This window comes from Chitinophaga chungangae (assembly GCF_017742215.1).
Classification (GTDB): Bacteria; Bacteroidota; Bacteroidia; order Chitinophagales; family Chitinophagaceae; genus Chitinophaga; species Chitinophaga chungangae.
On record NZ_JAGHKP010000003.1, the window covers coordinates 1,231,581 to 1,335,633 of the forward strand.

Here is a 104,053-nt window from a genome sequence, read left to right on the forward strand (position 1 = left end):
TGGCCGTGCCTTGCAGCAATGCATCGCCGTCGCGGCCGATGCTGGTCACGAAACGGTCGTACATGTACAGCTCGCGCCCGCTGGCGCCGCCAGTGGCAATGCCCAGCCGCAGCGCATTGTACACGCCCGCCACGCCAAGGTCGGTAAGATTGTCGGTGGTCCACATGGTAGACGAGGCGATGTTGCCGGGAGGCACCGTATCGAGCAGGTCGCTTTTACAACCGCTCATAAAACCCGCGCTGCCCGCGATCGCCAGCGCCAGTATGGATTGTTGGATATATCGTTTGGTGTTGTGTTGTTTGTTCGTCATCGTAGCCGGATTAAAAGTTAACGTTTAAGCCCAGTGCAAACTGCTGCATGGTCGGGTATCCCACGTTCGGCCCCAGCTCGGGGTCCAGCCCCGGGAAAGCCGTGAAGGTGAGCAGGTTCTCGCCGGTGAAATACACACGTGCCTTGGCGATCCTGAGCCGGTCTGTCCAGTGTTTCGGCAACGTATACCCGATCTGCGCATTCTTCAGTCTTACCCACGCCGCATTGTCCATCCAGAAAATGTTCGCCGTGTTGTTGATGGCGTCGCTGTTGAATTTCAGCCGCGGGAACCTGCCGTTGATGTTGTTCCCCGGATCGTCCGGATTGTCTGCGTTGTAGTAATAATGATCGTCCGCCATACGCGTGCCGGTGGCATTGCCGTTGCGGAGAATGGAGTTGTTGTAACCTTCAGCGTTCCAGTAATACTGCATGCCCGCCATGCCGGCCAAGATCATCGATACGTCGATACCTTTGTATTCCGCGGAAAGATTCAAACCGAATATGTACTTCGGTTCCGTGCGGATGTTGGTCAGGTACTGGTCGAACGTATTGCCGTAAACACCATCTCCGTTCCTGTCTGCAAAAATGAAATCGCCGTAATACAATTGCGCCTTGCCGACGGTATTTACCGGCGAAAAGCTGTATCCCGCGGCTTTCATCGCGTTCACCCACGCAAGGTCTTCCGGTGTGCGGATCATGCCTGTTTTGGGGCCGCCGTTCACGTTCACGCTGCCGTCCGCATTAAAATAAGAGCCGCTGCCGGCATAAAGGTCGCGGAGATAATACGTGTTGATGCCATACCCTTCCACGATACGCTCCAGCCCGCCGGACGATACGTCGCCGATATTGCTGGTGTACACGTTCTGCCCGGATGCGTTTTTGCTCCAGCCTTCTTTCAGGGTGCCTTTGTATTTGTCTACCACGTTGTAGTTGTACGCGAAGTTGGCGCCGACGGAATAATTAAAATCGCCTTTGCTGTCGCGCCAGTTCAGCGCTACTTCCAAACCGCGGTTCAATACGGCGGCGGTGTTGCGCGTAGGCCCCGCTTGCGTGCCCGCGGTGAGATAGATCGGCGGAACGGTCAGGATGCCGTCTGTATACCGGCTGTAGTAGTCCATTTCCACGGAAAGGCGGTTGTGCAGCATGGTGAAGTCCAGGCCAATGTCCGTCTGCGTGGTTTCTTCCCAGCTCAGGTCAGCATTGGCGTATTTGCTTTGGGCAAGACCGATCACCGGCGCGTTGTTGAACGCATAGTTCACGCCGCCGTAAGTGGCCAGGTAATCGTAGTTGCCGATGTTGCTGTTCCCCAGCTTGCCCCATGAAGCGCGGAGCTTGAGGTTCTGGAAAACGCTGCGGACGTTTTTGAGGAAAGGCTCTTCCGAAATACGCCAGCCCGCGGAGAACGAAGGAAACGTGCCCCAGCGGTTGTTTTCAGCGAAGCGCGAAACGCCGTCGTATCGCAGGTTCGCCTCCACCAGGTATTTCTCCTTGTACCCGTAATTCACGCGGCCGAAATACGAACGGTATGCATAATCGTACCCGCCGCCGCTGGTAGACACCATTTCGGTGGCGGAGCTGAGCGTGGTAACGGTAGCGTCTATCAGCCCGCGTTTGGTGGCCGCCACGTCTTTGTAATGCAGCGCGTATTCGTTGTAACCCACCAGCGCGCCGATACTGTGATCTTTATTGATCACGGTGTTGTAACGCAGTACATTATCAAAAGTGAGCTTGTAGTTTTTGTTGTAGTCGAATGAAGTGGAGAGCGTATTCGGCAATCCCGCGGGCACGATGATGATGTTCTTCGAAAAGTCCCAGCGGTCCAGCGGAATGCTGTAGCTGGTGCCGTCGAACTGGTTCATCTGGTAGTTGATCTTGCTTTCGAGCTGCAGCCCTTTCCAGATGTTGAGTTTGGCGTACACGGTGGAGTTGAAGCGGGAAGTCTGTTCGTTGCCGCCATTGCCGTACAGGTGCACCAGCAGGTTGTTCAGCCCTGCCGATTCGTCCGGCGAGGAAGGCGCGCCGAAACGCCCTTCGTACAAGGGATACAGGCCCGGCGTGGTTTGGCGCAGGAAGTTGAAAGTATTGTCCGTATTGCCTTTCTGGCGGTTCTGCAACAAGCCGAACGTTTGCGTGCCCAGTGTCAGGAAATCGTTCACTTTTACTTCCAGGTTGGCCCGCAGCTCGTAACGTTTAAGGCCGGTGTTGTACATCAGGCCCGGGTTGTTGAGGATGCGCGCGGACACGTTGTAGTTCACGTATTCACTGCCGCCCATTACGGACAGGTTATGGTTCTGCACTATATTTTTCTCGAATATCTCGCTGCCCCAGTCCGTGTTGGGGTAAGCAACGTAGTTGGGAATGCCGAATTCGTTGAGGGCATTGGGATCTTTGTTGGCTTCCGTCCATTTATCGATGCTGGCCTGCGAGTATACGGGCGACTGGCCCAGGTTTCGCGCCGCTTCGTTGTACAGGTTCATGTGCCGCACATAGTCGGAAACGAAGGTGGGCAGGTTGGTCGGTTGGGTGATGGACAATACGGAAGAATAACTCATCTGCGGCTTGCCCGTTTTGCCTTTTTTGGTGGTGATGAGAATAACGCCGTTGGCGGCCAGCGAGCCGTAGATCGATGCGGAGGCGGCGTCTTTGAGGATGGAGATGCTCTCCACGTCGTTCGGGTTCACGGCGTCCATGCTGCCGATGATGCCGTCGATGAGCACGAGCGCGTCGTTGTTGTTGAGCGTGCCCTGGCCGCGGATGCGGATGCTTGCGCCGTCGCTGCCGGGGCGACCGGAGCTTTGGCGAACGGCTACGCCTGGGGCGAGCCCTGCGAGGGAAGACGATACGTTGGTCACGGAGCGGTTCTCAATTTCTTTGCTGCTCACTGTAGCAACGGAACCGGTGAGGTCCACTTTTTTTTGCGTGCCGTAACCTACCACCACCACTTCGCCGAGGTCGGATTCCGATTCGCTGAGGGTGATGTTCATCGCGCTTTGCCGCACGGGCGTCTCAATCGTCTCGTACCCGATGTATTTAAGGATGAGCGCGGCGGAGGGGCTTTTCACCTTCAGGGAAAAGTCGCCGTTTTCGTTTGTTACCGTACCGTTGGACGTGCCTTTTTCCAGCACGCTTACGCCGGGAAGCGCAATGCCTTTTTTATCGGCCACTTTTCCTTTAACAATGATGGAACTGTCTGCCGCAACGGCTGCCGGCAGCTCGGGAATCTCTACCCTGCGCATCAGCGTAATGGTGCGGTTTTCGATGGAATAAGACAGGCCGCGGTTTTTGAGCACCTCGTTCAACACCAGCTCCACCGGTGCTTTTTCCACGTCGATGGTTACGGGAGGCGCTCCTTTGAGCAGGCCCGCATCATAAAAGAAGCCGTACCCGGCCTGCTTTTCGATGGCTTTAAACACGCGTGCAAGCGAGATCTTGCGGGCGGAAAGCGTAACGGTTTGCGAATAGCTGCTGGCGCTTACGTGCAGCGAGCCGATCAGAATGAAGGCTGTTAATAACCTCATGGTCCTCCAGAATTTGGTTGACAGGGACAGTGCGCCAATGCGATATTGGCACAAAGCAGTTAAATTCATAACTTAGATTTGGGAATTTTAAAAATTGTTTACCATACAGTTTTTGCCCATTGCCGGCCCCGATGCCAGTCGGGAGCCGGTTTTTTACGGCCTTTTTCGATCCTGGTGTTTAAGCGATACGTGAAATTTTTAGGTGAACGAATAATGTTTATGGCAGCAATGTGAGCTGTTTTCCTTCGATTTTGGTATGTACCCCGCTCCTTTCCAGTATGCGCAATACCTGCGCAAGCGTGAGGTCTCGCCGTATCTTTCCTTCAAATGTCTTGTCCGGCACCGCGCCTTCATATTTTACTTCTACATCGTACCAGCGCGAAAGCTGCCGCATCACTTCCGGCAGCGATGCCTGGTTGAACAGGAACCAGCCTTCTTTCCAGGCCAGCACTTCGGCCGGGTCTATGTCGCTGCTCACCGTAATGCTGCCCGATGCAGCCTGCCGCGCCTGCTGGCCGGGGCGCAGTTCCTGCGCGGGACTGTCTTTCGCGCCCACTTTCACTTTCCCTTCCAGCAAGGTTGTTTTGATGAATGTCTCATCGTCATACGCGCTGATGTTAAAGCTGGTACCCAGCACTTCCACCCTGCTGCGGCCCGCGGCCTCTACCCTGAAGGGTTTCAGGGCGTCGGGCATTACTTCGAAATATACTTCGCCTGTGATCTCCACTTTCCGCTCCTGCCCGGCGAACGCGGTGGGGTAACGGATAGACGATGCGGCGTTGAGCCAAACGCGCGTGCCGTCGGGCAATGTAAGCCTGAACTGACCGGCGCGCGGCGTGCTGAGTTTGTTCCAGACCGGCTGGCCGCCATCGTCTTCATAACGCAGCTGGCCGCCGTGCTGGCTGATGCGGGCGCTCCCCTGCCTGATCACCTGGTTGCCCGCGCTGTCCAGCGTTACAACGGAACCGTCTGCCAGCGTGAGCGTAGCTTTGTTGGCCCCGGGGGCTATATCTGCAATGGTTGAAATGGTTTGCGGGGAAGAAGTTTCGTTTGTCTTTAACCGGTTATACCCTACCACGGCCATGCCTAATACCGCAGCTGCGGCGGCAACGGCCCACCAGCGGCGCATCGGGCGCACGGTTGTTTTGGGCGCGGTTATTTGCTGAAAGATGCGGGCGGCGTCCTCTTCTTCCATCCGCGCGTCCGGCGTAAAACCCGTCCAGGCCTCTTCCAGCGCGGTTTGCAAAGCGGCGTCGTGCCGGGAATCTTCCAGCAATTGCTGCAATTCCTGATTTTCGGCGGGCGTTTCGGCGCCGTTGAACCATCGCTGAAATAAATATTGAACCCTCGATTCCGACATAAAAGATGCTTGTTCCTGGTATGATGACAAATAACTTAACCGGCAGAAGTAGTCCGCCGAAAAAAAATTTTCCGGGATAGTAAAAAACGAGGTAATGGGATGAAACGGCCTCAGGCCAGTTGCAGGCAGGCAGGCCCCATGGCGGCGATGATGAGCACGATCGCCGGGTCTTGCCGGATAATGCCTTTCAGCGCCTGTGTGGCCAGGCTCAGGTGTTTTTTAACGGTGCCTTCGGAGATATGCAGCCTGCGGGCAATGTCTTCCACGGCCAGCCCCTGCAGGCGATTGAGCGTAAAAACGGCTTTCTGCTGCGGCGGCAGCTGGCTGATGGCTTTGTCCAGCTGGTCTTGCAGCGCTTTGTAACGCACCATCTGCTCGGTTTCGTGGGAGGCGCCGGTTTGGCCGGCGTAAAGACTGCGGAGAATATCGTTGCGGTAAGCGCTTTTTTTGGCAAGATTAAAAGCGTGATTGCGCGCCAAAGTAAAAAGATAGGCGTCGAAACTGCGTATTTCAGCGAGCAGGCTGCGGTCTGTCCATATCTTCAGGAACACGTCCTGTACGATGTCTTTGGCGGTTTCCGGGCTGGCGGTGAGGCGCAGCATATATGCAAACAGCTTGTTCCGGTGCCCGTCGAAAAGGCAACGGAAAGCCGCTTCGTCTCCGGCAGCCGTTTGCCGCAATACATCCGCTTCTGAATACGATCCGCCGGTGTTCATGAATAAAAAGTTAGCATCAGTTAGTCTGCCCATTCCTGGCCGGGCCTCAGATCCCGCCAACATCAAGTCTTATTTCAGGTATGTGTGTGTGCCAAAAATATGTAAAAAAGCATAATGGCGCTATAAAAAAAGCCGCCCGGGGAAAACCGGGGCGGCCGCGTATACAGTTTCACATAATTGCCCGCCGTTGCGGCGGAAAAAATAAAAACTTATGCTTCTTTCAGGAAGGGGTACCGGTAATCTGTAGGCGGTACCAGCGTTTCCTTTACGGTCCTGGCGCTCAGCCAGCGGTAAAGGTTCAGCTGCGAGCCGGCCTTGTCGTTGGTGCCGGATGCGCGCGCGCCGCCGAAGGGCTGCTGGCCTACTACCGCGCCGGTGGGTTTGTCGTTCAGGTAAAAGTTACCTGCGGCGTTCACCAGTTTTTTGGTAGCGAGATCAAGCGCGTAACGGTCCTGTGCCAGCACGGCGCCGGTGAGGGCGTATTCGCTGGTGCCGTCCACCAGTTCGAGGGTTTCTTCCCATTGCTCTGCGTCGTACGTGTATACGGTGAGCACGGGGCCGAAAATTTCCTCGCACATGGTCCTGTATTTCGGATCGGTGGTTTCAATTACGGTCGGTTCGATAAAGTAACCCTCCGTTTTGTTGTAATTGCCGCCGGCGATGATCTTCGCTTTGGGATCTTTTTTCGCGTCTTCGATGTAAGCTGCGATCTTGTCGAACGAACGTTCGTCGATCACGGCGTTGATGAAGTTGCTGAAATCTTCGGTGGTGCCCATTTTCATGGTCTTGAGCTCAGCTGCGAGTTTCGTTTTGATCTCTTCCGCGATATTGCTGGGCAGGTATGCGCGCGAAGCCGCGGAACATTTCTGGCCCTGGTATTCGAAAGCGCCGCGGGCGAGCGCTGTAACCACGGCGTCCACGTTAGCGGATTTATGCGCGATCACAAAGTCTTTACCGCCGGTTTCGCCCACGATGCGCGGGTATGTTTTGTATTTGCCGATGTTGTTGCCGATGGTTTTCCACATGGTCTGGAACACGCCGGTGGAGCCGGTAAAGTGAATGCCGGCGAAGTCGGGGTGCGCGAAACAAACGTCGCCGATGGTGGGCCCGTCTGCATATACGAGGTTGATCACCCCATCCGGCAGGCCGGCTTCGATCAGCACCTTCATAAAGAAAGATGCGTGGTATACCTGTGTATTGGCGGGTTTCCAGATCACCACGTTGCCGCACATGGCGGCGGAGGTGGGCAGGTTGCCCCCGATAGCGGAAAAGTTGAAGGGTGTAACGGCCAGCACGAAACCTTCCAGCGGGCGGTACTCCAGGCGGTTGTGCACGCCGGGGGAGCTCACGGGCTGCTGACGGTAGATCTCGGTAAGGTAATGCACGTTGAAACGCAGGAAGTCGATCAGTTCACAGGCGCTGTCTATTTCAGCCTGGTAGGCGTTTTTGCTCTGGCCCAGCATGGTGGCGGCATTGGTATGCGCGCGGTATTTGGTGGCGAGCAGTTCGGCCGCTTTCAGGAACACGGCGGCGCGTTGTTCCCAGGGCGTGTCCGCCCATTGCTGGCGCGCGGCCAGGGCGGCGTTGATGGCGTCTTTTACATGACCGGCATCTCCTGCATGGAAATGGCCGAGCTTGTGTTTGATCTCGTGCGGGGGGCGGATGTCTACCGTTTTGCCGGTGCGTATTTCCTTGCCGCCGATGTACATGGGAATGTCCAGCTGAACGGCCTTGAATGCGGCCAGCTGCTGCTTGAGCGCCGCTCTTTCCGGGGAGCCGGGCGCATAGCTCATTACCGGTTCATTGCCTGGTGCTGCAAAGTCAAAATAAGCATTATGCATGGCTTTGATTTTGTTGTTTCGGTTTAGAAATCAATATTGTTGTAACCGGCTGCTGCTTTCTCAGCCTTTCTCATCTTCTTTTTGCATCATCAGGTAGGCTTTGATGAACCCGTCCAGCTCGCCGTCCATTACGGGGCCTACGTTGCCTACTTCAAAATCGGTGCGGTGGTCTTTGATCATCTTGTACGGATGGAAAACATAGGAACGGATCTGCGATCCCCATTCGATCTTGCGTTTGTTCGCATTGGTGGCGTTTTTCAGCTCTTCCCGCTTGCGGATCTCCTCCTCGTACAGGCGGGATTTCAGCATGGTCAGCGCCTTCTCCCGGTTCTCGCCCTGGGTGCGGCTCTGCTGGCATTCGATAATGATGCCGGAAGGAATGTGCTTCAAACGCACCGCCGTTTCCACCTTGTTCACGTTCTGCCCGCCTTTACCGCCAGAACGGTAAAATTCCCATTCCAGGTCCGCCGGGTTCACGGTCACCTCGATAGTATCGTCTACCAGCGGGTACACGAAAACGGATGCGAAGGAAGTATGCCTGCGGGCATTGGAATCGAAGGGGGAAATACGCACGAGGCGGTGAACGCCGCTTTCGGCCTTGAGCAGGCCATACGCGAAGTCTCCGTCGAATTCGAGGGTGGCGGATTTGATGCCCGCGCCGTCTCCGTACTGCACGTCGATCTCGCTGACCTTCCAGCCCTGCTTTTCACCGTACATGCGGTACATACGAAGCAGCATCTCCGCCCAGTCCTGGCTTTCGGTGCCGCCCGCTCCCGAATTGATCGTGAGCACTGCCGGCATTTCGTCTTCAGGCTGGTTGAGCGTGCTTTTGAACTCCAGCTCGTCGAGCGCTTTGAGCGCCGCGTCGTAGGCCGCGTTCACTTCTTCTTCGGTGGCTTCGCCTTCTTTCTGGAACTCCTGCAGCGTGGCGGCGTCGTCGATAGACGTGCGCACGTCGTCGTGCAGGTCTACCCAGAATTTGTTCACCTTGATCTCTTTCAGGATCGCAGTGGCCCTTTCATTGTCGTCCCAGAACCCGGGCGCAAGGGTCATCTGCTTATCATTTTCTATTTTGTCTATGCGGTCCTGTACGTTAAAGAAAACCTCCCAGGACGTACAAACGGTCCCTCATAGCTTTAAGTTGCTCTGCTGTCATAAGTCCGCAAAGATAAATCTTTATTAACGAATTACGAAACCGCGCAAGCGGTTCATTTTTAATGCGTAAATTAGGAATGGAAAGATTTTTGCTGGAACTCAAACCAAATCCTGACCCAACATGGAAACCCGTATGAGCATACCCCACTTCAGGCAGCAGACCTCTTTTAACCTGATCGCCCTTTTGGTGGTGATCGGCGTGAATGTTATGGCCAATACTTCCACACTCAACGGCCTTACTACCGGGGAAATTTCGAAACGATACCCCAACCTGTTCACCCCGGCCAACATTACTTTTTCGGTATGGAGCGTAATTTACCTGGGCCTGCTCGCGTTTGCCGGTTACCAGCTGTGGCTGTCGTTTTCCAAAGGCCATGAAGCCGAGCTGAGCGCATTTATCGTGCGCATGAAATACTGGTTCCTGCTCAATTGCCTCGGCAACGCCTGCTGGCTGTTCGCCTGGCATTACAACCTCATCTGGCTGTCGCTGCTGTTTATGTTCCTCATCCTGTTCACCCTCGGCAAGATCAGCGCCAATTTCCGTATAGCCCATCCCGGCGCGCCGCTGCGCGAAAAAATATTCATCCACTTCCCTTTCGGCATCTACCTCGGGTGGATCAGCATCGCCACCATCGCCAATATTTTCGCTTTCCTCGTATCCATCGGGTGGAGCGGCTGGGGCGTAAGCCAGGTGGGCTGGACCATCATCGCCATGATAATAGGCACGGTGGCCGCGTTGTTCATGATCTTCCGGCACAACAATACCTGGTACGGGCTGGCGTGCATCTGGGGCTTTTACGGCATCATCCTCAAGCGCGAAGCCGCGCTCACCCGCGATTCCCCTCCCATTATCGCTGCGGGCACGCTGGTGATCGCCGTGCTGGTGCTGAGCTTGCTCATGCAATTATTGCGCAAACGGCCGCTCATCTGAAATGTTCTCTTTCATCTTTGAGGATGCCTGCTTATTTTTGAGTGAATCTAACAGACAACATTATGTTCCCATCCGTACATCCTGCCACTACCAAAGCGTGGCTACAGCTGCAGACGCATGCCGCTGCCATGGCCCAGACGCAGATGAGAGCCCTTTTCGCCGCCGATCCCGGCCGCTTCAAGTCGTTCTCCCTGCAGTTCGGAAATATCCTATTCGACTATTCCAAAAATATCATCACCGCCGAAACCATGCAGCACCTCCTGGCGCTGGCGGCGGAATGCAGGGTGGGCGATGCCGTGAAGGCCATGTTCGGCGCTGAAAAGATCAACGCCACCGAAGGCCGCGCCGTGCTGCACACCGCGCTGCGCAACGAATCCGGCCGGCCAGTAGTGCTCGACGGCAAAGACGTGATGCCCGATGTGAAAGCCGTGCTCAGCCAGATGGAAAATTTCTGCCGCCGCGTGCACAACGGCGAATGGAAAGGATTTTCGGGTAAACGTATCCGTTATATCGTCAATATCGGCATCGGCGGGTCTGACCTTGGCCCCGTGATGGTCACCGAAGCGCTGAAACCCTACTGGGTGGAAGGCATCCAGCCGTATTTCGTGTCGAATGTAGACGGTACGCACATCGCCGAAACCCTGAAAAAAGTAAAGGCGGACGAAACCCTTTTCCTCATCGCCTCCAAAACCTTTACCACGCAGGAAACCATGACCAACGCGCATACCGCGCGCCAATGGTTCCTGGACAACGGCGGCAGCGAAAAAGATATCGCGCTGCATTTCGCGGCATTGTCTACCAACGAAAAAGCGGTAACCGCCTTTGGCATCGACCCGAAGAACATGTTCGCTTTCTGGGACTGGGTGGGCGGCCGTTACAGCCTGTGGAGCGCCATCGGCCTGTCTATCGCGCTCACCGTCGGGTATGAGCATTTCGCCGCATTGCTGCAGGGCGCGCATCATACAGACGTTCATTTCCGCGACACACCCTTCGAGCGCAATATTCCCGTGATCATGGGGCTGCTCGGCATCTGGTACGGTAATTTCTTCGGCGCGCAGTCTGAGGCGATTCTGCCGTACGACCAATACATGCACCGTTTTGCCGCTTATTTCCAGCAGGGCAATATGGAAAGCAACGGTAAAAGCACGGACCGCAACGGCAAGCCGGTGGACTGGCAAACCGGCCCGGTGGTTTGGGGCGAACCTGGCACCAACGGCCAGCACGCGTTCTACCAGCTGATTCACCAGGGCACCAAAATGATCCCCTGCGATTTTATTGCGCCCGCTATCAGCCATAATCCCATCGGTGACCATCACCCGAAACTGCTGAGTAATTTCTTCGCGCAGACCGAAGCGCTGATGAACGGGAAAACGGCCGAAGAAGTGCGCGCGGAAGGCACGCCGGAAGAGCTGGTGCCGTTCAAGGTATTCAGCGGCAACCGTCCTACCAATTCGTTCCTGCTGCAAAAGATCACGCCGTACAGCCTCGGCGCGCTGATCGCGATGTACGAGCATAAAATTTTCGTGCAGGGCGTGATATGGAACATTTACAGTTTCGATCAGTGGGGCGTGGAACTGGGCAAACAGCTGGCGAACAAGATACTGCCGGAACTGGCGGGCGACGGTGATGTTTCCAGCCATGATTCTTCCACCAACGGCCTTATCAATGCATACAAACACTGGCGGTCTTAGAACGTTCGTGCATATGTTTTACAACAAAGCCCCGGTGCATGCCGGGGCTTTTTGTTCTGTTGCTCGTTTGAAGACATAAAAAAACCTCCGGGAATTCCGGAGGTTAAGTATCTTATCAGTTGACAGGTAGAAAGAAATAAATTACCATTTGTCCACATCCTCGCCGGAGGGAGCCTGTGCTTCAGCTTCAGCTTCGGCCGGCACTTCGGAGCGTTGTGCGTGAACAGGTGCGGCAACTTCCACGCCTTCGCCATCCTGCTCGTCTTCGCGGGATTCGGAATAGTCATGGTTGTAAGCATCAAAGTCGAAATCGGGCATCAATTCTGTTTTAACATAATTGATGGTTTCGGTTAAAGCATTGAGAAACTTGTTGAAGTCTTCTTTGTACAGGAATACTTTATGCCTGTCGTAACCGTTGTCGTTGAAACGTTTTTTACTTTCGGTGATAGTGAGAAAGTAATCGTTGCCCCGAGTAGTTTTTACATCAAAGAAATAAGTTCTTCTTTTGCCCGCTTTCAATCGCTTGGAAAAGATGCTGTCGTTGTTTCTTTCCTGTTGATTGTTGTTTTCGTACGCCACAGTTGATAGATTTAAGTGTTAACGAATCAAATCCTGTTTGAATGATCAATAATCAACAAATATACTATTGTTTTACAAATATCAAAATAATTTTAAATGATTTTGAAAAATCATCTTATATTTCGCGCAAAGCTTGATGGTAGCGGTTTACAACGCAATGACATTTACTCGTTTACGCGCTCTTCCTCCCCCGTTTGCTGACGGGCGTACAACTCGGCATAATACCCATTCCTTGACAATAATTCTTCATGTGTTCCGCTTTCGATCATCCTTCCTTCGTCCAGCACGATGATCTTGTCGAACGTAAAAAGCGAAAAGATGCGGTGCGTGATGATAATGGCTGTTTTATGTTTCAGGTAAGCGTACAGGTTGCCGATGATCTCTTTTTCGGTGCGGGCGTCTACGGCTGAAAGGCAATCGTCGAACACCAAAATGTTCGGGTTGCGGATCAGCCCGCGGGCGATGGAAACGCGCTGTTTCTGGCCGCCGCTGAGGGTTACGCCCCGCTCTCCCACTACCGTGCTGAAACCTTCGGGCAGGTTGAGAATGTCCTTTTCGACGGAAGCCTGCCGCGCGGCCAGGTGAATGGATTCTTCGCTGGCGGTCGGCTCGCCGAAACGGATGTTGTTCGTGATGGTATCGGAAAACAGGAACACGTCCTGCGGCACATAACTGATCTGGTTGCGGAGCACGGAAAGTTTCAGATCGCGGATGTCGTTGCCGTCGATCAGGATCCTGCCTTCCTGCGGGTCGTACATACGGATCAGCAATTGCGCCAGGGTCGATTTCCCCGCGCCGGTACGGCCGATCACCGCTACTTTTTCCCCCGGTTTGATGGTCAGATCGAAATCTTTCAGCGCCTGTATACCTGTATGCGGATAGGTAAACGAAAGATGCTGAAAACGGACCTCCCCTTCCAGCGTCACCGCGCGGGCATCGGGCTTGTCATGAATGTCCGGCTTTTCGTCGAGGAACTCGTTGATGCGCTGCTGCGAAGCCGCCGCCCGCTGTATCATGGAAGCCACCCAGCCGATGGAAAAGAACGGGAAGGTGAGCATGTTCACATACAACACGAACTCCGCCAGGTTGCCCACCGTAATGTTGCCGTCGATCACCTGCACACCGCCAATGAAGATGGTGAGTATCACGCTCAGGCCGATCATCAGCATCATCGCGGGCTGGTACATCGCGTCGGTTTTCGCGAGGCTGATGGAGCTTCTCTTATACGCTTCGCTCGCCTCTTCGAAATGCAGCGCGCTCGGCTCTTCCTGCACGTAAGATTTGATCACGCGGATGCCCGAATAGTTCTCCTGCGCCACGGAAGTAATATTGCTCAATTGCGACTGGATGCGCTCGCTTTTGGTATGGATCACCCGGTTTACGAAATAGATGGTGAGCGCCAGCAAAGGCAGTGGGCTGAGGGTGTACAGCGTAAGCACCGGGTTTACGGACCACATCAGCCAGATGATGATCACCATCATGATCACCGTGCGGGTGGCGTACATCAGCGCAGGGCCAACGTACATGCGCACGCGGGACACGTCTTCCGTGATCCTGCTCATCATATCGCCCGTGCGGTTCATTTTGAAAAAGTTGAGGTCGAGCCGCTGGTATTGCTGGAAGATCTCGTTCTTCAGGTCGTATTCGATATGTCGGCTCATCACGATCAGCGTTTGCCTTTGCAGGAACATAAAGAACCCGCTCAACAGCGCCATGCCGAGGATAGACAGCCCATAAAACGCCAGCGTTCCGGAAAATACCGAACGGAAAGGAGCTTTCAGCGACGAATCGCTGATCATCCCGTAATTTTTCAGGTTCTGCTCCAGCAGGTCGAAGATCTGCCGCACCAGTATGGGCTGGAACACGCTGAAAACGATGGAGATGGAGGTAAAAAGCATTCCCAGCAGGAAATGCCACTTGTATTTGACAAAATATTTGTTGAGCGCCGCGAGATGTTTCATGCTGTCTTTTTCAATGGCCAATGCACCGGAAATGCCGGTTATCGTTTGTTGTTCCCGTTGCAATAAATGCCTTACAAATGTAGCGATTGCCCTGCATTTCAACAGCATTTTCAACGCTGCATGAAAGAATTTCCCTATATTTAATAAAACCCGCTACCCCACCCGAAAACCTGGCCTTATATGTCGACGCCCCCATATGCCCTTCCGTTGCAGCAATCGGAAAGATTACAGATCATCGACAGCCTTCGCGGCATCGCCCTTTGCGGCATTTTGCTGATGAACATCCCTTATTTCGGAATGCCCTGGATGTGGGATTTCGACCTGCGGCTGCGCAACGAATTTTCCGGCCCGAATTATTACACCTGGTGGATCGTGCGCCTCTTTTTCGAAGGCACCATGCGCGGTTTTTTCAGCATGCTTTTCGGCGCCGGCTGCATCCTGCTGCTGGAAAGGCTCGAAAAACGCCCGCCAGGCGATATTTCCCCCGCAGACATCTACTACCGGCGGTTGCTGTGGCTGCTCGTTTTCGGTTTCATCGACGCCAACCTTTTCCTCTGGAACGGAGACGTGCTGCTCGTGTACGCGCTCGGCGGACTGGTGCTCTACCCTTTCCGGCACGCCAAACCGCGCCTTTTGCTGATCGTCGCCATCGCGGCGCTCGCCATCGGCACTTTCAAAGGCACCACGCAGCTGTATGAACAAAAAAACAAACGCGTGAAAGGCGAAGCGGCCCTGGCACTGGAAAAACAAAAAGTAACGCTCACCGAAAAACAGAAAAAAGAAAAAGAAGCCTGGGAAGAATACAAAAAAGAACATACGCCGGCGGAGCTGTCCAAAAAAGCGAAGGAAGAAATAAAAGCCTTCCGTGGCGGCTTCACGTCTGTGCTGAAACATATCTTCCCGCGGAACGCGGAGTTCCAGAAAATGAGCGTGTACGGGTTCTTTTTCTGGGACTTGATGGTATGTTTTTTCCTCGGCATGTACCTCTACCGCACCGGCGTGCTCACGGGCGCAAAACCGCCGTCGTTTTACTGGAAACTCATGCTTGCGGGATACGCCATCGGGTTGCCGCTCAATTACTGGCAGCTTAGCAGCGCGCTGCGGCTGAATTTCGACAACACCCACCTGGCGGATACGATGTACATCAGCTGGTACGAGATCAGGCGGGTGCTGTTGCTGATGGGGCATTTGGGGCTGCTGATGCTGCTGTACAAATACGGCGCGGCCAAATGGTTTTTCAGGATCATGGCCGCCGTGGGGCAAATGGCCTTCACCAACTACCTGATGCAAAGCATCATCTGCGGTTTTATTTTTTACGGCGTGGGCCTGCGCTGGTATGGCGCGTTGGAGCGGTACCAGCTGTACGTTATTACCGCGGGCGTGTGGGTGTTCCAGGTCATTGCGAGCAACATCTGGCTGAAATACTTCCGCTTCGGGCCTTTCGAATGGGTATGGCGAAGCCTCACTTATTGGAGGAAACAACCGTTCAAACGCAATACGCCGGTTATTGAACGATAACTTAGTGACTTCATGTTTTTAAAATACAAAAAGGGAGCAGTATCCCGCTCCCTTTCGTTGTTATGTCATACCAGGCTTATTTCATCCCTTTCAGTACTTCGATGATCTTTTTCTCGGAATCTTCCTTGCTTACGTCTTCCTTCTTGAACTGCTGGCCGGTAATGTTCTCGAACAGCTCGATGTAGCGGTTGGTTACGCTTGCCACGAACTCGTCGGTCATTTCAGGCACCTGCTGCCCTTCTTTACCCTGGAAGCCGTTCTCCATCAGCCATTCGCGTACGAATTCCTTGCTCAGCTGTTTCTGCGCCTCGCCGGCTTTTTGTTTTTCCTCGTAACCTTCCGCGTAGAAAAAACGGGAAGAATCGGGCGTGTGGATCTCATCGATCAGGTAGATGGTATCGCCGATCTTGCCGAATTCGTATTTGGTGTCTACCAGGATCAGGCCGCGTTTGGCAGCCAGTTCGCGGCCGCGCTGGAACAGCGCCAGCGTGTATTTCTCCAGTTGTTCGTAGTCTTTTTTGCTAACAAGACCGCTGGAAATGATCTCTTCGCGGGAGATGTCCTCATCGTGGCCCTCATGCGCCTTGGTGGTGGGCGTAATGATGGGGGAAGCGAAATAATCGTTTTCCTTCAGTCCTTCGGGCAGGGCTACGCCGCACAACTCGCGTTTGCCGCTTTTGTACGTGCGCCATGCATGGCCGGTGAGGTTGCCGCGAACCACCATTTCCACGGGAAAGGTCTCGCACTTCAGGCCCACGGTAGCGTTGGGCAGCGGTACGGATTTCACCCAGTTGGGAACGATGTCTTTGGTTGCGTCCAGCATAATCGCCGCGATCTGGTTCAGCACCTGGCCCTTGTACGGGATCGGGCGCGGCAGCACCACGTCGAACGCGGAGATACGGTCGCTCACAAACATTACCATCCATTTATCCTCAATGGTGTATACGTCCCTTACCTTACCTTTATAAAAGGCTGTCTGGTCAGGAAATTTAAATGTAGACTCTAACATGCCGGTTTTTTTTAATAGATTACCTGTTTCGTGCAGCAAAAATACTTCAGTCAGGTTTAATTTTACAAAGCAAATTTTGAGAATAATGACCGAGCCCGTTTATACGCCCATCAATTGCGATTATTACGACCGCCTGGAAGCCTGGGCCACCATGCATACCGTGTGCCTGCTGCGGTTTTACGACGAAGAAGGCGTTGAGCATGAATTGTCCGCCAGCATAAAAGACCTTTACGTATTAAACAAGGCAGAGTATTTGCTGGCGGATAACGGGCTGGTGATCAGGCTGGACAGGCTTATTGCCGTTAACAACATACCCGTGCCCAAAAGCTGCTGATGTTATGATGATGGAAATATCTCATGAAATAGCCGATGTGATGATCATCCGGCTTTCCGCCGCCACGCTGGCGGGTTTCCTGCTGGGCCTCGAAAGGGAGATCCACCGCAAGGCCGCCGGGGTGCGCACTATTTCGCTGATCTGTCTCAGCTCCGCGCTTTTTACGATGCTCAGCCAGCAGATCGGCCAAGGCGTTTCGGCAGACCGCATCGCTTCCAACATCCTTACCGGCGTGGGTTTCATCGGCGCGGGCGTGATCTTCCGCGGGGGCTTTACGATAGACGGCATCACCACCGCCGCCGTGATCTGGATCTCCGCCGCAATCGGCATGGCCATCGGCACGGGACAGTACATCACCGCCGCGGGCGCCGTGGTCATCACGCTGCTGGTGCTGTGGATGTTTTCTTATGCGGAAGACATGATCGTGAACCGCCGTGAAAGGAAATATTATGCCGTCAAATACCGGCAGCTTAACCTCTCGCAGGAAGCCCTGGAAGCGCTTTTCAGCGGTCACCAGCTGAAATTCACGCGGCTTGCCACCGGCAAACAGACGGACGAAAAGACCGGTGAAGTGATTTATGAAGGGAAATACGAAATAAGCGGGCCGAACAGGCTCATCTCCGAAATGAACGACCACCTGCTGCAACACCCCGATGTGGTACAGTTCGACGTGGAACTGGCCAAATGATCATTTTTTTCTGACCGTCATCAGCACCACGCCCGCGATCACGATCGCGGAGCCGATGAACGCATGCGTGTTCAGCGTCTCCCCCAGGAATATCCAGCCCAGGATAAGCGCCACCACCGGGTTCACATATGCATACGTAGCGGAAAGCCGCGCCGGCGCATTGTTCACCAGCCAGCTGTAAGCCGTATACCCCACCAGCGAGCCGAACACCACCAGGTAAGCAATGGCCGTCCAGGTGCGGGTCGTCATCGCATTAAAAGCCTCCCACTGGTCATGCTCCAGCGCAGCGCTGAGCATAACCGAACAAACCACGCCGGAAAGCATCTGGATGCCCGAAGATGTCAACTGCCTGGGCGTATCGAGCCGCGGCGACAACAGCGATCCGAAGGACCATGCAATGGAGCCCGCCGTGAGCACCAGGATCGGCCACAGCGGATAATTACGCACGACCGTATCCGGGTGAACGAGGTAAAAAGGATCGAAGATGCAGAACAGTCCCACAAAACCCAGTACCAGCCCCCAAAGCGTGAGCGGCTTCGGTTTCTCGCGCGAAAAAAACAGCCAGTCCAGCCCGATGAACCACGCCGGCAAAGCGGCGATGAACAGCGCCACCAGCCCGGAAGGCATGTATTTCAGCGCCAGGGCCACGCTGCTGTTGCCCATGCCGATCAGCAGCACGCCGATCCACGCGGCGTTACGCCATTGCCTGCGGGTGGGCATTTCTTTTTCCACCGCAAAACCGATCGCCAGCATAATGCTGCCGGCAAAAATGAAACGGACGATGGACAGGAAAAATGGCGGCAGCACTTCCGTTACGATCTTCACCCCGAGGTAAGTGGAACCCCAGAGTACGTATACGAGGCACAGGGCCAGTATGAGCTTAGTTTTATTGGAGCCGGATTTCATGATTTCCATACTTCCCCGGCGGAACAGACCGCCGGGGATAATGGGCGCAAACTTACACGTTATTTTACAAATACCTTGATAGTTGCGCTGGTAGTGGGTCTCCGGGGCGCCAGGAAACTATCCACCTGCCGGTAGTGCTGCCTGAGCTCATCCTGGATAACCCAGGGGAAGAAGTTGTTATGCCTGGGCATGTCTTCGTACAGCACCAGGTCGTAATGTTTGTTGCGGATCTTTTCCACGTAATCGTGCAGCTGGCTGTTGAACATTCCCACGCCCAGGTGATGCCAGAGCGGGATATTATGGCCGGTTTCCAGCTGATAACCGATGGCATGGTCCAGCGGGGTGAGCTCGGAAAGGTTCAGCACTTTGGCGTCCTTTCCTTTTTTTGCTTCGGGCAGCGCCATTACACGGTCTATCCCTTCTTTCGTGGAAGCGGGCATATAGATCTTATGAAATTCGGGCAGGGAAGAAAATACCCATTGCGACACGGGCACGTCTGCCGTATCGGTGGTGAACTGGTAATTGGCGCGGCCTACCAGGTTTTCGCCGGTGGGGCCGGTACGGATCGCTTCGGCATTGTTCTCCGCGGGGAACACCCGGTCCACGATGCGGCCGATGTACCGGTAATAGGCGCCGGACCACCAGAACAGCACCAGCACGGCGCTGAGCACAAAAGTTTTCCATTGCTCCGTTTGCAGCCCCAGTATCGGCGCCAGCACGGCGAAAATATACGCAAAGGCGAAGCTGTGGAAAAAGATGTTATTGTCCGGCGGCGTATAACTCGTTACCTGGAACAATGTTGCTTCCACCAAAATGCCGAGCGTGAGCAGCAGGAAAAGCATCTGCTGTTTGTTCCGCCACAGCGTTTTCCAGTCGCGCAGCGCCGGGATGGTCACCAGCAGCACCGCCACGAAATAAAATTTCAGCCACTGCGACTGGTAAAGGAATTCGTTGATGATGTCGTGCAGCGAAAGGCGCGAGCTGTGCGGCGGCTGGCCGTGGTTGAACCAGTAACCGAACCGGTGCGGCACGAACGGCAGGATGAACGCGCAGGCCACCACGATGTAAAAACCAACGAAACCCGCCAGTTCCTGCCAGCGTTTTTCAACGATACTGTGATACGCGAGCAGCGCAAGCGCCAGCAGCAGCGCCAATCCGCCGCCATCCTGCTTGGTGAAAAAACTCAGGAAAGTGAACAGCGCCGCCGCGAATAAAGAAAACCATTTCCACCGGGCGTCCGCGCGCAGCGCGTACAACAGGAACGCCAGGCCCGCCAGCTGGTAGATGATCACGGTATTGTTGTACCAGGGCCAGAAATTAAAAAAGGAATACGAAATAACGAACAGCAGTACGGCCAGCACGTGGATGCCCGGCGCAACATTGAGGTTGCGGAGGATGGCGCGGAACGAAAAACCGCCGATGATGTTCAGCAATACCTGGGCTTTGACGAGCGTGATCAGTTGCGGGCCGAAGATCTTCATGAACAGCGCGGGAACGATCCAGTAGCCGTAACCGAGCGGCAGCCCGAAGTCGCGGTAAGGCATCTGGCCCTCCGAAATGCGGTACGCGCCTTCCCACGAAAGGAAGATATTCACGCGGTAAGGAAATGTGACAAACAATGGAACAAGCGCAAGAACGATGATCACTAAACTCTCCAGGATCAACGCTTTACGTGACGAAAGAGCTGGCAGATTCATATTTGGGATTTTTTATAAATAACAATACTTTAATAATTAAGGGGTTAAAAGTAATGACAAATCCTCAGATTCGTTGTATTTTGCGACGCATTAATGTGTAATCCCCGTGCAATATATCAAATTACTCCGGCCAAAACACTGGGCCAAGAACCTCTTCATGTTTATCCCACTTTTTTTTGCAGGTGAGATATGGGATTTTGAAAAAATACTGGTTGCCGGTCTCGGGTTCATCTGTTTCAGCATGATCGCGAGCAGCATTTACATCATCAATGATTACCGGGATATCGAGGCGGACCGTGCGCACCCTACCAAAAGCAAACGCCCGCTCGCATCGGGCGCCGTGTCTCCGGGAACGGGGCTCGCGATATTTTTCCTGCTCGTGGCCGCAGGTTTTGCCGGCGCGTCGGCGCTCAATCTCAAGTTCGCATTTGTGCTCGGCATTTATTTTGCGCTGAATATGGCTTATTCTTTCGGATTGAAGAACATTTCCATCCTCGACATCTTCATCGTGGCCGCGGGTTTTGTGCTGCGCGTAAAATCGGGCGGCGTGCTTACAGACATTGCCGTGTCTGAATGGCTGATGCTGATGGTATTCCTGCTGGCGCTGTTTATGGCCATCGCCAAACGGCGGGACGACATTGTGCTGAAAACCGCCACCGGCAAGGATATGCGCAAAGCGTCGAAAGGTTATAACATGGATTTCCTGAACGTTTCCCTGGCGCTGGTTTCCGCGGTGATCATCGTGGCGTACATCATGTACACCATGGCGCCCGCTACCATGCAGCGCTTCAATACCTACCGGCTGTATTACACAAGTATTTTTGTAATTGCCGGATTAATGCGATATTTGCAAATAACCTACGTGGACAACGATACAGGTTCTCCCACAAAAATCCTATACAAAGACCGCTTTATTCAAATAACCATTCTCCTGTGGATCCTCAGCTTTTATGTGATCATTTATTTACCGACGAATAAAAGTTTTTTTGAATAATGCGAAAACAATTATCAAACTGGGGCAATTACCCCGCATTGGACTGCGAGGAAGCCGCCTTCTCCGTGGAAGAGCAGCTGCAGCAGTATGTTGACACCCACGAGCACATCATTGCCCGGGGCAACGGCCGTTGTTACGGCGACGCTTCCCTCAGCGAACACAGCATTTCCACCCTCCGTTACGATAAAGTACTTGCGTTTGACGAAGCCGAAGGCGTTTTCGAATGCCAGAGCGGCATCACGCTGGACCAGGTGCTGGACATCACCGTGCCGAAAGGTTGGTTCCTTCCCGTTACCCCCGGCACCAAATTCATTACCATAGGCGGCGCCGTAGCGTCTGACGTGCATGGCAAGAACCATCACGCGGAAGGCAGTTTTTCCAATCATATCATCAGCATGCGGGTGCTTACCGGCAAAGGCCTCCTCACCTGCTCCCCTTCGCAGGAAACCGACCTATTCTGGGCTACCTGCGGCGGCATGGGCCTCACCGGCGTTATTTCCACGGTGAAGTTCAGGCTGAAAAAGATAGAGACCGCCTATATCAAACAGAAACAGATCAAAGCCAAAAACCTGGACGAGATCATCCGCCTGTTCGACGAACATAAACATTACACTTACAGCATGGCCTGGATCGACTGTCTCCAGAAAGGCGACAGCTTCGGCCGCAGCATCCTGATCGTGGGCGAGCACGCAAAACCGTACGAGCTGAACGAAAAACAACGTGCCGCGCCGCTCAAGCTGCCCATGAAAGGCAAACTCACCGTGCCTTTCAACCTGCCGGGTTTTGTGCTGAACAATTTTACCGTAAAAACATTCAACGCGCTGTATTACGCCAAGAACTACAAACGCGTGATCGAGAACGTAGTGCCGTACGAACCTTTCTTTTACCCGCTGGACGCCATCCACCACTGGAACCGCGGCTACGGGAAAGACGGTTTCGTGCAATACCAGTTCGTGCTGCCGCTGGCGCAAAAAGACGGTCTTACCGCCATCCTGCGCCGCATCGGCGAAAAAGGCTGGGGCTCGTTCCTCGCGGTGCTGAAGGTATTCGGTCACCAGGACGATCTCATTTCCTTTCCCATGGAAGGTTACACCCTCGCGCTGGACTTCCCCGTGCGCAAAGGCCTGTTCGCTTTTCTTGACGAGCTGGACGCACTGGTGCTGGAATACGGCGGACGGCTGTACCTGAGCAAAGACGCGCGGATGCAGCAGGAAGTGTTCTGGAACAGCTATCCCAACGCGCGTAAATTCGAGAGCATCGTGCAGGCTTACAATCCCGGCGGAAAGTTCCGTTCCGTGCAAAGCGACCGCCTGCATTTTGATTACGGCTCCAATTCTTAACACAGACAACTACGTAATTCCTTATATGCCTACCGTATTGATCTTAGGCGCAGGTTCAGACATGGCCGTTGCCATCGCCCGAAAATATGCCTCCGCCGGTTATTCCATTCAACTGGCCGCCCGCAATCCCGCGCAGCTGCACGCCCTGGAGCGGGACCTGAAGATCCGCCACCAGGTTACCGCTACGTCCCACGCGTTCGATGCGCTGCACTTCGATTCGCATCCTTCGTTTTACCAATCGCTGCCCGTGCAGCCGGACGTTGTGATCTCCGTGTTCGGCTACCTCGGCGACCAGGAAAAAGGGCAGTCAGACTGGCAGGAAGCCTCCCGCATTCTTCACACCAACTATACCGGCGCCGTGTCTATCCTGAACGTGGCGGCCGAAGCCATGGCGGCACGCAACAGCGGCACCATCATCGGCATCAGCTCCGTGGCCGGCGACCGCGGCAGGATGAGCAATTACCTGTATGGCAGCGCCAAAGCGGGTTTCACGGCTTATCTCTCCGGTTTGCGCAACCGCCTGTTCCATGCCGGCGTACACGTAATGACCGTGCAGCCCGGGTTTGTGGACACGCAAATGACCCAGCACCTTACGCTTCCGCCTTTGCTAACAGCTAAACCGGCGGAAGTGGCCAACGATATTTTCAAAGCCGCCGGCAAAAAGAAGAACGTGCTGTACACGAAATGGTTCTGGCGATATATCATGCTCATCATCACCAGCGTTCCCGAGTTTATGTTTAAAAAGCTGAAGCTTTGAAGAACGTTATCGCCTTTTTTGATTTCGACGGCACGATTACCCGTAAAGACACCCTTTTTGAGATCATCCGGTTTCAGAAAGGAGCCGTTGTTTTTTACGCGGGGATGGCGCTGCTCTCTCCCCTGCTGGTGATGTTCAAATTGAAGCTGATCGCCAACCAGAAAATGAAAGAGATCGTGCTGAAATTTTTCTTCAACAATACCCCGCTGGAAAAATTCCAGCAGCAATGCAACGAATTCTGCAGCAAACGTCTTCCAGCGCTGCTGCGCCCCAAAGCGCTCAATGCCATCGCCTGGCACCAGGCCGAAGGCCATAAAGTGTACATCGTTACCGCTTCCGCGGAAAACTGGGTGGCGCCTTGGAGCGAAACGCTGGGCATCCCGGTTCTCGGCTCGCGGCTGGAAGTGAAGAACGGCCACGTGACGGGCCTGCTCACCGGGCTCAACTGCAACGGCAACGAAAAGGTCTGCCGCATCCGCGAAGCCGTGCATCTCACCACTTTCCAGACGATCTATGCCTACGGAGACAGCAGCGGCGACCGCGAAATGCTGGCCCTCGCGCAACACCGCGGATTTCGTGCATTTGAATAAAAATTTGATTATTTTCAGGCATTGTTACCTCCCAAAAAAACTGCAATGCCTGTACGAAAAAACCTTACGCCTGAAGACTTCACGCGCCATCCCCGCGTAATTGCGGTACTGGAACAGCTCGCTGATAAAACAGACCGTCCGGGCGGGCCGCGTTTTAATTTCAAAGACCTCATCGTTTCCGATACTTTCGACGCGGAAGGCCGTCAATATGTAAACCTGGTACAGGAAGGCGGCGGCGTGCTGGGTGTGGCGCTGGTGGGATATACCTACATCCTCGAAAAAACCGGCATCCGGTTCATGCGCCTGGCCGGAACGAGCGCGGGCGCCATCAATACCATGCTGATGTCTGTGGTGAAGGAAGACAAAAAGAACAACCTTACCAGTTCCGAGCGCATTCTTCAATATCTCTGCAACAAACCGTTCTTTGATTTTGTAGACGGGCATCCTTTCGCAAAAAAACTGATCAAAACGATCATCAAAACGGAGAATTTCGGCGCGCGGCTGCGCAAGGCCGCAAAAGGGATCGGCATTACGTTGGGAGCCTTGCTGCTGCTGGATATCGTGGCAACGGGACTGCGCACCAAATACCCCGTTTTTCACGGTATCGCCATCACTTCTTACATCCTGACCGGCATTATGCTGATGGCGTTCGGGCTGGCAAGCGGCTACGGCGCTTACCTGTTCCAGCGGCTGAAAAACAGGGGCTTCGGCATCAATCCGGGAAAAAATTTCACGGACTGGGTGGCTATGATCCTGGAAGAGAACGGCGTAAAAACCATCGGCGACCTCGAGCGCGTTTCAGGCCAGGCGCCCGCCGGGCTGCACGTTCAAAGCACTTTCATCGATAAAAATTACCGGGACAATCCGACCAAGGGCCTCGTGCCGGACATTACGCTCATCACTTCCGACATCATCACGCAGAATAAAATAGAGTTCCCGCGCATGTGGGACCTGTTCAGGGTTACCAAAGATTCGCTTCACCCGGCAGAGTTCGTCCGCGCCTCCATGAGCATTCCTATTTTTTTCGAATCGCATATCATCCGCGACATCCCGCGCGAGCACCCGGACATCAAGGCCAGCTGGGCGAAACACCTGCTGATGGAGCCGAAAGACATTCCCAGTTCCGTGCGTTTCGTGGATGGCGGCGTATTATCCAATTTCCCCATCAACATCCTTTACAACCCGGAGATCATCGTGCCGCGCCTGCCCACGTTCGGCATCGAGCTGGACGACGCCACGGAGGAAGACGTTTCACAGAACCGGGCAGACCAGCTGGGGCTGGGCAGTTATCTTGGCAAACTGTTCAACACCATCCGTTATTATTACGACAAGGATTTTTTGCTGAAGAACAAACTGTTCCGCAAAGGCATTGGCGTAATAAAAGTTGCGGATTTCAACTGGCTCGATTTTAATATTTCGGAAGACAAACAAAAAGAGCTTTTTATCCGCGGCGCGGAGGCTGCCCGCGACTTCCTGCTGCAATTCAAATGGGAAGAATATAAACAGGCGCGCATCATCGTTCACGAAGCAGTGAATACTTCAGACAAAGACGCGAGGGAACGACTTAACAAACGGGCAAGAAACATCTGACCATGCTTTATCTACTCATCACATACACGGTTCTGCTGACCGGCGCCATCTGGATGACGCGCATCGCGAGGCGTTTCTTTTTCCGCGATAAAGACGGGCTGCGCCGCGTGTTCAACATCCTCGACCTGCAATTCCCTGTTTCTGACGACGAACTGACCACCATGATCGCGAACATGCTGCCCGGCGTGCGGAAGGCCGTGCGGCTGCATCTTTGGGTCGATTTCCTGTTCATGGCCGGGTTTTACCCGACCATTGCGCTGCTTTGTTTTATGCTCGGCGATAAAACCGGGAACGGCGTGTATTTTTTCTGGCTGATGGGCGCTTTGCAGGGCGTGGCCTGGCTTTGCGACATATTTGAGAATCTCTGGCTATTGCGGAAGATTCGGAAACCAGGGCCAGACAGACAGTTCAGGACATATAGTTTTTTTGTGTATACCAAGTTTATCCTAGCCTATGCCGGCGCCGGCGTGACGTTGCCGGTAGCATTTTACTTCTGGATGACGGGAGACTTCGAACAGGCCACCGTGCCGTACGCCATGGCCCTCCTGGCGGAGACCGCGTTGGCGGTGTGGCTGCTGGGAAAAGTAAAATGATACAATATTTTCCCGCGTCATTCGTCTACTCCATCAGTAATGCATTAATTTCAACTTATGGAGAAAGAGCAGAAGCGCGCCAAAATCACCTTTGAAGGGATACGCAGGGCTTTAAGATTATATGAATACGCCAAACCTTACCGCTGGCAGTTCGCCATCGGCCTCGTCATGTTATTATTATCCAGCAGCGCCAGCCTGGCCTTTCCCAAGCTGCTGGGCGACCTGATCAATCTCGGCAACAAAGGCCGGCTGCTCGCGGAAATAGACCGGATGGGGCTGATGCTGGCCGCCGTGCTGATATTACAATCGCTTTTTTCGTACCTGCGCGTCAGGATATTTGTGAGCGTGACGGAAAAAACGCTGGCATCGTTGCGCCAGGCAACCTATAGTCATCTCGTGCGCCTGCCCATGAAATTTTTCGCGGAGCGGCGCGTGGGCGAGCTGAACAGCCGCATTTCGTCGGACATCAGCCAGCTGCAGGACCTGTTCACCACTACCCTGGCGGAGTTTCTGCGGCAGGTGATCGTGATCGTGGGCGGCATTGTGCTGTTGTGGATCACGTCGTGGAGACTGACCTTGTTCATGCTTGCCATAGTACCCGCTATTTGCGTGCTGGCGGTGGTTTTCGGGAAATTCATCCGCAAATACAGCAAACAGGTGCAGGGGCAGATCGCGGATTCCAACACCATCGTGGAAGAAACGCTGCAAGGCATTTTCAATGTAAAAGCCTTTGCCAACGAGCGCTTCGAGATAGGCCGCTATAAAACGAAGACCAACGAGGCCGCCAAAACCGGCGTAAAAGCGGGCAGTTACCAGGCCGCGTTCGTTTCGTTCCTGATCCTCGGTCTTTTCGGCGCCATGGTAGCGGTGATCTGGCGGGGGGTGATGCTGATGGAGACGAATCCCAATGAATTCCCCATAGGTTCTTTGTTTTCCTTCATTTTGTACACGGGCTTCATCGGCGGCTCCATCAGCGGGCTGGCCGAGATCTACACCCGCATCCAGCGCGCGCTCGGCGCTTCCGAAAACCTGCTGGAGATCCACGACGAGCCGGTGGAAGACATCCGCCTGGTGCCTTCAAACCTGGTACCGGCATCGATTTCCGGCGAGATCAGTTTCAGGGGCGTGAGTTTTCATTATCCTTCGCGCAAAGATATTCCCGTGCTGAAAAACGTGAGCTTCGACGTTCAGCCCGGCTGGCAGGTGGCGCTGGTGGGCCCCAGCGGCGCTGGCAAATCCACCATCGTCAGTCTTCTGCTGCGTTTTTACGACCCCGTTTCCGGCACGGTCACTTTCGACGGGCAGGATGCGCAGTCTTTCCCCCTCACCGACCTCCGCGCCCAGATGGCGGTGGTACCGCAGGACGTGTTCCTTTTCGGCGGCACCATCCGCGAAAATATCGCCTACGGCGACCCATCCGCTTCCGAAGAAGCGATCGCAGCGGCTGCGCGGCAGGCCAATGCATGGGAGTTTATCAACTCCTTCCCTGAAGGGCTGAACACGATCGTGGGCGAAAGAGGCGTGCAGCTGTCCGGCGGGCAGCGCCAGCGCATCGCCATTGCGCGCGCCGTACTGCGCAACCCGCGCATATTGATACTGGACGAAGCAACATCCGCCCTCGATTCCGAATCGGAACGGCTGGTACAGGATGCGCTGGATAAACTGATGCTGGGGAGAACGTCCATCGTGATCGCGCACCGCCTCAGCACCGTGCGCCGGGCCGACCTGATACTGGTGATGGACAAAGGAAGCATCGTGGAAGAAGGCACGCATGAAGAACTGATGGAGCGCGCGGAAGGGTTGTATAAAGGGTTGAGCGAGTTGCAGTTTACGGTGTAGTAGCGGAACTCAGAAACAATCATAGACGCCATCCCCAATATTTCCCCCTCCCAAAACGTTATTAAAAGCCGCGAACCGCTTTTCAACGGGCATTCGCGGCTTAACTTTTTCATAAAGCCACCGGATACATTGAAATTCAACTATGTAGAAAAACCTGCTTCTTCCCCAACGGAAATGTGGATTTCTTCCCGTTGACCCGGGCGGCGAAAATCGGTACTTTTGAGGGGTTTACCCGAATCACTGTTCAGTATAAACGAATAATTTGACGACGATCTCTTTCCGGCAGTTCCTGCAAACCGCCTTCCAGCACGGAGCCTATTCAACAGACGATGTAATTGCGGCCGTGCTGCCGCTTTTCCGCACCGTGCAATCCCTGCACGACGCCGCGCTCGTGGCCCCGTTTGACGATGAAAACGCCCTGCAAGCCCAAACCCGCATCATCACCATCGATACCGCGGCCGCACATCCCGGACTGGATGCCATCGCCCGAATTGAAGCCCTCTTCAACAGTCATAACCCGCATTTTGAAGTGGTAGACAAGGTAAAATTGCTGGCGGACCAGCCGGAAGCCATCAACCTCCGCATCCACCGAGATATTACACAGCAGCCGAATCATGCCGCTTATGTGCCCGGGTACCGCAGCTACGAAATGCTGCTCGGTCACCACGACGAACAGACCGATATTTTCTGCCTCGGCCTTGTGCTCGCCAGCATCGCGCTCGGCATCAACCTGTACGAACCCGAAGGTCTCGACCAACTGGTGGCCCAACGGCAACACCCGCTCCGCTTCAAACAGCTGCACCCTGCCATCGGCACGCTGATCACGGAAATGACCGAGCTGGACCGTTCACACCGCACGCGCGACCTCCAGGAAGCCATTCACCGCCTCGAACATTACCGCGACTTCGACCCCGAAAAACAGCTCGATCTCGCCCAGGTGGCCGGATGGGTAACGCACGACCGGTCGGAAAGACAACATTTTATTCTCAACAAACTCCGCAACCGCCTGTTCGACGTAAGCCGCCGCAATCGCCTGTTGTATTACAAACCCAACACGCGTTTCGCAAACCTTACCATCAGCAGCGTGCCCATGGTGCTGCATCACCAAAGCATCCGGCCGGAACTGCTCTTCACCTGGAACCCGGACCTGGCGGAGAAGATCACGGGCATGAAAGACCTGCCGCTGAATAAATACCTCCGTTTCGAAGACCACCCGTACCTCCCGGCCGTGCTAAACAAGATCAGGCTGGAAGCGCGGAAAGACATACAGGAATACGGTTTCAGCCAGCTCAAGCTCGTTATCGCCTTCCTGAAATGGTACAATCTGCCGGAAGACCCGGAAGAAACCATTTTCAGTCCGCTGCTGCTGATTCCCGTTGAGCTTAAAAAGAAAAAACAGGTCGGCGGCGACCAGTACGTGCTGAGCATTACGGACAACAATGCCGAGGTGAACCCCGTACTGGCCAACCAGCTCCGCGAACTGTACGGCATCGAGCTGCCGGATATGGTGGACCTGGAAGACATGAGCATGGAGCAGTTCGTGCAGCTGCTGCAAATGCAGGTGGAAGGCGCCAACCGCGGCATCGTATTGCAGCATATGCAAAAACCGCGCATCAAACTGATTTATAAAGAAGCAAAAGACACCGTTCAGCAATACCAGAAAAAACAACCGGAAACCACGCCCGTGGAGGCGCAGCTGCCACCGGTTTCGGAAGATGTAACGGAAAAAACGATTCCCGCTGAAAACACTTCCACGGCCGAAGACCATGAGCTGTTCCAGCTGGCCGAAGGCGAACATAATCCTTACCGCTGGGAGTTCGACAGCTGCCACGTTGTGCTGGGCAATTTTAATTATAAAAAAATGAGCCTGGTGCGGGATTACAACTCCGCGCTGGACCAGCCGCAGCAGCACGGCGTATTCGACCAGCTGTTCAGCGCGCAGCCGAGGCCGGTGGCAGACGAAACGCCCGCTCCTGCCCTTCCGGAAGAATGGTATCACGTGATACAGGCCGACCCGACGCAGGCCCGCGCCATTTTGCTGGCGCGCAACGGCGAAAGTTACATCATCCAGGGCCCTCCCGGCACCGGCAAAAGCCAGACCATCACGAACCTCATCGCAGACTTCGTGGCGCGCGGCAAACAGGTGCTGTTCGTTTGCGAAAAACGCGCCGCGCTCGACGTGGTGTATCACCGTCTCAAACAGCAGGGGCTGGACGAATTATGCTCGTACATCCACGATAGCCAGGCAGACAAACGCTCCTTTATCCGCGACCTGAAACAGACCTACGAAACCGGTCTACGCCCGGGCGCCGACCAACATACCATCCACGTAAAAAGAAACGCGCTGCTGCATACGCTCCGCACGCAGCTGGAACGTTTGCAGGAGTTTCACGACACGCACGCACGCGAAGAAGAACAGGCCGGCATTGCCGTTCGCGCGCTGATAGAAAGATTGCTGGCGTTGAAAGACCTCGTGAAACCGCTCAGTTCCGAAGACGAAGAAACTCTTCCCCATTACAAACAATGGCTGCAATCCGGCGCCATGGTGGAACAGCTGGGCGAAGCACTGGAAGAAAGCGGCGCGGAGCCGGTGTTCGCCATGCACCCGCTCAGCCGTGTGAACGAAAAAATATTCGCATCCGAGCAGCCCATTTCGCAGCTCCGGCAACATACCGAACAAAGTCTCGCGATGCTGGAAAAAACCACCGGCTTCGCGGAAACGCTCGATGAGCTGAAGCAGCTCGTACTGCAATCCACCCTCCTGCTGCCGCTGGCACAAAGTAACAATCTCCAGTTGGTAGACGGCCGCAATCCCGAAGCGATCGCTTTCGAAAAAGAGCTGGCACAGCTGCGCGTACTGCAACAGGAAGCAGACCGCACCATCATGCAGAACAGCGGCTGGGTGAAAAAATTCAGCGAACAGGACACGGCGCAGGCCATTGGTATCGCAGCGCGTTACGAGCTTTCTTTCTGGCGTTTTTTATCCGGCGCATGGCGCGGGCTGAAAAAAAAGATGCAGGTGAGCTACGACTTTTCAGCGCACGCCGTACCGCCTGCTTTCAGCGTGGTGTTGCAGCAACTGCAGGAAGAATATAACGCTGCCCGGAACCTGCTGCAGGCACGCAAAGCCGTGCAGCAGCAATACCGTATCGACAACATCGAGCTTACCTGGCTGTCTATCGAACGGCTGCGGCTGAAATTGCATGAGCCCACGCTGCAAGACCTTTTGCAACACCCGCAGGCGCAGCAGCTCGTGATACAGCTCGCCGGCCTGCAGGAAACCCTTCATCAACTCGATCTTCAACTGCAACAAACCTTACAGGACGCGCCGCCGCAACATTTCCGCGAACTGCGCGACCTGCTCGAAAGCATCCAGCTGAACGCGCCCGCATTGGAAGAGCTGCTGCCCGCGCTCGGCAATTACCTGGACATGCCCGGCCTGCTCAAACAGGCGCTGCGCGCGCTTCCCTTTACACCGCCTGAAATGGAAGCGGGCATGGCGCATAAAACATTGCGCCGGTTCTACCAGTTCAACAAACCATTCGCCAATACCGGCAGCCAGGCCGTGGAACAGATCGTTGAAAATGTGCGCCATTGTTACCACGAACTGCTGAAACTCAATGCCGCGTTCATTCTCGCCAATATCGGCGAACGTTTCCGCGGACACGTAAAACTGAGCAACCGCGCCATTTCGCAGGTGGAAGAAGACCAGCAGGAATTTGCGAAACAATACGCGGAAGGCCGCAAGATCCTGGAGAACGAATTTTCCAAAACCATGCGCCACAAAAGCATCCGCGAGCTTTGTTCCCGCGGAAGCGGCCTTGTGCTGCGCGATCTGAAACCGGTATGGCTCATGAGCCCGCTCAGCGTCAGCGATTCCTTCCCCATCGACCAGCCTTTTTTTGACGCCGTTATTTTCGACGAGGCCAGCCAGATCACCCTCGAAGAAGGCGTGCCCGCGCTATACCGCGCGCCGCAAACCATTATCGTGGGAGACGACCGCCAGATGCCGCCTACCGACTTCTTCTCCGCCAGGTCCGGCGACCCGGACGACCTGGAGCGCAACGACGAGGAAGACGAAATTCTCAGCGCCGACGCGGACAGCCTGCTCACCCAGGGCGCGCGCAAAATGAACAGCGTGATGCTGGGCTGGCACTACCGCAGTCATTTCGAAACGCTGATCAGCTACAGCAACCACGCTTTTTACGGCGCGAACCTGCTCACGGTGCCCGACAGGAGCATTCATACCGCGGAGAAAAACGCCATCAGCGTACAACAACCTTCCGACGCGCTGTTCAACGTCAATGCCCTGTTCGACCGCAGCATCAGTTATCACCACATTCCCAACGGCACTTACGCCAAACGCGGCAACACCGCCGAAGCGGCGTACATCGCGCACCTGGTGCGGGAGCTGCTGTACCGAAATACGAAAGAAAGCATCGGCATCGTGGCGTTCAGCCAGGAACAGCAGCATTGCATAGAAACTGCGCTGGAAGCGCTTTGCACCAACGACAAACGTTTCGACGAACTGCTGGAAGACGCCACCGAACGCACCGACGATGGCCAGTTCACCGGGCTGTTCGTCAAAAACCTGGAGAATGTGCAGGGAGACGAGCGCGACATCATCATCATGAGCGTCTGTTACGCGCCCGACCACCGCGGGAAAATGAGCATGCATTTCGGTCCTATCAACAAAAAAGGCGGCGAAAAACGCCTGAACGTAATTTTCAGCCGCGCGCGCCAGCACATGGCCATCGTGAGCAGCATCCGCTTTCACCAGATCACGAACGTATATAACGCCGGCGCCAATTACCTGCGCAGGTTCCTGCAATACGCCGAGAACGTGAGCACCGGCAATATGTCCGCCGCGCGCGGCATACTCGACGCGCTGGCCACCGGCAAACCATCGCAGCGTTACCGTTCAGGCGATACCGTTATATTGAAAGAAATCAGGGAACAGCTCGAACAACAGGGCCTGGAAGTATCCGAACAGATCGGCCAGAGCGGTTTCCGCTGTTCGCTTGCAGTGAAGGCCGATCCTAAGGACAAAGCGTATGCGCTGGGAATACAAGTGGACGACGAGGCATGGTACCAGCATGAAAACGTGCTGGAGCAATATTACCAGCGCCCGGCAGTGCTCGAAAGTTTCGGCTGGCAGGTGCTGACCGTGTATGCGAAAGACTGGCTGCAGCAGCCGCAGAAAGTGATCGAAGAGATCCTGCGGCGCCTGGGCAAACCGCAGCAGGCCGCGCCGCTCAATTCGCTGATCGCGCAGGATGCGGTGCCGGCGGGCACTACGCGATTGCTCCAGGGAGAAGGCAAAAACGAAAAATTTTGGGAAGCGGCCGTAAGCGGTTCCAAATTATTCATCCGGCAGGGCAAAAGCGGCACCAAAGGCCAGATACAGGTAAAAACCTGCATCGATGCGGAAGACGCGGAAAAAGAAAAGGAAAAGATGATCGAAGAAAAAAAGAACGGCGGCTGGAAATTGCCAGGCGAAGCGGATGCTACGGGGCAACCGGAGCTGTTCTGAGAAAGATCGTTCGCGGTTCTTCCCTGTTTCGTCTGCACATTTACAGCAGTGATCTACTTCAGGCATTTCAACATTTTTCTGTGGATAGCTTTGACGTAAAATACCTGTCACATGAAAGCGTCAACAGAAAGAAAGATCATCCGCTGGCTGCACATTCTTCTCAGCATTCCCATTATCGGGTATATTTACGGGCCCGTATCGTCTATTCCCGCGGCGGCGGACGCCGTACGGTTCGTTTTTATGCCCATTGTGGCACTGAGCGGCTTCTGGATGTGGAAACGGCACTGGTTCGTAAAAAAACGGGGCAAAACGGCCCTATATCGTGAGCAGCCGCGCTGAATTGGCCGTGGCGTATGAACGGAGCAGGTTGAGGATAAACTCGTTTTCCGGGTACTGCGTCAGCAGGTCTTTCAACATATCGCTGCCGGGCACGGCCACGTCTTTCGGCACATACCCCATGCCATAGAATTTCCCTTTCTCCATCAAAATGCAGCTTTGCTCGGAAGCATTCCGCCCGTTGTCGAGTATCACATAAGAGGGATGTTCCGATTGCAGGTGCCCGATGGCTTTGAGCACGCGCTGGTTGTATTTCAGCGGTTTTTCCTTTTTGCTGCAGGCGCCTTTGCAGGTTTTATCCGCAATACCCACGCATTCGTCGTGACCCGTTTGCAGGAAACAAAGTTTGGGGCACAGCTTAAAATCGCGGATCAGCTCGCGCAGGCGCGTATGGCCGTCGGCGAGCATATTGAAACTGTACAGCGGCGTGCTGTATTTCCTTCTTTTTTCGATGGCCAGGCGAAGATAACCCTGCTGGTCTTCGAAGGCATAAAACCCGAATTTCGATTCGATCCTTTTCTGCGCATTGTTGTATTGCGGCCACAGGCGCCGTATCTCCACCGATTCGAGGATAAACGCCATCAGTTCGGTGCCAGTTTTTTCGTAGGAAATGCTGTGCACGTTGCGGAGAAATTCCTGCCGCTGGCGGCCGGTGCTGTTGCCGGTAAAATGACTGGTGACGCGTTTGCGGATATTGCGCGCCTTCCCAACGTACACCACTTTTCCTTTTTCGTTGTGGAAATAATACACGCCCGGGGTAGCCGGCAGCTCTTCCACATGTTCCTGCGGAAGGTGCAGTGGCAGCCATTTTTCGCGTGAGCGCCCGCTGAGCGCCTGCGCAATGGCTCCCTGCGTATCCGCCCCCAGTAACATTTCAAACAGCTGTACGGTGGCGAGCGCGTCGCCGGTGGCGCGGTGGCGGTTCTGGATATTGATCTTCAGCTGGCGGCACAGGTTCCCGAGGCTGTAGCTGGGGAAACCGGGAAATACTTTACGGCTGAGCCGCACGGTGCAGAGCTTTTTATTTTGCAGCTTAAAACCGCACATATCCAGCTGGTGGCGCAGGAAGGAATAGTCGAAATTGACGTTGTGCGCGATGAAAATATTATTTCCGAGCAGCTGATAGATCTCTTCCGCCACGGATTCAAACGGCGGCGCGTTCTCCACCATTTCGTCCGTAATGCCCGTCAGCGCCTGGATATACCGCGGAATAGGCATGCCGGGATTCACCAGCGTTTCGTACTGGCGCACGATCTCTTTCCCGTCGTGAATAAAAATGGCAACTTCCGTGATACTGCCGGCGCTGGCATGGCCGCCGGTAGTTTCGATGTCTACGATCGCATACATACCGCAAATATACGGCTTGGTACGCATCGTATCTGCGCAGGCTCTCCCATAGGTATTTTAACCATCCGTCCGGCGCTGAAAACCAGCATGATCCAAATGGTGCAGTATTTGTATACTTTTTTCTTATGGAATGGACGAACCTTATTTTCGAAAAACTCGACCGGTGGCTGCAGGCGGGCGTCAAAATGCTGCCCAATCTCGCCCTGGCGGCCATCATTTTCACCATCTTTTTTTTACTGGCGAAACTGACGCGCAGACTGGTGTACAAGCTGTCGTGCAGACTGTCGCACAAACAGGCCGTCAGCAACCTGCTGGCCACGGTGGCGCATTTCATCGTATTCGCCATCGGGCTGTTCACCTCGCTGGAAATACTGAAGCTGGATAAAGCCGTGTCTTCGCTGCTCGCCGGCGCCGGCATTATCGGCCTGGCGCTGGGCTTTGCTTTCCAGGACCTTACGTCCAATTTCATTTCCGGCATTTACATCACCTTCCGCAAACCCTTCGACGTGGGGCATATCATTGAAACGAACGGGTTCACCGGCAGCGTGGAGAACATCCAGTTCCGCTCCACCACCATGCGCACGTTCGACGGGCTGCACCTCATCATCCCGAATAAAGACATTTTCCAGAAACCGATCATCAACCACTCATTGACCACGGAAAGAAGGATCGAGCTTCATTTCACCGTACCCTTCAACAAAGAACCCCCGCCCGTGCTGGACGACATCGTGCAAACCCTTCGCGGCATCGTCAAAAAAGAACGGCAAAGCGGCGTCAGGAAAGCGCCGGAAGTGTTCTTCGAGAACATTGAGGGGAACAACCTCAAACTGCTCGTCAGCCTCTGGATCAACAACAGTAAAGAAAGTTCCTTCAACCAGGCGCGGCACCGCCTCATTACGCAGGTGCTCGACGCGCTGCGGCAAAAACAACTATTACCTTAATTACCCGCCGGTACCGAAATTCCCCAAAATGCGACACAGATGCAACCATATCCATGGCTGTTTTGCGGTTGTTTCGCATGGTTCGGATTTTGCACAATATTTCTTACAAAAACAAAATCAAGCCGTTCACCATTAAACTTGATCCCATGCAAACCACAAAACAGCAGCAGCCGGCCGGCAACCCGGCAAAAGGCCCGAGCCCGGTAAATACCGAATTCAGGGCCGGAGGCGAAGAGGAAAAATGGCCGGAAGACCCGCAGGGCGCAGACCTTAACCAGGAATTCGACCAGGAAGCGGCCATCGACAGGGAAAGAGAGGTACAGGAAGCGGAAGACGGGGATATCGTGGAAAACGACCGTCCGGGGCATGCAGCTGGCAATTCGGCCGGCGCTTCGCCGGAAGCGTATGAAGAAACGGAAGACAAGGAAGAAGACGAAGCGGTGAATTTCGACGACCTGGGCGATGAGGAAGATGAACTCGAAAACAGGAGTTATTAATTGTTTAACCATATCATTCACATACAAAACTGAAAGACCAATGAAATCACGTATCGTACCATTAGGCGTACTCGGGCTGATGATCGCCTTTGTAGTAGCCCAGGCAGGAAACGGGTTTACGGGCGAGTCCACTCTCCCGGTGAATCAGGGATATTCTTTAATGGCAAAAGACACTGTGCCGGAAAACCCGCAGGACACCATGAAGAAAAAAAGGAAAAAAGACAAAAAGAAAGACAAGGACACGTCTAACCTGCCTAAACCAGACACTTTTAAAACATCGTTTCGGCCATAGCATACAGGATGTTTGATTTTGAAAATGGAAAGCGCCCGCCAGGATAGAATCCTGACGGGCGCTTTTTTATACCGGGGTTGAAGTTTATCCAACCGCAATATTATTTCCGAAACCCGCATTTTTTTCCTCAAGATGTTGTTTGAATCCCCTGATATCGTTGCGCACCAGGCTTTCAAATGCGGGATTGAACAACCGGGCGATACCCTCACCCACGAACCCGGCCGGCGGGCGGTACGTGATGGTCACCAGCAATTCGGTGCCGCCGTTTTCCGCGTCCTTGAAACGGATCTTCCCGGCGTTGGCCAGCTGTGCGCCTTCGAGCGAGCGCCAGCCCAACATTTCGTTCGGTTCGTCTTCCACGATCTCCGCATCCCATTCCAGCTTGATATTGCCGGCCAGCCGGATGGTCCAGTGGCTGTACCGTTCGTCCTGCACTTCCACATCGTGCAGGTGCGCCATAAACGCGGGAAGGTTTTCCAGCTTGCGCCAGTAGGCGTATACTTCGGCCCGCGGGCGGTTCACCTCGAAAGTGGTGCGGATATTCACTGCCCGGGCGTGTTTGGGCCTGCTGTCCTCAATGATGGCCGAAATCGGGCAATTGCCTGATACCCCCCGGTACAGCAGGTAACCACCTGCCAGGATGCGAAATAAGCTCTTTACCGGGGTTTTACCAATGTCCGCCAGTCCTATGTACACCAGCGAAGCGCCGGCGGCGGAAGAAATGATCCTGCCTGTTTTCGACACGTTGATCACGGTGGAATTTTCATATAACCCGCCCGCACGGGGCGTTCCTTTTTCCTGCTGCATATAAATTCATTTTGTGTTATATCATCCAAAACCTTGCAAGAGTTAAAAACTGTTAATTTTCAACGAGTTTCATCATAAAGCTGTGTAGTTAATTCCCCAGCTTTTCCCATCTTGTAAACAAAAGATGCGGGCGTTTTGTTCCGCCTTCATATGCGGAAGCCCGCTGTACGAACTTCAAACGGTTTCATACAGCGGGCTTCCGTATTTCAAATGCGACGATAATTTTTACCCGAGCTGGTGCACGCCGCGCGTTCTTGACAGGTGCTGGCCTTCGCCGATCTCTTCGATCATCTTCTTGCAAAATGCGGGAAGGTCGCCAGGGTTGCGGCTGGTTACGATACCATTGTCTACTACCACTTCCTGGTCCACCCACTTCGCGCCGGCATTGATCAGGTCGGTTTTGAGGGAAGGCCATGATGTGACCGTTCTGCCTTCCAGTGCATTCGTTTCGATCAGCGTCCACGGGCCATGGCAAATGGCGGCAATGGGTTTTGCCTCGTCCGTGAAGCCGGTCACGAAAGCTACCGCATCCGGGTCCATCCGCAGCTTGTCGGGATTGATCACGCCGCCGGGCAATACCAGCGCGTCGAAATCGCCGGCGCTTACGTCTGTCACAACGGCGTCCACTTTATATTCTTTGCCCCAGTTTTTTTCCGCCCATGATTTGATCGTGCCCGGTTTGAGCGACACCACCGTTACCTGCGCGCCCGCGTTTTTCAGCGCTTCTACCGGCTGGGTAAATTCAGATTCCTCGAAGCCGTCCGTCACCAGCACGGCCACTTTTTTGTCATTCAAAGATGGCTGTTTCATGATTGTTGTTTTAGGTGATACAATACATAAAATGCCGCAAAAACAATTCCGCGCCAACAGCCGCGGCATTTCCACCAGTTGCATCCATGTGCGGGGATTTATTTACTCAATGCGGGGTTACTCGCCCTTGTCGCCTTTGCCGAGCTTCATTTTCACCTTGCCGTCTTCCCCGTCCACCGCGTGCAGGTTGATCACGATGCCTGACTTCCGGCGTTTCTGCAATTCGTCAACATCGGTCACCAGCTCGTCTTTTTTAGGATTGCGCAAAGGTACGCGCAGTTTAATGTCCGTTCCTTTCGGAATGCCGTAGACGCCTTCCACCTCCACGTTCAGCACGCTGGAAGCGATCAGCATGGGATGAATGTAGATTTTGCTGCCTTTGATATCGAGCGTATTCTGGATCTTTTCAAAAGTGATGTTGCTCATGTCGCGCTTGCGGAACACGAATTTGCTAAGATTCATCAGCGGCTCGAAGTTCACCAGCGCCCCTTTGTTAAGCGTGAAGTTGACGGTGCCGTACATGGTGTGCGGTTTTACGGTCGCGTCTTCTTTCATATTGCCGGTAACGTTGGCCGTCGCGGAAAACACGCCTTTCAGATTTTTGGCCGTCACGCCGGTTTGCCCGAAGTTTTCGAATGCATGGAACAGCTGGTCTACCTGCACGCTGCGGATATCGGCGTTTACGGTGAACTTGTCGCCGTTACCGGCATGCCGGATATTCCCGTTCAGGTTCATCTGCCCGCCGGCCGCCTGCAGCGCCACATTGCTGAGCCGGATGCCCTGCTGGTCCATACGGAGACCGGCCTTTACATTGCTGGCCGCGAACTGCCGGTAACGCACCTTGTCCACCGCCAGGTTCATGTTCACGCTGGATAGCTCCAGCACCACGTCCAGCTGTTTCATCACGCGGCCCATTCTCTGTTTGTTCTTCCGCACCTGCTGCGCCGTCGGTCTTTTCTGTCTTTTGGCAAAAAAAGTTTGAAAATCGTTGATATTGATCAGCGGGCTGCGCACAAACCAATCGATCTGTACTTTTTCCGGCGCGGCGAAATAAAGATTGAGGATGTTTTTCATGCTGCCTTCCATCTGCACGCTGCTGGAGCCGGATCGCAGGCTGATGTCGCGGAAAAAAAGGTCTGATCCCGCGAAATCCAGCGTAGCCTGGCAGGCATGAAAATCCTGGTTGCGCGGCACGTAGGTGAACGAACCGTCTTTTACCTGTATGATACCGCGGAGGTAACCGGGAATCGTGTCTTTCTGGTTCCAGCTGCCCGCGTAATCGAGGTCTACCATCGCTTCGCCGGAAGTAAAACGGAACAGTTCCGGGCCGATGGCGTTGGTGAGCCGCGTTAGCGGAAACGAGGATTTAAAACGCCCGGTGAGCACAGGATGTTCGAGGTTGATCACGCGGATGGTATCCGCTTTGACGGGGATGCTGTCGTACAAGGCGGAGAATTGCCGGATGGTGAGGCGCGAATTGGCGTTGTTGTGCCCGAGACCGGGTACTACTTCATTGTAAAATTCGCCGGTGAAATTCACCGCATCCAGGGTCAGGGCTTTTCCGTCGAGCACATTGTCTTTCACGGTCCAGTTCACTTTTATGACAGGCGTATCCCTGAATTGCATGTGCCCCGCGATGCTGGCGGTTACGTCCAGCGGTTTTGTAAAATCGATGCTGTCCAGCTTGGTGGCGATATTGGGCGTTACCAGCGAAGTAGCGGCGCGGAACGGTATCTGGTTTGCATGAATGGCGATGGCGAAAAGCGCGGGCTGCTGAGAGAAATTAAATTCCGCGCCGATGCGCACGGGCTGCCCGTCGAACCGGAAATCCTGCGGCGGGATGCGCAGCGTTTTGTTGCTGCGCATAAATTGCACGCCGATGTCTGCCTTCAGCAGCTTTTGTTTGGCGTAGCTGCCTTTGGTGGTGTTGAACTGAAGATCGTCGATGCGCGTTTCCAGGTTCACCTGCGCCTGCCAGCCGGTATTGTCGAAGTCCATTTCGGCGCGCAACCGGCGGATGTCGAGGTTGTAGCGTTTGAGTTTGATATGGTTTTCCAACGTGAACCGGACGTTTTCCAGGATGATCCTTCTTATCGTGGATGAGTTGCCCGTGGCGGGTTTGTGGGGTTCCTTTCCTTTCAGCAGGTAAGTGTTCGAAAAGCCGGAGCCGTCCGTATAGAGGAATATTTTCCCATCTTTGAGGCTCACCTGTTTCACGTCCACCGTTTTGCGCAGCAGCGCGAAAGTGCTCACCTTCACGTATACTTCGCGCACGTCCAGCAGGGCGTGTTTATGCGTGGCGTACATACTATCTTTCAGCGACACGTTTTTGAGTGTCACCGAAATGTTGGGGAAGGAACGGATGAGGGAAGGCTCCATGTCCTGTATCTCCAGGTTGCCGCTGATGCGGTCGCTGAGCTGGGCGGTGATCTCAGCGAGAATTTCCGCCTTGCGGCCGCGTACTACCAGCGCCAGCACGAACCAAAGGATAATGACGACCACCAGCAGGCTGCCGGCGGAAATAAGCGTGATGCGTAACCAGCGGGGCATGGGCTATTGTATTGATCTTCGATACATTAAACAATCAAAACCGGTAAAATGTTGAATTGGCAAATTAATCCGATCTTAGTGATGATGTTACCAATTATCATACCTGTTGTAGTGATCGCGTTTTTATTCTGGTGGTTTTACCGCCCGAAAAAACGAAAAACCGGCGCCGTGCCCGCCGATGTGGACGGCCTGCTCGAAAAGAACGTAAAATATTACCGCCAGCTGGGCGACGAGGATAAGTCGCGTTTTTCCGCGGAAGTGAAGGAATTTCTCGGCCATACCACCATCGAAGGCGTGGGCGCCAACGTGGAAGACCTGGACAAAGTGCTGATCGCGTCGAGCGCGGTGATCCCTATTTTTGCGTTCCCCGGCTGGAAATACCGCAACCTGACCAATGTGATCCTTTACCCGGACACATTCGATGAAAAATACCAGTTCGAAGGCGACCGCCGCAATATACTCGGCATGGTGGGCAGCGGGCATCTCAACGGGCAGATGCTGCTTTCGCAGTCTGCGCTGCGAAGCGGCTTTTCCGAGCATGGCGGCAGCAGCAACACCGCGATCCACGAGTTCGTGCACCTGGTCGATAAAACGGACGGCACGGTAGACGGCATGCCCAGCAGCCTGATCCAGCATAGTTATTCCCTGCCCTGGCTAAAAGTGATGCACGAAGAGATCCGGCGGATCGAAAGCGGTCATTCCGATATCAATCCTTATGCGGCCATGAACGAAAGCGAATTCCTGGCCGTGGTGTCCGAATATTTTTTTGAGAAACCGGACACGATGGCCCAGCACCATCCTGAGCTGTACCGGCTGCTGAGCCAGATCTTCCGGCAAGATCCCGCCTCGATGCAGGGATGATTCACAACGCGATGCATTTTTTCACGGCGCCCGTTTCCAGCAGGCGCTCCACTTCCTTTTCCAGGGTTTTGCCATCGGCGGCGGTCACGTTCACCACGGCAAAACGGTTTCTTTTCGACAGCGCTTCCCAGCGCCACGAAAACTGCGAGATCGTTTGTACGTTCCCGTTATCGTACCACCAGGCGGTGTAGAGTTGCTCCTCCCCTTTTACCAACCGGCCGGTGAACACGATACGGCCCGCCATTCGGGCCTCGCGCACCTGTTTGACGGCGTAACCGCTACCCTGCCAGCAGATGGTGGGGTGATGGTCTGTATAATAAAAATCGGGGATGGATTTGACGTAGATCAGCGCGGCGGCGTTTTCCAGTTTCATTACGTGGTCACGCATGGCGGTAGCGGTATAGCCGCTCACGGCGGCGTTTGCGGAGGTTGGCGTTTCCAGGGGCCTGGTGATCTTGTATGCGGCCAGTGCCACGCAGGCGGCCAGGCAAACATGCGCCTGCACGAGCATGAACAGGTGAAGTTTTTGTTCCGGTGCGCGCCCGCTTCGCGGCCGGCCAAACCGCCGTACCAGCCAGGGGCATACCCACAGCAGCGGCGCGATCACGTAGACCAGCAGGCAAAGAATGCCCGTCATATCGTGCATCGGGGTGCCCGGCGGAATGTTGAACTGCACCAGCAGGATGATGCGGAAGAGGTTCGCGGCCACGTTCATCACAAAAATAAAAACCAGCAGCAATACGATCGCCGGCAGGCGCAGGTAAAGTTTTGCCGTACGCTGACTGTGGCCCAGCAGCATGATGCCGCAAAGCAGCGAGGTCAGCATCATGCTCAGGCCCATGCAGGCGGCATCTACCGAAAAGCTGCCATTGCCCAGCAGGATGGAATTGCCTTCCACCGTCACGGCTGCGCCGCCAATCTGCAATATCTTGCCCGCCGCTTGCGTGAGCCCCAGGCGGATGGGAAAGGTGAAAATATTGGTGATGTATGTAAACAGCGGCGACATCAGGAGCAACACCAGCACGGGCAGACCATTGATGCGGCCCAGCGCGCCGTCCGCCACGAAACACAGCGACAACACGATCGCGGCATAAAAAATGGTTTTCGCGGGAATGATCCATGCCAGCAGGCACATGATCAGGGCGGCGTAATAAAACCGCAGGCTGCGGCGCCGGAGCGGATCGCTGACCGTTACCAAAGGAACGGCCAGCAGCCCCAGCAGGAAACCCGCGGAATCGAAAACGAGATACCCGGGCAGGGCGTACAGCACGATGCCCAGGTACACGCCGGTAATCAGAATGGCGGGGATTACGCGTTTGCAGGTTTCCATTTGCGTTGATAGATAAACCAGGTAAGAGATAAAAGGACGATCACGATCAGCGCCCATTCGTGCGGTTCGGGAACGGCGCCTTTTGATTTGAGCGATGCGTTTTTCAGGCTGTTGCCTTCGTCTTTGATGCCGAAACGGTCGTAATCATTTTGTGTTTCGAGCACGATGAGGCTGCTCACGGGAGACACGACGTAAGCTTCTTTCGCCACGTTCACCAGCGCTTCTTCCGTGCCGGAGGAGGTGATAAGCCCTTTGCCTTTGCGGCTCACGATGTGGTTGTAGGCGAAGATGCGCATGAGGTGGTCGGGCGCCCGAACTGCGTTTTGCGCGGCAGTGCTATCAGCGAGCGTTCTTTCCACTACGGCCTGCGCCTGGTCTATCACCACGCGGTCTGCCGTTTCTGCGTCTTCCGCGAAAGTGTTGGTAGACAGCAGTACGGCGAGCTGCAGCAGGCCGCCCTGTTCGTATCGGAACACGCGCGATTCTTTCAGCGTTTTCAGGTAAGGCGGCAATCCGGCGGCGCCGAGGTTCATCAATCTTATTTTCGGCAGGGAAGAATCTGCGAGCCAGGTATCCAGCTCCTTCCTGAAACGTGAATCTTCCAAATCCCGCAGGGAAGGTGAAAACGGGAGGTTTTTGGTGACGACCAATGCATGTTCCGGATCGATGATGTCCTGCACCGGGAAAAGACTGAAACGTTGGCAGTGCAGTGCGTAGAAAAGGTCGTCTTTATTATCGTCCCGCACGTCCGTGAGCTGGTCGTTCAGGGAAACCATTACGCGTCGTTTGCCGGTTAGTTTCAGCGTTTCATCGAACTCGGAGCGGCTCCAGGCGGCGTTTACGTCGAGGTAAATAACGTCTGTGCGTACGGGCTTGCGTTGCAGTTTGTAAGGGCGTATGCTGTACGAATTGCCGTTGAAGGAAAATGTATTGGGCCTGATGGGCGTATTGTTCATTTGCAGGTGCCAGTCTTTGCGGTAACGGCCTTCGCGTTCCCAGCCTGCGCCGCTGCGCCGGAAGCCCGCGGGCGGCGTAAAACCCTCGCTTTTGCCGGCCAGCTCAATCGAAGCGTCTTCCGTCGTAAACCGCAGCGGCGGGCCCTGGAAAGTGATGTTGTCGTATTGCAGGCGGCCGTTCTCCACGCTGAGCGGCGCGGTTACGCCGATGCGGAACATGCGGGTTTCTCCGCCGTTCACGGGAAATACGCGCACGGATACACGGTTTCCTTCCTGCCAGCGAACCAGGGACGGATCGCGTCTTTCGCGGCCTACGATGGTGCGGTAAGCGGTGTCTGCCAGTCCTTTGGCGGTCAGGATACCTTTTTCTTCCTTCCCGTCTATCCACAAAGACAGCGAGGTGACCACCCCGCCTTCCGGCAGCTGGAATGTGTAGATCGCTTCCTGCATGCCCCAGCGTTCGCTGTTCGTAACCGTCAATGCTTTTTCGGTATAGGCCAGGTGCAGTTCCGGCCAGATCTTCACCTGCGTGCTAACATAACTGGTATGCAACGAATTGCCCGACCAAAGACGTTCTTCGCCCTGGTGCCGTTTATCGTACATGGCTTCCAGTATTTTGATGCGTTCTGCCGGAAGCGCAGGCCTGCCGGGAAAAAACATGGAAGCGATCACCACCAGGGGATCATGTTCCGTTTCGTTTTCCCAGTTAAAATTTCCTATACCGCGGAAAGAAAACTCCCCCAGTATGTCAGACAGTGAACCGGTTGCTTCGCGATACACGATGCCTGTTTTTAACACCCTTTCCATCACAAACCCTCCCTTCAACTGCCGCGCGGCTTCGATCCAGGCCGGGAGGCGGCCGTTGCCCCTCACCTGCTGGCGGTTGTAGATGTGCGTCAGTTTACTGAGCTGGAGATTGTACAGCATACTGAAGATAATGATGGCGGCCAGGCCGAGCCCCATGCCAGAAAGCCCGCTTTTCCAGAGGCGGCGCCGGCTGAGGTTCCAGCCTACTACCAAACAAAGAATAAGCGGCACGAACGTATGGATGGAAAGACCGAGCGCGATCAACGCAATAACGCTCATGGGGTACAGGGGAAACAGGAAAAGCGAGAGATAGATATAAGCGATCAGCGCAAGCCCGGCCAGCATGCCGGTGATGGTACGCGCCCATTGCGGCAGATGATCGGTATAACGGAACATCAGCAGGCTGGCGGAAGTAATAACGAGGTACACGGCAAACCATGGCGTGGTGGCGTTAAACACGTTCGCATAACGGTTGAGCGCGTAGCAGCTGACGAAAAAAAGCAGCCATACGATCACGGAATAATCCTTCCGTTCGTCTTTCTTTACCCATATCAGGCCTACAAGCGCCCCTACAGCCGGGATAAAATGAGCAAAAGCGAAAATGAGGCTGTTTTCCGTGTTGCCCGGCATGAAGGTTTGCCCGATAAACAGGAGAATCAGGCTGAGGATCAGCGTAACGAGGTAAAAAAGGTACCTGGGATCGGTGAGTTTACGGCGTAGTTCCATATTTAAAAGCACTTTGTGTTTCAAAGTAAACAAGTAAAAAAGAAGGGGACCCGCTCCCCGACTTTTCACTTTGCAACACAAAGTAAAATTAAATTTCCGGATAAAACAAAGGAATTATAAAATTCCTTCCACCTCTACTTTTATTACGGTTGCAATATCGTTCGTGCCTTTGGCGGGCAGCGTGAATATGGCGTTGCCGCCACCGTTGCCGGATTTCACGGAAGCTTTGGAACCTATTACCACGGCGCTTTTCACGGGTTTGTTCAGTCCTGTTACTTCCAGCGAGCCGTTGGCCGGCCATTCGAATACGGAAAGATACAGAATGGTGTTGTTGCCGTGTTGTTTGCGGGTGATGCGGCCCCAGCTTTGCGGTTTTAGCGGGCTGCCTTTGGTGCCGTACACGGCTTCGCCGTTCACTTTCATCCACTCCCCTATGCCTTTCAGGCTTTTGATACTTTCTTCGGGGAACTCGCCTTCGGCGGTGGGGCCTACGTTCAGCAGGTAGTTGCCGCCTTTGGACGCAATGTCTACCAGGTTACGCACCAGCGTTTCCACGGATTTCCATTTATGGTCGTAGCTTTTGAAGCCCCAGGTGCCGTTCATTGTCATGCAGGTTTCCCAGTCGCGGCCGTCGAGCTCGCTGAGGTTGGGTATTTTCTGTTCGGGCGTTTTGTAATCGCCGGGGAAATTGGGGCGTTTGAGGCGGTCGTTGGTAATGATGTGAGGCTGCAATGCCAGCGGGGCCTGCAGTTTTTGGGCTGCGTCGTCGGTCATGTTGGTCGGCGTGTCCCACCAAAGCACGGCCACTTCGCCGTAATTGGTGAGCAGTTCCTTTACCTGCGGCACGGCTACGTCGTTGATGTACTGGTCGAAGGTTTTGGTTTCCTGCGCCGGGTCCCAATGGCCGTGATGCGCTTTGGTATAGGCGTCTATTTTAGCGGAATCGGGATTGGGCCAGCCTTCGCGCATGTCTTTGCGTGCGGCGGAACCGCCGGGGTTGTTCCAGTCCTGCGCCTGGGAATAATAGAACCCGAGCTTGATGCCGTGTTTTTTGCAGGCTTCGGCCAGCGGTTTGAGCAGATCTTTACCGTATGGCGTAGCGTCGGTGATGTCCCATTTACTGGCTTTGGAATTGAACAGCGCGAACCCGTCGTGGTGTTTGGCGGTGATCACGATATATTTCATGCCCGCGTCTTTCGCCATTTTCACCCATTCTTCGGCGTTGTATTTAACCGGGTTGAACTGTTTGGCGTACCCCTGGTATTCGGCCACGGGTATTTTGCTGCGGTTCATGATCCATTCGCCGCCGCCGCGCGCCATGGGGTAACCTTTGTAGGTGCCGGCGGGCACGGCGTAAACGCCCCAGTGGATGAACATGCCGAAGCGGGCTTCCCTCCACCATTTCATTCTTTCGTCGTTGGATGTTTGTGCGGATAACGATTGTGCGGCGAGGATCACCGCCAGCAGACAGGCTATTTTTCTCATGGAATTTATTTTAAAATGCAAACGTTTGCAATGAAAGCAAGTTCGCATAAAACGGGCGGAGCTGGTGCGAGGTTTTTCGCCAATAACGGTATTTTTTTAGCATAATGAAGCTTTTCTGCGGGAAATAGGGCTAAAAATAGAAGTGAATACCGGTATTCATACTGTAAGCCAGCACAAAGAGCGCGGCCAGCTTTTCCAATACCGGGAACGCTTCTTCTTCCGGTTTGCGGTTCATGACATCTCCCACCACAATTATTCCTATTGATAATTTTTCTCTTGTAAGAATAGCGGCGCTTTCATAGTCGTCGATCAAAGTGCCGCAGAAATGATCCAAATCCATCATAATACCTTCGCCAGCAGCAGGTCGCGGTCGGTTTGACGACCAACGCTGAACTGGTGCTCTCCGAATTGAGAAAAGCCTTCTTTTTTATAGAATGCCAGCGCGCGGAGATTGTGTTCCCATACGCCTAACCAGATCGTACGTACGAAATTTTCCCTTGCAACGGCAATGGCGTGTTCCATCAGTATTTTTCCCAGTCCTTTCCCGAAATAAGCGCCCAGCACATAAATTTTCTCCAGTTCCATGACCGGTTCGGGCAGCAGTGTGCCGTTGTCCGGCTGGCGGTGAAGGTTGAGTTTGATGAAACCCGCCTCCTGCCCTTCGTGCCGGAGGATAAAATACTGTGTACCGGGGCTGCTCCATTCCGCCGTGATGGCGGGCAGGTTTTTTTTCGTGGAAAGAAATTCCTCGAGGTCCTGCGCGTTGTACACATCGGAAAAAGTTTCGCGGAAAGTGCGCGCTTCCAGCATCGCAAGCGCCGGCAGGTCCGCTTCCTGCGCGCGTATTACAGATGGTTCCGTCATATGACCGTAATTTATGCTATTTTTGCAACGGAACCTCCTGGAAAATTATGTGGAAAACCTTGCTCGTATTACCCATATTCGTTACCGAAATTGCCAATGCGCAAACGATCCATCGTGAAGATTTCAGGATAGCCAGCGATCCCGGCGTACAGATCTTCGTACGCGAGATCAAAACGCGCAAACGCAGCAAAAGGCCTCCCATCCTGCTGCTGCACGGCGGCGGAGGCGGCGGCATCGCCTCGTTCGACCTGCCGATAGCCGGCGGTTCCCTCGCGGAAGACCTCGCCAAAGAAGGCCAGCATGTTTTTATCATGGACGCCCGCGGATGGGAAACTTCTACCCGCCCCGATTACGATACCCTCAAACGTTGGATGATCGCCGCATCGAGCATCGAAGTGTCGCACGACATCGACGCCGTGGTGGATTTTATCCGTGAAAGAACAAAAGCCAAACAGGTAGCGCTGTTCGGTTGGGCCACCGGCGGCCAGTGGATGGGTTATTACGCCTGCATTTACCCCAACCGCGTAAGCTCGCTGATGATGCTCAACAGTTTGTATAACGAAAAAGCGCCCTGGGCTTACACCATCCCCTTCCGCAGTCCGCTGGATACTTCGCAGTTCGATTATGCCTCCACGCCTGTATTGCGCAGGGCCGGTAAACAGCAGCTGCTGGACAACTGGGATAAATCCATTCCCGTTGAAGATAAGTCGTTGTGGCGCGACCCCGCCATTGCCGAGCTGTATGCCAAAACCGCCGTCGGTTTTTATGAAGACAGCATCCTGAGCGTGCCGGGCGGTTACCGCGCGGAAGCGTTCTACACCGCGCAAGGCCGCGGCCAGTGGCATGCCAAGGAGATCAGGGTGCCGGTATTGTACATCCGCGGGGCGCACGACAACTGGAGCCGCCCACAGGACCTGCTGGCGCTGCAATTACGCCTGGAGAACGCGCCCAAAAAGCTGTTCATCACCCTCCCCGATGGCTCTCACAACGTACAGCTGGACCGGCCGGAAAAAGGCCGCGCGCGGCTGATCCAGGAGATCGTTGCATTCAACGTAAAACGCAAGTAAATAAGGGGTTGCGAAATTTATCTTCCAAAAAAGATGAAGAATATTTGGATCGAAAAAATTAATTCCTATCTTTGCAATCCCAAAACGAAACGGGGATGATTCCGTAGCTCAGTTGGTAGAGCAATACACTTTTAATGTATGGGCCCTGGGTTCGAGTCCCAGCGGGATCACTGGAAATTTGCAAGACCTGCGCGTAGCGCGGGTCTTTGTGTTTTTACTCTATAATTTGCTCTATAAAACTGGTTTCGGTTATTCTTATTTTACGGAACCTTATGAAGATTGATCTGTCTTTATGAAGTTAAAGAATAAAAGTCAAGGCAACTCGTTTTGAAATAGATAATTAGTTTATACTGCTTAACCATCTATTATATTTTACGTTTTGCCAGAATAAGCGAAATGCAGCTAAGTAAAATAAATAGACAATTTGGAAATCTCCTAGGAATCTTATGGAAGCGGTAACGTCCGGTTCGCACGATTTTTCAAAGACCCGCGCTTGGCGCGGGTTTTCTGTTTTTAGTCGAGTTCCCTTTTGTTTTCAATGATCTTTACGGAGGTTAACTTTTTCAATCCAAAATTAGAATCTCGCTTCCCGTCAACTCCTCAAATTATTTTGAGATCAATTTTCTCAGATGTGAGTTAATTTAATTCATATTAACAAATTATTAACTATAACAAAAGCAATCTTCCATTACTTTAATCCATTGATTCCATTTTATGATTACGTCAATCATGTAAAAGTTCGAAGAGCAAATGATAAAAAGCCTTTCACTTAATAATGTCGCTACCTATACTGAAGAATGTATTGTTTCGCCAACTATGGTCAATTACATTTTTGGCGCAAACGGATCGGGAAAGACAACTCTTGCCAAAGTAATTGCAGATCACACACGTTGGAGTAGCTGCCGAATTGAATACACTAAAAGGCCGATAGAGAGGTTGGTCTATAATAAAGATTTCGTAAATGAAAATTTTAGTCAGAGCAGTGAGGTTAAGGGAATCTTTACATTAGGCAAAAATTCAAAAGAAGTTCAAGATGCCATTAAGAGTTTAAAATCCGATTTGACAAACGTTGAGGATGATATTGGTGCGGTTGAAAAAAGTATAAAAAAGAGCGAAAGTAACCTCCAAGAAGCATATGAAACAGCGCAGGGTCAAGCTTGGAGAAAAAAAACGCAATATGATAAGTACTTCAAGACTGCATTTACTGGTTTCAATGGCGGCAAAAAGACCTTCTTTGACAAACTAATTTCGATAAATCCACCAACATCTCAAATAGATGAGAAAATTTTGATTGAAAAATGCGAAAAGCTATATAATTCCGCACTTTCGATATTCAATTACCTGCCGAATCTGGACTACACAACCTTACTCAACTTATCCCAAAAGGATATTCTGACACGTAGGGTTGTAGGTAAGGAGGATATTCCTTTTGGTAAGCTCATTAATTTTTTAGGGAATAGTGATTGGGTAAAGAAAGGGTTAGATTACGTACCGAATGATGATATCTGCCCGTTTTGTCAACAAGACCTTAATTCCGATATTATCAAAAATTTGCAGGATTTCTTTAATGAAGATTTCAGAGATTCATTAGAAGAGATAACCAATATTGGTAAAGAATACGTGAAGCAATCAGATATTTTAAAAGGGCAATTCGATTCAATACTTAGCTCAAATGTTTCATTTTTGAACTATGAAGCTGTAACAAGCAAGATCGCGCTTGCGAAAGAACAGATGGAAAAAAATATTGCCAGTTTAAGGAATAAATTTAATAATCCCAGCCAGCAAGTTTTTTTGGATTCCTTAAGTTCAGTCTTAAATGAAATTGATGATTTTATTAATATGTCAAACAAAGCGATAAAGGAAAATAATGATCTACTAAATAATTTAATAAAGGCAAAGGAGAATTTGGTACTAGAGGTTTGGAGCTTTACACGTGGATTGCTTTCTAATGAATTGGATGTTTATTTTAAGGCCCGCGATATTTTTGAAAAAGCAAATTCAAAGCAACAGTTACGACTGGTTGAATTGAAACAGAAGAGGAAAGACTTAACTATTGAATTACATTATAAGGAATCGCAAATTACGAGTATAAGTCATTCAGTGACAGAAATAAACAAAATACTTACTTCATTTGGGTTTACGGGGTTTCACGTCGCGGAATCAGAAAATAATGGGTACTATAAAATTGAAAGAGAAGATGGTAGTGCGGGAAAGGAGACGTTAAGCGAAGGTGAATACAATTTTCTTACGTTTCTTTATTTCTTTCACTTAATTAAAGGGAACTTTGAAAGTAATGGGATAAACACAGATAGGATTGTTGTAATTGATGATCCGGTTTCCAGTTTAGATAGCAGTACATTATTTGTGGTAAGCAATTTGGTGAAATCAGTAGTTAGGGAAATAAAAAGTCAAAAGTCTACAATTAAGCAAATTTTTGTACTTACTCACAATGTCTACTTTTATAAAGAGATAACATATTTAGGGTCAGGAAAGAATAATACCAAAAACGAGTCATATTGGTTAATCAGAAAGTTGGAAAATTGTAGTCGAATTGCCATGTATGAAGCTAATCCAATTTCAACTGCATATCAGCTTCTATGGAAAGAATTGGAGTCTCCCAAAACTGTAAATCCGATTACAATATTCAACACGCTTCGAAGGATATTAGAGTACTATTTTCAAGTCATTGGGGGAATTAACTACGAAGAAGTGATACATAAGTTCGACGGAGAAGATTTACTGGTGTGTAAAACACTTTTATCTTGGATTAATGACGGCTCACATTCTGTATACGAAGACATGATTCTTTCAAATGATGTAGAATCAATTGAAAAATATCTTTTAGTATTTAAAAGGATTTTTGTTAAACTCGGACATGAACGGCATTATTGTATGATGATGAAAATTGAGCCATCGAGAGAAAAGAATGAACTAATGGAAGAGGATAATGATGAAACTAAAGAAGAGTTAGCTAAGCAAGCCCTTGCAAATGTTGGGTCTTGATGTTTCCGTCATTATCGATTTGCTTGAATAATTTACAGACAAACATTATATTACTCTGAGGCTAAATGGATTTTAAGTATCTTGATAGAAATCAATGAGATATGAGCCTACTTCCTTTTCATCGATTGAAATCATTCCATTTTATTTGAGCAGTCATCTAATTACAATTACTTAACCTTGCACTTTCGTCGATCTCATGAAAAACATCAAGAGCATTTTGAAAGTTGGTCGATAGCTGCGACCCGGCGAAAATTAATAAATGACTTTTGGTTTTGGGCTTTGTGTCATTATGCAGCTTTGGTAGCAATTTGTGGAGTTGTACTCATGGTCGTTCTGGCTAGCTTTAGTTTAACTTATCTCTTAATTGTAATAGTCGTCGGTATTGTACTTTACTTGCCTTTATATGTGCTTTTGTACCGTCAGGCTTTTACCGGTGATTTTCTCCCGAAACTGGAAACGGTGATAGCGGAATTCGAGGGTGATCAGCGGATTTGGGCCGAAAAGTGCAAACAGAAACAGCTTTCCACGCGGGGGCTTGTATTGTTCTACTATATTTTAGATAAATGTGCGGAAATCAATTATTTGACCCCTAGCGATAAGTCCGCAAACCTGCTGCTTAAAATCTTCGGTGTAAGCCAAAAGGGCCTAAAAAATGAACTCGACTTACTATTTAAGAAGGAAAAGCGGGCAAAAATTGAGCAGCCAGTCCCGCCCGGCCAAATTCCGAACCGTTCTCGCGGGTGCGCTGGAAGGCGGGATCTGTGGCAATGCGTTCCGCATCAACACCACCTTTCTGACGGGCCAGATCTCCGGCCACGGTCGTGTAAAACGTAACGTTGCCGATGCTGCCTTTCAGCTTGATGAGCCCTGTTTGTCTTGCCATGATATACGATTTTAGTTAAGAATGGGGCAATTTGCATAGCCATGCCCATTAGGCTTTTACATCTGCGCGTGATGCCGTAAATTGCTTTACAACACCAAACTACACCGGCATTTCATCACAGAAAAATTCTCATTCCGAACATGCCGATTATGCAGAAAATAATACCAAGCCGCATGGTAATTTTTGCGCGGGATATACAGAATATCACCGGGCGCAGTGAAAGAACCGCGCGGTTATTGCTTCAGAAAATCCGTAAATCCCTGGGCAAAAAGGTCGGGCAATTTATTTCAATTGCTGAATTTTGCCAGTATACTGGCCTGAGTGAAGAAGAAGTACGTGGTTTCCTAAAAAGGTAACCAGCAAGGCAATGCTGGTCGTGCAATATGGGACTATTTAGAAACTACTAAGTAGTTTATTTACCTGGCCAAATAGGGAGGTTAAATATTTATCACTTAATAATCATCCAAGTAAAATTTAGGATGAATGAATTTCCATATTTGCTTAGCAATTTGCTATATTTGAGAATTGCGTTAACTTATTTTTATTTCTCAATGAAGATACTGATTGATACAAACATTTATCTTGATTTTTACCGGTCAAATAAAGAAGGGATAATTCTCTTAACTGAATTAATTGCACAAGATGAAGTCATTATATTGACGGATCAAATAATCCAGGAATTCGAAAGGAGTCGAGAGAAGGTAATTAGGGCAGTATTAAAAAGCTTTGAGCAGGAGTCGAAACTTGATAATTTTTCCAGCTCATTGTTAAATGATATGGATGAATTTAAAGAACTTATAGAAATACAGAAATCATATAAAGCTAAAAGAGATGAAGTAAATAATTTAATTACTAAGATTTTAGAAGATCCAACGAAAGACAAGATCGCAGTTTTTTTTAAAGAATTAGTAAATAAATCTATAGCTAAAGATAGGATTTTATATACTGATGATGATATAATTAGAAATGCTCATACAAGAAAGCTAATTGGAAATCCGCCAACAACGCCAGACAAGTATTCCATCGGCGACGAGATAAATTGGGAAATTATACTTAAGTATTTAGATGAGGATATTATAATTGTCGGCAGGGATAATACATTTAATGACAATTTTAGTTTCCTGAAAAAAGATTTTCATAAACGCACTGGCCGTGAACTTAAAGGAGTGACGGAAAAAATAACCGATGCATTAAAATCTGTAGGCATTCGGCCTACAGTGGAGTTGGAAAAAGCGGAGGAAAAATTAATTGAATCTATAGAAAAATCCCATTATAGTGAGTTTTGGAAGCGAACAGTAAAGGATGAAGAGGGTGATATTTAATTTATTCTCATTAAATTGGCAAAGTGGCTTGCTTTAGTATAGATATATATTTACTTTTGTTATAATTCTGAGAAATGGGAAAATTTGTAATTACATCTAGTAGAAATGGGGAGTATAGATTCAAATTAATTGCAAGCAATGGAGAAATAATCCTTGTTAGTGAGGGATATTCTTCAAAAGCGGGTGTCTTAAATGGCATTAATGCCGTAAAATTGAATGCAACAATTGCTAATAGGTTTGAAAAAGTAATTTCATCAAATGGGAAGTTATATTTTAATTTAAAATCATCTAATGGAATGGTAATCGGAACCAGTGAAATGTATGAAAGTGTTGTAGGGAGGGATCGCGGAATTGATGCAGTAGTAGCACATGCTCCTGATGCCACAATTGAAGATAGTAGTACTAGTTAATTTATTATAGGCATAGCATGAGTTTTCATTAAACAACTGGCTGTTTGATTTAATCCTGCCTATTTTATCTATACAGTCATTGGCAATACCATTTATAGCAGTTATTTCTAAATTGAGATATTTCACTTCATACCGTATGTTTTACACCATTCTGCTACATTGTTGAAATCTTTTAAGTCTAGTTCGAGTTTTAATGGTTTTACAAAATCTATCGCACCTTTTGTAAATGTAGAGGTTGTCACTAAAACGGCCTTATTATATCTTTCAGCAATTTTTACACCATAGAGCCCTCGGACGAGTTCTTTGATTTGTGAATGGATAATAAACTATTCCTCTGGGACGCCTCTCACCTTTCGCTTTTTCTTCGTTAATTTTCATATGCTCCTCACATAAAAAAAGGACAGGTGAAGTCTTGTTGGTAAAATATTTCTGGATCTTCAAAAAAATCATAAAGAGCGACCTCGTAGTGGGCAAGTTGACTACACTGTTGAACACTACATGTTTAGCAAGGTTGATATGGATATTTTCGCGGGTACTGTTCCATAAAGAGGGAAAATAAATTTGATTTATTTAGGCTTTAGGAAGATGTTTTAAACATGGAAATATCTGTCAAATTAAGTTATATTATTAACATATGCTAAAATATTCAACTTGGAGATTAAATAACCATGTATGTTTTCTGCTTCAGAATCTTTGAATTTTTTCAGGTCAACACTCAAATATGAAGCCATTTTCTATTTCATTGGAAGCCCGATTAGAGACAAGTCTTCGCGAGATTTAAAGCGTTGTGGATATATTTTGATACCCTTTATACTATTTCGTGTTCCGAACTTCCGTACCTTTGACTCTCAATCAGTTCTTTGCAAACCCCAATGAAATAAGGCATTCCAGCGAGGTAACAAAAAAGGTTACACCACTCCAAAAGTGCCCGGAAACACACGGTAATAAAGGCTTTAATATAGTCCCAGCGGGAATGATCACCGCGAAATCTGATGAGGTCATATCAAAAATAACTCCATCCCCAAAACTAAAAACAAAAAAAGCTGCCTCATTTACTTTTAAGACAGCTTTCTTGTTATTCTGAAGCGGCGCAACCCCGCATATATCGTTTCTTTCTACTTTCGCCCCGACAAAGCCCCCAACACCGCTTCGAGGTTCTGCATCGATGCAGCATATCCTTCCTTGAAGCCCATTTCGATCATCTTTTCCAAACGGGCAAGCGATTCGTTATAAATGGTAATGTTCACTTTTGTTATGCCCCCCTCCTCGCTAAAACTAAACTCCCAATCAGAACCTGGCATCTCAGGGTTTTCATCTTTGTCCGAAAAAACGTTGAACATTTTGAAATGGGTCTTGGGCGTAATGGACCTGTATTCCTGGATCGCCCAGCGTTCCACCCCTTCCGGGCTTACCATCGCATAAAACCTGCGTCCGCCCACTTCAAAATTCATGTGTTTGGTTCTTGCGGTCCAGGGTTTAGGCGCAACCCATTGGTCGAGAATTTCCGGTTTGGTAAAAGCATCCCATACCAGCGGAAGGCCGGCGTCAAATTCCCTGGTGATGAATACCGTCTTGGCCGCCTTGTCTACGGTAAAATCGAAAAGCAGATTCTTTGTCATTTTTTTTGTTTTTTTAATGTTGCCAATACCTGGTCGAGCTGATTGAATTGAGTTTCCCAAATCTTTCTGAATTGGTCTAACCATTTATCGATCTCCTTCATTTTCTGAATTTGGAGCGAGTAGTAAATTTCCCTGCCTTGTTGTTCCTGTTCTACCAGTTCGCACTCCGTCAATATTTTTATATGTTTCGATACGGCCTGCCTGCTGGTATTAAAATGTTCGGCAAGGGCATTAGGCGTCATCGCCTGCAAAGCAAGCAAGGCAATGATCGCCCGCCTGGTCGGGTCGGCAATAGCCTGAAAAATATCCCTTCTTATTTCCATCTTGAATTAATTGCAACCATGTGATTGCAAATATACGTGCAATTATCTGGTTGCGCAAATTTATTTTTCCGGGTTGAACTATAAAGCCGGGAAAAAGTATGCTTTACTTTTCCCCGGCTTTGCTTTTTTAAACACTTAAACTGAACGAACGGCTCTCCTACAGCCCAATCTTCCCATACGGCACCCTGATCGCCTTCACACGGTAATAGTACGGGTCCAGCCAGGCGCCCTCACAGCTTTCCAGCCCGCAGCCGGAGAAGTTGAGGCAGTACGTCAGCAATAGTTCCTGCCGGCCGTTGTCGAACTCCGGGTGCACAACCGGCGTGTAATACCGTGCGTATTGCCCTTTAAAATATTCCTGGATCGTATATACTTTCACGGGCGGGGTAAACGGGCCGATGGGCGAACTGGAAGTGGAGATATAGATGTTCCGGGTGGTTTCGCAGTTGAAACCCTGGTCCATCGTCATATGGATATACCTGCCATTGAGGTACGCAACGCTGTTGGTGCCCTTGCCGGTCGTTACCTTCGCCGCCGCGCCGGGGCTGGGGCTGCTGGTCCAGGTGCTGCCGTTGTAATATTGCCATTGCAGCGGATTGTTCACGGGGAAACGCGCAACGTGAATGTAACTTTCATAGTTGAAGCTGATGCCTTCGCTGCCGAATGCATATACGTATCCGTCGCCCGGCTTCACCATGCCTGTCGAATAATTGATCACGGGCGTACCGCTGAAACCATTCGGCACGAAACGCTCAGACACCCACTGCGTGCCGGTGCTCTGCGTCAGCCGGTACAGCGATTGTCCTGTTGCATTCAGGCCATTGCCTTCCCCGCATTGCACATACACTTTGTCGCCGATCTCGATGCCGGGGCCGGACCAGGTCCAGGCCGTGCCGGGCTGAATATTGAAGATCTGCTTCGGTTTGCCGGAAGTGCTGGTAGTGATCGTCATGTTCGGCGCGTCATTGGGGTTCCAGTTCGTTTTCGAAGGCTGAATGAATACGGAATTGCTGTAACTGTGAAATGCCCCGCAGTTGAACATGCCGTTCGGCTGCACCTGGGAGCCGTCCCATGCATCCTGCGTTACCCACAACACCTTGCCGTTGTTGCCGCTCCAGGTCAGCGGGATCGTATTGCCCTGGTCGAATGCGGCGGAACCGAGGCTGGCGCTGTTGCGGTGAAAGAAACGCACCACTTCATCGTCGCGCCAGGTATCCACCGCAATGGAATTTACCGTCCATTGCTGCTTTGTATCGGTCACTGAAGTTTCCTGTATCACCTTCGCGCCGTTTGCAGTGGAGCCGCCCTGAACAGACAGCGCCAGCCCGTTGCCTTTGTTGAAGATCTTGTACTGCCCGTTGCCGAGGTCCTGCATGCGCCAGAGCTGCTGGTCGGCCGGCAGGGGAAATGCGGCGTACTGTTGCAGGATGGTGCCGCTTGTGCCGGAGCCCGACGGAACATCCAGCAACTTGCCGCTGTACAGGTTCCGGATATGATAATACTTTACGCCGCCAACGGTGGTCCGGTAGATCACATGCCATTTCTGCCAGTTATCCATCTGGCCGGCAGGACCGGAAAATTGCCACTGCTGCAGCTGTGCGTTGTCTTTGAATTTTTCATTGAGCGTTGGGCTCCCTCCTGTTTCGAGGTACTTGCCGCTTTTAACGTTGGTAATGGTGACTGTAGCGTAATCGGGCACAGCCAGCAGGGCTACGGATAGTTTTGTGTCGTCCAGCGTAACGGGGTCGTCCGTCAGCGGCTGCCGGCAGGCGGCCATAACAAGCAGGCAACACAACATGGAAAGGATTTGTTTTTTCATAGTACGTGTTTATTGGTGAAGATGAACAAACGAAGGGCGTTCGGCGAGGCGCCGGCGGATAACTTTACGGGTGTTATATGACGGATGCGGTTATCGGCTGATCCTGCGGTATTGTATCAGTTCACGTACCGGGGCGAAAATCAGGCAGGATACTTCAGGAATAAGACACGCTGGCGCCAGCATACCGCTACCGGGAGAGAAAAAATATCGTCTGGTATTACGCCTGCCATTCCTTCACCGGCCTGAATGAAGAAGAGGCATATAGCTTCCTGAAGTGATAAACGTCAATTAACGCAACATCAAAAAACGTCTAAGAAAATGAACGTGCAGCTTGTGACGATTTGTATTTCAGGTATCTCCCATTTTTTAATGAAATACCGTTATTCCAGCCATTTTTGTAATTTTTGATTGAAATAACATCCCAGAAACTAAAAAGACATCGCTGTTCCCTACAGCGGAAAACACGCTGAAAGAACCGGGTGTTCCGGGTACAGAAAGGGAAACGGGAAACAATTATATAACAGGCCGCCGATGCGGTGGGTCAATGAGCCCTCTCCTTCTTTTGAAACAGCTCCTTTTCGTTTATGGCAGGCAGTTACCCGATCACTACTTCAACAGGCGTTGCACTGGCTCTTCCCCGCCATATTTCACCTGCGCCGGGTGCGTAAATGTGTTGTTCGGTGATCTCATACACTGCACTAACGCTGTATGAACCAGGCGTTACAATTGTGTATTCATTTCCGGCATCATACAATTCACCGGCTACCCAGCGTGCCTTGCCGTCAAATGTTCCGGCTACCGGCGCGGTGTATTGTAAATACCCGCCCGGAAGTATTGCAACAGGTTCCGGTACGTATAACATGCGCCCTGTCAGGATATTGCTGGTCCGGGTAATGGGTTTTCCCGATCTGTCCGTAATCCGGACGGAAAATGTATTCTTATGCGGGTCATTGGCAGGCAGTGTTAAAAATGGAAGCACCAGCAACGTTGCCGCGCCGTTGTTGCGGAGGGTCGCTTCCAGCCAGATATCTTCTCCCGGCTGGTATGTTCGTTGGGCGATATGGATGGTCAGCGTCAATTCATTTGCCATATGCGGATGATATGAAGTGATAATGATCGTTAGGCAATAACTAAGGACGTTTCCGTGAACTTGGTCGCATCCCGCTGATCGGTGGCGCGCACGGTAATTCTGCCCACCTGTGCGGCGGATGTGATCGTGGCGGAATTGTCGGCATTCCTGGCGATAACGCAGCCTCTTGCATTACCGATGATGGCCCAGTTCACCGTTCTGGCGGAAGGCCCCATGTTTACCGTTGCTCTCGTAGTGGCGCCGCCCCTGGCCAGCGTAGCCGGTGCAAAGACAATGGAATTGGCCGTTACTTCCCGCAGCTGCAGGAAGGCTTCTGCAAAACAGCCGGGTGTGGCGGTTAATGCTGCGCGCACACGTACCTGCCCTGCTATGCCCCCTGGCCTGATTAGGCCGGGATTCCCCTGTGTGGCGATGGTAACGCCGAGGGCCGGGCCGGGGGTTGACCAGGTAATGGCCGATCCCGGAGGTTGCACGGTTGCCGTGGCTGCCGTGGTGGTAAGCGCGCTGGCATCTGCCGCGATGGGCGCGGGGGCGAACCTTACATTGGAAACGCCCGTGCCCGGAGGGCATACGGATGCCGCCGGCGCCGGAGCGGCTGCAAGCGGAGCGCCGGTGTATGGTTCAGGCAAAGTGGCCAAACCATTGTCTACCGTCTGGAACCGTAATGCGCCGCCTGCGCGGGAAAGGGTCGCGGTAATAGGCACGTTCACGAATGGCACCCAATGGTCTCCCGGAGCCGCAGCCGGTGGTGCCGCCGGAGCTGGTGAACATTGGTCGCTACGCCAATACAATGTCTGCGGTGTATTCATCACCTGGGGCAATCCGGGGTTAGGAGGCGAAGGCAGGAAGTTATTGGCATTTATTATCCCCCGGGGCGTACCGATAATATCCTGCAAAGCGCCGGCAGGCGCATTGAGGTTGCCCGGCAATACGGGCAGCCCTGCGCAGCCGAACGGGCCATTGCCGCAGGCAACTCTTTCAGTGATCATAACGTTTGCAATATTGCCGCCGGAACTCCGGAAACTGTGCCGGTAGATGGCGCCATACGGCCCGCCCTGGGCCGGGGGTATGGGAAAAGTGCCGATAGTGGTGGCGGCAATACCTGTGGGGAAGGCCTGTATGTTCAGCGTTTGTTGGTTAAACGCAGCAGGCAGCGCATTATCCGTAGCACGGATGGTGATCTGGCCTGTTTGCCTGGCGGAAGGTGTAACCACACCGGTAGCGGCGTTGATCACTGCGCCCCGTGCATTCCCGCGTATGCTCCAGGTAACGGGCCGCAAGGCGGGAGCGGTTATTACCGCTGCCGTAGCGGTATTGTTGCAAACGGAAGCATCCATGGTCCTTGGCGGGGCAAAGGCGGGCATGGGCGGTAAGAAAGTAAAAGTAGGCTGCCTGATCTCCACCAGGTTGATAACGGTATCCGCAAAATCTGCGGCGTTAGCGGCATCGGCGGCTCTCACGGTTACCGCGCCACCGGTACTGCCTGCCGGGGCTGTAACGGTATTATTGCGGGCCGTGCCCGCCCCCAGCACGGCACCGCGGTTCGCACCCTGGAAGCTCCAGGTGATAGCCGTGCCGCGCGCTGCCGTTGCGGTGAGCCTCACCCGGCTGCCCTGGTTGGCGGGCATCTCCGCGGGAGCGTTCACTGCCGTTACATTCGGAGCCAGCTGTACCATATTTTTCTGAACGGAATGTTTTTTCCGCTGCACTTTATTGCCGGTTTGCTGTATCACATGCGTAAGCTCATGTGCAATGAGCTTCTGGCCGGGTAGGCTGCCCGGACTATAACTGCCGGTATTAAAATAAATATCATTGCGGTGCGTAAATGCTTTTGCTCCCAGCTCCCGGTTCATTTGCGCTGCCTGGCCGTCTGTATGTACCTTTACGCCGCTGAAGTCCGCATTAAATCCCGATTCCATGGACTGCCGGAGGCTGTCGGGCAGGGCCTGGCCGCTTCCGCCCGAAGTTGCCAGCCGGCTTTCAAGGGACGGAGATGCAGTGGCCGTATCGTGACCGGAGGTGTCGGGATGGCGTTGCAATTTCTCTTTTTCCTCACATGCGGCGCATTTGCGCTGTATGCTCCCGAATGGCACCGGCGTAGGATCGTCGTCGTACGTCAGCCTTCTGTCTGCCTCTGCATTTTCGTCGTTCTCTTCTTTCCGCTGCAACGATTCTTCGTGTTCGCAGGCGGCGCATTTTAATTGCACGGGCGGAGGGGATGGTTTTTCCTGCAGCATTGTTTCTCCATGGTCATATGTCGCGCATTTTAGCTGAAAAGGGGGAGCCGCTTCTTTTTCCTGCACTATTTCTTCATCCGCCGCCTGTTCCGCCGCCGGCGTTACCGGCGGGCCGGGATGGATCATGCGCCGCACGACTTTATCAGCCATTGCATCCGCTTCCTGTTCGTAAGGGTCACCGGCGGCGCCTATTTCCAGCGCTGGCTGAATGGTATGCGGGCTGAAAAAGGGCGGGGGCGCTTGCTGACTGGAAACATCAGGTCCCGCCTGGCTGCTCCTGCCAAAAAAAGATCTTGCATGAATAACGGTTGAGGAACTTCTTTGGGGTTCAGTTCTCATACACTGGGATTTTTAAAGTACATAAAGCCGGCATAAGGGTTGCCGGTATTGGGGTCAATGTCCGGGCAGGGCCCGAAGGGTTAGTGCGGTATATGTAAATTAAGGAAAAAAGATCATTTTTCAAAGGATAACGGACCTCGTTAAACCCCTCTCCTGTCAGTTAATACCAACCTTTGTAAATCTTTAAAAGACCTTAAGCCATCCATTATAAATTCCGCTTGTTGCTTTCAATGGCGATGAACTCCGGCAAATAACCAGGCGTACACCCTTTTGATACCTTTTCACCTTTATAAAGCCCTGTTTTTTCACCTATGCTGATACACCGGCCTCGAAACTGTTTTTCGTAAACACCGATCCAGCCCGCGGTGAAATTCATTGCCCATTGAACTACCGGTTCCTCCCCGGCAATGTTAGCTTCTATCTTCGTTAATAATTCCGCGGTATTGGCAGGCGGCGTTTGCCCTGTCCATCTTAAGCGGGCCTGGTAATACCAGAATACCCGCCTTTGCAGCGCCGAAAGGCTGTTTTCCCACGATTCGATCAGCGCAATCGTTTTCTTGTTTTTCATGAGTTGGTTGGCCATGAACCAGTCCGCTAGCTGATTTCGCTCATCAAACGGATGGGTATGCATATCCTTGTCGAGCTTATTGATCAGATCTTTTGCAACACGCTTATTATCCATAATTAAGATCGCCAATAGCCTTGGTAAGAGCTTACCGGTCGACCATAATTCCATAGCCAGGTCGTGATCCGTTTTTATAAGCTTGGCAATTGTCCGTAAGTCTCCGAGTTTAGTGTTGGTATCGATTTGACCTAAAATGTTTTCTGTTTTGGAAGAGAGTTTCATGGTGATCTTTTGGTTTGTTCCGGGAAGACTGGTAATGACGCTCAACTATTGCAGCTTGTTCCGGCAACATCACAGCGCTCCCTTTTTAAGCTGCTCCACCGCATAATTGGCTGCCCTCGCGGTGAATGCCATATAGAGGATGGACGGGCTTTGGTTCCCGGTACTGGTCATACATGCCCCGTCGGTAACAAATACATTTTTACAATGATGCAGCTGGTTCCATCCGTTCAGTAACGAAGTGCGGGGATCTTTCCCCATTCGCACCCCTCCCATTTCATGTATATCCAGCCCAGGCGGCTGGCGGTTTTCATTCACTACAATATTCTTCGCGCCGGCTGCCGTCAACATCGCTTTTCCCTGCGCGATAAAATCCTTTACCATCTTGTCGTCATTGTCGTCATAATCTACGGCAGTGATCAGTAAAGGTATCCCCCATTCGTCTTTTCTATCTTTGCTCAGCCTTACATGATTGCCGGCTTTGGGTATGGTTTCGCCCTGCATGTACATGTATGCGCCCCATTTACCCGGTTCGCTGATCGCTTCCTTAAACGAAGCCCCTATCGCGGGATGAATATTTTTGTCACTTAATCTTTCCCGGTAACCGCCGCTGAAGATCACATAACCGCCTACAAAATCCGTATCTTTTTCATGCACGTTCCTGAAGTTGGGAATAATGCATTCCGCCGGTTTCGAAACCTGGTAATACTTGTCTTCAAAGCCATCGAATTCCCCGCTCATTCCTGCGCGGTAATTATGAAAACAAATGTATTTCCCCAGCAACCCGTTGTCGTTCCCCAATCCGTTGGGAAAGCGGCCGGAAACGGAATTTAACAGAACGAGGTTTGTATTTAAGGCGGAGGCGTTGAGAAAGATGATCTTTGCATGAAAAACGGTCTCTTCTTTCGTGCGCGCGTCGATCACTTTTACGCCCGTCGCTTTCCCGGTTTGCTCGTCATATAGAACAGAATGCACCACGGAAAAAGGCCTTACCGTTAAGTTCCCGGTCTTCTCCGCCCATGGAAGCGTAGATGAATTGGAGCTGAAATATCCCCCGTACGGGCAACCCCGCATACAAAGGTTCCGGCTCAGGCATACCCGGTGCTGTTCCCGCTGGATCTCGTTGGGCCGGGTCACCTGCGCCCATCTGCCGGATACGTAATGGCGGTTGAATTTGTCGGCCAGCACTTCCTTTAAATGCTGTTCCACGCAGTTCAGCTCAAAAGCCGGCAGGAATTCTCCGTCCGGCATGGTGGTTATTCCTTCGCTGCTGCCGCAAACGCCAATGAATTTCTCCACATGGCTATACCAGGGAGCAATGTCGTTGTAACCGATCGGCCATTCGATGCCGTATCCATAGCGGTGCGGCGCGGTAAAATCCATCTCGCTCCAGCGCGCGCAGGCACGCCCCCAGGTCAGCGATTTTCCGCCTACCTGGTACCCCCTGATCCATGCGAAAGGTTTTTCCTGGATGTAAGGATGATCCGCATCCTTTATAAAAAAATGCGCGGTGGATTCGTCGTATCCCGCCGCTTTGCTGATAATGGGGTTAGCGTCCAATACTTTTTTCGGTATCGCGCCGCGGTGTTTAAATTCCCAAACGGGCGTATTAGCGGTCGGATAATCCTTGATGTGCTCGACATTCCTGCCCCGTTCCAGCACCAGTGTTTTGAGCCCTTTTTCACATAGCTCCTTGGCAGCCCAGCCGCCGCTGATGCCGCTGCCGACAACGATGGCGTCGAAAGAAGTTATTTCCTCGCGCTTAACGGTTGTGCCTGCCTGCATAAAATATATCACGTTTTGGTAGTGTCTCAGTTTGAAATTAAATAAAAAGTCCCACGTAAAGGTCTTTCAGTTAATGATCAAAGCTAATAACCCGCGCGATCTTCCACTCACCATTGTCATTTTTCCAAACATGAACAAAACGGAAAGTACCATCTAAAGTTTCCTTTCCACCCTTCGGCGTATAATAAAAACGATGAGCGCCGAGTTGAATAGCGCCAAAGTCCTTGATTGGGTGCACTTCCATTGAACCCGGCACCAGTTCGCGTCTCACGGTATACTCCTGTGTGCAACGATGCCGGATTGAGGCGTTATTTTCCTCATACCTTGTAAGGCCCCCATGGTCATGATAAAATTCAAGGTCTGTTGTAAACATTGCTTTCGATTTAAGCGTGTCGCAATCATTAAACGCCTTGAAAAATATGCTGTCCATACGGATGATAGTTTCCTTTAGACTTCTGACCTCTTGCGCCCCACAAGCCAACGTCGCGATGCTTATCAAAATGGTAAGAAAGGTTAAGAATTTCATAATTTAGAGTTATGTTGAATAAGATGTGAATTTACATAAGAAGTTGCAAGCAAATGAAATTTTCCCGCCTTTGCTTATCCAGTATCAAAACTCAAACTGAACTGGCTCTCAACGGCAATTGCAGCTGCCGCAGGTCATCAGCGATCTCTGTTAACAGTGTTTCTTTTTCAGCGGTAAGTTTCAAACTGTTCATATGCATGAAAGTAAGACAATTGGCATGATCGCCCCCCTGGATTGTCGCCAACCCCCATCGATAGTTCCCTCAGCCGGCGATAGTTTTGTATATTGGAATTTACCATTCAGAACAAAATCAAAAAGCAATCAAAAATGAGAAAACTGGTCTTATTTGCCCACATGTCACTCGATGGTTTCGCCGGCGATACCAACGGCGGTCTTGGATTTTTGACTTACGACAGCGAGCTGCAGCAATTCGCGGACGAGCTGGTCAAAACCGTAGGCGCCCCGGTGTATGGCAAAAACACGTATCACCTGATGGAAGGTTATTGGCCCACCGTATTGAACGACCCGAAGGCAAGCGGGCCTTCGCTGGCACATGCGAAATGGGTGCAGGAAATCCCCAAAATAGTTTTCTCGACCACGTTGGCCAGCGCGGACTGGAATAATACCACCCTGATCAAAAACAACGTCGTGGAAGAAGTGAACAAACTGAAACAGCAGCCCGGCAAAGACCTGGTAATATTCGGCAGCCCCGGCCTCGCTAAAAACTTGATGAATCTCGGGCTGATAGACGAATACAAACTCACCCTGCATCCCGTAATATTAGGGCAAGGCATCAGCCTGTTCGACAGCAATACACAGATGAGCAATCTGAAATTGCGGGAATCTAAAACGCTGGGCTCGGGCGTCGTTACCCTGCACTACACGAACCGGTAATATCAAAGATGCGCCCCGAATTGCCGGCGGTATTGCAGCGGGCTCGCCTGCATTTTCGACCGGAACATTTTATAGAAATGGGAAATATCGCCGAAGCCGCTGTCGAAACAGATGTCAGTAATCGTCTTATCCGACTGCACCAGCTGCTGGGTCGCATAATTCACCCGGTAGTCGGTCACCGTTTCCATAAAAGTTTTGCGGGTGATGCGCTTGAAGTATTTGCAAAAGGCGTTCGGCGTCATGCCGGCAATGGCTGCGGCTTCGTTCAGTGAAACCTCCTTCCTGAAATGCTCCACGAGATAGGCGAATACCAGGTTGATCCTCGCCTGGTTGGCGGGAGAAAGTGCTGATGTCAGGCGTTGCCGGTCGAGCAAAACATATTCTTTTGAAACAGCCAGCTGCTGCAGTATCTCCAGCAAACGGACAAGGTTTTTAAAATTGTCCTTTCCCACCGTCAGCGCCTGTATGGCTTCATATACCAGCGCGGGCGTTCTTTTTACGAACTGTATCGCGCTGCCGCTTCGCTGGAACAGTTTGCGGATCTGGTCCAGCTCGGCCCGGGAGAAAAAACCTTCCCCCAGGAAATCCGCCGTGAACTGGATCACTACGGAACGCGCGTTTTTCACGCCCGGGTGCAGCTTCCAGCAGTGCGGCACTTCAGGGCCGAGCAGTACCAGGTCCCCCTCCGAAAAATCCGCCATGTTGTTGCCGGCGTACCGTTTGCCGCTCCCCTTTACGATCCAGGTAAGCTCAAATTCCGGGTGAAAATGGTATGGCGCGGCAAAACCCGTTTTCCCGAACGTTCTTACCAGGAAAGAATGATTGCCTGCCGGCTGCAATACTTCATAAGCGGCTTTGATCATTGCCTTTTTTATTGTAAAATAAACAATACGGGGAAGAATGGATAAAATACCCCAATAAATGACCAATTTAACCGTTCTTTTCCTGCCGGCAGATGCTTTACTTCGTTCTATCAAAACTTGCCAGTATGAATACGCTCACCTCCACCCTGCCGGATGTAAACGACTTCCGGGAAATTTCGCCAGAACAGGCGGCTTCTTTCCGCGAAAACGGGCATATCCTTACGCCCAATGTGCTGAACGCCGCCGAAGTGGCCGCTTACCGCAACGTGATCGCCGATGCCGCCAACCGGTACAATACGGAGAAACGGAAAATGGAAGAAAGAGATACTTACGGAAAAGCGTTCCTGCAGATCATGAATTTATGGCGGGTAGACGAACGGGTGAAAAAATTCGTGATGGCCAAACGTTTTGCAAAAATAGCGGCGGACCTGATGGGCGTGCCCAATGTGCGCATCTACCACGACCAGGCGCTGTTCAAAGAGCCCGGCGGCGGCCCTACCCCATGGCACCAGGACCAGTACTACTGGCCGATCGATACGCCCAATACCGTTACCATGTGGATGCCGCTGGTAGATATCGATGTGAACATGGGCATGCTCACCTTTGCATCCGGATCGCACCGCAACGGGGCTGTTTTTGATTATGAAATTTCCGATGAATCCAACGATGCGTTCGATGAATATGTGGCCGAACATCAGTTCCCCGTTACCCGCGCCGCTACCATGAATGCGGGCGACGCTACCTGGCATTACGGTTATACCATTCACAACGCGCCCGGCAACCATTCGCCGGATATGCGTGAAGTAATGACGGTGATTTATATCGCGGGCGATGCGAAGATCGCCGCGCCAAAACACAAATGGCAGCAAAATGATCATGCCACCTGGCTGATGGGCCTGCCCGTGGGCGGCCCGGCCGCTTCGGAGCTGAACCCGCTGGTGCTGTGAAAATCTACAAAATAAAAAAGCCGCCTGAATCATAAGATCAGGGCGGCTTTTGTTTTTACGGGATATCAGCGTTTGTTTAAAACCTGCTCCACGGCTACGGGGTCCTGCAGGTTTGCGGCGGAAGATTTCAGCAGGCCGGCCTCTATGCCCGACGCTACCACATACCGGAAATTATAAAAAGGCATCAGCGTGGTTTCCAGGCCGTCCGGCACCTGTTTGCCGGTGGTGTTGGCCGTCCAGTAATAATGGATGGTCAGCGTGCCCTGGCGGTATTCGTACGCGAAATTATGCACCACGTCAGACGGTGACGCCGCCTGGAACGATAACGGCAGCGGCATCCAGTTGTGCACGCCTTTCGGGATCATATATACCAGCACCAGTCCGTTATCGATCACGTCTTTGGTAATTTCGGGAGCTTCCACGGTGATGTATTTGCTGAAATGCAGTTTCACCTGGTTGTTGCCGTAATCGAGCGCATAATGACCGGGGTATTTCCAGGTGGAGGCCATGGTCATGAATTTTTTTGCCGTGATGTTGGCGTTCCCGTCGTTGCCGTCTTTCCCGGCGGGGCCGGCGGGGCCTTCTTTTTTGCATGCGCCCAGGGCGATCACGATAACCGACGCAAATAATACCAGCGTATTTTTCATGTTGTAAAGGTTGATGGGGTGATGTTATGGACGCAAGCTAGGAAGGTTAAACGGCCGTAAAGGAACGGATTAACGGATGAGGGGTTTCAGTTTACGGAAAACGGAAATCAATACACGATGCTGAATACCGCGCTATACCGCAGCTGCCCGCTGCTTCTGTACGCTTCCGGGATTCTGATAACGATCTTATCTTTTTCCTGCGAAAACCGCAATAACGCCGCGCTGCCCAGCAACGTCACGTTTTTTACCTTCCCTTTTATAGCTTCAACCGAAACAGTGATTTCCGCGGGCAATGCCACTTCATCATTTTCTGAAAGCCAGCAGGCATATACGCGGTTTGTTTTTACGGCCCGGGTAAAGAAAATATTCCCTTCCGAATAAGGCGCGCAGGGCTCCGATCCGTATATCGCTTCGCCGTTGATTTTCATCCAGCTGCCGATATCGGCCAGCCGCCCGTAAGCGTCCGGGCGCCAGTCGCCGTCGGGGCCCGGCGCAATGTTCAGCAAAAAGTTCCCGCCCCTCGATACTACTTTTATCAATGTTTGCACCAGCTGACGGCTGGTCTTGAATTTGTCCCCGGCATTGTAGCTCCAGCTGTTGCCGATGGTCATGCAGGTTTCCCAGGGATAAGGAAGCGGCCGGGCCGGCACTTCCTGTTCGGGCGTAAGGTAGTTCTCATATTCGCCGGCCACCGTTCTGTCTACCATAATCAGGCCCGGCTGCAGCTGCCGGGCCATGGCGGCGATGCCGGGCATATCGATGTCCTGGTTGTAGTATTGAGAGCCGTCGCGGCCCGTTTTTCCCGTTACCTGCACCGGCCGCACCTGTCCGCCGTCCAGCCAGAGGATGTCGATCCTGCCATAACCGGTCATCAGCTCGCCGATCTGGTTGCGGGTGAACTTTTTGAACCTTTCCCAACGCTCCGGGTATTTTGCTGGATCGTAGTTAGGGTTGCGGTCTTTGGGCGGAAAATATTTCCACCAGTAATCGTCGCTGTGCCAGTCTGGTTTGGAGAAATAAGCGCCTATCATAAACTGCTCCTTCCTGAATGCCTCGAAAATCTCCCGGGTTACGTTGCTCCTGGGATTGGAAGAGAACGGCACATTCGTGCTTGTGATCTTATAATCGGTTTCGCGGGTATCGAACATGCAGAACCCGTCATGATGTTTCGTGGTGAACACCATATACCGCATGCCCGCGTCTTTTGCCGCCGCCACCCATTTTTCCGGGTTGAAGTTCACCGGATTGAACGTGGCGGGCAACTGCTCGTAGGCTTTTTTGTAGGCAAAATAATCCGTTCCCTGCGCTCCTCCCCGGCCAATAAAAGGCTCGTCTTCCGGGCACAACGTCCAGCTTTCAATTACGCCCCACTGGCAATACGCGCCCCAGTGCATGAACAGGCCGAATCTTCTTTCCTGCCATTCGGCGAGTTTTTCGCGAACGGCCGGGTCCGCCGGGGGCTGGTAGGTGGCAGACATCCCGTGCGCCTGGGCCAATAACATTTGCGCCTTTAGCAGCATCAGCATGCCGCAAAGGAAGGGTATGTTTTTCATCATAAGTTTTGAGTATTTGAAAAGGTGCAGATGAATATCCCCGCGTATAATCGCGGGGATATTTCAACAAACGAACGCTGTTACCGGCCGGGAGGCAAAGGCCAGCCCTGGTTTTGCGTCAGCTTGAGATTTTTGGTAAGTTCCGAGCCCGGGATGGGGAACCAATACATCCTTTTGTCGAACTTGAGCGGGCGCGGGTCCCGCTCGGGATAATCATAGGTATAGGTATTGCCGGTTTTCGTGATGTACACGCTATGGTATTTTACATTGTTCAGCTTTTCATACGCTATTCCCCAGCGCTTCAGGTCCCAGTAGCGCTTTTGCTCCACGAGGCAGAATTCCACGTAACGTTCGTTCCTGATCAGGTCGCGCATCTGGTCTTTCGAAAGGCTGCCCATTGTTAATTCCGGAGTGATCCCTGCCCTGGTCCTTACTTTGTTGACGGCATCGTAAACGGACTGGTCAGGCGCCGCCATGTATTCGTTGGCCGCTTCGGCGTAATTAAGCAGCACTTCCGCATACCTGATTTCAAGCCACGGCTGGTCTGAGCCCGCGCGGTAAGAATAATTGATGTTCTGCGTATCGAGTGCTTTTAACGTATAATATCCCGTAAGGGTATTGCCGGCATCCATATTTCCGTAATCGCGGCCGCCCTCGAAGGTTTCAAGGGTGATCTGCGTGAGCGCGCCTCCTTTGTTCCCCCAGGCTTTGGCGCCGTTATAACCGATAGCGGCATAAAAACGGTCGTCGCGGCCCGCATAGGGATCGCCTGCAACGTAGCCGGAGCCGGGCTCCCCGATCAGCCTCCCGTTTTTCATGGGGAAAGCATCTACCAGCTCCTGCAGCGGGAAACGCTGCCCGCCGTCGCCGGCGCCGAGGTAAGGCGGTTTCACCAGTGCGTCCAGGCCGTGGGATTTGAATCCCTTTTTATACTGCACCTCGAATATGGGTTCTTTGTTATTGGCCGATTTGTCCAGCCAGAGCGCTTTCAGATCGGGATTGAGATCGTACTTCTCCAGCATCATTACCGCCTGGCTGGCGTCTGCCGCGGCTTTCCAGCGTTCGGCCGCTCCGGCGCCCTGCGTATTGGAATTGATCGTTTCCGGATCTTTAAACAGGGCATTATCGTCTGTCGTAAAATATTGCGGGCTTGCCCAATACAATGCCACCCGTCCTTTCAAGGCCATGGCGGCGCCTTTGCCAACCCTTCCCCTGGGCGCGTCCGGCGATAGCTCGGTGGCCGCCTGGTCCAGCTCGGCGATGATGAACCTGAAACATTCGTTCAGGCTGTTCCGCGGTACGCTCAAATCGTCCGTAATATGCTGCACTTTGGTAATTAACGGCACGCCGCCATAACGCTGCACCATTTCGAAATAAAGAAAAGCTCTCATGAACCGCGCCTCGCCTTTGTAACGGGTTTTAGTGGCCTCGTCCATCTGCGCGGCATCGATGTTGGCGAGGAAATCGTTGATCCTTACCACTTCCTCGTATTTCCAGTAAGCGGTGTAACCGCCTACGTCCCCGTCTACCCACTGGTCGTAAATGTGGTTGTTCGGCTCGTTGCCGGTCCAGTTGCTGCGGGAATCGTCTGCAATGTTGTCGTAAAAATTATAGTTCCAGCCCGGCCGGTCGCCATAGATCGTATTCAGGTACAGGCCGATCAGTTTGGGATCTTTCCACAGGTCTATCGATGTAATGGCGTCCGGGTTGTTCTGGTCCAGCAGGTCTTTGTTGCAGGCGCTGAAAAGCAGCGATGCAAAGGCCAGGAGCAATATGTTCAGTGATATATGTTTCATAAATACAGTCTTTAGAATGAAAAGTTAAGGCCCAACGAAAGGTTTCGCTGCTGCGGGTAAGATCTGCCCGTACCATCGCCCAGTTCGGGATCGAACTCCTTGAACGGGCTCCAGGTGAGCAGGTTGGCGCCCGCCGCATACACCCTGAGTTTCATGCCGCGTTTTCTCATCCATGGAAGCGTGCCGAAAGAGTAGCCGAGGTTGACGGATTTCAGTCTCAGGTAAGCGCCGTCCCTCATCCAGAAGGTGGAGCCGCGCGAGTTGTTGTTGCTGTAATCTATCGTCGGCCTCGGATATTTCGCGCCCGGGTTCTCCGGCGTCCAGTAATCATTAAGATAAGCAAAACTATTGTTTACTTCCGCCCTGAAAAATACCATCGCTTCTTCGCCCAGCATGATGGTGCGTTTGCCCGCTCCCTGGAAGAAAATATTGGCGTCGAAATTTTTCCAGCGCAGCTCGGAAGAAAACCCGAACACCATCAGCGGCGCGCCGGAATTATTGCTGATCTGCGTCTGGTCCGCTTCGGTCACTTCCCCGTCGCCGCTGATGTCTGCATACCGGATATCGCCCACGCTGGGTTTGGAGCCGAACTGGTTCACCCAGTCGTCTACCTCCTTCTGGTTCTGGAACAGGCCCATGTCCACATACCCCACCATGGCGTTCAGCGGGCGGCCCAGGCTGTTCTGGTAATCTGCTATGCCTTCCGGCACGTCCAGCCGGGTGAGTTTGTTGGTGGCGTACGAAAAGTTGACCCGGAAATTATACCCGAAAGAATTGACGTTCCCGCGGTACGAAAGCGTTACCTCCACGCCTTTGCTTTTCATTTCCGCGTAGTTTTCATCCGGCAGCCTGCGGCCGAATGTGGCGGGGGTGGACAGAATGCGCGGCCGCAGCATGTCCCTGGTGGTGCGGAAAAAATAATCCGCTTCTATGCCCACGTGGTTGTTGAAAAGCGTTGCGTCCAAACCGATGTTTTTCGAAACCAGTTTTTCCCAGGTAAGGTTATAATTCGGGAAAACGCCGGAAACGAGGTTGATCTGCGATTCGTTCTCTATTACCGGCGGAAAAAAATCCGGCCAGATGTTGGGATATTTTCCCTGCATGTAGGTATAGGAATCCATGAACTGGAAAGAGGAGATCTTGTCGTTCCCGGTTTCGCCTACCGAAGCGCGCAGTTTCAGGTTGTCGATAAAATCGAAAGCCTTCGTTTCCTTAAAAAAAGATTCTTCCGAAATTCTCCAGCCTGCCGATACCGCGGGAAACAGCCCCCATCTTTGGGATTCGGCAAACCGGTAAGAGCCGTCTCTCCTGGCGGACGCTTCCAGCAGGTACCTGTTATCGTAACTATAGTTCAGTATCCCTACAAAAGACCGCCGCGCATCGCCGATGGTGGACGTGCCGGAAAGCGACTGCTCCAAAGGCCCGCTGGCGTTCAATTCGTCTTTGATGGACGATACGAAGTCGCGCTTCAGCCCGCCCATCATAAAACCTTTGTTTTCCAGCTGCTCGTACAACGCCACCGCGGAAACATTGTGCCGCCCGAATTGCCGCGCATAGTTCAGCGAGGCGTTTACGGTAAGCTGGTTGGCTTCGCTTACATTCTGGTCGAGCTGCGTTTTGTTCAGGTTGTTGACGTTGATGAGGCTGGCTTCCCCATTGTCTTTATACACCATGTAAGGCGTGTTGAACACTTTATGGAAGGTGGAATTCCGGATGATGGAAACCGTGCCTTTCAGGCTGAGGCCTGTTGTGATCACGTCCAGCTTCTGTTCGGCATTGAGCGTGGCGCCGAATGTTTCGATGCGGTTCCTGTCGTACCCTGTTTCGCTGGTTTCGGCTACGGGATTGGGCTGGCCGTTGAGATAGTTGAACTGCCCGGATGTATTGTACGGCCGGTAGATGGGCGCGGCCTGTATGGCATGCATAAAGATCGGGTACGCGTCGAGGCCTGCGGCGTTGGTGTTGGCCCTGCTCGCGTCGATGTTCAGCCCTACTTTCAGCGTGTTGCTGATCCGCGCGTCTACGTTGCTCCTGAGATTGTACCGCTGGTAATTGTACTGGTCCCACATGCCCTGCTGGTCCGTATAACCAAGCGACGCGAAGTAGCTCACCGCTTCCGTGCCGCCGTTTACGGACAGGTTGTGCTGGCTCAGCGTGCTGTTGCCTTTGAAGGTTTCCCTAAACCAGTCCGTGCTGTTCGTTTTAAAACTTTCCAGCTGTTCCGCCGTAAAAAATTTGCTGGCCTGCGACGGATTGCTGGGGTCGAACCCGGCGTTCAGCTGCGCCTGGTTGCGGGCGGTTCCGTATTCGTAGGCGGTCATCATATCCGGGTATTTCGTGGGCCTTTCAATGCCGGTGGAAGCGCTGTAGGAGATAGACGGCTTGCCGATCTGCCCGCGTTTGGTCGTTACCAGTATCACGCCTCCCACGGCCCTGGCGCCGTATACGGCCGTGGCCGATGCATCTTTCAGGATGGAAATGCTGGCAACGTCGTTCGCGTCTATATTACCAAAATCTTCTCTCACCACGCCATCTACGAGGATCAACGGCCCCGGTTCGTTCACCGAGCTTCGGCCCCGGATCTGTATCCAGGCGCCGGTGCCCGGCCGGCCGGATTGCGTGGTGGCCAGCACGCCGGTAACACGCCCTGCCAATGCGTTCGTGAGGTTGGAGGTGGCGGTCTGTTTCAGCTCGTCTCCCGAAACGGTGGAAATAGCACTGGTAAGGTTCGCCCTCGTCTGCGAGGTATATCCTTTGATCACCACTTCGTCCAGCCCGCGCACCTCTTCGGCCATGGTAACGTCTATGCGCTCCCGGCTGTTCACGGGTATGCGCTGGGTTTTATAACCCACGATGGAAAATACCAGCACGCCGTTGGCGGGTACGGTAATGGCATAGTTCCCGTTTTCGTCCGTGATAGTATGTTTATTGGAACCTTCGATCAATACGGTAACGCCCGGCACTTTCCCCGATTTTTCGGAAACCGTGCCTTTCACGGTAATATCCGCCACCGGCGCGGCGTTTGCCGGAAGCGTTCCCCTTGCGGCCGCCAGTGCCTGGCCGCAGCCGGCAATAACGAGAAGGGAAAATATAAATGCGGCTAATCTGTTTTTCATAATCGTTTTTTGATGAATGCGAAAAATGTTTTTACGGGTTGATCCAGAGCTCGGCATCATCCGCCTGGAAATTCGGGCTCCAGTTATCCCCGGTATCCTGCGGCCTGTCCATCATAAAACCGATCCTGGCCGTTCCGCCCGTTACGGTAAAATCGATGCTCAGCTGCGTGTAGCCGTTATTGCTGCCTACGGCCTTCCTTACTTCCGCCCCGCCGCCATTGGCCACCAGGTACATGCCCTCCATATCGCTGGAACTGATCCAGACCTTATACGTGTATTTGCCGTCTTCCAGCCCGGTGATCTGCTGGGTAACGGAGCCTACGTAAGCCAGCTCGTATTTGTGCCCGTTCCCCGGGTCTACGGAAGGCGTCCAGAAAAGCAGGCAGCGCGTGCCGGATCTCGGGCTTTCCGCGATAAAAAAGCCGCCCCATCCCGGGCTGCCGGGATAACTTATCTTCACCGGTTCCCAGCCTGTAACCACGTAACTGTCCTTGGGGTCCATTTCAAAACCGGGGTTGGCGATCGTGATCTTTTCCGGCACCGTCAGCTTCGGCACCCTGATGCTGATCGTTCTCGTATTCTCGTTGCCCGTAGTGCTTTTGGCGGTCAGCACCACGTTATACCTGCCGTTCGCCGCATACAGGTGTTCCGGCGATTCTTCCGTGGAAACAGGGCTTCCGTCGCCAAAATCCCAGGTGAAGGAGATGCCGTTCACGGATTGATTGGTGAACTTTATTTTCAGCGGGTTGCCCGGGTCTTCCGCATAAGAAAAATTGATCTGCGGGATAATGTCCACCGGTTTGGTGGTTACCGTCTGTTCTTTGGTGGATTCGGCGCCGGTAACGCTGGTTACTTTCAGGGTGATCGTATAATCTCCGGGCGTGGCGTAGGTATGCGTGGGCTCCGCTTCGTCCGAAACGGGGCTGCCGTCACCAAAATCCCAGGCGATGTTTTTTGCGTTCTTCGATTTGTTGGCCAGCTTCACCGTAAGGTTGTTGGGAGCCTGGATAGCGGCCGTAAAATCCGCAACGGCAACTACCCGCGAATACGGGGAAACATCTATTCCCCTGGTGCACGATTCCAATATTCCCGCGGTAAACAAAAGCAGGGATATTGCAGTAAAGATCTTTTTCATACAGTCTTTATTTAAGTAAGTGGAGAGCGGTCTCCGTTTATTTTTTTTCGTAAAACAGGCGCCATTCAGACAGCTGGGTGGCCTGGTCGCCGTTGTTGGAAGTGATCTGAAGCCGGTAATAGGTGTAGGGAGTGGTATTCTCGAAGGAATATACTTTTGTCTCCATCCTTTCTTCGAAGCTTTCTTTGGCCTGGCTGTCCAGCTTAACCCACTTTTTGCCGTCGACGGACCCGAGCAGTTTCCAGTTCCTGGGATCTCTTGCGGGTACGTCGTTTGCAGACGACAGGGCATATTGATTCACAATGACCGGTTCGGGCGACTGGTACTGTATCCACAGGTTGCTGGAGAAGCCGTAACAATACTTGGTGTTTTTGTTGTTGTCGAACAGCTTGTCCGCGTCTTCTTCAATTTTTTCCGGAACGAACTGTGCTTTTTTTGTGCCGCCGTTGCCGGTGATGTCCGTTACCTGTGCGAACAACGGGCCGGAGGAAAGCGAGCAGGCGATGATCCCCGCTGCGTAGAACAATTTCTTTTTCATAACTGAAGTGAATTGATGTTTGGTTGTTTAACATGTCTGCTTAAAAAGTATGCGCAATAGATCGCCAGGGGCGGATGATGGTCCGCACCGGCAAGGTTTGCCCGATAAAAAAGTATATGCAATACATTCCCGGGTGCGGACCGTACGTTGGTCTGCACCGGTTAAAATGCTCCTGTTCTTTTTGTCGTTGTTTCCCGCGATTGCCGCACAGGCAGGCGGTTCCCCCCCTGTTACACGCGGTTTAAAATGAAAGCCCCGCGCCTACCGTGAAATTCCTCATTTGCGGATAATAATATCCCACCCCGTTCTCCGCCTCCGGATCAAACTCCCTGAAAGGGCTCCAGGTGAGCAGGTTTGCCCCGGCGGCATATACGCGCAGTTTCCCGTTATTTTTTTTCAGCCACGGCCAGTTGAACGTATACCCTATATTGACTGTTTTTAAACGGAGGTACGACGCGTCCCTCAGCCAGAAGGTCGAATACCTGTTATTGTTGAAGCTCGCGTCTATAGCGGCGCGCGGGTATTTTGCGTCCTCATTCCCGGGCGACCATGCGTCCATCAGGTACGCGAATGAATTATACCTGCCGCCGCGGAAAAGCGTGATCGCTTCCATGCTCAGCATCAGCGACCGCCTGGCAGCGCCCTGGAATAAAAAGTCCATGTCGAGATTTTTCCAGCGCAGGCCGCCTGAAATGCCGTACGTAAGCTGCGGCAATATATCGTACGGGCCGATCACGTCCTGGTCCTGGTCAGTGATCTGGCCGTCGCCGTTCACGTCCACATACCTGATATCTCCCGGCGACTGCCGCTGGCCGAATTGCATTCCGCCATACCATTGCTCCACTTCCGCTTCCGACCGGAAAATTCCCGCGGCCCTGTACCCTACCTGGAAACCGATCGGCCTGCCCTGCCGTTTTTCCCAGGAAGGGCCGTTCTCCGGATCGTCTATCCTCGTAATTTCATTTGCGGCGAAGGTGCCCTGTATGCCCACGTTGTATTGCAGCGCCCGGGTATGCCCGTTATAATGCAGCACCAGCTCCCATCCGTTGCTTTTCATTTCGGCATAATTCTCTTTGGGCAGCCGTCTGCCGAATGTCGCCGGAACGGAACGGGCCCTGTCCCACAGCATATCCGTCGTGGTGCGGAAAAAATAATCGAAATTCAATTCCAGCCTGCCCTTCAGCACTGTGGCGTCTACCCCGATGTTAGCCGTGCGCAGTTTTTCCCAGGTGATGTTCCGGTTGGCGTATACGCCGTTGTACAATACGATGGCAGGCTCGTTATCCAGCACCGGCGCATAGAACGGCGGAAAACTCCCGGGCACCTGCCCCTGCGAAAAAAAATATTCATTGAGGTACTGGTACGCGCCTACGTTATCGTTTCCCGTGATGCCGGCGGAGGCTCTCAGTTTCAGGTCGCTGAAAAAAACGGCGTCGCGTAAAAACGGCTCTTCCGACAAACGCCATCCCGCCGAAACGGAAGGGAAAAGCCCCCATCTTTTGCCCGGAGGGAAACGGAAAGAACCGTCGTAACGTACGGTGGCGTTTACCAGGTACCGGTTATTGTAAGTGAAATTCACGATGCCGACCAGCGAACGCCTTGCATCGTCGATAGCCGATCTTCCGTCGATGGTTTGCTGGCCGGGGCCGCTGGCGTAAAAATAATCCTGCGAATTGGTGGGAAACTCGCGCCGGCTGGCGTTAAAATAATCGCTGTTCTGCCCGATCTCCTCATATAAGGCAAGCGCGCTGAGCTCGTTTTTCCCTGCCGTTTTCGCGTAATTCAGTGAGATGTTGTAAGTGTTATTGGTAAACTGCCGCGATTCCTGGAACAAAGACGTGTTTACCTGGTCGCCGATGCCGATAGACCGTACGCCGGTGATGTTTCCCTGGCCGTCTTCGCTGTACAACAGGTAAGGCGTTCTCCACCATTTCTGGAAATATTGCCTTCTCACAATGGCTGCGGTGCCTTTTACGGACAAACCTTTTGTAATGAAAGGCAGTTGTTGTTCAAAGAATATTGTGCCCTGGAACACTTCGTCGCGCTGCGTATTCTCCCCGCTTTCCCTGATGTCCGCAAGCGGATGCGGGATCATGGCGTCGTAAAACCTTCCGCTGGCCGTATATGCGGGAATAACGGGCGGCGATTGTACGGTATGCTCGAAAATATTGTAAGCGTCCAGGCCGGCGGCGCGGGTAGTGCTGCGCCTTGCTTCGAGGTTGAGCCCCGCGGTGAGCGTTGCATTGATGCGCGCGTCTACGTTAGACCGCAGGTTGATCCGCCTGAAATTGTAAGCATCCCATAATCCCTTCTGGTAGGCGGTTCCCAGCATCCCGAAATAGCGGATATTTTCGGAGCCGCCTCTGATGGAAATATTCTGCTGCGATAAAGCGCCTCTTTTTGAAAAAACGGTCTTCCACCAGTCGGTGCCCGCTTTGCCTGATCTAAAATCCTCCAGCTGCCGCGCGGAATAGAACCTGCCGGCCTGGGCCGGGTTTCGGGGATCGTAGCCGGCGTTGAGGTTGGCCTGGTTCCACAAAGTGGCGTATTCGTATGCATTCATCAGGCGCGGATATTGTGTCGGGCTTTCCGTGCCGGTGGAACCGTTCCAGGTAACCACGGGCTTGCCGGCCGTTCCCCGTTTCGTGGTGATGAGGATCACGCCGCCCGCCGCCCTGGCGCCGTATACCGACGCGGCCGCCGCATCTTTCAGTACGGAGACCGTTTCCACTTCATACGGGTTGATATTGCCATATTCGTCGTTCCGCACGATGCCGTCTATCACCACCAGCGGCCCCGGTTCGTTGAGCGATACTTTTCCCCTGATCCGGAAATACGCGCCGATGCCCGGCCGGCCGCTGGTGGTGGTGGCGAGTATTCCGGGCACTCTTCCCGCAAGGGCATTGGAGATATTCAGGGTCGGCGCTTTTTGTATTTCAGTGCCGGGCACGGTAGTGATGGCGCTGATGATATTCCGTTTTTTCTGCGTATTGTAGCCCACCACCACTACCTGCTCGAGCGATCTCGTATCATTTTCGAGCGTGATGAAAACGGGGGCTGTGCGTTTTTCCTTTAACGCCGCTTCCTGCGCAACATAACCGACCATGCGCGCCTGCAACACGGCGGGCAACGTTACCTGTTCCAGCGCGAATGCTCCCGCAGTGTCGGTTGTAGTGCCGCGGCCGCTGTTCTTGATGATGATCGTCGCACCCGGCAATGGCGTTCCCTCTTCGCTGAAAACCCTGCCCCGTATCGTGCAGCTGCTGTCTGTCTCATTTTTTCTCCGGAGAATGGCGATGCTGTTCCGGTTCACTTTGTAAACGAGCGGGGTATTGTTCAGCAGCAGGTCGAGCGTTTCCTCCACGGAACGCGTGCCTGCAGGCAGGTTCCAGTGCCGGTACGGGCTTAGCAGCAGCTCGACGTAAGCAAACCTGAAACCGGTCTGCTGTTCTATCTTCTGAAAACCTGCTTCCAGCGGCTCATTTTTTAAGCTGATCGTAACCATTGTGCTTTTTATATTTTGACCATTCACGGGCATCGCCGGCAATAAATTGACGAAAATAAAGAGTAAAGCAGGTGACAAAAGACCGAGGCGCATATAGGTACACGTTTTCAGGAGACATTCCGGACGGGCACGGCATCGCCGCACCATTCCGTAATGAAAAATTTCATAACTTGGATATGTTTTCAAGTACTCGAAACACTTAAAACGCCGGGCTATGCTGATCCCAAGTCAGCGTAGCCTTTTTTCGGTATATGCTTTATTCTTTTTTTATTCTTTCCCCGTACATCCGTCACCATCCAGCCAGATGGTATCGTTTTCTTTTTGCCATTTGATGTCCGTCACCGCCGTGATCACGTCCAGCACCTGCTCCAGCTTGTTATCGCTCAGGAATGTGCCTGTGAACCTGCAATGGCGCAGCGCTTCGTTGCGGAAGCGGATGCTCGCGTCATAATGATCGTTCAGAACGGCAACGGCCTCTCCCAGCGTCATGTTCTTGAAAAAAAGGTTCTGCCGTTTCCATGCCGTTACCTGCCGCACGTCCACTACACGCTGCAAGGCCGTTCCAGATGCTTTGTCCGCTACGATCTGATCGTTGCGGACCAGTATGCCCAACGTTTTTTCTTCTCCCGACACTTTCACTTTTCCGCTGGCAACGGTCACGATCACGTCCTGTTCCCCGGGATAATTGCGGATATTGAACCGGGTGCCCAACACCGTAGTGGTAAATTTCCCGGTATGCACTGTAAAGGGCTGCCCGGGCCGTTCCTGCACGTCAAAATAGGCTTCGCCGGTCAGGTATACGTCCCGGCTGTTACCGGAGAATACGGGGGGATAATCCAGCTTGCTGTTACTGTTCAATATGGCGGTGGTGCCGTCAGGCAAACTGATCACCTGGCGTACCGGCGAAGGCGCATGGTCCGCGGCCAGCGATGGTGCGGCCTGTTCCTCTTTCCCGCTCCGTTGCCACCAGGCCAGCGCAAGGCAGGCAAATAATACCGCCGCTATTTTTAAGGTCTTTACCAGCGGCTGATAGCGTTTTTTATTATGAAGCCTGTTGTAGTCCGGCTGCTGCGCCTCCGCCCTTTCCCGGATGCTTGCATAGATCTTTTCCTGATCCGCCTTTCCGGACGGTTGATGTTCCGGTGGTATCTTGTCCCATAACGCCATCATCTCTTCGCTCACCAGGTCGTTCTCAGACAGCTGCGACATCAATTGCCAGAATTCGGTCAATTCGCTTTTGCTGCAATTGTTCTGCAAATATTTTTCGAACAGGTATTTTAACCTGATGGGATTGGATGACATAAATATAAGACTGGTAAAAGGTGAAGGTAGTACTATCGGCCGGCCGGATTTTTTTTCCGGCGAGGGACGACGGTCAGGATGAAAAGTAAATACCGAGCGCTATCAGCGGTTCGATATCATTGTTTTTCAGGTAGTGGCGGATGGATTTCAGGGCTTCGGCCATGCTGTTGCGGACGGTATGGCGGGATAAGTTCAGCTGCCTGGCGATCTGGTCATGCGTTAATCCTTTCTCCCTGCTGAGCGTGAAAATAAGACGGCGCTGGGGCGATAACTGCAGAATGGCCTGCTGGAGTATGGTTTTCGATTCACCGTCCAGCAGCCGGTGATCGGCGCCGCAGGTTTCTTCCGTTTCCATTTCACGGGCAACGATCCGCTTCAGCTGCTCGTCCCGGCTGGCTATCTTGAAAAAATCCATGGCTTTGTTGTAGGCTACTTTTCGCAGGAAGCTGTCCAGGTGCTGGATGTTCAGCAGCAATTCCCTGCCTGTCCACAACTTCAGGAAAATGTCTATCACGATCTCTTCGGTAATTTCCGGGGATTTGATGATCCGGATCAGGTAGTTGTACAACTTCGCCCAGTACAGGTCATAAAATTGCCTGAACGCACGTTCGTTTCCCTCGGCGATCTGCAGCAGGAGCTCTTTTTCGATATCGGCGGTATGGGATGGCAAGTCTGTAATTTTGATTGATATGGATCAAAAGTAGCAATTTCCTTACATTCCCGCCACTACCCGGTCAAATCTCTTCGCAGGCGGGCTTTGCGGCGCCCTGTTCGGCACGGTCGTTCAAATTATTCTTGTCTGTCCCGTTACCGCGTCCCCGGCATTTCACCCCTCACCTTGTTTTTATCCGTCTTTTCGCCGGTCACCCGGTCGTACCAGTCCGGTGTTAACGCCGCGGGCTGCGTATCCCCGGTTTCTTTTTGCCATTGGGTCAATACCGAGGAAAGTTTTTTCTTCGTTGCCGCGAACCGGCTGTCTGATGCGAGATTATTCGCCTGGTCGCCGTCTTTGCCCAGGTCGTATAATTCTTCCGCGGGCCTTGGCGACAGGAAAATATCGTTTTGCAATTTGGTCAGCGCTCCTTTTCCCTTTGCGGTTAACAACGCCTTAAACGACGGACTGTTCACCGCATCGAGCGGGCCCTGGTTGGGGAATTGCGGGCGGCCGTTGAAAATATATAAGAAATCCCTGGTGCGTACGGCCCGTTCATAGGCTTCATAGTCGTGCCAGTTGTGCTCGGTGAAAACATATTCGCGAAATGGCTGGCCGGGATCTTTGAATAAAGCAGCAAAACTTTTTCCCTGGATAACAGGCACCGCCGGCGCTTGCGCGATCTCTAAAAGCGTAGGCGCAATATCGACAGCGCTTATCAGCCCGTCGCATTCCATTCCTTTTTTCCCGCTCTGCGGCCACTTGATAATGAAAGGCGTTTTTACGCCCGCGTCATTCAGTCTCGTTTTATTGCCGGGGAAAGGCCTTCCGTTGTCCGACATAAAAATGACGATCGTATTTTCCGCAATGCCCTGCCGTTGCAGTTCGTCGTTTATTTCACCGACATAACGGTCCAGGCGGGCAATTTCGTTGTAATAAGCGGCCAGGTCTTCCCTGGTTTCCTTCGTATCTGCCAGCATCGGCGGCACGATCACTTTGGAAGGGTCGTGCGGCTGAAGGGCCGTATCCGGCTGCCAGGGCCGGTGCGCATCAAACGCGGCGAACCAGCAAAAGAAAGGTTTGTTTTTGGGCCGGTCTTTTAATACGGAGAGCCACATTCCTTCGCCCCCAACACCATTTTTAGCGCCGGTAATCAGGGTGTCGTAGGCCCTTTTCGTATGAGGCCCTTCATGCCATTTACCCGCCTGTGCCGTGTAGTACCCGTTCTTTTTTAATATCTCGGGGAAAAAGGTTTGATCTGCGGGCAAAGGCGTATGCAGTTCGGCGGCGCCGGTGCTGTGCGGGTAACGGCCTGTGATGATGCTGGTCCTGCTGGGACTGCAAGAACTGGAAGTCACAAATACATTATTGAACCGTATCCCGTCTTTTGCGAGCCGGTCGATATTCGGGGTACGCACGGCGGTATTGCCGTAACATCCTACATCGTTCCAGCCCAGATCGTCCGCTATGATCAATATGATATTCGGCCGCGACTGGGCTTTGCTGTCCTTCCAACCGGCAATTACAAATACAAGGGAGGCGATAAAAAAAACTGATCTCATAGTGATCCCGGATGAAAGCCGGGGATAATAAAGATAAGGTTCTTCGATATCCCGCTTTTATTTTTTTCACTGAAGCGCTATCTTACAGGAAACGTCATTCTCATGCATAAACGCCTCACCTGTATGGTGCTGCTTTTGTTCCCGGCAGTCTCTTCCGTTGCGCAGGACAGCCTGTATGCCCCGTCCGCATTGCGGGAAGATCTGCAATTCATCCGGCGCCAATTGTTCCAGGTGCACGCCAACCCGTTTTCGCAGTATACGAAGGAACGCTACGTCAAATATTTCGATTCGCTGGAAGCCGGGTTAACGGCGCCGTTAACCGCCGCCGCATTCCGCCAAAAGGCCGCCGCGGCCCTTCTGCCGCTGGAAGACGAACATGCCGCCCTGTCACTTCGCAAACCCGATGCCGGCCGCAAAATCCCGAACCGCGCAGACAGTGTGGCCACCAACATCAGCTATCGCCGGTATGGCAATACGGGTTACATCCTCGCACGGTCGTTCGGCACAAGAGGCAGCCAGGACCTTCCCGTATACGAGCGTTGCATCGACAGCATTTTCACCCTGGTAAAAAAAGACGGCGTACAGCGGCTGCTGATCGATGTAAGCGGTAACGACGGCGGGGCCTCGGCGGTCGGCAACATGCTGATAGACCGCATTTACGGTAAGTCGTACCAGTCTTATTCCATGAACTGGAAACGGAGCGACGAATACCTCGCAAAGCTGACTTCGTGGGGGTTTAACGATGAAGGTTACAAAAACGCCGCGCCCGGCGAAGTGTTGCATGTTTCTTCCCGGACCGTTACATCCGGCGAACCTCCTTACCGCTTTACCGGGAAGGTGATGGTGCTCATTGGGCCGCGGACATTTTCAAGCGCGATCATGTTCGCCACGCTGGTGCAGGATAACAAAATAGCGCCCCTTGCCGGCGAATCGCCGGCAGACGGCCATCCCACCCATTTCGGGGAAATGTACTCCGTCGTTCTTCCGCATACGGGGCTGGAGCTGCGTTTTGGCGTAAAAGAATGGGTGCGCCCGGCAGGGCGTGGCGCCGTAAATAAACTGCTGCCGGACTTCCCGTGCAAGCTCCCCGCCGGCGGAGATATCGCCGCGTTTATAAAACACCTGCCCTGGTAACATCTGTTGATGGGACCGGGCGCGGCTTTCGGATAAAGGAATTGAAAAACTCAAATCTCATTTAAATATTGTAAAATTGAGTGTAAATAGGTCCCATTTGTGAAAAAGCGCCAACGTCCTTTTCCCGCCTGTTCAATCAAATTCGAAAACCGGCTGCAACATCGCCGGGGCAGGCATGTTCCCGCACCAGAAAAATAGCCGTACATGAGTAACTTCGACTATACCGGTTTTGCCGACCAGGAACTGCTGCATCTGCTTAAAGAAGATGATGAAGCCGCATTCACGGAAATCTACAAACGATACTGGAAGCTGCTGTATACGACCGCTTTTGGCATCATCCGCGACGGCGATGCGGCCCAGGATATCCTGCAGGAAGTGTTTATCAGGATATGGCGCGGCAGGCATACGCTGGACATCACTTCGTTAAAGCCTTATCTTCAGCAGGCAGCCCGCTTCGGCGTCTTAAAAGCGATACGGGCGCAGAAAACCGACAAAGCGTTCTACGACCGCCTGGCTGCCATTACCATCGATGTGCTGGCGGAAGACCTGCTGCTGTATAAAGAACAACGTGAATTATTTGAAAAACTGCTAAGCGGGCTTCCCGAGAATGTTAAAGAAGCGTTTTATTTAAGCCGTGAAAACAACCTCACTTACAAACAGATTGCGGCCAGGCTCAACATATCCGAAAAAACGGTAGAAAAAAGAATATCGAAATCCCTGCGGTATTTCCGGGACAACCTGAATTACGAAATGTGCGTGATTATTTTACTGGCGGCAGAATACCGGGCGATCCTTTAACGCGCCCATCACGCTTCCCCCCACCTTTCCCCTTTTATTTCCCCGAAAAAAAATCTGATGCGGACCGTAGGGTATATCGCCTTTTCCGGTTCTTATAAACTGAATAGCATGGATAAAAAGAATTTCCTGGAATTGTTAGACAGATACCTCAAGGGTACTGCAAGCGCCGCTGAACGGCAGCTGGTGGAAGACTATTACAGGCGCCTGGGCGAAAAAGGCGATGTAGAGCTGCCCGCCGGGGAAGAAAATGCCCTGGAGCAAAAGATGCTGCAGCAAATCCGGCGGGGCATGAAGCCCCTACCGGACGCACCGGCAAAGCAGCGGGGAACGTTGCGCTGGATAGCCGGCATCGCGGCTTCCCTGCTGCTGCTGATCGCCGCTTACCTCTTCCTTTTGAAAAAAGATGCGCCTGAACAACAGCCGGCGATCGTAAAACAAAACAGCGCGCCTGATATCAGGCCCGGGCGGAATGTAGCGTCGCTTACCCTGGCAGACGGCTCGCAGATCCCGCTGGACGAAGCCGGCAAGGGCGTACTGGCCAGCCAGGGCGCCGCAACGGTCATCAAAACGAAAGAAGGCCAGCTGGTCTACGATGAAGGAAGCCCCGGAGAAGGTGCCGGGGCCACTTCACCGGCATACAATACGATCACTACCCCATACGGAGGTCAATACCAGGTGACCCTGCAAGACGGCACGACGGTTTGGCTGAACGCAGGTTCCGAATTGACGTTCCCAACCGTTTTTACTGGCCATGAACGCACCGTGCGGCTAAAAGGCGAGGCGTATTTTGAAGTGGCGGCAAACGCTGCAATGCCTTTTAAAGTGGAAGCCCGGGGGCAAACAGTGCAGGTGCTGGGCACAAAGTTCAATGTAATGGCATACGAAGACGAGGCCAGCGTGAATACAACCCTTCTCCAGGGAGCGGTAAAGATCATAAAGGGCAGCCGGAGCAGCGTGCTGTGGCCCGGGCAGCAATCGGAGGTCAGGGGAAACGATATCAGCGTGTATGAAGTTGACCTGGATGCGGCGCTGGCTTGGAAAGACGGCTATTTCGTGTTTAAAAATGAAGATATCGGCAGCATCATGCGGAAGATAAGCCGCTGGTATAACGTAACCGTGCAGTTTGAGGGGCAGTCTGGCCGGAAAACCTTCGGCGGGAAAATCTCCCGCTCCCATAATATATCTGATGTACTGAAAATACTCGAGCTGACAGGTTCTATCCGGTTCAGGATCGAAGAAGCTGCCGGGGAAACACCGGGGAAGATCACCGTTATGTTCTAAACGACTGACAACAATAGAGAAAAAAAAACAACCAGGAACGTTCTCACCGCTCCCGGTTGTCATTATTAAAAACTAAAAACTTAACCAAAATTATGAATTTTCCCCTCAGGAAATACAGGGGCCGGCCTTTTATTTCTTACAAAACGCTAATGGTTATGAAACTCGTTTTTGTTTTTTTAACCGCTGCTTTCCTGCAAACAAGCGCCGCAGGCTATGCACAGAAACTCACGCTTTCCCGGAAAAACGCCACGCTCGAGCAGATATTCTGGGAGGTCAGCAAACAAAGCAGGTACGAGTTCATTTATGACGCGGACATGCTCAAAGAGGCCAGGCCGGTAAATATCAGGGTGATCAACGCCTCCCTGGAAAAGGTATTGAACGAGTGTTTCACCGGCCAGCCTTTAACGTATACGGTACTGCAGAATACGATCGTGGTGAAAAGAAAACCGCTGGAAACAGCGGCGGTCGTACTCTTTCCTGTCAAAGGCAGCGTGACCGACGAAAAAGGCGCTCCCCTGCCCGGCGCTACCGTGCGGGTAAAGGGAACCGACAAGGCCACCGTGGCTGACGAAAACGGCCGGTTCAGTTTTGCGGATGTTCCGGAGAACGCGGTATTGCTGGTTTCTTATACCGGCTATGTGCAGGCAGAAGTGTCGGTGGAAGAACAGGAACCCGTGCGCATCATACTGAAAGAAAGCGTGGCCGGCCTGAATTCCATTGTAGTAGTAGGATACGGCACACAGAAAAAAGTAAACCTGACCGGGTCTGTTTCCACGGTAAAAAGCGCAGACCTGCAAGTGAGGCCGGTGGGTCAAACTTCCGCCGCATTGCAGGGCCTGGCGCCCGGCGTTACGGTAGTGCAGCGTTCCGGCCAGCCGGGAAGCGATGCCGGTACCATTCGTATACGCGGTATCGGTACTTTGGGAGATTCCAATCCCATGGTGCTGATAGACGGTATAGAAGGAAACATGAACAATATCGACCCCAATACCATAGAATCCATATCCATCCTGAAAGATGCAGCCTCCTCCGCCATTTATGGTTCCAGGGCGGCCAACGGCGTGGTGCTGATCACCACCAAAAGGGCCAAAGGAAACCAGCTCACGGTCAATTACGATGCATATGCCGGCTGGCAGCAGCCGACCAATCTGCCCAAAATGGTAAACGCCGTCGATCATATGCTGCTTACCAACGAAGCTTATGTAAACGTAGGCAGGGCGCCGCTGTACGACGACGAACTGATCGATAAATACCGTACCGAAGGGGCTGCGAACCGCGACCTGTACCCTGAAACCGACTGGCAAAAAGAAGTGCTGACCGGTTCCGGTTTTCAGCAGAATCATTTTGTGAGCGTGAGCGGCGGAACGGACAAGATCAAATCCTTCGCTTCATTCGGTTATTTCGATCAGAAAGGCGTGATTGAGACTACCGACTTTACCCGGTTCAGTTTCCGTAACAATACCGATTTTAAATTCTCCGAAAAAGTATCTGCCCGGTTCGACATGCAATTTATCAACGCCGTCCAGGAAGAGCCCGGCAGGGGTGCGGAAGCTGTTTTTCACTGGATGAACCGCATTCCCGCCAACCAGGCCGGCATCAATACAGACGGCACCTGGGGCGAAGGATGGAACGGAGACAATCCCATCGCGTTTTCCCGTGTGGGCGGAACGGCTAAGACCAGCAACCGCTCCGGCATCCTGAATTTCAGCCTGAACTACCAGCCCGTTAAATGGCTGAGATCCGAACTGACCATTGCGCCGGTAATCGGGGAAACCATCGGGAAAACATTTAACCGTATCGTTCAAACCTATAAGCCGGACGGCACAAAGAGCAACTTCCTCTCTCCCACCAAAAGCGCGCTGACGGAAACCGCCAACAAGTCGTTTCAAAATAATGTCCGCGCCACCATCACATTCGAAAAAAATATCCGGCTGCATGAATTAAAGCTGCTGGCCGGTTTTTCAAGGGAAGACTTCCGCAACAACTACGTCTCCGCATTCCGCGACGGGTTTATACTCCCCGATTATCCCGTGCTGGCGGCCGGGGAAGCCGTAAATCAGAAAGCCAACGGCAACTCGGCGGAATGGGCGCTGCAATCCCTGTTCGGGCGTCTCAACTATAACTTCAGCGGCAAATACCTGTTCGAAGCCAACCTCCGGTACGACGGGTCGTCACGGTTCGCCACGGGCAACAAATACAGCATTTTCCCCTCCATGTCAGCCGGCTGGCGCATCTCCCAGGAAAAGTTCATGGAGCCGCTGGCCCACGTTATATCGGATATGAAGATCCGTGCGTCCTGGGGGCAGCTCGGCAACCAGAATATCGGGAATTACCCCTTCGCCAGCCAGATCGATTTCGGTTCCTACACGTTAGGCAAACAGATCGTGAACACAGCGGCTTTGAATACCGCGGCCAATGTGGACATTTCATGGGAAACCACGGAAATGACCAACGTAGCCCTGGATATCGCGCTGTTCTCCAAACTTTCGATAACGGCCGAATACTACGATAAAAAATCAAAAGACATATTGTACGTACTGGATATCCCGCTGATCATCGGGCTGAGCGCTCCTCCGCAAAACGTCGGCGTCGTGAGCAACAAGGGTTGGGAATTGGGCGTCAATTACAATGGCGCCATCAGGGAGCTTGAATATTATGTCAATGTAAACGTTTCCGATGTAAAAAATAAAGTGCTGGACCTCCATGGCATTAATCGTACAGGCCTTACCGTTAGTAGAGAAGGTTATCCCATCAGTTCCATTTACGGGCTTGAAGCCGAGGGATATTTTACAGACGAAAGGGATGTGGCCGAACATGCGCAGCAGTTTGGCATTGTAAAGCCGGGCGACCTGAAATATAAAGACCAGAATAACGACAAGATCATCAACGACCTGGACAATGTAGTGATCGGCAGCACCATTCCACGGTTTACCTACGGCATAAACCTCGGCGCATCTTACAAAGGATTTAACCTGAGCGCTATGATCCAGGGCGTAGGCAAGGCAGACGGATACCTGTACAGGCAGGGCATTATGCCTTTTTATGAAGGGGGTACCGTGCAGGAGCAGCATAAAGACCACTGGACGCCAGAGCACACCGGTGCCGCCTTTCCGCGCCTGGCTTTCAGCGAGGTGAACAACGAAAAGAACTCGAGCTTCTGGATGAAAAATGCCGCCTATACGCGCCTGAAGAACATCCAGCTCGGGTACACCCTGCCCGATGAATGGATCAAAAAAATGGGCATCCGGAACCTGCGCCTCTACGTAAACGGCTCCAACCTTTTCACCATCGATAAATTCTGGGACGGTTATGACGTGGAAAGCCCGGTAGGTATCGGCAACGGCTATCCGCAGGTAAAAGTATTCACGTTTGGTGTGAATGCCAGCTTATAAGCAACACAAATTTTGACGACAATGCATAAATATATTATTCTCATCGTTTCATTCCTGGCTTTTACAGCCTGTAATAAAAATTACCTGGAGAAATATCCGCTGGACGGCCCTTCGTCATCTTCCTTTATCACGAACGAGCAGGAGCTGATGTTAGCCATCAACGGTTGTTACGCCTCCGTTCCTTTTCACCCGAGCGCGCACAACTGTCCGCTGCCGGTGATACTGGACCAGGTGACCGACCTGGGTTTTGACCGCAATAACGGAACGCTGCAGGAAGTAGGCAAAGGCAGCCACGACAGCAACAACGGTTTTTTCCTGAGCATCTGGAGCAGCTCTTACAGCGGCATCGCCCGCTGCAATTTTCTGCTGGACAATATAGACAAGGTGAAAAACATCGTCAGCGAACAATTATATAACCGGGTGAAAGCCGAGGCCCGTTTCCTGAGAGCTTATCACTACCATTACCTCGTTGAAATGTTCGGCGGCGTGCCGGTCGTTACCACTTCCTTAAAACTGGACGAATCGCAGGTGCCGCGCAACACCAAAGAAGAAACGGTAAACTTTATTCTCACCGAAATGGAAGCCGCCGCGGCAGACCTCCCGCCCGGATATGCCGCCAATGAAAGCGGCCGGGCAACGAAAGGCGCCGCCCTCGCCATTAAAGCAAGGATCGCGTTATACAATGAAAAATGGGACGTTGCGGCAGACGCCGCCAAAAGAGTGATGGACCTGAATGTTTACCAGCTGCACCCGGATTTTGGCGAACTGTTCACCTATAAAGGACAAACCTCCAAAGAGATCATCTTCGCCCTGCAATATCTGAAAGGGATCAAAACGCATAACATTCCTTCGCAATTTTTTTCCAGGATGGCTTCGGGCTTCAGCGGCCTGGTGCCGGGGCAGTCTTTGATAGATTCTTATGAATGTACCGACGGCCTTTCGATCGACAAATCTCCCGGCTTCGATCCCGCAAAACCTTTTGAAAACCGCGATCCCCGCCTGGGGTATACGGTGGCATTGCCGGGCAGTATTTTCATGAACTTCCAGTTTGAAACGCACAAAGACAGCGTAAAGACCTGGGACTATAACACCACGCCGGCAAAGCGGGTAAACAATACCGATGCCACCAATGCATTCGCAACGTTCACCGGTTATTGCTGGCGCAAATACACCGATTTGACGGACAAGGTAGAACGCACTACCTCCGAGCTGAACGTTATCAGCGTACGGTATGCGGAAGTGCTGCTGATCTACGCGGAAGCGAAAATAGAATCCAACCAGGTGGATAATACGGTGTATGATGCCATCAATACGGTAAGGCAACGCCCCTCCGTGAATATGCCCTCCATTGCCGCCGGTAAAACGCGGGAAGAGCTGCGTTCCATTATCCGGAAAGAACGTAAATACGAACTGGCCGGCGAAGGATTCCGGGTGTTCGACATCCGCCGCTGGAAAATTGCGGACCAGCTGATGAACGGGATCTTTTATGGCCGGATACCCAGGGGCCTGCCGGCGGCCGCTCCTGCAATAGACGCCAACGGAACGCCCGATTACAGCGCAGTGCCCAATCGAAGCGAAATGCGGGTAGTGGAAACGAGGATATTCAAAACAAACAGGGATTACCTGTGGCCGATACCAAATATAGAAACGCTCACAAACCCAAGCCTGGCACAAAATCCAAATTATTAATACTATGAGAATATCGATTGTACGCGTATTGTTTTTTTCATTACTGGCGGTTATCTGCGCAAAACCTTCCATTGCCGGCCAGCCACCGGCCATCACCGCAGACGTGATAGTCTACGGCGGTACTTCCGCCGGCGTGGCAGCCGCCGTGCAACTTTCCAGGATGGGCAAAACGGTAGTGCTGATAGAACCTTCGCAGCGGATCGGCGGGTTGACCACCGGCGGCCTCGGCGCTACGGACATTGGCAACAAAGCCGCCATTGGCGGAATAGCCCGGGAGTTTTACCGCAACATCCGGGAGTATTACGATAACCCGTCTAACTGGAAGTGGCAGTCCCGTTCGGAGTATTTTAAAAACCCGAAAGAAGAAGACGCCATGTGGACCTTTGAGCCGTCTGCCGCGCTAAAGGTATATCACAACATGCTTTCGCGTGAAAAAGTAAAGCTGGTATACGGTGAGCGGCTGAACAGGGAAACCGGCGTGGTAAAGGAAAACGGAACTATCTCTGCCATCCGGATGGAAAATGGCACAGTATATAAAGGCAAAATGTTCATAGACGCGACCTATGAAGGCGACCTGATGGCCGCTGCGGGCGTCAGCTATACATTGGGCCGCGAATCGAACAAACAATACCGGGAAACGTTAAACGGCGTACAAGCCAACAGGGTGAATGTAACCCTGAAGGGAACCGTGTCCAGGAATGCGCGGTACCATAATTTTGTAAATGGCGTAGACCCTTACATTATTAAAGGCGATAAATCGAGCGGGCTGTTGCCCTGCATCAATCCCGGCGGGCCGGGCATAGAAGGAGCTGCGGATAAGAAGATACAGGCTTATTGTTTCCGGATGACGCTGACCGACCATCCCGACAACAGGATCCCGTTTACCAAACCCGCCAACTACAACGAACGCAATTATGAGCTGCTGTTCAGGAACTATGAAGCAGCCCCCGGCGGTGTGATAGAGGATATGTACGACTATGGCGACAAGCTGGTGCCGTGGATCAACAGCAAAATGCCGAACCGGAAAACGGATATCAATAACCAGAAAGGATTTTCCACGAATTTCATCGGCCAGAACTATCAATACCCCGACGGTTCTTACGCTGAAAGGGAAAAGATCATCCAGGCACACCGTCAGTACCAGCAGGGATTGATGTGGACTTTAGCCAATCATCCCCGTATTCCCGAAAAAGTGAGAAAAGTGGTATCGCAATGGGGCACCTGCAAGGACGAGTACGAAAGTGAAGACGGCTGGCAGGGCCAGCTGTATATCCGCGAAGCAAGACGAATGGTAAGCGACTACGTGATGACGCAGCATCATTGCGAAGGGCTCTCCGTTGCGGAAGATCCTATCGGGCTGGCCGCATACACCATGGATTCGCACATGGTTCAGCGGTATGTGGACGCCAACGGGTACATTCAAAACGAAGGGAATGTAGCGGCCCCTGTGGGCGCTCCGTTCCCGATCAGCTACCGTTCCATCATCCCGAAAAAAAATGAATGCGGCAACCTGCTGGTGCCGGTGTGTTTAAGCGCCAGCCACATTGCTTTCGGGTCTATCAGGATGGAACCCGTATTCATGGTATTGGGCCAATCCGCGGCGATTGCCGCATCCCTGGCTATAGACGACAAAGTAAGCGTTCAAAACCTTGGGTATGAAAAATTACAGCAGGCGCTGATAGCAAACCAGCAGCGGTTAGTAACAGGCAGCGCTGAATAATGCGTTTCCGAAAAAATGAAGAATACGTAAAAAGGCCGCGATATTGCGGCCTTTTTACAACCCCGCCATTACCTTCCTGAATTTCTTCGCGGGCTTTGCGCCCCGTGCAAGTTTCTTCTCATTGAAATTCCCGGTTAATATTCCCGGCCATGTTCAGTAAAGCGGCGTGTTCAGCGTGCTGAGATCGGTAGATGCGCTGCCATCCTGCGTGGCTTCCAGGTAAAGCCGGTATTGCATGGGCTGGGCCGGAATGGTAAGCGTAAGATACGCTCCTTCCCCGACTGGCTGCAGGCGGAAGGGATTGCCATAGCCGTCCGTCTGCACGAGGTACCATTCAAACCGCAGCCGGTCCGTGCCGGGGTCGGCAAACCGCCACCCGTTGCCGGTGCTGATGAGCGCGTTGTAAGTGAGGCGGCTGCCGGGCAGCGTCGTGCGGGAAGGCCGGAGTATTTTCACCCTCGGCAATGGCGGCGGCGCGGGAGCCCCGCTCCACAGGCCCGTGAGCAGGTGCCAGTCTGGTTTATAACGGCCGCGATGGTCGGTAAGGCCGTCGAAGGTAACAAAATCACGGGTTTCGAGGTCTTGCCAGGTAGTGAGGAATGCCGGCACAGGCTGCAGCCTGGCGAAGGCGGCTACAGGCATTCTGCTGATAAAGCCGGGAAAGTTTCCGGAAAGAAGGGCGGCCAGGCCGCTGGTGTCGCCGGTTGCTTCGATGCCGAAAGCGTCTATGGCCGGCAGCTGCTGCTGAAGCCATGGCAGCGCGGGCACGGAGCCCGGGTTAAAAAGTACGTCCGCCGTTAACGGCCTGGAAGAATCGGCGGCTTTGATGGCTGCGGACAATCCTTCCAGCCAGCGCAGGTAACGTTGCTGCTGGTAAAACAAAGCCGGTTTAAAATGATGCAGTGCAAGCTGCTGCCATGCATTGTTTCCCAGGTGCCATGCCGTAATAGCGGTATCGTTGCGGCGCCTGGTTATCGTGCGGAGAATGGTTTCCCGCGCCTGTGCAAGCGTTGCGCTGTCCCTGTCCATGTCCGTCACTTCCGGCAGCCAGAACCCGTAATGCACGCCGATGCCATGGATGCCGGCTTCCGCCAGCACATTCCGGTCGTATATGCCCGGCCCGTACCGGCGGATGGTGTTCACGCCCAGTTGCCGCATTTGTTGGAGGTCATGGGCGGTTTCCCGGCGCGTGAGCGTATGCCGGTTCCTGAACCAGTCCTCTCCTTTCTGGTAAAGCAGCCCCCGGATGCTGTCCGGTAGTTTGTGCCGGGCGCCCGGACCAGGTACCGCTGCGTCCGTAATGGCTGCGACTGCGGGAGTAACCGGGCTGCGCAGGCGGGGATAAATGTCCAGGGCGGCCAGCAGTTGCCCGGGCTTACGGATGGCCCAGTCCAGGTACTGCGCGGTATCGCCTTCCGGTACATTTCTATCGTAACCGTTATGAAAAAACACCTGCGCCTGTATCTCGGGAAAACGCGCGCTAATAGCCCGGAATGCATCGCTGAACCAGCGTTCCTGGTTGCCGGCGTCCGCGACGGAGCCCATTTCTGTTATCATGACAGGCATGCCGGAACGGAAAAGCGGCAGGCTGTGGAATGGCATGTACAAAGTTTCGAAGGAATGCCATTCCTTGCCGCCATGCCCCGGACCATAGTTGAGGACGGTAGCGCCTATCCAGTCCACGTATGCCTTGCCGGGAAAATACATTGCAGCATTGGCCGCTTTCCATGGGTTCCATACCCAGATCGCGTTTATCGCCCCGCGGCTAAGGAAAAGCGCATGCACATACCGCCAGGCGGCGCGAAATTCTTCGGGCGTATTGCCCCCGGCCGGCGACCATGGATAGTCTGGATTGTCCGGCTCATGCGCAAAACGGAGGAACATCGGGCGGTCCAATGCTTTTACCTGGTCTGCAAACCGTTCCAGGTAACCGTCGAAAATGCCGGTGGGGATCAGGGACATTACTTTTTGTTCGTGCTCCAGCCCGTTGATGCTAAGCCCAAACCCAGAGGTCCAGGGCTCCCAGGTGATCATGGGAACGGAGCCGCTGTTATAAACGGCCGCCAGCGAATCCGGCAGCAGATGCTCCGGCCCGTCGCCCCAGGCAATGTACAGTGATGTAAGCGGCATGCGGGGCATGCCCTGGCCTGAAGGATTGTACACGCCGGTATAAAAAATGTCGTGCCTGGGAACCGGTTGTACAACGGGAGCCTGACGCTGCCCGGCGGTAAAATGCCAGGTCAGTACGATCACGGCGAGCAGCAACGGAAGCCCGAGTTTGCGGATGCCGGTGTACAGGTGCAGGTGACGGAACACCCAGAATTGTTTTTTAAGCAGCAGCGGGAGTATCAGCATCGTTTTCACCCAGCCGTAACGAGCGGGTATTTTTCTCAGTTGAAGGCTGGCGATGATGTTGAATACCATGATGAGGCAATTGATGCCTGCAATGCCGGCCATAAAAAGCGAATAGGGGTTCCAGTCGTAATGCAGCCCGTATATGATCGCCGCCAGCGATACTGCCAGCACGGCAATATTGGGTATGTTCAGCCGCCAGTCGTCCGGCCCAGAATCGTCTTTCGGCGTGGGGAGGTACGGTACTTTTTTCCGAGCGATGGTATAAGCAAGGCCGAGCAGGTAGATCCACCAGGTGCCGATAAACAGCAGGCCGCCCACAACATGGAAGCCGCGTTCGGTCTCTTCCATCACCCAGCGCTGCACATAATGGCGGATAAGCAGGATGGAGCCGATGGCGGGAAAAGCGAGCAGCGAAAATTCCACGAGGTCTGCCCGGAAAGGAATATACCCCGTCACCAGCGAAAGCACCGGCACGAGGAAGTTGATGAGAAAGACGAGACCGGACAAATAATGCAGCGGGATGGTGCCGTAATGCAGCCGCTGCAGCCAGGTGAACTGCCTGAACAGCCTGGGATAGGTGGTCACCAGCAGTTCGAAGGTGCCCCTCGCCCATTTCAGTTGCTGGGCGTAATACGCGGAAAGCGTATTGGGCACCAGCCCGCGGGTGAGCACGGCAGGCACGTACACCGATCTCCATCCTTTGGCGTGCAGGTGCATGGCGGTATGCATGTCTTCCGCCAGCCCGCTTGCATGCCCGCCGATGGAATCCAGGGCGGCTCTCCTGAAGGTGCAGTTGGCGCCGATAGCCAGCACGGTGCCGTAGCTGTTCATGGTGGACATAATCGGGCCGTAGAACTGGAACGTTTGCTGGGCGGCGCCTTTGGCGATGATGCTGTCTCCCAGGTTGCTGTATGCCTGCACGATCTGCACGAAGCCGATCTCCGGATCGTTGAAGTGATGCACTACGGCATCCAGGAAACCCGGTGAAGGCACATGGTCCGGGTCCAGCACCACGCAAAGCTCTCCCGTTGCGTATTGCAGGGCGTTGTTGATATTCCCCGCCTTGGCGTCCCTGCGGTCTGTACGGGTTATATGCCGCACGCCCAGGCGACCGCACACTTCGCGGAGATAAGGATCGTTCGCTTCGTCGCACAGCCAGGCGGTATGCGGATAGGTCATGGCCCTTACCGCGGTAAGCGTTTCCACGATCATTTCATACGGTTCGCCGGGAAAGTAGGTGGTAAGCACGTCTACCGTGAATGGACGTTGCGGCTGGGGTGAAGGCGGAATGCGGATAGCGGCATAATGATACCATTCGTGCAGGATAGCGAGACAGTTGAAGGTGATGCCCGCCATCAGCACCCAATAAAACGGGGCGTAACCGATTTGCACGCGGCGGAACAGCACGATCAGCAGCACGCCTATGCTGGCGGTGCCGAGCAATATCATGAGCCTGAGCGTAAACAGTTCCCGCCGCGACGGCGGTGTGACAGGTTCCAGTGGTTCCTTCATGGCGCGATTACGTAAAACGGTGTATTGGTGGAAGCGAAATTGCCGTATGCATCATATACGGTCACGAATATACGGTATGGCCCTTCCCGCGACGGCGCGCGGAAGCTGGCCCTGGTGCCTTCGTGGGAAAGCAGCAGGCTGTCCAGTGCCGGCGGCTTCCAGGTGTTCACGTCGTTTCGGAAACGGATGAACCAATCTTCCGGCAGCACTTCCCATTCAAACCGGAGAGAATCCCTGCCGGGGTTTTCCAACAGGAGCTCTGCGGAATGGAGCGTGCCCGGGCCAAGCAAAATATTATCCCTTGCACCTTTGCCTTCCAGCAGCATGTATTGCAATGCAGGCGCTTTATGCGCCGGCCATCGCCCCGTCCAGATATACTGCATGGCCTGCGCGGTGGCGGAAGCACCGCCGTTCCCGGTGAACAAGCTGAACCATGTATGCGTCACTTCCTGCTTCTGCCCCCAGTAAAACACACAGGCTCCCAGAAAACGCGGATCGTTTACGGGCATATAATCCGTATAACGCTGTAAATATTGTTCCGCTTTTTTATTGCTGGTGTTTTCGACGGGAGCGCCCCATGCGGTGGTTTCGGTTTCCCATGGGCCGTTGATGCCCCATTCAGTGATCAGGAACGGCCCGTTCCAGAACCAGTGGAATTTCCGGAGGTCGTTGCGCAGCTGCTGCAATTCGCCGAATATGTTCAGCGAGATCAGGTCCAGTTGCGGCACTTTCCAGCGGAGATTGTAAATATTGCGCCGGTTGAAATTGATGAGCGCGGTAGTAACGGGGTGATCGGGGTCGCGGGCATGGATGGTGTCCAGCAAGCGGTTATATGCTTTGTAAAACGGACGGAACCGGGGCCTGTAGGGAAAATCCACCTCGTTGCCCAGGCACCACATCAGCAGGGCGGGATGATCTTTGTAACGTTCTATGAGCCGCTCATATCCAAGGCAGAGGGCGGATACGGCGGCGGTATCGCGGTAAAATTCAAGGGAGCGGCTGAACGGGATGGATAGCCCGGCAATGACGGCGATGCCCGCTGCCTGCGCTTCGTCCAGCAATACACCCAGCCCTGCGGTGTCCCAGGTGCGGATGGTGTTGCCGCCGGCTTCCCGCAACGCCTGCAGCTGTCCGTTCCCTGCCGCGCCTTTGACGGTGAAAGGACGGCCATCCCTGAAAATGGTGTAACGGCCCCCGGATTGCCCGATATAGACCTTGCGTGAAGCGGAAGGAACGGGCGTGTGCCGGCAGGCGGCCAGGACAAAACATATCAGGGCCAGGGTTATAAAAACCGGGTACACGGGTGTATGGCGTGTGCGTGGATGTTGTATCATGCGGTCAGCTCGAACCGCATAAATATAACGGAAACTTTTTAAAGGCCGCCCTGCCGCGCGTTCCTTACAATCCCGCTACCACCTTTTTGAATTTCTTTGCCATCGGGGCTGACACGGTTTCAGGCGTAAACTTCACCTTCTTCACTTTCCCTCCCAGCAACGTGCGGTACCATACCAGCGATCCAAGATAACAGCCCGCTGTGTTGGCGTGGTTGGCATCGAAGGCGAGTTTGCCGTCGCGCCAAACGTACCCTACATTCAGGGAATTGGTCTGGTCGGGCAACTGGCCCGCCTGCGGGGTATCAAAATTAAAAGTGGTGTCTTTGTTGTAATGCCATTTCCTGCTGGCCTCCATTGCCCTGAACGCATCGCCGGTCGGGATGATGCCCAGGCCCAGCTCGGCTGCGGCCTTGTGGTAAGCGGCCCGTACATGCCGGTGCATTTCTTCCGCGGTTTTTGCGCGCTCCTCCCCGTTTATTTTCCCAAAAGCTTTCGCATCGTTGCGGTAAGCCCAGATCTGGTGAATAAAGATCTTCGCCCCGGGCTGCAGCGACCTGATCAGTTCAACCAGCTTGCGCGCATAGGGCTCATAAGTATCCGGATCGCCGGAAAGCAGGGAGTATTGCTGAATGGTGACGATATCCCAGCGCCCGTCAGACAACATCTCACGAAGCGACTTTCCTTTATATGCTTTTTCGCCGGATTCCGCCAGTTTCCAGTGCCTTTCGAGCGAGCAACCGCCCAATTCGGCGCGGCCCAGCTCCAGCTCCATTCCCCCTTCCTTTGCCAGTTGCGGCAGAAACGTGGCGGCATTCTGTGAAAAGCTGTTGCCGATGATAAAGAGGCGGATTTTTTTATCGTCCTGCGCCTGTACCGAGATGCATATGCTCAGCAGTATAAAAAGACCTGTTCTGAATTTTGATAGCATGTTATGTTCGTTTAAACGAACGGTTAAATTATTACATGAAAGTTGATAATCCAAATCGCCTGCCGGAAGAGGCAACCTGGTCTCCTGCCATCGTTGCAACATTTACCCTGCGACATCTTTGTACGCTTTCTTCATTTTCGCTTCATCTTGCGGGATTAGTTTTGTTCCGACAAACAATATTGAACAACCTAAAAACTAAGATCATGAAAGCACAAGGATTAATCGCTGTCGCATTATTACTCTCAGGAACCGCATTTGCCCAGCAAACTTCCGTAAAAACCGAAGGAAAAGTAACCGCAAACAGTCAAACCCATGCAAATGAAACTACCGGGAACGCCGGTGTGAGCGCCAGTAACACCACTACAGTTCACGTACAGTCCAACGCTGCGGAACAAGCTGCGCAGACCGCTAACAGTCAATTAAACACGGTGGCAACCACCGCGGCCGGCGCCGGTGCGAACGCGCAAATCGCCGTAAACAGCACTTTACAATCCACTGCCGGCATCGGGACCAAACTCGAAAATGCGGTCACCGGCAAGGTTAAAGGAGCCTCGCCTGTTAACGCTACTGTAAACCAGATTATAAAAATACAGGCGGCGCCTATCCGCATTAATACACGTATTGCAGGAGGAGTATTAACAGGTATCCTGTAATTCCGGCAGAACAGATTTTTGCCGCATTTTTCCGGCAAAAATCTGTTATTTTTATAGCAATGATCAAATTCCTTTTATCTACCCTCGTTATTGTTCCGGGACTGTTGCTGTTAAAAACATCCAGCAGTTATGGATACGCGCCTATTGCCGACACCTTGCAGCCTGTGAAGACTGCAGCCAGCAAACCAGTTGAAAAACCTGTGGCCACATTGCAGGGGCATTTACCAAAGATAAAGGAAGTACCAAAATCGAGGCGCATGATCAAACCGATGGCTGTTCCTTCACCATTGCCCATAAAGCCCGTCAGGATCATCAAGCCTAAGATCATTCCGGGAAAGATATTATAATATCATAACCGGGTTAAAAAGGATGACATGAGATATCTATTGATTTTGCCAGTTTTCTGGCTATGCCACAGCAGTGCACAGGCGCAAACGGATACGGCCGGCACGCAAACCGACAACAAGAAAGTTACACTGACACTGGGAACGTTATATTCAAACAATGCCAATTATTATGGTCAGACTGCCGCAGCCCCCATGCCTTATATAGCGGCCAGCGCCACGTTGCAGTTCCGTTCGGGGATCTATTTTTCAGGGGTAGGATACCGTTTACTGAACGATTCCGGAGCGGCGGTATCGGCCACCAGCGCCGGGGCGGGCATTGAATTTAAGATCGGGAAAAAACTGGCTGCGGACCTCAGCTACAGCCATACGTTCTTTCCTTCAAACTCCCCCTTTTTGCAGGCTGCGAATACCGATAATGCCGCTGCCGGCCTGAAGTACCAATATTGGATGACCACCGGCGTTCATGTGGATTATGCCTTTGGAAAACAGCGCGACGTATTTGTAACCCTGAGTACCGAAAAAATGATTCAACTGGGCAGCCTCTTCAAAGGAAAAGACCTGGTCACCCTAACACCTTCAGCGGAAGCAGTGGGCGGAACCCAGCATTTTTACCAAACTTACATACAGGAGAAACAATTACTGGGTTTGCCTTTACCCGTGATACCGGGTATTCCCGGCACATCGGAAACAACTACGAAAGAGGCCACCAGATTCGATCTGTTATCTTATAGCCTGAAAGTACCGTTAGCGTATAACAGGGCCCATTACATGATAGAAGTGGCCTACCAGCTCTCTGTATTAAGCGATAAAGCGCTCAGCGGCGCTGGAGATGCCAACTCTTTTTTTACCTGCAGTTTCTATTACCAGTTTTAATAAAGATGAAAGTACTGATCATAGAAGATGAAAAGGCGATGGCTGCGGAAATGCAGGCCTATCTTGAAAAATCATACTGCTGCGATCTGGCTTATACCGCCAGGCACGGGCTGGAGAAAATGGAAGAAAATCAATATGATTTTATCCTGCTGGACCTGGGACTGCCTGATAGAGACGGTCTGCAACTATTGCAGGAGGCAAGAAAAAACTGCCCGGAGGCTTCTTACATTATTCTTACCGCACGCGGGCAACTGGAAGACCGGATTAAAGGTCTTCATATGGGAGCGGATGACTATCTCCCAAAACCCTTTTCGCTGCCGGAACTACAGGCCAGGATGCAGGCTATTTCCAGGAGGAAGTTTGGGCTGACGGATAGCAAGGTGGCATTGGGAGATTTTGACATTGATCTGCATCAAAGAAGCGTGTTTTTTGAAGATCAGGAAATTTCTTTGTCGAGAAGGGAATTTGATCTGCTTAGTTATATGCTGCTTCATAAAAACAGGCCGCTCACCAGGATGCAGTTGAGTGAACATATCTGGGGAAACTTTTCGAATGACGATTATGATTCGAATTTTATTGACGTGCATATTAAAAATATCCGGAAGAAATTATCGGCCTTTGCCTCCGTGGAATGGCTGCAGACCCTCCGGCACGTGGGGTATAAAATAAAGATCTGAGCGTGAAACTTTTTACCAAACTTACTCTTTTCATTACCTTGTCGAAAATGGCGATTGCCATCCTTTTCGTGCTGCTATTGCCTTTCCTTGTAGAGGACATTGCTTTCAGGTATAACGATAACTATCTGAAAGAGCAAAAAAAGAAGGTATTGAGCGTAATTTGGAAAAACGGCATCGACGCTTATCTGCAGGGCGAAGAAAACTATGGCAGCTACACCATGCTGAAGGAAGAATATATTTCGATGGAACCCGCCGGTAACGCCCGCCTGCCCGATACCATCGCCACCCTCCAACGTGTAGTGGAGGGAGATACGCTTACTTACCGCGTATTAAGCCATATCTTCACATACCAACACAACCGGTATATGCTGGAAGTCGGGAAAAAAACGGCTACTATCAGCCAGTATAACCGCCCTTTGCAAAAAGTGGCCCTGTATGTACTGTTTGGCCTGATAGTGCTCACCACCCTGGCAGACCTTATATTCACCCGGCTACTGTTGCGCCCGCTCGGCGTTATTATCAGCACGAGGCTGGTTAACCGGAAATTCCCTTTTAAAGATCATGTGCCATCCATCAAAACATCTACTACCGACTTCCGATATCTTGATGATTCGCTCGTTGAACTGATGGGTAAAATCAACGAGGCCTTTGAAAAAGAACGCGAGTTCACGTCCAACGCGTCTCACGAACTGATGACACCTATCACCATCCTTCAAAATAAGATGGAAAATTTGATAGCGGAAGACTCACCGGACGAGGAATTACAAAGGAAAATCATAGGTATGATGAAGACATTACACCGCCTGAAAAAGATTGTCCATTCATTACTGCTTATCTCGCGTATTGAAAACGATCAGTTCCCAAAAACGGACGATGTGTCGCCATACCTGCTGCTGACGGAATTAATGGAAGAACTGGAACACCGTTTGGAAGATAAACAGTTACAGTTTAACATGCGCCTTTCCAGGGAGATCGTGCTTCACCATCTTAATCACGACCTGATATTCCAGCTGGTATATAATCTGCTCAACAATGCCATAAAGTATAATGTACCCCAGGGACAAATAACTGTAAGCGACCGGGTGCTTCCCGGGGAAATGTACCAGCTTATCATCAGTGATACCGGCATCGGCATCGGCGAACACGAAATCGGCGCCATTTTCGACCGCTTTAAAAAGGTAGCCAGAACGGAACTGGAAGGTTATGGCCTGGGGCTTTCCATCGCCAAAACTATCACCCAATACCATGGGATAGAAATCTCCGTCTCTTCGGCCATTGATAAAGGCAGCACTTTTATTGTCAGCTTCCCGCTGGTTTAAGACTTTTGCCCTACGATCTTCCGGGTATGCCAACATAACCTGTCCAATGGCAGCCCTTTTATCAGTAATTTTACCATTCCACTTTCAGTTCCGAACGCCTGTTCTCCCTGTATTCTTCCTCGCTGCAGGGCACGCCGTCCTTGCATTTGTTCACCGGTTCCAGCTCGCCTTTGTTGCTGTAATACAACCGTTTCGGGTCGATGCCT

General features: G+C 52.5%; 80 protein-coding genes and 1 tRNA gene (1 of these 81 running past the window's edge). 37 read left to right on the top strand and 44 right to left on the bottom strand.

Annotated elements, in window-relative coordinates; translation table 11 throughout:
- The 6 genes from J7I43_RS19350 to prfB form a co-directional block, all read right to left on the bottom strand.
- Positions 1 to 310, bottom strand: the 5' end (the start) of a protein-coding gene (locus J7I43_RS19350; protein WP_209147507.1) for a RagB/SusD family nutrient uptake outer membrane protein. 1,484 nt of this gene lie to the left of the window's left edge; only the first 310 of its 1,794 coding nucleotides appear in the window; the start codon lies at positions 308 to 310; the stop codon falls past the left edge of the window.
- Between the two features lie 10 nt (positions 311 to 320).
- A complete protein-coding gene (locus J7I43_RS19355; protein WP_209147508.1) occupies positions 321 to 3,827 on the bottom strand; it encodes a TonB-dependent receptor in 3,507 nt (1,168 codons plus the stop codon).
- Between the two features lie 217 nt (positions 3,828 to 4,044).
- Positions 4,045 to 5,187: a FecR family protein gene (locus J7I43_RS19360; RefSeq protein ID WP_209147509.1), complete on the bottom strand. Its 1,143-nt coding sequence runs from the start codon at positions 5,185 to 5,187 to the stop codon at positions 4,045 to 4,047.
- 110 nt (positions 5,188 to 5,297) lie between these two features.
- Positions 5,298 to 5,903, bottom strand: coding sequence for an RNA polymerase sigma factor (locus J7I43_RS19365; protein ID WP_209147510.1), 606 nt, complete (start codon positions 5,901 to 5,903; stop codon positions 5,298 to 5,300).
- 209 nt (positions 5,904 to 6,112) lie between these two features.
- Positions 6,113 to 7,744, bottom strand: coding sequence for an L-glutamate gamma-semialdehyde dehydrogenase (gene pruA / locus J7I43_RS19370; RefSeq protein WP_209147511.1), 1,632 nt, complete (start codon positions 7,742 to 7,744; stop codon positions 6,113 to 6,115).
- 60 nt (positions 7,745 to 7,804) lie between these two features.
- A protein-coding gene (gene prfB / locus J7I43_RS19375) for a peptide chain release factor 2 (RefSeq protein WP_236023414.1) occupies positions 7,805 to 8,900 on the bottom strand; the annotation gives its coding sequence in 2 pieces (ribosomal slippage) (positions 7,805 to 8,839 and positions 8,841 to 8,900; 1,095 coding nt in all).
- Between the two features lie 120 nt (positions 8,901 to 9,020).
- Between prfB and J7I43_RS19380 the strand changes: the two genes are divergently transcribed.
- Together J7I43_RS19380 and pgi are read left to right on the top strand one after the other, a co-directional pair.
- Positions 9,021 to 9,830: a tryptophan-rich sensory protein gene (locus tag J7I43_RS19380; protein ID WP_209147513.1), complete on the top strand. Its 810-nt coding sequence runs from the start codon at positions 9,021 to 9,023 to the stop codon at positions 9,828 to 9,830.
- Positions 9,831 to 9,892: 62 nt separating this feature from the next.
- On the top strand, positions 9,893 to 11,521 hold the full coding sequence (gene pgi / locus J7I43_RS19385; protein WP_209147514.1) for a glucose-6-phosphate isomerase: 1,629 nt from the start codon (positions 9,893 to 9,895) through the stop codon (positions 11,519 to 11,521).
- 141 nt (positions 11,522 to 11,662) lie between these two features.
- Here pgi and J7I43_RS19390 read toward each other — a convergent pair whose 3' ends face one another.
- The gene (locus J7I43_RS19390; RefSeq protein WP_209147515.1) at positions 11,663 to 12,100 is read right to left on the bottom strand and encodes a DUF3276 family protein; all 438 of its coding nucleotides are present in this window, start codon (positions 12,098 to 12,100) and stop codon (positions 11,663 to 11,665) included.
- Positions 12,101 to 12,264: 164 nt separating this feature from the next.
- On the bottom strand, positions 12,265 to 14,061 hold the full coding sequence (locus J7I43_RS19395) for an ABC transporter ATP-binding protein (protein WP_209147516.1): 1,797 nt from the start codon (positions 14,059 to 14,061) through the stop codon (positions 12,265 to 12,267).
- 180 nt (positions 14,062 to 14,241) lie between these two features.
- Here J7I43_RS19395 and J7I43_RS19400 point away from each other — a divergent pair, with 180 nt between their 5' ends.
- On the top strand, positions 14,242 to 15,579 hold the full coding sequence (locus tag J7I43_RS19400; RefSeq protein ID WP_209147517.1) for a DUF418 domain-containing protein: 1,338 nt from the start codon (positions 14,242 to 14,244) through the stop codon (positions 15,577 to 15,579).
- A 76-nt stretch (positions 15,580 to 15,655) separates the two neighbouring features.
- Here the strand turns inward: J7I43_RS19400 and J7I43_RS19405 are convergent, their stop codons facing one another.
- The gene (locus tag J7I43_RS19405; protein ID WP_209147518.1) at positions 15,656 to 16,588 is read right to left on the bottom strand and encodes a phosphoribosylaminoimidazolesuccinocarboxamide synthase; all 933 of its coding nucleotides are present in this window, start codon (positions 16,586 to 16,588) and stop codon (positions 15,656 to 15,658) included.
- An 85-nt stretch (positions 16,589 to 16,673) separates the two neighbouring features.
- Between J7I43_RS19405 and J7I43_RS19410 the strand changes: the two genes are divergently transcribed.
- Positions 16,674 to 16,922 (top strand): hypothetical protein, encoded by a 249-nt coding sequence (locus J7I43_RS19410; protein ID WP_209147519.1) that lies wholly within the window; start codon positions 16,674 to 16,676, stop codon positions 16,920 to 16,922.
- Positions 16,923 to 16,926: 4 nt separating this feature from the next.
- A complete protein-coding gene (locus J7I43_RS19415) occupies positions 16,927 to 17,610 on the top strand; it encodes an MgtC/SapB family protein (protein WP_209147520.1) in 684 nt (227 codons plus the stop codon).
- On the opposite strand, the gene J7I43_RS19420 is transcribed toward J7I43_RS19415, so the two are convergent.
- A complete protein-coding gene (locus tag J7I43_RS19420) occupies positions 17,611 to 18,516 on the bottom strand; it encodes an EamA family transporter (RefSeq protein WP_209147521.1) in 906 nt (301 codons plus the stop codon).
- A 59-nt stretch (positions 18,517 to 18,575) separates the two neighbouring features.
- A complete protein-coding gene (locus J7I43_RS19425; RefSeq protein ID WP_209147522.1) occupies positions 18,576 to 20,213 on the bottom strand; it encodes a hypothetical protein in 1,638 nt (545 codons plus the stop codon).
- A gap of 106 nt (positions 20,214 to 20,319) precedes the next feature.
- On the opposite strand from J7I43_RS19425, the gene J7I43_RS19430 reads away from it, so the two are divergent.
- The 9 genes from J7I43_RS19430 (at position 20,320) to J7I43_RS19470 (ending at position 33,788) form a co-directional block, all read left to right on the top strand.
- A complete protein-coding gene (locus tag J7I43_RS19430; RefSeq protein ID WP_209147523.1) occupies positions 20,320 to 21,207 on the top strand; it encodes a decaprenyl-phosphate phosphoribosyltransferase in 888 nt (295 codons plus the stop codon).
- Complete coding sequence (locus J7I43_RS19435) at positions 21,207 to 22,547, top strand: FAD-binding oxidoreductase (RefSeq protein WP_209147524.1); 1,341 nt, start codon at positions 21,207 to 21,209, stop codon at positions 22,545 to 22,547. Before J7I43_RS19430 ends, J7I43_RS19435 begins: the two co-directional genes overlap by 1 nt.
- A 25-nt stretch (positions 22,548 to 22,572) precedes the next feature.
- Positions 22,573 to 23,304: an SDR family oxidoreductase gene (locus tag J7I43_RS19440; RefSeq protein WP_209147525.1), complete on the top strand. Its 732-nt coding sequence runs from the start codon at positions 22,573 to 22,575 to the stop codon at positions 23,302 to 23,304.
- Positions 23,301 to 23,894: an HAD family hydrolase gene (locus tag J7I43_RS19445; protein ID WP_209147526.1), complete on the top strand. Its 594-nt coding sequence runs from the start codon at positions 23,301 to 23,303 to the stop codon at positions 23,892 to 23,894. The genes J7I43_RS19440 and J7I43_RS19445 overlap by 4 nt, the downstream gene beginning before the upstream one ends.
- 45 nt (positions 23,895 to 23,939) lie before the next feature.
- Positions 23,940 to 25,484 carry a patatin-like phospholipase family protein gene (locus J7I43_RS19450; protein WP_209147527.1) on the top strand — a complete coding sequence of 515 codons (1,545 nt, stop codon included), beginning with the start codon at positions 23,940 to 23,942 and terminating at the stop codon, positions 25,482 to 25,484.
- Positions 25,485 to 25,486: 2 nt separating this feature from the next.
- Positions 25,487 to 26,077: a hypothetical protein gene (locus tag J7I43_RS19455; protein WP_209147528.1), complete on the top strand. Its 591-nt coding sequence runs from the start codon at positions 25,487 to 25,489 to the stop codon at positions 26,075 to 26,077.
- A gap of 57 nt (positions 26,078 to 26,134) precedes the next feature.
- Positions 26,135 to 27,916, top strand: a complete 1,782-nt coding sequence (locus J7I43_RS19460) for an ABC transporter ATP-binding protein (RefSeq protein ID WP_209147529.1) — start codon at positions 26,135 to 26,137, stop codon at positions 27,914 to 27,916.
- Positions 27,917 to 28,178: 262 nt separating this feature from the next.
- Complete coding sequence (locus J7I43_RS19465) at positions 28,179 to 33,449, top strand: AAA domain-containing protein (RefSeq protein ID WP_209147530.1); 5,271 nt, start codon at positions 28,179 to 28,181, stop codon at positions 33,447 to 33,449.
- A gap of 111 nt (positions 33,450 to 33,560) precedes the next feature.
- A complete protein-coding gene (locus tag J7I43_RS19470; RefSeq protein ID WP_209147531.1) occupies positions 33,561 to 33,788 on the top strand; it encodes a hypothetical protein in 228 nt (75 codons plus the stop codon).
- Here J7I43_RS19470 and J7I43_RS19475 read toward each other — a convergent pair.
- The gene (locus tag J7I43_RS19475) at positions 33,765 to 35,132 is read right to left on the bottom strand and encodes an exonuclease domain-containing protein (protein WP_209147532.1); all 1,368 of its coding nucleotides are present in this window, start codon (positions 35,130 to 35,132) and stop codon (positions 33,765 to 33,767) included. The genes J7I43_RS19470 and J7I43_RS19475 overlap by 24 nt on opposite strands.
- 125 nt (positions 35,133 to 35,257) lie before the next feature.
- On the opposite strand from J7I43_RS19475, the gene J7I43_RS19480 reads away from it, so the two are divergent.
- The 3 genes from J7I43_RS19480 (at position 35,258) to J7I43_RS19490 (ending at position 36,862) form a co-directional block, all read left to right on the top strand.
- A complete protein-coding gene (locus J7I43_RS19480; RefSeq protein WP_209147533.1) occupies positions 35,258 to 36,073 on the top strand; it encodes a mechanosensitive ion channel family protein in 816 nt (271 codons plus the stop codon).
- 146 nt (positions 36,074 to 36,219) lie between these two features.
- Positions 36,220 to 36,570, top strand: coding sequence for a hypothetical protein (locus J7I43_RS19485; protein WP_209147534.1), 351 nt, complete (start codon positions 36,220 to 36,222; stop codon positions 36,568 to 36,570).
- Between the two features lie 40 nt (positions 36,571 to 36,610).
- Entirely contained in the window at positions 36,611 to 36,862 is a 252-nt protein-coding gene (locus J7I43_RS19490) for a hypothetical protein (protein WP_209147535.1), read from the top strand.
- An 84-nt stretch (positions 36,863 to 36,946) separates the two neighbouring features.
- On the opposite strand, the gene J7I43_RS19495 is transcribed toward J7I43_RS19490, so the two are convergent.
- From J7I43_RS19495 to J7I43_RS19505, 3 genes are all read right to left on the bottom strand, one after another.
- Positions 36,947 to 37,669: an SRPBCC family protein gene (locus J7I43_RS19495; RefSeq protein WP_209147536.1), complete on the bottom strand. Its 723-nt coding sequence runs from the start codon at positions 37,667 to 37,669 to the stop codon at positions 36,947 to 36,949.
- Between the two features lie 225 nt (positions 37,670 to 37,894).
- Positions 37,895 to 38,479 carry a type 1 glutamine amidotransferase domain-containing protein gene (locus J7I43_RS19500; RefSeq protein ID WP_209147537.1) on the bottom strand — a complete coding sequence of 195 codons (585 nt, stop codon included), beginning with the start codon at positions 38,477 to 38,479 and terminating at the stop codon, positions 37,895 to 37,897.
- A 117-nt stretch (positions 38,480 to 38,596) separates the two neighbouring features.
- A complete protein-coding gene (locus tag J7I43_RS19505) occupies positions 38,597 to 41,029 on the bottom strand; it encodes an AsmA family protein (RefSeq protein WP_209147538.1) in 2,433 nt (810 codons plus the stop codon).
- Between the two features lie 81 nt (positions 41,030 to 41,110).
- Between J7I43_RS19505 and J7I43_RS19510 the strand changes: the two genes are divergently transcribed.
- Positions 41,111 to 41,890 carry a M90 family metallopeptidase gene (locus tag J7I43_RS19510; protein WP_209147539.1) on the top strand — a complete coding sequence of 260 codons (780 nt, stop codon included), beginning with the start codon at positions 41,111 to 41,113 and terminating at the stop codon, positions 41,888 to 41,890.
- 1 nt (position 41,891) lies between these two features.
- Here the strand turns inward: J7I43_RS19510 and xrtN are convergent, their stop codons facing one another.
- From xrtN to J7I43_RS19535, 5 genes are all read right to left on the bottom strand, one after another.
- Positions 41,892 to 43,220 (bottom strand): exosortase N, encoded by a 1,329-nt coding sequence (gene xrtN / locus J7I43_RS19515; protein WP_209147540.1) that lies wholly within the window; start codon positions 43,218 to 43,220, stop codon positions 41,892 to 41,894.
- Entirely contained in the window at positions 43,199 to 45,709 is a 2,511-nt protein-coding gene (locus tag J7I43_RS19520) for an XrtN system VIT domain-containing protein (protein ID WP_209147541.1), read from the bottom strand. The genes xrtN and J7I43_RS19520 overlap by 22 nt, the downstream gene beginning before the upstream one ends.
- A 114-nt stretch (positions 45,710 to 45,823) precedes the next feature.
- Entirely contained in the window at positions 45,824 to 47,194 is a 1,371-nt protein-coding gene (locus tag J7I43_RS19525) for an alpha-L-fucosidase (protein WP_209147542.1), read from the bottom strand.
- Between the two features lie 130 nt (positions 47,195 to 47,324).
- Positions 47,325 to 47,528, bottom strand: a complete 204-nt coding sequence (locus tag J7I43_RS19530; RefSeq protein ID WP_209147543.1) for a hypothetical protein — start codon at positions 47,526 to 47,528, stop codon at positions 47,325 to 47,327.
- Positions 47,529 to 47,533: 5 nt separating this feature from the next.
- The gene (locus tag J7I43_RS19535; RefSeq protein WP_209147544.1) at positions 47,534 to 48,058 is read right to left on the bottom strand and encodes a GNAT family N-acetyltransferase; all 525 of its coding nucleotides are present in this window, start codon (positions 48,056 to 48,058) and stop codon (positions 47,534 to 47,536) included.
- A 47-nt stretch (positions 48,059 to 48,105) separates the two neighbouring features.
- On the opposite strand from J7I43_RS19535, the gene J7I43_RS19540 reads away from it, so the two are divergent.
- From J7I43_RS19540 to J7I43_RS19550, 3 genes are all read left to right on the top strand, one after another.
- On the top strand, positions 48,106 to 49,125 hold the full coding sequence (locus tag J7I43_RS19540) for an alpha/beta fold hydrolase (protein ID WP_209147545.1): 1,020 nt from the start codon (positions 48,106 to 48,108) through the stop codon (positions 49,123 to 49,125).
- A gap of 97 nt (positions 49,126 to 49,222) precedes the next feature.
- Positions 49,223 to 49,295, top strand: a tRNA-Lys gene (locus J7I43_RS19545).
- A 580-nt stretch (positions 49,296 to 49,875) separates the two neighbouring features.
- Positions 49,876 to 52,128, top strand: a complete 2,253-nt coding sequence (locus J7I43_RS19550; protein ID WP_209147546.1) for an AAA family ATPase — start codon at positions 49,876 to 49,878, stop codon at positions 52,126 to 52,128.
- A gap of 670 nt (positions 52,129 to 52,798) precedes the next feature.
- Here the strand turns inward: J7I43_RS19550 and J7I43_RS19555 are convergent.
- Positions 52,799 to 53,011 carry a hypothetical protein gene (locus tag J7I43_RS19555; RefSeq protein WP_209147547.1) on the bottom strand — a complete coding sequence of 71 codons (213 nt, stop codon included), beginning with the start codon at positions 53,009 to 53,011 and terminating at the stop codon, positions 52,799 to 52,801.
- 140 nt (positions 53,012 to 53,151) lie between these two features.
- On the opposite strand from J7I43_RS19555, the gene J7I43_RS19560 reads away from it, so the two are divergent.
- From J7I43_RS19560 to J7I43_RS19570, 3 genes are all read left to right on the top strand, one after another.
- Positions 53,152 to 53,367, top strand: a complete 216-nt coding sequence (locus J7I43_RS19560; RefSeq protein ID WP_209147548.1) for a hypothetical protein — start codon at positions 53,152 to 53,154, stop codon at positions 53,365 to 53,367.
- A gap of 195 nt (positions 53,368 to 53,562) precedes the next feature.
- Positions 53,563 to 54,333 (top strand): PIN domain-containing protein, encoded by a 771-nt coding sequence (locus tag J7I43_RS19565; RefSeq protein WP_209147549.1) that lies wholly within the window; start codon positions 53,563 to 53,565, stop codon positions 54,331 to 54,333.
- A gap of 74 nt (positions 54,334 to 54,407) precedes the next feature.
- Positions 54,408 to 54,743, top strand: a complete 336-nt coding sequence (locus J7I43_RS19570; protein ID WP_209147550.1) for a YegP family protein — start codon at positions 54,408 to 54,410, stop codon at positions 54,741 to 54,743.
- A gap of 122 nt (positions 54,744 to 54,865) precedes the next feature.
- On the opposite strand, the gene J7I43_RS25065 is transcribed toward J7I43_RS19570, so the two are convergent.
- The 9 genes from J7I43_RS25065 to J7I43_RS19615 form a co-directional block, all read right to left on the bottom strand.
- Positions 54,866 to 55,066, bottom strand: a complete 201-nt coding sequence (locus J7I43_RS25065) for a restriction endonuclease (RefSeq protein ID WP_209147589.1) — start codon at positions 55,064 to 55,066, stop codon at positions 54,866 to 54,868.
- Positions 55,067 to 55,858: 792 nt separating this feature from the next.
- Complete coding sequence (locus J7I43_RS19580) at positions 55,859 to 56,362, bottom strand: SRPBCC family protein (protein WP_209147551.1); 504 nt, start codon at positions 56,360 to 56,362, stop codon at positions 55,859 to 55,861.
- Entirely contained in the window at positions 56,359 to 56,685 is a 327-nt protein-coding gene (locus J7I43_RS19585) for an ArsR/SmtB family transcription factor (RefSeq protein ID WP_209147552.1), read from the bottom strand. The genes J7I43_RS19580 and J7I43_RS19585 overlap by 4 nt, the downstream gene beginning before the upstream one ends.
- Positions 56,686 to 56,842: 157 nt before the next feature.
- A complete protein-coding gene (locus J7I43_RS19590; protein WP_209147553.1) occupies positions 56,843 to 58,504 on the bottom strand; it encodes an RICIN domain-containing protein in 1,662 nt (553 codons plus the stop codon).
- A gap of 595 nt (positions 58,505 to 59,099) precedes the next feature.
- Positions 59,100 to 59,594, bottom strand: a complete 495-nt coding sequence (locus tag J7I43_RS19595; RefSeq protein ID WP_209147554.1) for a hypothetical protein — start codon at positions 59,592 to 59,594, stop codon at positions 59,100 to 59,102.
- A gap of 29 nt (positions 59,595 to 59,623) precedes the next feature.
- Positions 59,624 to 62,170: an eCIS core domain-containing protein gene (locus tag J7I43_RS19600; RefSeq protein ID WP_209147555.1), complete on the bottom strand. Its 2,547-nt coding sequence runs from the start codon at positions 62,168 to 62,170 to the stop codon at positions 59,624 to 59,626.
- Positions 62,171 to 62,375: 205 nt separating this feature from the next.
- Positions 62,376 to 63,017, bottom strand: a complete 642-nt coding sequence (locus J7I43_RS19605; RefSeq protein WP_209147556.1) for a DNA alkylation repair protein — start codon at positions 63,015 to 63,017, stop codon at positions 62,376 to 62,378.
- A gap of 69 nt (positions 63,018 to 63,086) precedes the next feature.
- A complete protein-coding gene (locus J7I43_RS19610) occupies positions 63,087 to 64,799 on the bottom strand; it encodes a GMC oxidoreductase (RefSeq protein WP_209147557.1) in 1,713 nt (570 codons plus the stop codon).
- Positions 64,800 to 64,869: 70 nt separating this feature from the next.
- Positions 64,870 to 65,325, bottom strand: coding sequence for a nuclear transport factor 2 family protein (locus J7I43_RS19615; RefSeq protein ID WP_209147558.1), 456 nt, complete (start codon positions 65,323 to 65,325; stop codon positions 64,870 to 64,872).
- A 327-nt stretch (positions 65,326 to 65,652) separates the two neighbouring features.
- On the opposite strand from J7I43_RS19615, the gene J7I43_RS19620 reads away from it, so the two are divergent.
- Positions 65,653 to 66,219, top strand: a complete 567-nt coding sequence (locus J7I43_RS19620) for a dihydrofolate reductase family protein (protein WP_209147559.1) — start codon at positions 65,653 to 65,655, stop codon at positions 66,217 to 66,219.
- Between the two features lie 2 nt (positions 66,220 to 66,221).
- Here J7I43_RS19620 and J7I43_RS19625 read toward each other — a convergent pair whose 3' ends face one another.
- A complete protein-coding gene (locus J7I43_RS19625) occupies positions 66,222 to 67,082 on the bottom strand; it encodes an AraC family transcriptional regulator (protein ID WP_209147560.1) in 861 nt (286 codons plus the stop codon).
- Positions 67,083 to 67,207: 125 nt separating this feature from the next.
- Between J7I43_RS19625 and J7I43_RS19630 the strand changes: the two genes are divergently transcribed.
- A complete protein-coding gene (locus J7I43_RS19630; protein ID WP_209147561.1) occupies positions 67,208 to 68,029 on the top strand; it encodes a phytanoyl-CoA dioxygenase family protein in 822 nt (273 codons plus the stop codon).
- Positions 68,030 to 68,094: 65 nt separating this feature from the next.
- Here the strand turns inward: J7I43_RS19630 and J7I43_RS19635 are convergent, their stop codons facing one another.
- The 10 genes from J7I43_RS19635 to J7I43_RS19680 form a co-directional block, all read right to left on the bottom strand.
- Positions 68,095 to 68,676 carry a hypothetical protein gene (locus J7I43_RS19635; RefSeq protein ID WP_209147562.1) on the bottom strand — a complete coding sequence of 194 codons (582 nt, stop codon included), beginning with the start codon at positions 68,674 to 68,676 and terminating at the stop codon, positions 68,095 to 68,097.
- A gap of 107 nt (positions 68,677 to 68,783) precedes the next feature.
- Positions 68,784 to 70,232: an alpha-L-fucosidase gene (locus J7I43_RS19640; RefSeq protein ID WP_209147563.1), complete on the bottom strand. Its 1,449-nt coding sequence runs from the start codon at positions 70,230 to 70,232 to the stop codon at positions 68,784 to 68,786.
- Positions 70,233 to 70,309: 77 nt separating this feature from the next.
- Positions 70,310 to 72,025, bottom strand: a complete 1,716-nt coding sequence (locus J7I43_RS19645) for a RagB/SusD family nutrient uptake outer membrane protein (protein WP_209147564.1) — start codon at positions 72,023 to 72,025, stop codon at positions 70,310 to 70,312.
- A gap of 11 nt (positions 72,026 to 72,036) precedes the next feature.
- A complete protein-coding gene (locus tag J7I43_RS19650; protein ID WP_209147565.1) occupies positions 72,037 to 75,141 on the bottom strand; it encodes a SusC/RagA family TonB-linked outer membrane protein in 3,105 nt (1,034 codons plus the stop codon).
- A 31-nt stretch (positions 75,142 to 75,172) separates the two neighbouring features.
- Positions 75,173 to 76,276: a PKD domain-containing protein gene (locus J7I43_RS19655; protein ID WP_209147566.1), complete on the bottom strand. Its 1,104-nt coding sequence runs from the start codon at positions 76,274 to 76,276 to the stop codon at positions 75,173 to 75,175.
- A gap of 37 nt (positions 76,277 to 76,313) precedes the next feature.
- A complete protein-coding gene (locus J7I43_RS19660) occupies positions 76,314 to 76,814 on the bottom strand; it encodes a discoidin domain-containing protein (RefSeq protein WP_209147567.1) in 501 nt (166 codons plus the stop codon).
- Between the two features lie 241 nt (positions 76,815 to 77,055).
- Entirely contained in the window at positions 77,056 to 80,319 is a 3,264-nt protein-coding gene (locus J7I43_RS19665) for a SusC/RagA family TonB-linked outer membrane protein (protein WP_209147568.1), read from the bottom strand.
- A gap of 267 nt (positions 80,320 to 80,586) precedes the next feature.
- A complete protein-coding gene (locus J7I43_RS19670; protein ID WP_209147569.1) occupies positions 80,587 to 81,621 on the bottom strand; it encodes a FecR family protein in 1,035 nt (344 codons plus the stop codon).
- Positions 81,622 to 81,694: 73 nt separating this feature from the next.
- Positions 81,695 to 82,291: an RNA polymerase sigma factor gene (locus tag J7I43_RS19675; protein WP_209147570.1), complete on the bottom strand. Its 597-nt coding sequence runs from the start codon at positions 82,289 to 82,291 to the stop codon at positions 81,695 to 81,697.
- Between the two features lie 137 nt (positions 82,292 to 82,428).
- Positions 82,429 to 83,835, bottom strand: coding sequence for a sulfatase family protein (locus tag J7I43_RS19680; RefSeq protein ID WP_209147571.1), 1,407 nt, complete (start codon positions 83,833 to 83,835; stop codon positions 82,429 to 82,431).
- Positions 83,836 to 83,937: 102 nt separating this feature from the next.
- On the opposite strand from J7I43_RS19680, the gene J7I43_RS19685 reads away from it, so the two are divergent.
- From J7I43_RS19685 to J7I43_RS19710, 6 genes are all read left to right on the top strand, one after another.
- Positions 83,938 to 84,969, top strand: a complete 1,032-nt coding sequence (locus J7I43_RS19685) for a S41 family peptidase (protein ID WP_209147572.1) — start codon at positions 83,938 to 83,940, stop codon at positions 84,967 to 84,969.
- Between the two features lie 204 nt (positions 84,970 to 85,173).
- Complete coding sequence (locus J7I43_RS19690; protein WP_209147573.1) at positions 85,174 to 85,767, top strand: RNA polymerase sigma factor; 594 nt, start codon at positions 85,174 to 85,176, stop codon at positions 85,765 to 85,767.
- Between the two features lie 108 nt (positions 85,768 to 85,875).
- Positions 85,876 to 87,048 (top strand): FecR family protein, encoded by a 1,173-nt coding sequence (locus J7I43_RS19695; RefSeq protein ID WP_209147574.1) that lies wholly within the window; start codon positions 85,876 to 85,878, stop codon positions 87,046 to 87,048.
- 155 nt (positions 87,049 to 87,203) lie between these two features.
- Positions 87,204 to 90,440, top strand: coding sequence for a TonB-dependent receptor (locus tag J7I43_RS19700; RefSeq protein ID WP_209147575.1), 3,237 nt, complete (start codon positions 87,204 to 87,206; stop codon positions 90,438 to 90,440).
- A gap of 21 nt (positions 90,441 to 90,461) precedes the next feature.
- Entirely contained in the window at positions 90,462 to 92,129 is a 1,668-nt protein-coding gene (locus J7I43_RS19705; RefSeq protein ID WP_209147576.1) for a RagB/SusD family nutrient uptake outer membrane protein, read from the top strand.
- Between the two features lie 4 nt (positions 92,130 to 92,133).
- Positions 92,134 to 93,849 carry an FAD-dependent oxidoreductase gene (locus tag J7I43_RS19710; RefSeq protein WP_209147577.1) on the top strand — a complete coding sequence of 572 codons (1,716 nt, stop codon included), beginning with the start codon at positions 92,134 to 92,136 and terminating at the stop codon, positions 93,847 to 93,849.
- 153 nt (positions 93,850 to 94,002) lie between these two features.
- On the opposite strand, the gene J7I43_RS19715 is transcribed toward J7I43_RS19710, so the two are convergent.
- From J7I43_RS19715 to J7I43_RS19725, 3 genes are all read right to left on the bottom strand, one after another.
- Positions 94,003 to 97,716, bottom strand: coding sequence for a glycosyltransferase family 2 protein (locus J7I43_RS19715; protein WP_209147578.1), 3,714 nt, complete (start codon positions 97,714 to 97,716; stop codon positions 94,003 to 94,005).
- Complete coding sequence (locus J7I43_RS19720; RefSeq protein WP_209147579.1) at positions 97,713 to 99,050, bottom strand: glycoside hydrolase family 2 TIM barrel-domain containing protein; 1,338 nt, start codon at positions 99,048 to 99,050, stop codon at positions 97,713 to 97,715. The genes J7I43_RS19715 and J7I43_RS19720 overlap by 4 nt, the downstream gene beginning before the upstream one ends.
- Positions 99,051 to 99,114: 64 nt before the next feature.
- A complete protein-coding gene (locus tag J7I43_RS19725) occupies positions 99,115 to 99,978 on the bottom strand; it encodes a DUF4886 domain-containing protein (RefSeq protein WP_209147580.1) in 864 nt (287 codons plus the stop codon).
- A gap of 35 nt (positions 99,979 to 100,013) precedes the next feature.
- On the opposite strand from J7I43_RS19725, the gene J7I43_RS19730 reads away from it, so the two are divergent.
- The 5 genes from J7I43_RS19730 to J7I43_RS24955 are packed head-to-tail and all read left to right on the top strand — an operon-like array spanning position 100,014 to position 103,847.
- Positions 100,014 to 100,631 carry a hypothetical protein gene (locus tag J7I43_RS19730; protein WP_209147581.1) on the top strand — a complete coding sequence of 206 codons (618 nt, stop codon included), beginning with the start codon at positions 100,014 to 100,016 and terminating at the stop codon, positions 100,629 to 100,631.
- Between the two features lie 59 nt (positions 100,632 to 100,690).
- Positions 100,691 to 100,978, top strand: a complete 288-nt coding sequence (locus J7I43_RS19735) for a hypothetical protein (RefSeq protein ID WP_209147582.1) — start codon at positions 100,691 to 100,693, stop codon at positions 100,976 to 100,978.
- A gap of 27 nt (positions 100,979 to 101,005) precedes the next feature.
- On the top strand, positions 101,006 to 101,851 hold the full coding sequence (locus tag J7I43_RS19740; protein ID WP_209147583.1) for a hypothetical protein: 846 nt from the start codon (positions 101,006 to 101,008) through the stop codon (positions 101,849 to 101,851).
- 5 nt (positions 101,852 to 101,856) lie between these two features.
- Positions 101,857 to 102,528, top strand: coding sequence for a response regulator transcription factor (locus J7I43_RS19745; protein ID WP_209147584.1), 672 nt, complete (start codon positions 101,857 to 101,859; stop codon positions 102,526 to 102,528).
- A gap of 2 nt (positions 102,529 to 102,530) precedes the next feature.
- Positions 102,531 to 103,847 (top strand): sensor histidine kinase, encoded by a 1,317-nt coding sequence (locus J7I43_RS24955; protein WP_209147585.1) that lies wholly within the window; start codon positions 102,531 to 102,533, stop codon positions 103,845 to 103,847.
- Positions 103,848 to 104,053: the final 206 nt, after the last annotated feature.

Excerpts from the sequence above, each read along its gene's own strand:
- J7I43_RS19355 (WP_209147508.1), bottom strand. The coding sequence starts at position 3,827 with ATGAGGTTATTAACAGCCTTCATTCTGATCGGCTCGCTGCACGTAAGC.
- J7I43_RS19360 (WP_209147509.1), bottom strand. The coding sequence starts at position 5,187 with ATGTCGGAATCGAGGGTTCAATATTTATTTCAGCGATGGTTCAACGGC.
- J7I43_RS19365 (WP_209147510.1), bottom strand. The coding sequence starts at position 5,903 with ATGAACACCGGCGGATCGTATTCAGAAGCGGATGTATTGCGGCAAACG.
- pruA (WP_209147511.1), bottom strand. The coding sequence starts at position 7,744 with ATGCATAATGCTTATTTTGACTTTGCAGCACCAGGCAATGAACCGGTA.
- J7I43_RS19380 (WP_209147513.1), top strand. The coding sequence starts at position 9,021 with ATGGAAACCCGTATGAGCATACCCCACTTCAGGCAGCAGACCTCTTTT.
- pgi (WP_209147514.1), top strand. The coding sequence starts at position 9,893 with ATGTTCCCATCCGTACATCCTGCCACTACCAAAGCGTGGCTACAGCTG.
- J7I43_RS19395 (WP_209147516.1), bottom strand. The coding sequence starts at position 14,061 with ATGAAACATCTCGCGGCGCTCAACAAATATTTTGTCAAATACAAGTGG.
- J7I43_RS19400 (WP_209147517.1), top strand. The coding sequence starts at position 14,242 with ATGTCGACGCCCCCATATGCCCTTCCGTTGCAGCAATCGGAAAGATTA.
- J7I43_RS19405 (WP_209147518.1), bottom strand. The coding sequence starts at position 16,588 with ATGTTAGAGTCTACATTTAAATTTCCTGACCAGACAGCCTTTTATAAA.
- J7I43_RS19410 (WP_209147519.1), top strand. The coding sequence starts at position 16,674 with ATGACCGAGCCCGTTTATACGCCCATCAATTGCGATTATTACGACCGC.
- J7I43_RS19415 (WP_209147520.1), top strand. The coding sequence starts at position 16,927 with ATGATGATGGAAATATCTCATGAAATAGCCGATGTGATGATCATCCGG.
- J7I43_RS19420 (WP_209147521.1), bottom strand. The coding sequence starts at position 18,516 with ATGAAATCCGGCTCCAATAAAACTAAGCTCATACTGGCCCTGTGCCTC.
- J7I43_RS19425 (WP_209147522.1), bottom strand. The coding sequence starts at position 20,213 with ATGAATCTGCCAGCTCTTTCGTCACGTAAAGCGTTGATCCTGGAGAGT.
- J7I43_RS19435 (WP_209147524.1), top strand. The coding sequence starts at position 21,207 with ATGCGAAAACAATTATCAAACTGGGGCAATTACCCCGCATTGGACTGC.
- J7I43_RS19440 (WP_209147525.1), top strand. The coding sequence starts at position 22,573 with ATGCCTACCGTATTGATCTTAGGCGCAGGTTCAGACATGGCCGTTGCC.
- J7I43_RS19450 (WP_209147527.1), top strand. The coding sequence starts at position 23,940 with ATGCCTGTACGAAAAAACCTTACGCCTGAAGACTTCACGCGCCATCCC.
- J7I43_RS19455 (WP_209147528.1), top strand. The coding sequence starts at position 25,487 with ATGCTTTATCTACTCATCACATACACGGTTCTGCTGACCGGCGCCATC.
- J7I43_RS19460 (WP_209147529.1), top strand. The coding sequence starts at position 26,135 with ATGGAGAAAGAGCAGAAGCGCGCCAAAATCACCTTTGAAGGGATACGC.
- J7I43_RS19470 (WP_209147531.1), top strand. The coding sequence starts at position 33,561 with ATGAAAGCGTCAACAGAAAGAAAGATCATCCGCTGGCTGCACATTCTT.
- J7I43_RS19475 (WP_209147532.1), bottom strand. The coding sequence starts at position 35,132 with ATGTATGCGATCGTAGACATCGAAACTACCGGCGGCCATGCCAGCGCC.
- J7I43_RS19480 (WP_209147533.1), top strand. The coding sequence starts at position 35,258 with ATGGAATGGACGAACCTTATTTTCGAAAAACTCGACCGGTGGCTGCAG.
- J7I43_RS19485 (WP_209147534.1), top strand. The coding sequence starts at position 36,220 with ATGCAAACCACAAAACAGCAGCAGCCGGCCGGCAACCCGGCAAAAGGC.
- J7I43_RS19490 (WP_209147535.1), top strand. The coding sequence starts at position 36,611 with ATGAAATCACGTATCGTACCATTAGGCGTACTCGGGCTGATGATCGCC.
- J7I43_RS19495 (WP_209147536.1), bottom strand. The coding sequence starts at position 37,669 with ATGCAGCAGGAAAAAGGAACGCCCCGTGCGGGCGGGTTATATGAAAAT.
- J7I43_RS19500 (WP_209147537.1), bottom strand. The coding sequence starts at position 38,479 with ATGAAACAGCCATCTTTGAATGACAAAAAAGTGGCCGTGCTGGTGACG.
- J7I43_RS19505 (WP_209147538.1), bottom strand. The coding sequence starts at position 41,029 with ATGCCCCGCTGGTTACGCATCACGCTTATTTCCGCCGGCAGCCTGCTG.
- J7I43_RS19510 (WP_209147539.1), top strand. The coding sequence starts at position 41,111 with ATGATGTTACCAATTATCATACCTGTTGTAGTGATCGCGTTTTTATTC.
- xrtN (WP_209147540.1), bottom strand. The coding sequence starts at position 43,220 with ATGGAAACCTGCAAACGCGTAATCCCCGCCATTCTGATTACCGGCGTG.
- J7I43_RS19520 (WP_209147541.1), bottom strand. The coding sequence starts at position 45,709 with ATGGAACTACGCCGTAAACTCACCGATCCCAGGTACCTTTTTTACCTC.
- J7I43_RS19525 (WP_209147542.1), bottom strand. The coding sequence starts at position 47,194 with ATGAGAAAAATAGCCTGTCTGCTGGCGGTGATCCTCGCCGCACAATCG.
- J7I43_RS19535 (WP_209147544.1), bottom strand. The coding sequence starts at position 48,058 with ATGACGGAACCATCTGTAATACGCGCGCAGGAAGCGGACCTGCCGGCG.
- J7I43_RS19540 (WP_209147545.1), top strand. The coding sequence starts at position 48,106 with ATGTGGAAAACCTTGCTCGTATTACCCATATTCGTTACCGAAATTGCC.
- J7I43_RS19550 (WP_209147546.1), top strand. The coding sequence starts at position 49,876 with ATGATAAAAAGCCTTTCACTTAATAATGTCGCTACCTATACTGAAGAA.
- J7I43_RS19555 (WP_209147547.1), bottom strand. The coding sequence starts at position 53,011 with ATGGCAAGACAAACAGGGCTCATCAAGCTGAAAGGCAGCATCGGCAAC.
- J7I43_RS19560 (WP_209147548.1), top strand. The coding sequence starts at position 53,152 with ATGCCGATTATGCAGAAAATAATACCAAGCCGCATGGTAATTTTTGCG.
- J7I43_RS19565 (WP_209147549.1), top strand. The coding sequence starts at position 53,563 with ATGAAGATACTGATTGATACAAACATTTATCTTGATTTTTACCGGTCA.
- J7I43_RS19570 (WP_209147550.1), top strand. The coding sequence starts at position 54,408 with ATGGGAAAATTTGTAATTACATCTAGTAGAAATGGGGAGTATAGATTC.
- J7I43_RS19580 (WP_209147551.1), bottom strand. The coding sequence starts at position 56,362 with ATGACAAAGAATCTGCTTTTCGATTTTACCGTAGACAAGGCGGCCAAG.
- J7I43_RS19585 (WP_209147552.1), bottom strand. The coding sequence starts at position 56,685 with ATGGAAATAAGAAGGGATATTTTTCAGGCTATTGCCGACCCGACCAGG.
- J7I43_RS19590 (WP_209147553.1), bottom strand. The coding sequence starts at position 58,504 with ATGAAAAAACAAATCCTTTCCATGTTGTGTTGCCTGCTTGTTATGGCC.
- J7I43_RS19595 (WP_209147554.1), bottom strand. The coding sequence starts at position 59,594 with ATGGCAAATGAATTGACGCTGACCATCCATATCGCCCAACGAACATAC.
- J7I43_RS19600 (WP_209147555.1), bottom strand. The coding sequence starts at position 62,170 with ATGAGAACTGAACCCCAAAGAAGTTCCTCAACCGTTATTCATGCAAGA.
- J7I43_RS19605 (WP_209147556.1), bottom strand. The coding sequence starts at position 63,017 with ATGAAACTCTCTTCCAAAACAGAAAACATTTTAGGTCAAATCGATACC.
- J7I43_RS19610 (WP_209147557.1), bottom strand. The coding sequence starts at position 64,799 with ATGCAGGCAGGCACAACCGTTAAGCGCGAGGAAATAACTTCTTTCGAC.
- J7I43_RS19615 (WP_209147558.1), bottom strand. The coding sequence starts at position 65,325 with ATGAAATTCTTAACCTTTCTTACCATTTTGATAAGCATCGCGACGTTG.
- J7I43_RS19620 (WP_209147559.1), top strand. The coding sequence starts at position 65,653 with ATGAGAAAACTGGTCTTATTTGCCCACATGTCACTCGATGGTTTCGCC.
- J7I43_RS19625 (WP_209147560.1), bottom strand. The coding sequence starts at position 67,082 with ATGATCAAAGCCGCTTATGAAGTATTGCAGCCGGCAGGCAATCATTCT.
- J7I43_RS19630 (WP_209147561.1), top strand. The coding sequence starts at position 67,208 with ATGAATACGCTCACCTCCACCCTGCCGGATGTAAACGACTTCCGGGAA.
- J7I43_RS19635 (WP_209147562.1), bottom strand. The coding sequence starts at position 68,676 with ATGAAAAATACGCTGGTATTATTTGCGTCGGTTATCGTGATCGCCCTG.
- J7I43_RS19640 (WP_209147563.1), bottom strand. The coding sequence starts at position 70,232 with ATGATGAAAAACATACCCTTCCTTTGCGGCATGCTGATGCTGCTAAAG.
- J7I43_RS19645 (WP_209147564.1), bottom strand. The coding sequence starts at position 72,025 with ATGAAACATATATCACTGAACATATTGCTCCTGGCCTTTGCATCGCTG.
- J7I43_RS19650 (WP_209147565.1), bottom strand. The coding sequence starts at position 75,141 with ATGAAAAACAGATTAGCCGCATTTATATTTTCCCTTCTCGTTATTGCC.
- J7I43_RS19655 (WP_209147566.1), bottom strand. The coding sequence starts at position 76,276 with ATGAAAAAGATCTTTACTGCAATATCCCTGCTTTTGTTTACCGCGGGA.
- J7I43_RS19660 (WP_209147567.1), bottom strand. The coding sequence starts at position 76,814 with ATGAAAAAGAAATTGTTCTACGCAGCGGGGATCATCGCCTGCTCGCTT.
- J7I43_RS19665 (WP_209147568.1), bottom strand. The coding sequence starts at position 80,319 with ATGGTTACGATCAGCTTAAAAAATGAGCCGCTGGAAGCAGGTTTTCAG.
- J7I43_RS19670 (WP_209147569.1), bottom strand. The coding sequence starts at position 81,621 with ATGTCATCCAATCCCATCAGGTTAAAATACCTGTTCGAAAAATATTTG.
- J7I43_RS19680 (WP_209147571.1), bottom strand. The coding sequence starts at position 83,835 with ATGAGATCAGTTTTTTTTATCGCCTCCCTTGTATTTGTAATTGCCGGT.
- J7I43_RS19685 (WP_209147572.1), top strand. The coding sequence starts at position 83,938 with ATGCATAAACGCCTCACCTGTATGGTGCTGCTTTTGTTCCCGGCAGTC.
- J7I43_RS19690 (WP_209147573.1), top strand. The coding sequence starts at position 85,174 with ATGAGTAACTTCGACTATACCGGTTTTGCCGACCAGGAACTGCTGCAT.
- J7I43_RS19695 (WP_209147574.1), top strand. The coding sequence starts at position 85,876 with ATGGATAAAAAGAATTTCCTGGAATTGTTAGACAGATACCTCAAGGGT.
- J7I43_RS19700 (WP_209147575.1), top strand. The coding sequence starts at position 87,204 with ATGAAACTCGTTTTTGTTTTTTTAACCGCTGCTTTCCTGCAAACAAGC.
- J7I43_RS19705 (WP_209147576.1), top strand. The coding sequence starts at position 90,462 with ATGCATAAATATATTATTCTCATCGTTTCATTCCTGGCTTTTACAGCC.
- J7I43_RS19710 (WP_209147577.1), top strand. The coding sequence starts at position 92,134 with ATGAGAATATCGATTGTACGCGTATTGTTTTTTTCATTACTGGCGGTT.
- J7I43_RS19715 (WP_209147578.1), bottom strand. The coding sequence starts at position 97,716 with ATGAAGGAACCACTGGAACCTGTCACACCGCCGTCGCGGCGGGAACTG.
- J7I43_RS19720 (WP_209147579.1), bottom strand. The coding sequence starts at position 99,050 with ATGATACAACATCCACGCACACGCCATACACCCGTGTACCCGGTTTTT.
- J7I43_RS19725 (WP_209147580.1), bottom strand. The coding sequence starts at position 99,978 with ATGCTATCAAAATTCAGAACAGGTCTTTTTATACTGCTGAGCATATGC.
- J7I43_RS19730 (WP_209147581.1), top strand. The coding sequence starts at position 100,014 with ATGAAAGTTGATAATCCAAATCGCCTGCCGGAAGAGGCAACCTGGTCT.
- J7I43_RS19735 (WP_209147582.1), top strand. The coding sequence starts at position 100,691 with ATGATCAAATTCCTTTTATCTACCCTCGTTATTGTTCCGGGACTGTTG.
- J7I43_RS19740 (WP_209147583.1), top strand. The coding sequence starts at position 101,006 with ATGAGATATCTATTGATTTTGCCAGTTTTCTGGCTATGCCACAGCAGT.
- J7I43_RS19745 (WP_209147584.1), top strand. The coding sequence starts at position 101,857 with ATGAAAGTACTGATCATAGAAGATGAAAAGGCGATGGCTGCGGAAATG.